General features: G+C 72.5%; 105 protein-coding genes, 1 tRNA gene and 1 pseudogene (2 of these 107 running past the window's edge). 69 read left to right on the top strand and 38 right to left on the bottom strand.

From position 1 onward, the window contains the following. The 3 genes from AC5L35_RS10665 to AC5L35_RS10655 all read left to right on the top strand — a co-directional run. Positions 1–220, top strand: partial view of a cupin domain-containing protein gene (locus tag AC5L35_RS10665; protein ID WP_495059420.1) — the 3' portion only. It extends 134 nt beyond the left edge of the window; 220 of the gene's 354 nt are visible here — the last part of the coding sequence; its start codon lies beyond the left edge, outside the window; the stop codon is at positions 218–220. Between the two features lie 86 nt (positions 221–306). Next, on the top strand, positions 307–1,563 hold the full coding sequence (locus AC5L35_RS10660; protein ID WP_495059419.1) for an aspartate aminotransferase family protein: 1,257 nt from the start codon (positions 307–309) through the stop codon (positions 1,561–1,563). A gap of 22 nt (positions 1,564–1,585) precedes the next feature. Then, entirely contained in the window at positions 1,586–2,638 is a 1,053-nt protein-coding gene (locus tag AC5L35_RS10655; RefSeq protein ID WP_495059418.1) for an MBL fold metallo-hydrolase, read from the top strand. An 11-nt stretch (positions 2,639–2,649) separates the two neighbouring features. On the opposite strand, the pseudogene AC5L35_RS10650 reads toward AC5L35_RS10655, so the two are convergent. Beyond that, positions 2,650–3,776 (bottom strand): annotated as a pseudogene (locus tag AC5L35_RS10650) (Mrp/NBP35 family ATP-binding protein). A 110-nt stretch (positions 3,777–3,886) separates the two neighbouring features. Between AC5L35_RS10650 and AC5L35_RS10645 the strand changes: the two are divergent. After that, positions 3,887–4,375: a MarR family winged helix-turn-helix transcriptional regulator gene (locus AC5L35_RS10645; RefSeq protein WP_495059417.1), complete on the top strand. Its 489-nt coding sequence runs from the start codon at positions 3,887–3,889 to the stop codon at positions 4,373–4,375. Here the strand turns inward: AC5L35_RS10645 and AC5L35_RS10640 are convergent. Both AC5L35_RS10640 and AC5L35_RS10635 read right to left on the bottom strand, forming a co-directional pair. Continuing rightward, the gene (locus AC5L35_RS10640; RefSeq protein ID WP_495059416.1) at positions 4,353–4,883 is read right to left on the bottom strand and encodes a DUF1003 domain-containing protein; all 531 of its coding nucleotides are present in this window, start codon (positions 4,881–4,883) and stop codon (positions 4,353–4,355) included. The two genes, AC5L35_RS10645 and AC5L35_RS10640, sit on opposite strands and share 23 nt — an antisense overlap. Further along, positions 4,876–6,162, bottom strand: coding sequence for a magnesium transporter MgtE N-terminal domain-containing protein (locus tag AC5L35_RS10635; RefSeq protein WP_495059825.1), 1,287 nt, complete (start codon positions 6,160–6,162; stop codon positions 4,876–4,878). The genes AC5L35_RS10640 and AC5L35_RS10635 overlap by 8 nt, the downstream gene beginning before the upstream one ends. A 29-nt stretch (positions 6,163–6,191) precedes the next feature. Between AC5L35_RS10635 and AC5L35_RS10630 the strand changes: the two genes are divergently transcribed. The 10 genes from AC5L35_RS10630 to AC5L35_RS10585 all read left to right on the top strand — a co-directional run bounded on the left by AC5L35_RS10630 (position 6,192) and on the right by AC5L35_RS10585 (position 16,808). Continuing rightward, positions 6,192–7,061 carry a PhzF family phenazine biosynthesis protein gene (locus tag AC5L35_RS10630; RefSeq protein ID WP_495059415.1) on the top strand — a complete coding sequence of 290 codons (870 nt, stop codon included), beginning with the start codon at positions 6,192–6,194 and terminating at the stop codon, positions 7,059–7,061. A 113-nt stretch (positions 7,062–7,174) separates the two neighbouring features. After that, entirely contained in the window at positions 7,175–8,182 is a 1,008-nt protein-coding gene (locus AC5L35_RS10625; RefSeq protein WP_495059824.1) for an HpcH/HpaI aldolase/citrate lyase family protein, read from the top strand. 148 nt (positions 8,183–8,330) lie between these two features. Then, positions 8,331–9,524: an acyl-CoA dehydrogenase family protein gene (locus AC5L35_RS10620; RefSeq protein WP_495059414.1), complete on the top strand. Its 1,194-nt coding sequence runs from the start codon at positions 8,331–8,333 to the stop codon at positions 9,522–9,524. A gap of 204 nt (positions 9,525–9,728) precedes the next feature. Further along, positions 9,729–10,247 (top strand): YflT domain-containing protein, encoded by a 519-nt coding sequence (locus tag AC5L35_RS10615; protein ID WP_495059413.1) that lies wholly within the window; start codon positions 9,729–9,731, stop codon positions 10,245–10,247. A gap of 241 nt (positions 10,248–10,488) precedes the next feature. Then, complete coding sequence (locus tag AC5L35_RS10610) at positions 10,489–11,775, top strand: ABC transporter substrate-binding protein (protein ID WP_495059412.1); 1,287 nt, start codon at positions 10,489–10,491, stop codon at positions 11,773–11,775. Next, on the top strand, positions 11,772–12,734 hold the full coding sequence (locus tag AC5L35_RS10605; RefSeq protein ID WP_495059411.1) for a carbohydrate ABC transporter permease: 963 nt from the start codon (positions 11,772–11,774) through the stop codon (positions 12,732–12,734). The genes AC5L35_RS10610 and AC5L35_RS10605 overlap by 4 nt, the downstream gene beginning before the upstream one ends. A 2-nt stretch (positions 12,735–12,736) precedes the next feature. After that, positions 12,737–13,576, top strand: coding sequence for a carbohydrate ABC transporter permease (locus AC5L35_RS10600; protein WP_495059410.1), 840 nt, complete (start codon positions 12,737–12,739; stop codon positions 13,574–13,576). Between the two features lie 6 nt (positions 13,577–13,582). Then, positions 13,583–14,800: an ABC transporter ATP-binding protein gene (locus AC5L35_RS10595; RefSeq protein ID WP_495059409.1), complete on the top strand. Its 1,218-nt coding sequence runs from the start codon at positions 13,583–13,585 to the stop codon at positions 14,798–14,800. Between the two features lie 623 nt (positions 14,801–15,423). Then, on the top strand, positions 15,424–16,548 hold the full coding sequence (locus AC5L35_RS10590) for an inorganic phosphate transporter (protein WP_495059823.1): 1,125 nt from the start codon (positions 15,424–15,426) through the stop codon (positions 16,546–16,548). A 23-nt stretch (positions 16,549–16,571) separates the two neighbouring features. Beyond that, positions 16,572–16,808: a hypothetical protein gene (locus AC5L35_RS10585; protein WP_495059408.1), complete on the top strand. Its 237-nt coding sequence runs from the start codon at positions 16,572–16,574 to the stop codon at positions 16,806–16,808. Between the two features lie 115 nt (positions 16,809–16,923). On the opposite strand, the gene AC5L35_RS10580 is transcribed toward AC5L35_RS10585, so the two are convergent. Next, positions 16,924–17,760 (bottom strand): chromosome partitioning protein ParB, encoded by an 837-nt coding sequence (locus AC5L35_RS10580; protein WP_495059407.1) that lies wholly within the window; start codon positions 17,758–17,760, stop codon positions 16,924–16,926. Positions 17,761–17,889: 129 nt separating this feature from the next. Between AC5L35_RS10580 and AC5L35_RS10575 the strand changes: the two genes are divergently transcribed. From AC5L35_RS10575 to AC5L35_RS10565, 3 genes are all read left to right on the top strand, one after another. Beyond that, positions 17,890–18,759 carry a class I SAM-dependent methyltransferase gene (locus AC5L35_RS10575; protein ID WP_495059406.1) on the top strand — a complete coding sequence of 290 codons (870 nt, stop codon included), beginning with the start codon at positions 17,890–17,892 and terminating at the stop codon, positions 18,757–18,759. A 220-nt stretch (positions 18,760–18,979) separates the two neighbouring features. Continuing rightward, positions 18,980–19,924 (top strand): DMT family transporter, encoded by a 945-nt coding sequence (locus AC5L35_RS10570; RefSeq protein ID WP_495059405.1) that lies wholly within the window; start codon positions 18,980–18,982, stop codon positions 19,922–19,924. 130 nt (positions 19,925–20,054) lie between these two features. Next, complete coding sequence (locus tag AC5L35_RS10565) at positions 20,055–21,671, top strand: AMP-binding protein (RefSeq protein WP_495059404.1); 1,617 nt, start codon at positions 20,055–20,057, stop codon at positions 21,669–21,671. Here AC5L35_RS10565 and AC5L35_RS10560 read toward each other — a convergent pair. Both AC5L35_RS10560 and corA read right to left on the bottom strand, forming a co-directional pair. After that, a complete protein-coding gene (locus AC5L35_RS10560; protein ID WP_495059403.1) occupies positions 21,654–22,640 on the bottom strand; it encodes a DUF5914 domain-containing protein in 987 nt (328 codons plus the stop codon). The genes AC5L35_RS10565 and AC5L35_RS10560 overlap by 18 nt on opposite strands. Positions 22,641–22,738: 98 nt before the next feature. Further along, entirely contained in the window at positions 22,739–23,833 is a 1,095-nt protein-coding gene (gene corA / locus AC5L35_RS10555) for a magnesium/cobalt transporter CorA (RefSeq protein WP_495059402.1), read from the bottom strand. Between the two features lie 280 nt (positions 23,834–24,113). On the opposite strand from corA, the gene AC5L35_RS10550 reads away from it, so the two are divergent. Then, positions 24,114–24,617 (top strand): MaoC family dehydratase, encoded by a 504-nt coding sequence (locus AC5L35_RS10550; protein ID WP_495059822.1) that lies wholly within the window; start codon positions 24,114–24,116, stop codon positions 24,615–24,617. 18 nt (positions 24,618–24,635) lie between these two features. Here AC5L35_RS10550 and AC5L35_RS10545 read toward each other — a convergent pair whose 3' ends face one another. After that, positions 24,636–25,031, bottom strand: a complete 396-nt coding sequence (locus AC5L35_RS10545; RefSeq protein ID WP_495059401.1) for an NUDIX hydrolase — start codon at positions 25,029–25,031, stop codon at positions 24,636–24,638. A gap of 92 nt (positions 25,032–25,123) precedes the next feature. On the opposite strand from AC5L35_RS10545, the gene AC5L35_RS10540 reads away from it, so the two are divergent. Genes AC5L35_RS10540 through AC5L35_RS10520 form a run of 5 tightly spaced genes read left to right on the top strand, consistent with a single transcriptional unit; the run spans position 25,124 to position 27,938 of the window. Continuing rightward, a complete protein-coding gene (locus tag AC5L35_RS10540; RefSeq protein ID WP_433278732.1) occupies positions 25,124–25,294 on the top strand; it encodes a hypothetical protein in 171 nt (56 codons plus the stop codon). 3 nt (positions 25,295–25,297) lie between these two features. Next, a complete protein-coding gene (locus AC5L35_RS10535; protein WP_169397444.1) occupies positions 25,298–25,834 on the top strand; it encodes a PH domain-containing protein in 537 nt (178 codons plus the stop codon). 20 nt (positions 25,835–25,854) lie between these two features. Next, positions 25,855–26,727: a PHP domain-containing protein gene (locus AC5L35_RS10530; RefSeq protein WP_495059400.1), complete on the top strand. Its 873-nt coding sequence runs from the start codon at positions 25,855–25,857 to the stop codon at positions 26,725–26,727. 33 nt (positions 26,728–26,760) lie between these two features. Then, entirely contained in the window at positions 26,761–27,651 is an 891-nt protein-coding gene (locus AC5L35_RS10525; protein ID WP_495059399.1) for a RecB family exonuclease, read from the top strand. Further along, the gene (locus tag AC5L35_RS10520) at positions 27,630–27,938 is read left to right on the top strand and encodes a hypothetical protein (RefSeq protein ID WP_495059398.1); all 309 of its coding nucleotides are present in this window, start codon (positions 27,630–27,632) and stop codon (positions 27,936–27,938) included. Before AC5L35_RS10525 ends, AC5L35_RS10520 begins: the two co-directional genes overlap by 22 nt. Before the next feature lie 19 nt (positions 27,939–27,957). Here AC5L35_RS10520 and AC5L35_RS10515 read toward each other — a convergent pair whose 3' ends face one another. Next, entirely contained in the window at positions 27,958–29,277 is a 1,320-nt protein-coding gene (locus AC5L35_RS10515) for an Rv3212 family protein (RefSeq protein ID WP_495059397.1), read from the bottom strand. Between the two features lie 10 nt (positions 29,278–29,287). After that, a complete protein-coding gene (locus tag AC5L35_RS10510; protein WP_495059396.1) occupies positions 29,288–31,165 on the bottom strand; it encodes a DEAD/DEAH box helicase in 1,878 nt (625 codons plus the stop codon). 262 nt (positions 31,166–31,427) lie between these two features. Between AC5L35_RS10510 and AC5L35_RS10505 the strand changes: the two genes are divergently transcribed. Both AC5L35_RS10505 and AC5L35_RS10500 read left to right on the top strand, forming a co-directional pair. Next, positions 31,428–32,096 (top strand): ferritin-like fold-containing protein, encoded by a 669-nt coding sequence (locus tag AC5L35_RS10505; RefSeq protein WP_495059395.1) that lies wholly within the window; start codon positions 31,428–31,430, stop codon positions 32,094–32,096. 109 nt (positions 32,097–32,205) lie between these two features. After that, the gene (locus AC5L35_RS10500; protein ID WP_169397451.1) at positions 32,206–32,433 is read left to right on the top strand and encodes a DUF3107 domain-containing protein; all 228 of its coding nucleotides are present in this window, start codon (positions 32,206–32,208) and stop codon (positions 32,431–32,433) included. An 85-nt stretch (positions 32,434–32,518) separates the two neighbouring features. Here the strand turns inward: AC5L35_RS10500 and AC5L35_RS10495 are convergent, their stop codons facing one another. Beyond that, positions 32,519–32,821 carry a DUF4873 domain-containing protein gene (locus tag AC5L35_RS10495; RefSeq protein ID WP_495059394.1) on the bottom strand — a complete coding sequence of 101 codons (303 nt, stop codon included), beginning with the start codon at positions 32,819–32,821 and terminating at the stop codon, positions 32,519–32,521. Further along, positions 32,814–33,509 (bottom strand): TetR/AcrR family transcriptional regulator, encoded by a 696-nt coding sequence (locus tag AC5L35_RS10490; RefSeq protein WP_495059393.1) that lies wholly within the window; start codon positions 33,507–33,509, stop codon positions 32,814–32,816. Before AC5L35_RS10490 ends, AC5L35_RS10495 begins: the two co-directional genes overlap by 8 nt. A gap of 51 nt (positions 33,510–33,560) precedes the next feature. Here AC5L35_RS10490 and AC5L35_RS10485 point away from each other — a divergent pair, with 51 nt between their 5' ends. The 4 genes from AC5L35_RS10485 to AC5L35_RS10470 all read left to right on the top strand — a co-directional run bounded on the left by AC5L35_RS10485 (position 33,561) and on the right by AC5L35_RS10470 (position 36,897). Further along, positions 33,561–34,460, top strand: coding sequence for an SDR family NAD(P)-dependent oxidoreductase (locus AC5L35_RS10485; protein WP_495059392.1), 900 nt, complete (start codon positions 33,561–33,563; stop codon positions 34,458–34,460). Beyond that, positions 34,457–35,350, top strand: a complete 894-nt coding sequence (locus AC5L35_RS10480) for an AurF N-oxygenase family protein (protein WP_495059391.1) — start codon at positions 34,457–34,459, stop codon at positions 35,348–35,350. Before AC5L35_RS10485 ends, AC5L35_RS10480 begins: the two co-directional genes overlap by 4 nt. Further along, entirely contained in the window at positions 35,350–36,243 is an 894-nt protein-coding gene (locus AC5L35_RS10475) for an alpha/beta fold hydrolase (RefSeq protein WP_495059390.1), read from the top strand. The genes AC5L35_RS10480 and AC5L35_RS10475 overlap by 1 nt, the downstream gene beginning before the upstream one ends. A 93-nt stretch (positions 36,244–36,336) precedes the next feature. Continuing rightward, positions 36,337–36,897, top strand: a complete 561-nt coding sequence (locus tag AC5L35_RS10470; RefSeq protein WP_495059389.1) for an ATP-dependent Clp protease proteolytic subunit — start codon at positions 36,337–36,339, stop codon at positions 36,895–36,897. Positions 36,898–37,072: 175 nt separating this feature from the next. On the opposite strand, the gene AC5L35_RS10465 is transcribed toward AC5L35_RS10470, so the two are convergent. The 3 genes from AC5L35_RS10465 to AC5L35_RS10455 all read right to left on the bottom strand — a co-directional run bounded on the left by AC5L35_RS10465 (position 37,073) and on the right by AC5L35_RS10455 (position 41,037). Next, the gene (locus AC5L35_RS10465) at positions 37,073–37,696 is read right to left on the bottom strand and encodes a TetR/AcrR family transcriptional regulator (RefSeq protein ID WP_495059388.1); all 624 of its coding nucleotides are present in this window, start codon (positions 37,694–37,696) and stop codon (positions 37,073–37,075) included. A 45-nt stretch (positions 37,697–37,741) separates the two neighbouring features. After that, positions 37,742–39,985 carry a heavy metal translocating P-type ATPase gene (locus AC5L35_RS10460; protein WP_495059821.1) on the bottom strand — a complete coding sequence of 748 codons (2,244 nt, stop codon included), beginning with the start codon at positions 39,983–39,985 and terminating at the stop codon, positions 37,742–37,744. A gap of 119 nt (positions 39,986–40,104) precedes the next feature. Beyond that, positions 40,105–41,037: a DUF8832 domain-containing protein gene (locus AC5L35_RS10455; RefSeq protein ID WP_495059387.1), complete on the bottom strand. Its 933-nt coding sequence runs from the start codon at positions 41,035–41,037 to the stop codon at positions 40,105–40,107. A 175-nt stretch (positions 41,038–41,212) separates the two neighbouring features. Here AC5L35_RS10455 and AC5L35_RS10450 point away from each other — a divergent pair, with 175 nt between their 5' ends. From AC5L35_RS10450 to AC5L35_RS10435, 4 genes are all read left to right on the top strand, one after another. After that, positions 41,213–42,223 (top strand): alpha/beta fold hydrolase, encoded by a 1,011-nt coding sequence (locus tag AC5L35_RS10450; protein ID WP_495059386.1) that lies wholly within the window; start codon positions 41,213–41,215, stop codon positions 42,221–42,223. Between the two features lie 94 nt (positions 42,224–42,317). Beyond that, positions 42,318–43,490: an adenylyltransferase/sulfurtransferase MoeZ gene (moeZ, locus tag AC5L35_RS10445; protein ID WP_495059385.1), complete on the top strand. Its 1,173-nt coding sequence runs from the start codon at positions 42,318–42,320 to the stop codon at positions 43,488–43,490. Positions 43,491–43,940: 450 nt separating this feature from the next. Continuing rightward, positions 43,941–46,760 (top strand): hypothetical protein, encoded by a 2,820-nt coding sequence (locus tag AC5L35_RS10440; RefSeq protein ID WP_495059384.1) that lies wholly within the window; start codon positions 43,941–43,943, stop codon positions 46,758–46,760. An 84-nt stretch (positions 46,761–46,844) separates the two neighbouring features. Next, on the top strand, positions 46,845–47,675 hold the full coding sequence (locus AC5L35_RS10435; RefSeq protein ID WP_495059383.1) for a TIGR02569 family protein: 831 nt from the start codon (positions 46,845–46,847) through the stop codon (positions 47,673–47,675). Between the two features lie 10 nt (positions 47,676–47,685). Here AC5L35_RS10435 and AC5L35_RS10430 read toward each other — a convergent pair whose 3' ends face one another. Further along, positions 47,686–48,696 (bottom strand): M28 family peptidase, encoded by a 1,011-nt coding sequence (locus tag AC5L35_RS10430; RefSeq protein ID WP_495059382.1) that lies wholly within the window; start codon positions 48,694–48,696, stop codon positions 47,686–47,688. A 242-nt stretch (positions 48,697–48,938) separates the two neighbouring features. Between AC5L35_RS10430 and AC5L35_RS10425 the strand changes: the two genes are divergently transcribed. The 7 genes from AC5L35_RS10425 to AC5L35_RS10395 all read left to right on the top strand — a co-directional run bounded on the left by AC5L35_RS10425 (position 48,939) and on the right by AC5L35_RS10395 (position 58,846). Further along, the gene (locus AC5L35_RS10425; RefSeq protein WP_495059381.1) at positions 48,939–50,318 is read left to right on the top strand and encodes a nitrate/nitrite transporter; all 1,380 of its coding nucleotides are present in this window, start codon (positions 48,939–48,941) and stop codon (positions 50,316–50,318) included. Next, positions 50,315–52,414: a molybdopterin oxidoreductase family protein gene (locus tag AC5L35_RS10420; protein WP_495059380.1), complete on the top strand. Its 2,100-nt coding sequence runs from the start codon at positions 50,315–50,317 to the stop codon at positions 52,412–52,414. Before AC5L35_RS10425 ends, AC5L35_RS10420 begins: the two co-directional genes overlap by 4 nt. Before the next feature lie 184 nt (positions 52,415–52,598). Beyond that, a complete protein-coding gene (locus AC5L35_RS10415; RefSeq protein ID WP_495059379.1) occupies positions 52,599–54,056 on the top strand; it encodes an FAD-dependent oxidoreductase in 1,458 nt (485 codons plus the stop codon). Beyond that, positions 54,053–56,587 carry a nitrite reductase large subunit NirB gene (nirB, locus tag AC5L35_RS10410; RefSeq protein WP_495059378.1) on the top strand — a complete coding sequence of 845 codons (2,535 nt, stop codon included), beginning with the start codon at positions 54,053–54,055 and terminating at the stop codon, positions 56,585–56,587. Before AC5L35_RS10415 ends, nirB begins: the two co-directional genes overlap by 4 nt. Beyond that, on the top strand, positions 56,584–56,964 hold the full coding sequence (gene nirD, locus AC5L35_RS10405; protein WP_495059377.1) for a nitrite reductase small subunit NirD: 381 nt from the start codon (positions 56,584–56,586) through the stop codon (positions 56,962–56,964). The genes nirB and nirD overlap by 4 nt, the downstream gene beginning before the upstream one ends. An 8-nt stretch (positions 56,965–56,972) precedes the next feature. Further along, positions 56,973–58,163, top strand: a complete 1,191-nt coding sequence (locus tag AC5L35_RS10400) for a uroporphyrinogen-III synthase (RefSeq protein ID WP_495059376.1) — start codon at positions 56,973–56,975, stop codon at positions 58,161–58,163. Continuing rightward, positions 58,160–58,846, top strand: a complete 687-nt coding sequence (locus AC5L35_RS10395; protein ID WP_495059375.1) for a sirohydrochlorin chelatase — start codon at positions 58,160–58,162, stop codon at positions 58,844–58,846. Before AC5L35_RS10400 ends, AC5L35_RS10395 begins: the two co-directional genes overlap by 4 nt. Before the next feature lie 84 nt (positions 58,847–58,930). Here AC5L35_RS10395 and AC5L35_RS10390 read toward each other — a convergent pair whose 3' ends face one another. Next, positions 58,931–59,227, bottom strand: coding sequence for an MGMT family protein (locus AC5L35_RS10390; protein WP_495059374.1), 297 nt, complete (start codon positions 59,225–59,227; stop codon positions 58,931–58,933). 4 nt (positions 59,228–59,231) lie between these two features. Continuing rightward, entirely contained in the window at positions 59,232–60,005 is a 774-nt protein-coding gene (locus AC5L35_RS10385) for an alpha/beta fold hydrolase (RefSeq protein ID WP_495059373.1), read from the bottom strand. A gap of 146 nt (positions 60,006–60,151) precedes the next feature. Here AC5L35_RS10385 and AC5L35_RS10380 point away from each other — a divergent pair, with 146 nt between their 5' ends. The 3 genes from AC5L35_RS10380 to AC5L35_RS10370 all read left to right on the top strand — a co-directional run bounded on the left by AC5L35_RS10380 (position 60,152) and on the right by AC5L35_RS10370 (position 68,039). Further along, complete coding sequence (locus tag AC5L35_RS10380; protein WP_495059372.1) at positions 60,152–63,559, top strand: ATP-dependent helicase; 3,408 nt, start codon at positions 60,152–60,154, stop codon at positions 63,557–63,559. A 178-nt stretch (positions 63,560–63,737) separates the two neighbouring features. Beyond that, positions 63,738–64,676, top strand: a complete 939-nt coding sequence (locus AC5L35_RS10375) for a glycoside hydrolase family 16 protein (RefSeq protein ID WP_495059371.1) — start codon at positions 63,738–63,740, stop codon at positions 64,674–64,676. Positions 64,677–64,718: 42 nt separating this feature from the next. Continuing rightward, complete coding sequence (locus tag AC5L35_RS10370; protein WP_495059370.1) at positions 64,719–68,039, top strand: ATP-dependent helicase; 3,321 nt, start codon at positions 64,719–64,721, stop codon at positions 68,037–68,039. 10 nt (positions 68,040–68,049) lie between these two features. Here the strand turns inward: AC5L35_RS10370 and AC5L35_RS10365 are convergent, their stop codons facing one another. Beyond that, positions 68,050–68,583: a DUF1697 domain-containing protein gene (locus AC5L35_RS10365; protein WP_495059369.1), complete on the bottom strand. Its 534-nt coding sequence runs from the start codon at positions 68,581–68,583 to the stop codon at positions 68,050–68,052. 134 nt (positions 68,584–68,717) lie between these two features. On the opposite strand from AC5L35_RS10365, the gene AC5L35_RS10360 reads away from it, so the two are divergent. Beyond that, the gene (locus AC5L35_RS10360) at positions 68,718–69,827 is read left to right on the top strand and encodes a saccharopine dehydrogenase family protein (protein WP_495059368.1); all 1,110 of its coding nucleotides are present in this window, start codon (positions 68,718–68,720) and stop codon (positions 69,825–69,827) included. Here the strand turns inward: AC5L35_RS10360 and AC5L35_RS10355 are convergent. Further along, positions 69,824–70,204 (bottom strand): DoxX family protein, encoded by a 381-nt coding sequence (locus AC5L35_RS10355; protein WP_495059367.1) that lies wholly within the window; start codon positions 70,202–70,204, stop codon positions 69,824–69,826. The two genes, AC5L35_RS10360 and AC5L35_RS10355, sit on opposite strands and share 4 nt — an antisense overlap. 144 nt (positions 70,205–70,348) lie before the next feature. Here AC5L35_RS10355 and AC5L35_RS10350 point away from each other — a divergent pair, with 144 nt between their 5' ends. Continuing rightward, entirely contained in the window at positions 70,349–71,347 is a 999-nt protein-coding gene (locus AC5L35_RS10350) for a potassium channel family protein (protein ID WP_495059820.1), read from the top strand. Between the two features lie 16 nt (positions 71,348–71,363). Here the strand turns inward: AC5L35_RS10350 and AC5L35_RS10345 are convergent, their stop codons facing one another. After that, a complete protein-coding gene (locus AC5L35_RS10345) occupies positions 71,364–72,779 on the bottom strand; it encodes a sensor histidine kinase (RefSeq protein ID WP_495059366.1) in 1,416 nt (471 codons plus the stop codon). Between the two features lie 28 nt (positions 72,780–72,807). Continuing rightward, positions 72,808–73,485 carry a response regulator transcription factor gene (locus AC5L35_RS10340; protein WP_495059365.1) on the bottom strand — a complete coding sequence of 226 codons (678 nt, stop codon included), beginning with the start codon at positions 73,483–73,485 and terminating at the stop codon, positions 72,808–72,810. A 128-nt stretch (positions 73,486–73,613) separates the two neighbouring features. Between AC5L35_RS10340 and AC5L35_RS10335 the strand changes: the two genes are divergently transcribed. Beyond that, positions 73,614–74,375 carry a hypothetical protein gene (locus AC5L35_RS10335; protein ID WP_495059364.1) on the top strand — a complete coding sequence of 254 codons (762 nt, stop codon included), beginning with the start codon at positions 73,614–73,616 and terminating at the stop codon, positions 74,373–74,375. A 99-nt stretch (positions 74,376–74,474) separates the two neighbouring features. Here AC5L35_RS10335 and AC5L35_RS10330 read toward each other — a convergent pair whose 3' ends face one another. From AC5L35_RS10330 to xylA, 3 genes are read right to left on the bottom strand one after another with little or no spacing between them, the layout of a single operon-like run. Beyond that, entirely contained in the window at positions 74,475–75,689 is a 1,215-nt protein-coding gene (locus AC5L35_RS10330) for an ROK family transcriptional regulator (RefSeq protein WP_495059363.1), read from the bottom strand. Beyond that, complete coding sequence (gene xylB, locus AC5L35_RS10325) at positions 75,686–77,083, bottom strand: xylulokinase (RefSeq protein ID WP_495059362.1); 1,398 nt, start codon at positions 77,081–77,083, stop codon at positions 75,686–75,688. Before xylB ends, AC5L35_RS10330 begins: the two co-directional genes overlap by 4 nt. Next, entirely contained in the window at positions 77,080–78,267 is a 1,188-nt protein-coding gene (xylA, locus tag AC5L35_RS10320; protein WP_495059361.1) for a xylose isomerase, read from the bottom strand. Before xylA ends, xylB begins: the two co-directional genes overlap by 4 nt. Positions 78,268–78,323: 56 nt before the next feature. Here xylA and AC5L35_RS10315 point away from each other — a divergent pair, with 56 nt between their 5' ends. Together AC5L35_RS10315 and AC5L35_RS10310 are read left to right on the top strand one after the other, a co-directional pair. Continuing rightward, positions 78,324–79,178: an exodeoxyribonuclease III gene (locus AC5L35_RS10315; protein ID WP_495059360.1), complete on the top strand. Its 855-nt coding sequence runs from the start codon at positions 78,324–78,326 to the stop codon at positions 79,176–79,178. Between the two features lie 51 nt (positions 79,179–79,229). Continuing rightward, the gene (locus tag AC5L35_RS10310; protein WP_495059359.1) at positions 79,230–79,916 is read left to right on the top strand and encodes a hypothetical protein; all 687 of its coding nucleotides are present in this window, start codon (positions 79,230–79,232) and stop codon (positions 79,914–79,916) included. Between the two features lie 126 nt (positions 79,917–80,042). Here AC5L35_RS10310 and AC5L35_RS10305 read toward each other — a convergent pair whose 3' ends face one another. Beyond that, positions 80,043–81,404: an MFS transporter gene (locus AC5L35_RS10305; RefSeq protein ID WP_495059358.1), complete on the bottom strand. Its 1,362-nt coding sequence runs from the start codon at positions 81,402–81,404 to the stop codon at positions 80,043–80,045. 164 nt (positions 81,405–81,568) lie between these two features. On the opposite strand from AC5L35_RS10305, the gene AC5L35_RS10300 reads away from it, so the two are divergent. The 7 genes from AC5L35_RS10300 to AC5L35_RS10270 all read left to right on the top strand — a co-directional run bounded on the left by AC5L35_RS10300 (position 81,569) and on the right by AC5L35_RS10270 (position 89,738). After that, the gene (locus tag AC5L35_RS10300; protein WP_495059357.1) at positions 81,569–82,831 is read left to right on the top strand and encodes an aldehyde dehydrogenase family protein; all 1,263 of its coding nucleotides are present in this window, start codon (positions 81,569–81,571) and stop codon (positions 82,829–82,831) included. Positions 82,832–82,975: 144 nt separating this feature from the next. Further along, positions 82,976–83,821: an SDR family NAD(P)-dependent oxidoreductase gene (locus tag AC5L35_RS10295; protein ID WP_495059356.1), complete on the top strand. Its 846-nt coding sequence runs from the start codon at positions 82,976–82,978 to the stop codon at positions 83,819–83,821. Between the two features lie 57 nt (positions 83,822–83,878). Further along, positions 83,879–84,985, top strand: coding sequence for a hypothetical protein (locus AC5L35_RS10290; protein WP_495059355.1), 1,107 nt, complete (start codon positions 83,879–83,881; stop codon positions 84,983–84,985). A 9-nt stretch (positions 84,986–84,994) separates the two neighbouring features. After that, the gene (locus AC5L35_RS10285; RefSeq protein ID WP_495059354.1) at positions 84,995–86,287 is read left to right on the top strand and encodes a M16 family metallopeptidase; all 1,293 of its coding nucleotides are present in this window, start codon (positions 84,995–84,997) and stop codon (positions 86,285–86,287) included. Next, positions 86,284–87,702 (top strand): M16 family metallopeptidase, encoded by a 1,419-nt coding sequence (locus AC5L35_RS10280; protein ID WP_495059353.1) that lies wholly within the window; start codon positions 86,284–86,286, stop codon positions 87,700–87,702. Before AC5L35_RS10285 ends, AC5L35_RS10280 begins: the two co-directional genes overlap by 4 nt. Then, positions 87,699–88,697 (top strand): NAD(+) diphosphatase, encoded by a 999-nt coding sequence (gene nudC / locus AC5L35_RS10275; protein WP_495059352.1) that lies wholly within the window; start codon positions 87,699–87,701, stop codon positions 88,695–88,697. Before AC5L35_RS10280 ends, nudC begins: the two co-directional genes overlap by 4 nt. A 135-nt stretch (positions 88,698–88,832) precedes the next feature. Continuing rightward, positions 88,833–89,738, top strand: a complete 906-nt coding sequence (locus tag AC5L35_RS10270) for a hypothetical protein (protein WP_495059351.1) — start codon at positions 88,833–88,835, stop codon at positions 89,736–89,738. Between the two features lie 74 nt (positions 89,739–89,812). On the opposite strand, the gene AC5L35_RS10265 is transcribed toward AC5L35_RS10270, so the two are convergent. Next, positions 89,813–90,061, bottom strand: a complete 249-nt coding sequence (locus tag AC5L35_RS10265; RefSeq protein WP_495059350.1) for a mycoredoxin — start codon at positions 90,059–90,061, stop codon at positions 89,813–89,815. 55 nt (positions 90,062–90,116) lie between these two features. On the opposite strand from AC5L35_RS10265, the gene AC5L35_RS10260 reads away from it, so the two are divergent. The 3 genes from AC5L35_RS10260 (at position 90,117) to AC5L35_RS10250 (ending at position 93,006) form a co-directional block, all read left to right on the top strand. Continuing rightward, positions 90,117–92,201: an ATP-dependent DNA helicase UvrD2 gene (locus AC5L35_RS10260; protein WP_495059349.1), complete on the top strand. Its 2,085-nt coding sequence runs from the start codon at positions 90,117–90,119 to the stop codon at positions 92,199–92,201. Between the two features lie 115 nt (positions 92,202–92,316). Further along, positions 92,317–92,523, top strand: coding sequence for a hypothetical protein (locus AC5L35_RS10255; RefSeq protein WP_495059348.1), 207 nt, complete (start codon positions 92,317–92,319; stop codon positions 92,521–92,523). 105 nt (positions 92,524–92,628) lie between these two features. Continuing rightward, positions 92,629–93,006 (top strand): WhiB family transcriptional regulator, encoded by a 378-nt coding sequence (locus tag AC5L35_RS10250; RefSeq protein WP_495059347.1) that lies wholly within the window; start codon positions 92,629–92,631, stop codon positions 93,004–93,006. A gap of 495 nt (positions 93,007–93,501) precedes the next feature. Here AC5L35_RS10250 and AC5L35_RS10245 read toward each other — a convergent pair whose 3' ends face one another. From AC5L35_RS10245 to AC5L35_RS10235, 3 genes are all read right to left on the bottom strand, one after another. Beyond that, positions 93,502–94,842 carry an ABC1 kinase family protein gene (locus AC5L35_RS10245; protein WP_495059346.1) on the bottom strand — a complete coding sequence of 447 codons (1,341 nt, stop codon included), beginning with the start codon at positions 94,840–94,842 and terminating at the stop codon, positions 93,502–93,504. 441 nt (positions 94,843–95,283) lie between these two features. Continuing rightward, entirely contained in the window at positions 95,284–96,405 is a 1,122-nt protein-coding gene (locus tag AC5L35_RS10240) for a Ca2+-dependent phosphoinositide-specific phospholipase C (protein ID WP_495059345.1), read from the bottom strand. Positions 96,406–96,743: 338 nt separating this feature from the next. After that, positions 96,744–97,772, bottom strand: coding sequence for a TOMM precursor leader peptide-binding protein (locus AC5L35_RS10235; RefSeq protein WP_495059344.1), 1,029 nt, complete (start codon positions 97,770–97,772; stop codon positions 96,744–96,746). 120 nt (positions 97,773–97,892) lie between these two features. Between AC5L35_RS10235 and AC5L35_RS10230 the strand changes: the two genes are divergently transcribed. Further along, on the top strand, positions 97,893–98,453 hold the full coding sequence (locus tag AC5L35_RS10230; protein WP_495059343.1) for a M48 metallopeptidase family protein: 561 nt from the start codon (positions 97,893–97,895) through the stop codon (positions 98,451–98,453). A 40-nt stretch (positions 98,454–98,493) separates the two neighbouring features. On the opposite strand, the gene AC5L35_RS10225 is transcribed toward AC5L35_RS10230, so the two are convergent. Then, positions 98,494–99,999, bottom strand: coding sequence for a zinc-dependent metalloprotease (locus AC5L35_RS10225; protein ID WP_495059342.1), 1,506 nt, complete (start codon positions 99,997–99,999; stop codon positions 98,494–98,496). 122 nt (positions 100,000–100,121) lie between these two features. Between AC5L35_RS10225 and AC5L35_RS10220 the strand changes: the two genes are divergently transcribed. The 3 genes from AC5L35_RS10220 (at position 100,122) to AC5L35_RS10210 (ending at position 104,511) form a co-directional block, all read left to right on the top strand. Then, positions 100,122–101,150 (top strand): YlbL family protein, encoded by a 1,029-nt coding sequence (locus tag AC5L35_RS10220; RefSeq protein ID WP_495059341.1) that lies wholly within the window; start codon positions 100,122–100,124, stop codon positions 101,148–101,150. 185 nt (positions 101,151–101,335) lie between these two features. Beyond that, positions 101,336–104,302, top strand: coding sequence for a UPF0182 family protein (locus AC5L35_RS10215; RefSeq protein ID WP_495059340.1), 2,967 nt, complete (start codon positions 101,336–101,338; stop codon positions 104,300–104,302). A gap of 132 nt (positions 104,303–104,434) precedes the next feature. Next, positions 104,435–104,511, top strand: a tRNA-Met gene (locus tag AC5L35_RS10210). 406 nt (positions 104,512–104,917) lie between these two features. On the opposite strand, the gene AC5L35_RS10205 is transcribed toward AC5L35_RS10210, so the two are convergent. Together AC5L35_RS10205 and AC5L35_RS10200 are read right to left on the bottom strand one after the other, a co-directional pair. Then, on the bottom strand, positions 104,918–105,676 hold the full coding sequence (locus tag AC5L35_RS10205; protein WP_495059339.1) for an SDR family NAD(P)-dependent oxidoreductase: 759 nt from the start codon (positions 105,674–105,676) through the stop codon (positions 104,918–104,920). Further along, the gene (locus tag AC5L35_RS10200) at positions 105,673–106,098 is read right to left on the bottom strand and encodes a nitroreductase/quinone reductase family protein (RefSeq protein ID WP_495059338.1); all 426 of its coding nucleotides are present in this window, start codon (positions 106,096–106,098) and stop codon (positions 105,673–105,675) included. The genes AC5L35_RS10205 and AC5L35_RS10200 overlap by 4 nt, the downstream gene beginning before the upstream one ends. A gap of 84 nt (positions 106,099–106,182) precedes the next feature. Between AC5L35_RS10200 and AC5L35_RS10195 the strand changes: the two genes are divergently transcribed. From AC5L35_RS10195 to AC5L35_RS10185, 3 genes are all read left to right on the top strand, one after another. Further along, positions 106,183–106,758, top strand: a complete 576-nt coding sequence (locus AC5L35_RS10195) for a TetR/AcrR family transcriptional regulator (RefSeq protein ID WP_495059337.1) — start codon at positions 106,183–106,185, stop codon at positions 106,756–106,758. 407 nt (positions 106,759–107,165) lie between these two features. Continuing rightward, positions 107,166–107,810, top strand: a complete 645-nt coding sequence (locus AC5L35_RS10190; RefSeq protein WP_495059336.1) for a class I SAM-dependent methyltransferase — start codon at positions 107,166–107,168, stop codon at positions 107,808–107,810. A 101-nt stretch (positions 107,811–107,911) separates the two neighbouring features. Further along, entirely contained in the window at positions 107,912–108,382 is a 471-nt protein-coding gene (locus tag AC5L35_RS10185) for a nucleotide disphospho-sugar-binding domain-containing protein (RefSeq protein ID WP_495059335.1), read from the top strand. Between the two features lie 26 nt (positions 108,383–108,408). Here the strand turns inward: AC5L35_RS10185 and AC5L35_RS10180 are convergent, their stop codons facing one another. From AC5L35_RS10180 to AC5L35_RS10165, 4 genes are all read right to left on the bottom strand, one after another. Then, complete coding sequence (locus AC5L35_RS10180; protein WP_495059334.1) at positions 108,409–108,768, bottom strand: alpha/beta hydrolase; 360 nt, start codon at positions 108,766–108,768, stop codon at positions 108,409–108,411. Between the two features lie 158 nt (positions 108,769–108,926). Further along, complete coding sequence (locus AC5L35_RS10175) at positions 108,927–109,811, bottom strand: aldo/keto reductase (RefSeq protein ID WP_495059333.1); 885 nt, start codon at positions 109,809–109,811, stop codon at positions 108,927–108,929. Positions 109,812–110,246: 435 nt separating this feature from the next. After that, complete coding sequence (locus AC5L35_RS10170) at positions 110,247–110,927, bottom strand: DNA alkylation repair protein (RefSeq protein ID WP_495059332.1); 681 nt, start codon at positions 110,925–110,927, stop codon at positions 110,247–110,249. Positions 110,928–111,011: 84 nt separating this feature from the next. Next, positions 111,012–111,572 carry a TetR/AcrR family transcriptional regulator gene (locus AC5L35_RS10165; RefSeq protein WP_495059331.1) on the bottom strand — a complete coding sequence of 187 codons (561 nt, stop codon included), beginning with the start codon at positions 111,570–111,572 and terminating at the stop codon, positions 111,012–111,014. Positions 111,573–111,659: 87 nt separating this feature from the next. Between AC5L35_RS10165 and AC5L35_RS10160 the strand changes: the two genes are divergently transcribed. Genes AC5L35_RS10160 through AC5L35_RS10145 form a run of 4 tightly spaced genes read left to right on the top strand, consistent with a single transcriptional unit; the run spans position 111,660 to position 113,916 of the window. Then, the gene (locus tag AC5L35_RS10160; RefSeq protein ID WP_495059330.1) at positions 111,660–112,043 is read left to right on the top strand and encodes a nuclear transport factor 2 family protein; all 384 of its coding nucleotides are present in this window, start codon (positions 111,660–111,662) and stop codon (positions 112,041–112,043) included. Between the two features lie 38 nt (positions 112,044–112,081). Then, positions 112,082–112,699 (top strand): GNAT family N-acetyltransferase, encoded by a 618-nt coding sequence (locus tag AC5L35_RS10155; protein ID WP_495059329.1) that lies wholly within the window; start codon positions 112,082–112,084, stop codon positions 112,697–112,699. A gap of 9 nt (positions 112,700–112,708) precedes the next feature. Further along, entirely contained in the window at positions 112,709–113,569 is an 861-nt protein-coding gene (locus AC5L35_RS10150; RefSeq protein ID WP_495059328.1) for a CPBP family glutamic-type intramembrane protease, read from the top strand. Beyond that, entirely contained in the window at positions 113,566–113,916 is a 351-nt protein-coding gene (locus AC5L35_RS10145) for a winged helix-turn-helix transcriptional regulator (protein WP_495059327.1), read from the top strand. Before AC5L35_RS10150 ends, AC5L35_RS10145 begins: the two co-directional genes overlap by 4 nt. Positions 113,917–113,956: 40 nt before the next feature. Here AC5L35_RS10145 and AC5L35_RS10140 read toward each other — a convergent pair whose 3' ends face one another. Together AC5L35_RS10140 and AC5L35_RS10135 are read right to left on the bottom strand one after the other, a co-directional pair. After that, positions 113,957–114,715, bottom strand: a complete 759-nt coding sequence (locus tag AC5L35_RS10140; protein ID WP_495059326.1) for an SDR family oxidoreductase — start codon at positions 114,713–114,715, stop codon at positions 113,957–113,959. Positions 114,716–114,883: 168 nt separating this feature from the next. After that, positions 114,884–115,343, bottom strand: partial view of a UvrD-helicase domain-containing protein gene (locus AC5L35_RS10135; protein ID WP_495059325.1) — the 3' end only. It continues 1,790 nt past the right edge of the window; only the last 460 of its 2,250 coding nucleotides appear in the window; the start codon falls outside the window, past its right edge; it ends in the stop codon at positions 114,884–114,886.

Below are 115,343 nucleotides of genomic sequence, written 5' to 3'. Positions count from 1 at the left end.
CGGCCCCGCGCTGCACCAGCACCCCTACGACGAGACGTTCGTGATGCACGGCGGCGAGGCCGAGTTCACGGTGGCGGGCCGCGTGCTGGTGGCGAGGGCGGGCCAGGTGGTGGTCGTGCCGCCGCAGACCCCGCACAAGTTCCGGAACGTCGGCTCCGACCGGCTGGTGATGACCAACATCCACGCGAACGACGTGTTCGTCACGGAATGGCTGGAGTAGCCGGTCGCCGGTTCGCTTGTCTCGCGCCCGGGTCCGTGCTTCCATCAGGGTGATTGTCGACAATCGGACAAGATCGAGGAGACGGTATGGCCCAGCTGTCCCCGGCCCTGAAGCAGGCGACCCCGGTGCAGGCCGCCAGGGGGGAGGGCGTCCACCTGATCGACACGCAGGGCCGCCGCTACCTGGACTTCACCGCAGGCATCGGCGTCACCAGCACGGGCCACTGCCATCCCCGGGTGGTGGCGGCTGCTCAGGAGCAGGTGGCCACCCTCATCCACGGGCAGTACACCACCGTCATGCACGAGCCACTGCTGCGGCTGGCGGCACGCCTCGGAGACGTGCTGCCCGCGGGGCTCGACAGCGTGTTCTTCGCCAACTCGGGCAGCGAGGCCGTCGAGGCGTCGGTGCGGCTGGCCCGCCAGGCCACCGGCAGGCCGCTGATCGTCGCGTTCGAGGGTGGCTTCCACGGCCGCACGATGGGCGCGGCCGCACTCACCTCGTCCGGGGCGAAGATCCGCGCCGGCACGGGCCCGCTGATGGGCGGGGTCGAGTTCGCACCGTTCCCCTACGCCTTCCGGTACGGCTGGAGCGAGGAGGCGACCGTCGCGTTCTGCCTCCGCGAGCTCGACCGGTTGCTCGTCACCGCTGCGCCCGCCGCCGACGTCGCGGCGTTCCTGGTGGAGCCGGTGCTCGGGGAGGGCGGCTACGTGCCCACTCCGCCCGCCTTCCTCACCGGTCTGCGGGAACGGGCGGACGCATTCGGGGCGCTGCTGATCGCCGACGAGGTGCAGACCGGCTTCGGGCGCACCGGGCGGTTCTGGGGCCACCAGCACACCGCAGGCCTCACCCCGGACATCCTGGTCACCGCGAAGGGACTCGCCAGTGGCTTCCCGCTGTCGGGAATCGCGGCGTCCACCGAGCTGATGGCGAAGGCGTGGCCCGGCTCGCAGGGCGGCACGTACGGCGGCAACGCGGTGGCCTGCGCGGCCGCGCTCGCCACCCTCGACGTGATCGAGGACGAGGGCCTCGTCGCCAATGCCGCCGAACAGGGCGTGCGCCTGCTCGAAGGTCTGCGCAAGGTGGCCGCCGACCATCCGGGCATCGCCGACGTCCGGGGGCTCGGGCTCATGGTCGGCAACGAGTTCTGCACGCCGGACGGCGGCCCTGACCCCGCGGCGGCCGGCCGTGCGCACGCCACCGCGGCGGAACTGGGGCTGCTGCTCCTGACCTGCGGCCCGTACGCCAACGTGGTGCGGATGATCCCGGCGCTGATCGTCACCGCCGAGCAGGTGGACGAGGCCGTGGCGCTCTGGGCCGAAGCGGTTCGCACCGCCGGGCGGTAGTGCGCGGGTAGCGTCGGGCGGCGTGTGCGACGAACATGCCGGCCCGGCGGAGGTACTCGCCGGCGTCCCCCGGCCCGCCGAGGGAACCGCGGTCGACCCGATCGCCCTCGAACCGGTCGACGAGGTGCGGATCACCACCCTCATCGACAACGTCTTCGACGCGCTGCTCACCGGCGACGACCGGGTCACCCGGGTGAATCCGGGACAGGCGTGGGAGACCGCCGCCCAGTTCGAGGGCGGGCGCACCGACCCCGGTCTACGCGCCGAGCACGGTTTCGCCGCGCTCGTCACCGTCCGGCGCGGCGCGAGCACCACGACCCTGCTGTTCGACACCGGGCTCAGCCCCGACGGCATGGTCACCAACGCGTCCCGGATGGGCATCGACCTGTCCGACATCCACGGGGTGGTGCTCAGTCACGGCCACTACGACCATGCCGGTGGCCTGGCCGGGCTCGCCGGCAGGCGAGGGTCACGGGCCCTGCCGATGGTGGTGCACCCCGGCGCCTGGACGCGGCGGCGGTTGGCCGTCGGGGGCAGGGAGATCCATGAGCTCCCGACGCTGAGCCGGCGCGCCCTCGCCGGTGAGGGCTTCGAGGTCGTCGAACGCCGGGAGCCGTCCGTGCTGGTGGACGGCAGTGTGCTGATCACCGGTGAGGTCGACCGCACCACGGAGTTCGAGCACGGCATGCCGCCGGCGCACCAGGCATGGACCGGCAGCGGTTGGGAGCACGACGCACGCGTGCAGGACGACCAGGCGCTCGTCGTGAACGTCCGGGACCGCGGGCTCGTGGTGCTCACCGGGTGTGGGCACGCGGGTGCGGTCAACATCGTTCGGCACGCGCAGCGGCTCACCGGAGTGGACCGGCTGCACGCGCTGCTCGGCGGCCTGCACCTGGGGGGCCCGTTCTTCGAGCCGGTGATCCACCCGACGGTGGCCGCGTTCATCGACATGGCCCCCGCGATGGTGGTGCCGGGCCACTGCACGGGCTGGCGCGCGCAGCACGCACTGGCCGCGGCCCTGCCCGACGCGTGGCTCCCGAACAGCAGCGGCAGCACCTACCTCATCGCGGCCTGAGCCTCCGCCCCCTACTTCCGGACAGGGGAGATGTTCAGGCTCATCCCGGCGAGCCCACGGGCGCGGGTGGTGAGCCTGTCGGCCACCCCGCGCAACGCGACGGCGGCCGGCGACTCCGGGTCCGCCAGCACGATCGGGGTGCCGGAGTCGCCGCACTCGCGCACGCGCGTCTCCAGCGGCACCTGACCGAGCAGCGGCACCGGCGCGCCGATGATGCGGGTGAGGGAGTCGGCGACCGTCTGGCCGCCGCCCGAGCCGAAGACCTCCATGCGGGTGCCGTCGGGCAGCTCCATCCACGACATGTTCTCGACGACACCGGCGAGCCGCTGGCGGGTCTGCAGCGCGATCGTGCCGGCCCGCTCGGCCACCTCGGCCGCCGCCATCTGCGGGGTGGTGACCACCAGCAGCTCAGCGTTGGGCACGAGCTGGGCGGTGGAGATCGCGATGTCGCCGGTGCCGGGCGGCAGGTCGAGCAGCAGGACGTCGAGGTCGCCCCAGAAGACGTCGGCGAGGAACTGCTGCAGCGCACGGTGCAGCATCGGGCCACGCCAGACCACCGGGTCGTTGCCCGGGGTGAACATCCCGATGGAGATGACCTTCACGCCGTGCGCCTGCGGCGGCATGATCATGTTCTCGACCTTGGTGGGCCGCGCGTCGGCGGTGCCCAGCATCCGCGGCACCGAGTGCCCGTAGATGTCGGCGTCGACCACGCCGACGGAGAGGCCCTTGGCGGCCATCGCGGCCGCCAGGTTGACGGTGACCGAGAGGCCACGCAGTAGACGCGGGTGAGGGAGCCGGGCTGGGCGAAGGGGATCACCGGCTCGGCGGCGTCGCCGCGCAGGCCCTTGCGCAGCTGCGTGCGCTGCTCGTCGTTCATCACGTCGAGCTCGACGTCGACGGCCGTGATGCCGGCGACGGCGGACACCGCGTTGGTGACGCGCTTGGTGATGGTGTCGCGCATCGGGCAGCCGGCGACGGTGAGGTACACGCCGATCTGCGCCCGACCGTCGGGCAGCACCTGAACGCTCTTCACCATCCCGAGCTCGGTGATCGGCCGGTGGATCTCCGGGTCCTCGACGGTGGCGAGCGCCGCGTGGACGGCCTGCTCGGTGGTTGTGGTGTTCCCGGTGGTGGACATCTGAGTTTCCGCTGCACCTTCCTGCGATTTTGCCCGTACGTGACCTTGGTGCGCCCGAATCCATGTTACGTCCGTGCCGTGAGGGCGCGACGTCCGTAGCATCGTGCGCCGTGACGGACACCGCCGCCCACGCAGCACCTTCTGACGCCTCTACCCGGGTGGCCCGCACCATGCCTACCCGCGAGCAACTCGAATCCTGGCGCTCCTTCCTCCGTGCGCACGCCACGATCGTCCGCGCGCTGGAGACGGAGCTGGTCGCCGAGCAGAAGCTGTCGCTCGCGGCCTACGACGTGCTGGTGCAGCTCGCGGAGGCGCCCGAGCGGCGCCTGCGGATGACCGAGCTGGCCGAAGCGGTGCTCCTGTCGCGTTCGGGGGTCACGCGGCTCGTCGACCGGCTGGAGAAGTCCGGTCTGGTGGCGCGCTGTCCGGTGGAGAGCGACGGGCGCGGTGTCGCCGCCGAGCTCACCCAGGCGGGCCTGAACCGGCTCCGTACCGCGTCGCGCACCCATCTCGGCGGGGTCGTGCGGTACTTCGTCGAGAAGCTGGACGGCGAGGATCTCGGCACCCTCGAGCAGATCAGCCGTCGGCTGGCCGAGTGAACCTCGGCCGCACGCGGTCGGGCTCGGGACCCGCGATCGGCCGGTCCCCGTTGATCTTCTCGGCGAGCTTGTCGAGCTCGCTGCGCAGGTAGTCCCGCGTCGTCATCTCGCCGATGGCGATCCGCAGGGCGGCGAGCTCCCTGGCGAGGAACTCGGTGTCGGCCTTGGTCTGCGACGCGCGGGAACGGTCCTCCTCGAGCGACACGCGGTCGCGGTCGTCCTGCCGGTTCTGCGCCAGCAGGATCAACGGAGCCGCGTAGGCGGCCTGGGTGGAGAAGGCCAGGTTGAGCAGGATGAACGGGTAGGGGTCCCACCGCCCGATCACCGCCGTCAGGTTCAGCACGATCCACACGAAGACGAGCACGGACTGGATCACGAGGAAGCGGCCGGTGCCGAGGAACCGGGCGACCCGCTCCGACAGCCGCGGGAACCAGTCGGGGTCGACCTCTAACCGGGCGCGGCCACGCCGTGGCTGGTCGAGCCTGCGGTACGTCGTGTTCTCAGGCATCCGCCACCTCGGGGTTCGCGTCGTCGGACTCCCGGTCCGGTGCACCTTCGGGCTCCGTCAGCCGGTCGCGCCAGTCGGGGGGCAGCAGGTGGTCGAGCACGTCGTCCACCGTGACCGCCCCGAGCAGGTGGTCCTCGCTGTCGACCACGGGGCCCGCCACCAGGTTGTACGCCGCGAAGTAGCGGGTGATCTCGCCGAGCGTGGCGTCCGGGGTGAGCCGGGCCAGCTCGGCGTCCACCACGCCCGCGACGAGCGCGGACGGAGGCTCCCGCAGCAGCCGCTGGGCGTGCACACAGCCGAGGTAGGGCCCCGTCGGGGTCTCCGACGGCGACCGGCAGACGAACACCATGCTGGCCAGCGCGGGCGGGTAGTCGGGGTTGCGGATGCGGGCCAGCGCCTCGGCCACCGTGGCGTCCGGGCGCAAAATGATCGGTTCCGGGGTCATCAGGCCGCCGGCCGTGTCGGACGAGTAGCTCATCAGCCTGCGCACCGGGGCCGACTCGTCGGGCTCCATGAGCGCGAGCAGGGCGTCGGCATCGGCGTCGGGCAGTTCGTGGAGCAGGTCGGCCGCGTCGTCGGGGGACATCGCCTCCAGCACGTCGGCGGCGCGCTCGACGTCGAGATGCCCGAGCAGCGCTCGCTGGTCGGACTCCGACATCTCCTCGAAGATGTCGGCGAGCCGCTCGTCGTCGAGGGAGTCGATCACCTCGTGCTGACGCTTCTCGGGCAGCTCCGAGAGCGCGGTGGCGACGTCGGCGGGCCGCATCGTCTCGAACACCGCCAGCAGGCCCGCTGTGCCCTGCCGGTCGGACAGTGACAGCCCGGTGACGGCGTTCCACGGCACCACCTGGATCGGTCCGCGGCGGGTGAAGCCGTGCCTGCGCGTGCGCAACGCGAGCCGGCCGACGACCCAGTCCCGCGAGCGGGTGGGCTCGATGGCCGCGTCGACGACGACGACCTCCTCACCGGTGTCCACCATCCGGACCCGGGCGTCGATCAGCTGGCCGACGAGCAGGGTCTCGTTCGGGCGCTGCGCGAAGCGACGGAGGCTGACCGATCCCGTGGCGAGCATGACGGCTCCCGGGTCGATGGTGGTGACCCGCAGCATCGGAACGAAGATGCGTCGCCGGGTGGCCAGCTCGACCACCATTCCGAGCACCCGCGGTGGGCTGGCGTCGACACGCAGAGTCGCCACGAGATCGCGCACCTTGCCGATCCGCTCCCCATCGGGCCCGAAGACGGCAAGGCCTGCCAGTCGTGCCACGAAGACGCGGTCGATGCCCACGGATGAAAGCCTAGGCTGCGGGCGTGATCCAACTCCGCTACGACGTGGTCGACGTATTCACCGACACGCCTTTCGCCGGTAATCCGCTCGCCGTGGTACACGGCGCCGTCGATCTCGACACCGCTCAGATGCAGGCGATCGCCGCGGAGTTCGGCCTCTCCGAGACCGCATTCCCGCTTCCGCCGACCGAACCGAGTGCGGACTACCGGTTGCGCATTTTCACCCCGTCGCGGGAGTTGCCCTTCGCCGGGCATCCCAGCGTCGGCACGGCGTGGGTGCTCGCCAGGGCCGGGTTGATCGGTACCGGTGAGGTCGTGCAGGAATGCGGCGCGGGGTTGCTGCCGGTGCGCGTTGACGACCACGGTGCGCAGGTGACCGGCGGCGCGCCCGAGGTCGGTCCCGTGCTCGACGGGGCGGCGCTCGCCGCGGCGGTGGGCCTCGGGCCGCAGGACGTCGACGGCGAGTTGCCGGCCGGGGTGGCGGCAGCGGGCGTGCCCTACGCCGTCCTCCCGGTGCGCCCTGACGCGGTGGCGCGGGCCGTCCCCGACGCCGCGGCACTGCGCGCCCTCACGGCGGACCTGGTCGGACTCGTGGTCGTGGCCTACGACCGCGCGGGCTGGCGGGCGCACCTGCGGATGTTCGCGCCCGAGGCGGGCGTCGCCGAGGACCCGGCCACTGGGTCGGCGGCCGTGGCGCTCGCGGTGTTCCTCGTGGACCGTGGGGTGCTGCCGGGCGACGGCCAGTCCGGCTTCATCGTGGACCAGGGTGCGGAGATCGGCAGGCCGTCCCAGCTCGGGGTGCTCGTGCACGCCGACGGCGGGGCCGCGCAGGAGGCCTCGGTGTACGGCGGTGTCGTGGCCGTGGCCAGGGGTGAGCTGCTGGCCCGGCCGTGACCGGCGGCCCGGTGATTGAGAAACCGATCACCCCGCTCCGCGGAGGAGCGGGGGTCGTGTCAGCATCGTCGCAAGCCGTGCCGCTCGGTGCCGACCTCGACGAGGAGTCGCTCGTGAATGAGCCCGCGAACTCAGCAGACACCCCGACCCGACCCGCCGCGGGTGCCACCCGGGCCCGGGCCCGCCGCTCCTGCCTCGCCGTGCCGGGTTCCAGCCAGAAGTTCATCGACAAGGCCCGCACGCTGCACGTCGACCAGGTGTTCCTCGACCTCGAGGACGCGTGCGCGCCGCTGGCCAAGCCGGGTGCCCGCAAGACGATCGTCGCGGCTCTCAACGAGGGCGGCTGGGGCGAGAAGATCCGCGTGGTCCGGGTGAACGACTGGACCACCGAGTGGACCTACCGGGACGTCACCGAGGTCGTGGAGGGCGCGGGGGCCAACCTCGACGCCATCATGCTCCCGAAGGCGCAGACGGCCGAGCAGATCGTCGCGCTCGACATGCTGATCACCCAGATCGAGAAGACCATGGGCTACGAGGTCGGGCGGATCGGGATCGAGGCGCAGATCGAGAACGCGCTCGGGCTCGTCAACGTCAACGCGATCGCCACGGCGTCGCCGCGGGTGGAGACGATCATCTTCGGCCCGGCCGACTTCATGGCGTCGATCAACATGAAGTCACTCGTGGTCGGGGAGCAGCCGCCCGGCTACGACGTGGGCGACGCCTACCACCACATCCTGATGAGCATCCTGATGGCGGCCAGGGCGTACGACAAGCAGGCGATCGACGGCCCGTACCTGCAGATCAAGGACGTCGACGGCTTCCGGCGGGTGGCCGCGCGCTCCGCGGCTCTCGGGTTCGACGGCAAGTGGGTGCTGCACCCCGGCCAGATCGAGGCGGCGAACGAGACCTACAGCCCCCGCCAGGAGGACTACGACCACGCCGAGAACATCCTCGACGCGTACGACTGGTACACCTCCGAGGCCGGCGGGAAGCGCGGGGCCGCGATGATCGGCGACGAGATGATCGACGAGGCCTCCCGCAAGATGGCTCTGGTGATCTCGGGCAAGGGCCGCGCCGCCGGCATGGAGCGCACCGACCGCTGGACGCCGCCGGAGTCGTGAGCCCTCGGGCCTGCCGGTATCGGGTGAGGACCTTCACATCCCGAGCATGTGCTAGGTATGTCATGCAGGTGGATACTTCTGCACCAGCAGCCCAGCGCCGGGACCTTCTGCCCCCCGGCGGCCCGAGACGCCTGCCAGGAGGACCCCCATGGCCCGGCTCGCCCAGACCGCCGGTCTCACCGAGATCCAGCAGGAGATCCTGTCCACCGTCAGGACGTTCGTGGACAAGGAGATCATCCCGCACGCCACCGCGCTCGAGCACGCCGACACCTACCCGCAGGACATCGTCGACGGGATGAAGGAGATGGGCCTGTTCGGGCTCACGATCCCGGAGGAGTTCGGCGGTCTCGGTGAGTCGTTGCTGACCTACGCGCTCGTGGTCGAGCAGATCGCGCGCGGCTGGATGAGCGTCTCCGGGGTGATCAACACCCACTTCATCGTGGCGCACATGATCGCCCACCACGGCACCGACGAGCAGAAGCAGCGTTACCTGCCCCGGATGGCGGCCGGGGAGGTGCGCGGCTCGTTCTCCATGTCGGAGCCCGACCTGGGATCCGACGTGGCGGCGATCAAGACGAAGGCCGTGGCCGACGGCGACGACTTCGTCATCGACGGCGCCAAGATGTGGCTCACCAACGGGGGCACGTCCAACCTCACCGCCGTGCTCGTGCGCACCGACGAGGGAGCGGAGCGGGCGCACCAGAACCTCACCTGCTTCCTGGTGGACAAGCCGGAGGGCTACGGCGAGGTGGCGCCCGGCCTCACCGTACCGGGCAAGATCGACAAGATGGGCTACAAGGGCGTCGACACCACCGAACTGGTGTTCAGCGGCCATCGGGTGCCGGCCGGCCAGATCCTCGGTGGGAAGCGCGGGGGCGGCTTCGCCCAGATGATGGACGGCGTCGAGGTCGGGCGCGTGAACGTCGCGGCGCGCGCCTGCGGCATCTCGATCCGGGCGTTCGAACTGGCCGTGGACTACGCGCAGCAGCGCCGCACGTTCGGCAAGCCGATCGCCGAGCACCAGGCCATCGCGTTCAAGCTGGCCGAGATGGCCACCAAGGTCGAGGCCGCTCACCTGATGATGGTGAACGCCGCGCGGCTCAAGGACTCCGGTGAGCGGTTCGACGTCGAGTCCGGGATGGCGAAGCTGCTGGCCAGCGAGTACTGCGCCGAGGTGACGCAGGAGTCGTTCCGCATCCACGGTGGCTACGGCTACTCGAAGGAGTACGAGATCGAGCGCCTGATGCGCGAGGCACCGTTCCTGCTGATCGGCGAGGGCACCTCCGAGATCCAGAAGACCATCATCAGCCGGGGGCTGCTGAAGGAGTACCGGCTCCGCTGACCGAACTCGTTCGCATTCACCGCCCCGGCGCTCCGATGGCGGTATCGCATCGATCCTGAAACCGCGTCGTGACCTGAGGTAGTCTCCGCCCACCGGCGTTTCGTGTGATGATCGAAAGAACGGGCACTTCGTCCCCGGTTCATGCGTTGACATGCTGTGGACCCGTGAGTATCAGGCGTCCCGCGATCAGAAAGAGGAGGCCCCGTGACCACACCGTTCGGCGGCCCCGCGCGCACCGCGCCCGGCCTGCCCAACCTGCCGACGCCGCCCACCGGGTGGCCGGTCGGTTCCTACGCCACGTACGAGGAGGCACAGCGGGCCGTCGACCACCTCGCCGACGCCGACTTCCCCGTCCGTGACGTCACCATCGTCGGCGTCGACCTGATGCTGGTCGAGCGGGTGATCGGGCGCCTGACCTGGGGCCGGGTGCTGGTGTCCGGCGCAGCGTCGGGCGCGTGGTTCGGTCTGTTCGTCGGCCTGCTGCTCAGCCTGTTCAGCCCGGCAGGCACGTCGTTCGGGCCGATCCTGGTCGGCCTGGCCTGCGGTATCGTGTTCGGGCTCGTCTTCGCCGCGGTCGGCTACGGCGCCACGAAGGGCCGCCGGGACTTCACCTCGGCCAGCCAGATGGTGGCGGGCCGCTACGACGTCCTCTGCCAGCCGCGCAACGCCGAGAAGGCCCGCGAACTGCTCGCCAAACTGGCGATGGGGAACCACCCCGTCTGACGTCGTCCGCCCCGGCGGTTGATGTACATATCGTTCCCGTCTCGGAGCGCGCCCCGCATTGCGGGTTGCTCCCGGCGCGCATAGCGTGGATCACCCGGTGCTAACAGTGACCGGCATCACACTATGGGCGACGTGGCCGACTTTTCCGTCGGCCGGGACGGGAGCACGTATGCGGGGTCCGGTCCATCCGGGTCGGCGGCGAGGACGACGCCGACCTCTCATCGCCGGGGCCTGTGCGGTATTGGCCGCAGCCGCGATCGCGGGGTGCAGCTCGGGGGCCACCGGGCCTCCTGTCCTGAACGTCTACGGTCCCGCCGACGGCGCCGAGCAGTACAGCGCCGCGGCGAAGGACTGCACGGCGGCGTCCGGCGGCCGGTACTCGGTCGTCTACCAGACGCTCCCCAAGTCGGCCGACGACCAGCGGCTGCAGCTCGCCCGCCGCCTCGTGGCCGGCGACTCGGAGGTCGACATCGTCGGCATCGACGTCACCTGGACGGCGGAGTTCGCGGCGGCCGGGTGGATCGAGAAGCTCCCCGAGGACGTCGCCGCGGAGGTGCGCCAGGGCACCCTCGAGGGCCCGCTGCAGACGGCCACCTACCAGGACGCACTCTGGGCGGCTCCGCTCAACACCAACACGCAGATTCTCTGGTACCGCAAGGACCTCTCGCCCACGCCGCCTGCCACCTGGGACGAGATGATCACCGCTTCCGAGCGTCTCCACCAGCAGGGCCTGCCGTCCTACATCGAGGTGCAGGGCGCCCAGTACGAGGGCCTGGTGGTCTGGTTCAACACCTTGCTCAACAGTGCGGGCGGCCAGATCGTCGACGAGGACGGCAACGTGCTGCTCGGCCGGGGTGACGCCGCCGAGAAGGCGCTGTCGGTGATGCAGCGGGTGGCGGCGTCGCCCGCCTCGGACCCGTCGCTGTCGGTGAACAAGGAGAACGACGGTCGGCTCGCGATGGAGGCAGGCACGGCCGCGTTCCAGATCAACTACCCGTTCGTCTACGCCTCGATCCACACGCCGCCGCCCGACGGCGGCGGTGGCGGCACCTTCATCGACGCCCAGGGCAAGCCCACGAGCGCCGACACCGGCCGCCGCGTGGTCGACGAGTTCGCCTGGGCGCCGTACCCGAGCGTGGTGGCGGGGCAGCCGGCCCGGCCCACCATCGGCGGCATCAACCTCGCCGTCAGCACCACGGGTCAGCACAAGGACCTCGCGTTCGCGGCGATCCAGTGCCTGCGCGACCGCGACAACCAACTGCGCAACGCCGTGGAGGGCGGGGTGCCCCCCACCCTCGCCGACCTCTACACCGACCCGTCGTTCCAGGCCAAGTACCCGGCCTGGGAGGCGATCAAGAACTCGCTCGACAACGCAAGCGTCCGGCCGTTGACCCCGGGATACACGAGCATCTCGATCGTGCTGTCGGACCTGCTCAACCCGCCGGCCGCGATCGACCCGGCCACCGCGGTCCCGATGCTCGCCGAAGAGGTCCAGGGCGCCGCCAACTCGGAAGGACTGGTGCCATGAGTAACCAGAGCGGTGCTCTCGCAGCGTCCACCGAGGAGGTGACGCAGCGTCCGGGCGGGCCCACCAAGGCCCAGATGTCGGAGGGCAAGCGGGCGGAGCGCAACCTCGGGCTGCTGCTGTGCGCTCCCGCGGCGATCATCATCGTGCTGGTCACCGCCTACCCCATCGGCTACGCGATCTGGCTGTCGCTGCAGCGCTACGACCTGCGCTTCCCCGCCGAGCAGGCGTTCGTCGGGCTGAGCAACTACGTCACCGTGCTCACGTCGGGCTACTGGTGGCAGGCGTTCGGCGTCACGATGTTGATCACGGTGATATCGGTGGCGATCGAGTTCGTGCTGGGGCTCGCCCTCGCTCTGATGATGCATCGCACGCTGGTCGCCCGCGGCCTGGTGCGCACGGTCATCCTCATCCCCTACGGGATCGTCACGGTGGTGGCCGCGTTCAGCTGGCAGTTCGCCTGGACCCCGGACAAGGGGTACCTCGCCGCGCTGCTGCCCACGGGCAGCGCACCGCTCACCGACTTCGGGTCGGCGCTGGCCATCGTCATCGGTGCCGAGGTGTGGAAGACCACGCCGTTCATGGCGCTGCTGCTGCTCGCGGGTCTCGCACTCGTTCCCGACGACCTGCTCAAGGCCGCGCAGGTGGACGGGGCGGGCCCCTGGCAGCGGCTGACGCAGATCATCCTGCCGATGATGAAGCCGGCGATCCTCGTGGCGCTGCTGTTCCGCACGCTCGACGCGTTCCGGGTGTTCGACAACATCTACATCCTCACCCAGGGCTCCAACGGCACCGGATCGGTGTCGATGCTGGGCTACGACAACCTGTTCAAGGCCTTCAACCTCGGTATCGGATCCGCCATCAGCGTGCTGATCTTCATCTGCGTCGCCCTGCTCGCCGTCCTGTTCATCAAACTGTTCGGCGCAGCGGCGCCGGGCTCCGAGCCGACCGGGAGGCGCTGACGATGGCGACCACGACGGGTGACCCTCGTACGAGGGTCTGGTGGGGCATCGCCGGCCTGGTTGTCGTCCTCTACGCGCTGGTGCCGGTGCTGTGGATCCTGAGCCTCTCGTTCAAGACCACCGACACGATCACCGACGGCAACTTCATCCCGCGCAGCTGGACCCTCGACAACTATGCGCAGATCTTCTCGCTCGACATCTTCACCAGCGCACTCGTGAACTCGATCGGTATCGCGATCATCTCCACGGTGCTGGCGGTGGTGATCGGCACGATGGCGGCCTACGCGATCGCCCGCCTCGATTTCCCCGGCAAGAAGGTCCTTGTCGGGGTGTCGCTGCTGATCGCGATGTTCCCGCAGATCTCGCTGGTCTCGCCGCTGTTCGACATCGAGCGCGCGGTGGGCCTGTTCGACACGTGGCCCGGGCTCATCCTGCCCTACATCACGTTCGCGCTGCCGTTGGCGATCTACACGCTCTCGGCGTTCTTCCGGGAGATCCCGTGGGAGCTGGAGAAGGCGGCCAAGATGGACGGGGCCACGCCGATGCAGGCGTTCCGCTCGGTGATCGTCCCGCTGGCCGCGCCCGGGGTGTTCACCACGGCCATCCTGGTATTCATCTTCTGCTGGAACGACTTCCTGTTCGCGATCTCGCTGACCTCCACCCCGCGGTCCCAGACCGCCACGGTGGCGATCGCGAACTTCACCGGTGCCTCGCAGTTCGCCGAGCCGACCGGCTCGATCGCGGCGGCAGCGGTGCTGCTCACCATTCCGATCATCGTCTTTGTTCTGTTGTTCCAGCGGCGCATCGTCGCCGGCCTGACGTCCGGTGCAGTGAAGGGCTGAGATCACGTGGCTGACATCGTTCTGGACCACATCACCAAGCGCTACCCCGACGGCACCGTCGCGGCCGACGACATCAACATCGAGATCGCCGACGGCGAGTTCATCATCCTGGTGGGGCCGTCGGGCTGCGGGAAGTCCACGGCGCTCAACATGATCGCCGGGTTGGAGGACATCAGCGAGGGCGAGCTGCGGATCGGCGGCGAGCGGATGAACGAGCGGGCGCCCAAGGACCGCGACATCGCGATGGTGTTCCAGTCCTACGCGCTCTACCCGCACATGACCGTGCGCGAGAACATGGGCTTCCCGCTCAAGATCGCCAAGGTGGACAAGGCCGAGATCAACCGCAAGGTCGAGGAGGCAGCGGCCATCCTCGATCTCACCCAGCACCTCGACCGCAAGCCCGCCAACATGTCTGGTGGGCAGCGCCAGCGGGTGGCGATGGGCCGCGCGATCGTGCGCAGCCCGAAGGCGTTCCTCATGGACGAGCCGCTGTCCAACCTCGACGCCAAGCTGCGCGTGCAGATGCGCACGATGGTCTCGAAGCTCCAGCAGCGGCTGGAGACCACCACCGTCTACGTCACGCACGACCAGACGGAGGCCATGACGCTCGGCGACCGCATCGTGGTCATGCGGGGCGGGCACGTGCAGCAGATCGGCTCGCCGCAGACGCTCTACGACACGCCGGCCAACCTCTTCGTCGCCGGGTTCATCGGTTCGCCCGCCATGAACTTCCTGCCGGCGCGGCTCGAGGACGGCACGTTCCGCACCCCCCTCGGCGATCTCGCGCTCACCGACGAGGTGCGCAGCATGCTCGAAGGGGCCGACGCGCAGCGCGACGTGATCGTCGGCATCCGGCCGGAGCACTTCGAGGACGCGTCGCTGGTGGAGGACCACCAGCGGGCCCGCGGGTCGGTGTTCACCGCGCAGGTCGACGTACTGGAGTCGATGGGGTCCGACAAGTTCGCCTACTTCAGCATGGAGGGCGAGCAGGCGATGTCCGCCGACCTCGCCGACCTCGCGGCCGATGCCGGCACCGCCGACGTGCCCGGTGGCGACAGCGGCACGCTGGTCACCCGCCTGTCGGCCACCTCCGGTGTCCGCGAGGGCGTGCGGGCCGAGGTGTGGGTGGACACGAGCAAGATCCAGGTGTTCGACCCGTCGAGCGGGAAGAACCTGACCGCGGGCGCCGGGGTCGGACAGCCCGTCACCACCGACAGCGTCTAGCCCGGTCCTCACCGCACCGCCGCGCCCCCGGTGTCGGTGGCTGCCGGCGCAGGCTGGGAGCGGAGATCGCGGCACCCCACGGGGGTGCTGCGATCTCCGTGTTTCGGACCGCTCAGGGGCGGAGTGGAACGACGTGAACGGGGTGGGAGTCACTGCACCGCCCACCGCGTGCGCAGCCGCGACACGAGCCCCCCGACCGCCACCTGGTCATCCGTCGCCGTCAGGCCGCTCGGCGCGTTGACGGCTGGCAGGTAGTCAGCTGTTCCAGCTGACGGGGGGCACAGATGGGCGTTGGCCCTGGCGACGTGAACCCATCGAGAGGCAATTGTCTTTGCCATGGATGTCGCCGCACCTCCAGAGATCACGAAGGCCGACGCCGCGCCACGACGCACCAGGTGACCTCGCTGATGGGTGACCGCGGCGTCCCGTGGACCCGGCGGCACACGTAAGCGACGACGGGGAGATCGACGCAGTCGGCTCGGGCGTCACGGGCACCCCTGGTCGTCCGGTTCCTGGCCACGCTGCCTCGGGACGGGCCGGGGCAATCCCGGGCGCGAGCGGCGTTCATGGCTGTTCGACGACGGCTCGCAGCGTTGTGCCCTAGAGCTGGAGGAACTGACTGTATGGACCTCTCGATCGTCGTCGTGGTAGTGGTCGCCGCGCTCGTGTTCGACTTCACGAACGGCTTTCACGACACGGCCAATGCCATGGCGACGTCGATCGCCACGGGCGCATTGCGCCCCAAGCTGGCGGTCCTGATCGCCGGGGTGATGAACCTCGCCGGTGTCTTTGTTTCTGTCCAGGTCGCCAAGACGATATCCAGTGGCCTTGTCGATGAAACTCGCATCACCCCCGTGGTGATCTTCGCCGGGCTCGTCGGCGCGATCCTCTGGAACCTGGTGACGTGGCTGTTCGGCATGCCGTCCAGCTCGTCGCACGCGATCTTCGGTGGGTTGATCGGCGCCACGTGGGCGGCTGCTGGAGCCGACGCGATCCAGTTCGGGCAGCTGTTCAGCAAGGTCTTACTGCCCGCCGTGCTGTCCCCGATCATCGCCGGGGTGGTCGCGCTGACAGCCACCTTTCTCGCTTATCGCATCACCGCCCGCGCGGCTCGAGGCCTCGTCAGCAGCGGATTCAGGATCGGCCAGATCGTCTCGGCGTCGATGGTGGCGCTGGCCCACGGCACGAACGACGCGCAGAAGACGATGGGGGTGATCACCCTCGCCCTCATCACCGCGGGCACCCTGCCTGCCGACGCCGGGCCGCCGCTCTGGGTGATCTTGACCGCCGGCCTCTCGATCGCGCTCGGAACATATATCGGGGGTTGGCGGATCATCCGAACCCTCGGCAAGCGGGTGGCCGAGATCCAGACCACTCAAGGTTTCGCCGCGGAGGTCAGCAGCGCCACGGTCATCCTCGCCTCATCGCACCTGGGGTTCGCGTTGTCCACCACCCAGGTCGCGACCGGGTCGATCTTCGGTGCCGGCGCGGGCCGTCGCCTCGCGTCGGTCCGCTGGGGCGTGGCCGGGCAGATGGCGCTCTCCTGGCTGGTGACGCTCCCGGCGGCCGCCGCGGCCGGAGCGGTCGCCGCATATACGGCCAGCATCGGCACCATCGGTATCGCGGTCGTCGCGGTGGTGGGCGCCGCCCTGGCCGCGGGTATCTACGCCCGGTCGCGGCGCCAACCCGTCACGGCCGAGAACGTCAACAACGCGCCTGCGGCAACGCCCGTGGGCGCCAGAGTCTGACGTCGATCCGGGAGGGAGCGGAGATGGACATCGACTGGAGAGCACTGCTCTTGGTGGGGACTGTTTCGCTGGCGGTGACCGTAGCCGTTGTCGTGCTCGTCGCCTTTGCCTTCGTCGGGCTCTCCGCCCGCTCCGGGGCGGCACGTCATGGCGGGGAGGCCAGCGCGCTCAGCGCACCTGTCGGGACGGCTACGGCCTGCGTGTGTCTGGTCGCGACGGCCGCGATCGTCGGCTTCGGCCTCTACCTGGTGGTCGCCTGAGGGCGTGTCAACCGAGCCGGCAAACCGACCAGATGTCCGTCGCCCCTCGGACGGAGCTGACCCCCCACCGTCGAGTGCCGTTGCACTACTGGACCGGCTGCTGCCACCTGGCCGGTCAGAAGTCGGCCCGGAGCCGGTCGACCACCTCGTCGTCCCACCTGTGCGTGCGCAGCAGTCGGTAGCGCTGGCACGCCAGGTGCAGGTAGGCCTCCGCCTCCGTGCGGTCACCGACGAGCGAGGCCTGGTCGAGCATCCGCACGACCGGGCGGTACTCCTCGGAGTACCAGCGCCGGGCCACCGTCTCGCGGTCGAGGTAGCGGTTCTCGTGCTGCATCAGCCGGAACCCCCACGCCTCTACGGTCTCGCTGAGCTCCGCGTAGGACCACGCGTCGGTGACGAGGATGGTGCACAGCGCCGGGCCCGGCAGCGGGACCCGGTCGAGGAACACCCGGCGCAGGTCCTTGGTGATGAGGTCGCCCCGCCGGGAGATCCCGGTGGCGTCGATCCTGGTGGTCACCTCGGTGACGAACGCGTCGATCGACCGCAGCCCGAGCGCGTGTGCCACCGAGACGCGGTGGTGGCCGTCGCGCACGAAGTAGAGCTCGCCGACCTTGTAGAGGTCGATCGGGGGGATCGGCTCGCCGCGCCGCTGCGCGCGCGCCAGCCGCTCCCACCGCTCACGGGTGCGCTGCGAGCTCGGCCGGAACCAGCGGTCGAAGTCGCGCGTCCGGTCGACGCTGCCGACGATCGACTCCAGCGCGACGATCCGGAGGCCGAGCCTGCGCTCCCCGGTGCGCCCCAACGCGGCGACGACCTCGTCGAAGGGCAGGATCTCGGAGACGTCGTCCGGCTCGCGCCGCAGCCACGCGGCCAGCCGCGAGAGCACCTGGCGACGGCGTACCCGCAGGAAGTCGTTCTCGGCATCGGCGGTGGGGAAGCCGGTGGCTGGCATCACGCCTCCTCGGGTGGGGGTCGCTCCTGCCTGGCCTCGACGCCGTGGCCGGCCTCGACCGACCGGGCCACCGGGTCAGAGTACGTGTCATGGAGACGAGATCGGCCGGAATGCGCCAGGATGCAGGACGTGCCTCCCTCGTCGAAGCCGGGTCCCGTCGAGCGCGGAGGAGTACCCCGCTCGTTCGACGCCCACGCGCGCACCTACGACAAGCTCGTCGGGGCCAACCCCGGATACCACGAGCACCTGCGGCTGACGACGAGACGGATGGGTCTGCCGAACCGGGGGGCCGGGCTGCGGCTGCTCGACCTGGGCTGTGGCACCGGCGCGTCCACGGCCGCGCTCCTCGACTCGGCGCCGGAGGCCCGGATCATCGGCGTGGACGCGTCGGGCGAGATGCTGGCGCAGGCCCGGGCCAAGACGTGGCCGCCCAACGTCGAGTTCGTGCACGGCAACGTCGAGAACCTCGCGATGACCGGGATCACCGGGCCCTTCGACGGCATCCTCGCCGCCTACCTGGTGCGCAACCTCGTGCACCGGGACGCCGCCCTGCGTCAGTTCCACCGCCTGTTGCGGCCCGGCGCGCCGATCGCGCTGCACGAGTACTCGGTGCGTGACTCGCTGCGCAGCCGTGCGGTGTGGACCACGGTCTGCTGGAGCGTGATCATCCCGATGGGGAAGATCCGCACGGGCTCCGCCGACCTGTACCGGTACCTGTGGCGCAGCGTCCTGCGGTTCGACGGCGTGGAGGAGCTCACCCGGCGGATGGCTGCTGCCGGGTTCGAGGACCTGCGGGTACAGACCGTGCCGGGCTGGCAGCAGCACATCGTCCACACCTTCCTCGGCAGGCGGCCCGCGACGGAGGAACTCGTCACCGCCCGTTTCGCCGACGCCGACCCCGCCGGCGTCGATCCCGACGCCGCGACCCCGCCGGAGGGCATCGACCTGCCCACCCCGCCGGAGGGCATCGCCGTGACGCCGCCGCCCACCGGCACCTGACGCCGTAACCGACGTGCCCGCACCGGGTAGGCTGCCGCTCGTGCATCGCACATTCCCCATCACCCCGCCGCCCCGCTCCTAGCGGGGCCGCCCGCGCACCTGTCTGATCAGGAGCGCGCCACTCGGTCGACCGACCGGTAGTCCCACCCGCCGGGTGGCGGCTCGGACCGGCCCCGCTTCCGCGACCCATTTCCCTCCGTCGCAGGAGCGCAGAACAGACATGCCCATCGTCCGTACCACCCCCATGTCCGGGGTGTCCCTCCTCATCGTCTCCGGAGTCCTCTGGGGCACCGGCGGGTTGCTCGGCCGGATGCTCGCCGACGCCACCGGTCTCTCCTCGCTCGCCGTGGCGGCCTACCGGCTCGTCGTCGGCGGGCTGCTCATCGTCGGGTACCTGCGGGTCTCCGGCCGCAGGCTGCCGCGCGGCTCCGCATCGTGGCGGCGCATCGCGGCCGTCGGTGTGCTCGCGGCCCTCTTCCAGGGTTGCTACTTCACCGCCGTGTCCCTGACCTCGGTCAGCATCGCCACGCTCGTCGCGATCGGTTCGTCTCCGGTACTGGTGCTGCTGGCGCGTCCCCGGGCTGCGGGGCGACGGCAGGTCGGCGCCGTCGCCCTCGCCCTGCTCGGGCTGGGGCTGCTCATCGGGTCGCCTGCCGAGGTGCCCGGTCTCGCCGGCCCGGTTCTCGCCGGCACGGTGTTCGCGCTGCTCTCCGCGGCCGGGTTCACCGCGATGACGTTGCTGGCGGCGCGTCCCGTCCCGGGTCTGGACGACGCGACCACCACAGGAGCCGGGTTCACCCTCGGCGGAGCGCTGCTCGTGCCGGTGGCCGCCGCCACGTCCGGGCTGGGGTTCGCGCCCGACGTCCGCTCGGTCGGGCTGCTCGTCGCTCTCGGAGCCGTCCCGACCGCGGTGGCCTACACGTGCTACTTCCGCGGACTGCGGACCTCGCCCGCGTCGCTCGGGGTGCTGATGGCGCTGCTGGAGCCGCTCACCGCCGCGGTGCTCGCCGCCCTGCTGCTCGGGGACCGGCTCGGCGCCGTGGGAGTGGCGGGCGCGGTGCTGCTCGGGGCCGCTGTCGTTGCCGGCGGGCGGGCGAGCGGAGAACGTCCCGGTCCGAAGACCGCCCGCTGCAGGGAGATCGAGCAACATCATGGCTGCCCCTGAACATTCCATGGCGTGGTGTGCGGCACGTTGACCCGGTCAGTCCATCTATCGGACTCTCAAGCTCAGAGTGCCTCGGACTCCGAACGGACGTCGGCGGCCGCGCCTCGTCATGCCTCAGGGGGAAGCAGAAGTGATCATCCGTAGCCCGTACCCCGACCTCGACTTCCCCGAGGTCGGGCTCCACGAATTCCTGCTCGGTCGCCTCGACCCGCGGGACGCCGACACGCCTGCCACCGCCGCCGCGGCCGGTGGGTCCGGCTACACCTACGGGGAGCTCGTCTCGGCCGTCTCCGCTGTGGCGACCGGACTGGGCGCGCGCGGGGTGGCGCGCGGGGACGTCGTGGCGATCTTCGCGCCGAACATCCCCGAGTATCCCGCGGTGTTCCACGGGGTACTCACGGCGGGCGCCACGGTGTCGCCGGTCAACGCGCTCTACACGCCGGGCGAGCTCGCCCACCAGCTGCGCGACTCCGGGGCGCGGGTTCTGTTCACCGCCCCGGAGTGCCTGGATCGGGTTCGGGTGGCCGTGACGCACGACGGTGTGACGGTGGACGAGATCGTGGTGCTGGGTGAGTGCGCCGGTGCCGGCGGCCTGGTGCGGGAGACGCCATGGGGTGAGTTCCTGGAGACGGTGGACCACGGCGCCGCTGCCCACCCCACGGTCTCGCCGGACGACGTCGCGGCCCTGCCCTACTCATCAGGCACCACAGGCCTGTCGAAGGGCGTGCAGCTCACGCACCGCAACCTCGTTGCGAACCTGCTGCAGGCCATGCCGTTCGGCTGGAGCAAGCCCTATACGCGCCATCTCGCCGTGATCCCGATGTCTCACATCTACGGGGCGGCCGCCGTCATGAACAGGGTCCTGCACCAGCGAGGCCTCATCGTCACGATGCGGCGATTCGAGCTCACGGCGTTCCTGCAGGCGGTCGCCGAGCACCGCATCGAGCACCTCAGCGTGGTCCCACCGATCATGCTCGCACTCGCGCACAGTTCGCTCGTTGACTCCTACGACCTGAGCAGCCTGGGCGTCGTGGCGTCGGCGGCCGCGCCGCTCGACACCAACCTCGCCATGGCGGTCGCCGACCGGCTGCACGTCACCGTCCTCCAGGGCTACGGGCTCACCGAGTCCAGTCCCTCCATCATCGCCATTCCCGTCGACCGGCCCGACATCGACCGCGGCAGCCTCGGCGTGCTGATGCCGAACATCGAGGCCCGGGTGGTCGACCCGCAGACGGGCAAGGACGTCGAGACGGGGGAGCCGGGTGAGCTGTGGTCCCGCGGACCGAACATCATGCGCGGTTACCTGAACAACGACGAGGCCACGGCGGCCACCCTGGATGCGGACGGGTTCCTGCACACCGGCGACATCGTGACGGTTTCCGATGACGGCGTCTTCCGCGTGGTCGACCGGCTCAAGGAGCTCATCAAGTACAAGGGCCACCAGGTCGCTCCCGCGGAGCTGGAGGGGGTGCTGCTCACTCACGAGGGCGTCGCGGACGCCGCGGTGCTCGGTGCGCCCGGGCCGGACGGCGAGGAGTGGCCGAAGGCGTTCGTCGTGCCGCGGCAGAGCTACGCACACCGCGCAGCCGAGGACCTCGCCGAGGACGTGATGGCCTTCGTCGCGGAGCGGGTGGCGCCCTTCAAGAAGGTGCGGGAGGTCGAGTTCGTCGACCGGATCCCCAGGTCGAGCGCAGGCAAGATCCTGCGTCGGGAGCTGCGCGAGCGGGAGTCAGGAACGGGCGCGTAGCTCGTAGCGGCGCTCGGCGTAGGCGATGTCGTCGCGCCAGAGCCGCCGCGCGGCCATCCCGATCAGCGGGCGCAGCGCACCGGCGGCGCGGCGCGTGTGGCCGAACCCCGGACGGTCGGAGTGGGCCACAACGGCCTCGATGACGGCGGTGCGGGGCGCGCCGTCCGGGCCCGGTCGCAGTGGCGTGGCGTGGGTCTCGACGACGCTGCCCGCTCCCTCCCCGTCGACGATCTGCATGGTGATCGTCCGCGCGTCGGGGCAGCTGAACTCCGCCCGGACCGGCACTCCGAAGCGGGTGCCCACGGTGAACGTCACCTCGATGAGAAAGCGGTCCTCCGCCGGGCCGCAATCGATCGGTGGCGCGCTCAGCACCTCCAGCGCCGTGAACGAGTACGGGTGGAACCAGGCGCCGTGCCACGGGTCGAGCCGGTTGGCGATGACGTCCTCCGGCTCGCAGCGTCCGATCACGGTGGCCACCGCGGCGAGACCCTGGTTCGCGGGGCGGGGGCCGAGCACCGGGGCGTCGGAGGGAGGGCCGGCCGCCGTGTCGTCGAGCCGCACCCAGGCGAGCACGCCGTCGTCGTGGGCGGGGAGGGTGCGCCAGCCGGGACGGCCGCCCGGTTCGAGCGCCAGGCCGTGCCACCGGCACACGAGCCGCCCGTCGTGCACGGGGGCATCGCACAGCGCGGCGCCGAGATGGGGGCAGGCGCCGGGCCCGACGTGCAGCGCACCGGCGTTGTCGCGCCACGCCACGAGTTCCCGCCCGGCGACGACACGACCGAACGCCCGGCCGTGCCGGATCTCGCGGCTGCCGGCGAGCACGAACCACCCCCCGGGCGAGCGCTCCCGCGCCCGCTGCAACGCGGCCCCGATGAGGGCAGGCTTCGCGTCGGCCCACGTGGGTTGCTGCTCGGCCCAGCGCGGGCGCTGCAACCGGCGCAGCGGGTTGACCGGGCGGTGCTCGTTCACAACGGCCAGGCTAGGACGGCCGGCGGCACCCCGCCCGTTGATGGCCGGACCCCGTCGGGTGGAGTGCGGCCCCCACTACCCGGCCCGTCGGGTGGGTGTCAGAGCCACTCGTTGCGCCGGAACACCCGGAACAACCCCGCACAGATCACGATGATCGCCACCCACACCAACCCGTAGCCGTAGCGCCAGTGCAGCTCGGGCATGTTGTCGAAGTTCATGCCGTAGATGCCCGCGATCATGGTGGGCACGGAGACGATCGCGACGTACGCGGAGATCTTGCGCATGTCGTTGTTCTGCCGCATCGTGATCTTGGCGAGCACCGCGTCGACGAGCGTGGTGAGCAGCTCGTTGAAGCCCGCGATCCGTTCGGTGACGGTCGTGAGGTGGTCGTCGACGTCGCGGAAGTAGGACCGTACGTCGTGCGGCACGAGCGAGCTGTAGCCCTCGGTCAGCTTCCGCACCGGAGCCCCCAGCGGCACGACGGCGCGGCGCAGTTCGAGCACCTCGCGCTTCATGACGTAGATCTGCTCGGAGTCGACCGCCGACCGGGGTGCGAAGACCTCGGTCTCCATCTCGTCGATGTCGGTCTCGATCGCCTCGGTGACGCCGAGATAGGTGTCGACGATGTGGTCGGCGATCGCGTGCAGCACCGCGGCCGGCCCCAGCGCGAGCTGCTCGGGGTCGGCCTCCAGGTGGTTGCGCACGTCGCGCAGCGAGGAGTGCTCGCCGTGGCGCACCGTGATCACGAAGTCGGGCCCGAGGAACACCATGACCTCGCCGGTCTCGACGATCTCGTTCTCCGCCGATGCCTGCGGCTTCCCCGTGTAACAGACCGTCTTGAGCACCATGAAGAGCGTGTCGTCGTAGCGCTCCAGCTTCGGACGCTGGTGGGCCTGCACGGCGTCCTCGACGGCGAGCTCGTGCAGACCGAAGACGTCGGCGATGCCGGTGATCTGCTCCTCGTCGGGCTCGTGCAGTCCGATCCAGACGAAGGCGTCGTCCCGCGAGCGCACCTCGGCGAGCGCACGGTCGTGCGACCAGTGGCCGGGGAGGCGCCGGCCGTCGACGTACACGGCACAGTCGACCACGTACGCGGAGATGGGGACCCGCAGCTTGGGGAGCAGCGAAGCGCTGCCCTTCACGGAGAGCCGACCGGCACGGATGGCGGGCCGGAGTGAGGACAGGGGCGGCACGAGGTACCTCCGGAGAGTTCGGGACGCGCGGGCGTGCTCGTCGCGCGGACACATGGAGCTCGCGTCCCGACCGGGGTGACCGTCAGCAGGTCGCCATGTCGAGAACGCGGCGACTACTGCAACCGGGTGCCGTGGGCACCGCGCTCACCTCCTCGTCCACTGCTCGATCCGTTGCTCGTGGCCAGTCGCGCACCGACGGGAATCCATCGGTGGGGGTTCGCGGGGGCCTGCGTCTAGATTACGCCTACCACCTGGGCTATCGACGATGGAGGCGGCAGCGTTGCAGTTCGGTCGGTACTACGAGGAGTTCGAGGTCGGAGCCGTCTACAAGCACTGGCCGGGCAAGACGGTCACCGAGTACGACGACCACCTCTTCTGCCTGCTGACCATGAACCACCACCCGCTGCACATCGACGCGAACTACGCCGAGGAGACCACGGAGTTCAAGCGGAACGTCGTGGTCGGCAACTACATCTACTCGTTGCTGCTGGGGATGTCGGTGCCCGACGTCTCCGGCAAGGCGATCGCCAACCTCGAGGTGGAGTCGCTCAAGCACACGCGCCCGACGTTCCACGGCGACACCATCTACGGGGAGACCGAGGTGCTGGGCAAGACCGAGTCGAGGTCGAAGGACGACCGGGGCGTCGTCCACGTCGAGACCCGTGGGTACAAGCAGGACGGCACGGTCGTCTGCACGTTCCGCCGGAAGGTCATGGTGCCGAAGCGGTCCTACGGGGACGCACGCGGCGGCGATCAGCCGGGCCGCCCGGTGCCGCAGTCGTGACGTTCCACCGCCCGCCGGTCAGCGTGGCAGCGCGTCCCACTCGGTGAGGGTCTCGAGGAGCTGGGCGACGAGTGGCAGCTCGGCCAGCGCGGCGGCGTCACACCACTGGGCGTCGAGCGCATCGTCACCGGCCCGCAGCTCGCCACCCACGATCGTGCACCGGTAGTCGGCGATGCTGTAGGGCCCGCGTTGCACGCGCCCGACCAACGGCCCGGGCCGGACGACCAGGCCGGTCTCCTCCGCCATCTCCCGTACCAGGGCGGCAGCGTCGTCCTCACCGGGCTCGACCCGGCCCCCCGGGAGCGACCACAGCCCGCGCCCGGGTTCGTTGCCGCGGCGGATGAGCAGCAGCCTGCCCCAGGTGTCGTATGTCAAGGCCCCCACACAGGGGACATGTTCACCTTTTTGGATCATGCTCGTCGACCATACGGCCCCGCGTGCCGGATACCCTGGTGCTCGCTGGTGCGGTACAAATCAGTTGCAACCGGTCCTCTTACGCCAGAACGGTGGGTGTGGTGAACCTCAAGAAGATCGTCGGGTTCCTTGCGATCGCGTTGGTCGTCTTCTACATCTTCACCCAGCCGGACAGCGCGGCAGGATCCATCGAGAGCATCGGCACCACCCTGCGCAACGGCGCGGAGTCCGTGATCCGGTTCTTCAACCAGCTCGTCGTGTAGCCGGTGCTGGCTCCCCGCGAGATCGACGAGTACCTCCTCCCGACCGAACGTCGGGTCATCCGGGTGCGGCAGCACTGGGCGTTCATGTGGAAGCACGTCGTACTGACCGCCCTCTTCCTGCTCGCCATGGTGCTGCTCGAGCGCTACCTGCCGGACAGCGTGCTCATCGACAACCTCACGTTCTACCTGGCGCTCGTGGCGGTGCTGCGGTTCACGGTGCTCACCATCCTGTGGTGGATCGAGCGCATCGTGATCACCGACAAGCGCGTGATGCTCGCTCAGGGCATCATCGTGCACAGCGTCGGCATGATGCCGCTCGGAAAGGTCACGGACCTGACGTTCGAGCGCTCGCTCGGCGGTCGGATCATGGGCTACGGCACCCTGATCGTGGAGTCCGCAGGCCAGATCCAGGCGCTCAACCGCATCGACTACATGCCCCGCCCCGAGGAGATCTACGAGGCGCTCTCCGAGCTGGTCTTCGGCGAGAAGGGCAAGACGAGGGCCACGGGCATGCTCGCCCGAGGCCGCTGGCGGCGGTAGCCCGCAAGTTAACCTCAGGTGTGGCCCGCCTTCGCATCGACCTGCACACCCACTCCACGGCATCCGACGGCACGGACAGCCCGGCCGGGCTCGTCACGGCCGCGGCTGCCGCGGGCGTCGATGTCCTGGCGATCACCGACCATGACACCACCGCGGGCTGGGCCGAGGCCGCGGCGGCGCTACCCGGTGGGATGTCGCTGGTGCGCGGGGCTGAGCTGTCGTGCATCAGCCCCACGGGCCGGAACGAGCGGGACGTCGCGGTGCACCTGCTGGGCTATCTCTTCGACGCCGAGCACCCCGCGGTCGTCGCCGAGCAGAGCCGCTTGCGGGCCGAGCGCGTGGAGCGCCTGCAGCGCATGGTCGAGAAGATGGCCGCCGACGGTTACCCCGTCGACGTCGAGACGGTGTTCGGCCTGCTTCCCCCCGGTGCGAGCGCCGGGCGCCCGCACCTGGCGCGGGCCCTCGTGCTGGCCGGTGTGGTGGAGTCGGTGAACGAGGCGTTCGCGACGTTGCTCTACAACGGCAGCCCGTACTACGTGCCCAAGGCCGACACCCCGATCCACACCGCGATCGAGATGGTGCGGGCCGCGGGTGGGGTCACCGTGTTCGCCCACCCGCTCGCCCGCAAGCGGGGACGGGTGGTGGAACCGTCGATGATCGTCGAGCTGGCGGCGGCCGGGCTGACCGGCGTCGAGGTGGACCATCCCGATCACTCCGCGGAGGACCGCGACCTCCTGCGCGGGCTCGCGGCGGACGCCGGCCTCGTGGCCACGGGGTCGAGCGACTACCACGGCACCAACAAGACCACCCCGATCGCGGCCGAGACGACGAACGAGGACGCTCTCGGGACGCTGGTGGCCGCCGCCACCGGCGCCGAGGTGCTCACCGGCTGACCGGGCCCGGGTGCTGGGCATTACGGTGCTCGCGTGAACGGCGGTGTGCAGCTCGGGCTCGACTTCGCGACCACCCGGCTGGTACGGGTGACGCCGTCGAGGCTGTCCACCTGGACCGACTGCCCCCGCCGGTACCGGCTGACCTACCTGGACCGGCCGTCCCCGCCGCGGAGCGGCGCCAGGGCGCACAGCACTCTCGGCGCCGTCGTACACCTCGCGCTGCGTGCCCTGTTCGAGCTGCCACCGGCGGAGCGCACGCCACGGGCGGCAGCGGCTCTCGTCGACCGGCACTGGACGAGCGAGGGATTCCGGGACGCCGCCCAGGCCGCGGAGTACCGCGAGCGGGCGCGCGGGTGGGTGGCGGACTACATGGCCGAGTGGAGCGCAGGCGGAGCGAGCATCGATACCGAGTGGAGCGCCGACGCGCCTGACGGGCAGGACGTCGACGCCGTCGGGCTGGAGCAGTGGGTGTCCGTCGCGACCGACCGGATCGTCGCCGAGGGCCGCGTCGACCGGATCGACCGGCGGGGAGCGGACCTGGTGGTCGTCGACTACAAGACGGGTCGATGGGTCCCCACCGCCGAAGACGCCAGGTCCTCGCAGGCGCTCGCGCTGTACGCCGTGGCCACCGAGCACACCGTGCGGCGGCCCTGCACCCAGGTGGAGCTGCACCACCTGCCGAGCGGGCAGGTGGCGACCTGGCAGCACGACCGGGCGTCGCTGGGCGAGCACGTCCGGAAAGCCGAGGAGACGGCGGCCGAACTCGCCGGCGCGGCCGACGAGCTCGCCGCAGGCGGCGACGCCGAGGAGCTCTTCCCGGCCCGGCCGGCGGCGCGATGCGGGGCGTGTGAGATGCGCCGCAGCTGCCCGGAGGGACGAGTCGCTGCCCCGGAGCGGGACCCATGGGCTCTGCTCGCGCCGTGAAGGACCGGCGCCGGGGAGCCGGGGGAGTGCTGCGAGGGCTGTCCGGCCTGCTCGCAGGCGGGCTGGTGGCACTGCTGGTGGCGCTGGGCATCGCCTGGTACGTAGCGGACCGGACCGGAACGTCCGGCCCGGGCGGCCACACCCTCGTGTGGCATGCCGTCGCGGCTGTGGCGGCGGTGGTGGCCCAGCGCTACGCCGACCGGAACCGGGGAGCAGGTGGGGCCGTGGCGGCCGTCGCCGTGATCGTGATCGCCGCGGTGCTGCTCACCACCGAATGGTTCGCCTGACGGCTCCCGGCGATCGGGGTCAGCCGCCCGGCCGCAGCGCGACCACCTCGGTGCCGCGTTGCTCGAGCAGCATGTTGCCCGCAGCCGCGAGTCGCACCGGAGCCGTGGGATCCGCACGGGTGACGGGGAGCGTGCGCAGCACGGTTCCCCGAGCAGGGTCGAGCACCTGCAGCCCGGCGGGAACCGGGACGAGGAGGCTGCCGCCGTACGGCTGGGCGGGCCCGAGGGTCCCGTCGGCCGTCCACTCCGGGGTGAGATCGGTGCCGTCGAGGGCGATCGTCCGGGAACCGGTCCACCAGTAGACGCGGTCGTCCCGGTCACCGCTCCGGTCGGTGCTGCCGAGGGTGGGCCCGGTCGTCGCGGCCGGGGCGGCGGAGTCGGACGCCAGGTCGGCGTCGGGCACGTCGAGGGAGACCAGGCCGATCTGCTGACCGGTGGCGTCGAGCACCTGGAGCCGCGGCGGGTTCTGCAGCGCGACCGCCACCCGATCGGCCGTGAGGGCCACGAGCGTCGCCCCGGCTGCCGGAAGCGGGACGGAGAACTGCACGTCAGGGGTGTCGGCGCCGTCCTCGCCGTCGGCGGCGAGCACCGTGAGCCGGTCGGTCTGCTCGCCGGGACAGCGTTCGATGACCCCGACCCTGCCGGCGTTGACCGCCGCCGGGCCGTACGTGCAGTCGGGCCTCGGCTGGCGGCCGGTCTGCACGGGTGTGGTGACGTCGCCGTACTCGGCGGTCCGCACGAGGTCGCTGCGCCAGACCTCCAGGTAGTCAGCGCCGGTGGCGAGCACGTAGGTGTTGTCGGCCAGCAGCCGGGTGCCGGGACGTACGTCCGGGTTGCTCGCGGTCAGCCGGGTACCCGTGTCCGGGCGCAGCGCCGTGAGCTCGCTGCAGTAGCCGGTGGTGCCGGCGAAGAGCGCGAGGAGACGCCCCGGGCCGCCGTCGGGGAACCCGAAGTCGACGGTGCAGAGAGACCGGTCCCGCGTGTAGCTCCAGCTCTCGGCGCCGGTGGCCGCGGTGCGCCCCACGACGCGCGAACCGTCGGCGGTGACCACGGCAGGCCCCGCGACGACCGGATGGTCGGTGGCACCACTGGGGGCCCGCCACGCCTCACTGAAGGCGGTCGGCACGCCACCGGCCGGCGGTGGCGGCACGATCGGCGTGGCGGCCGGGTCGTCGGTGGTGCCGGCCTCGGGGCTCGTGCGCCACACGACGACCCCGCCCCCGATCAGCACCAGTGCCAGGACGGCCGCCGCAACGACGTCGCCGGGGCGACGCCGTTCCGGACGCAGACGCGGCTTGGGCTGCGGGGACCGCAGCCGCTCGCTCGGCTCGACAGGCACCGGAGGCAGATCAGCTGGCGGCGGCAGCGTCCGCTGCCGGTCCGTCGCTGCTCTCGCCGCCTTCGCCGCCACCACGACGACGCGAACCGCCGCGGCGCCTGCGCCGGCGCGGGCGTTCGCCCTCGCCGCGCGGAGCGGCTGCGTTGTCCGGGCCGGTGGCCGCCTGATCGGCAGGTGCGTCGACAGTGCCACCGCTCGCGGTGGTGGCGGTCGCGGCGGTGACAACGGCGGGCTCGCCGCCGGTGGCCTGGTCGGGGGCGTCGCCCGAGACGGTGCCGCCTGCTGCCCCGCCCGACCTGCTGCGGGTACGGACACGGGGCTTCCGCGGCGGCCGGGGCTGCTCCGGGCTCTCGTCCTTGGAGTCGGGGCGGGCGCCGGCGGCGCGGGTACCGCGGGCGGACTTGTCTCCCCGCTTGCGGCCGCCGTGGTCGCCCTCGGTGTCGACGTACTCGGCGTCCAGCCCGGCCCGGGTGCGCTGGGAGCGCGGCAGGCGTCCGGTGGCCGACGTGGCGATGGCCAGGTCGGAGTACAGGTGGTCGGACGTGGAGTACGTCTCGACGGGCTCGGGCATCCCGAGGCTCAGGTCGTCGCTGATGAGCTTCCAGCGTGGGATCTCGTCCCAGTCGACCAGGGTGACCGCCACGCCCTCCTTGCCGGCCCGGCCGGTGCGGCCGATCCGGTGGACGTAGGTCTTCGAGTCCTCGGGGCACTGGTAGTTGACCACGTGCGTGACGTCGGTGACGTCGATGCCGCGGGCGGCGACGTCGGTGGCCACCAGCACGTCGACCTTGCCGGAGCGGAACGCGCGCAGCGCCTGCTCGCGGGCACCCTGGCCCAGGTCGCCGTGCACGGCCGCGGCCGCGAAGCCGCGTTCCGCGAGGTCGTCGGCGACGCGCTGCACCGTGCGCTTGGTGCGGGCGAAGATCATCGTGAGCCCGCGCCCGTCGGCCTGGAGCACGCGGGTGAGCAGCTCGACCTTGTCCATGGCGTGGGCGCGGTAGACCAGCTGCCGCGTGCGCTCGTGGATCGAACCCTGGTCGGCCTCCTCCGCACGGATGTGCGTGGGCCGGTTCAGGAACGCGCGCGACAGCGCGATGATCGGGCCGGGCATGGTGGCCGAGAACAGCATGGTGTGCCGCTTCTCCGGCAGCATCCGCATGATCCGCTCGACGTCGGGCAGGAAGCCCAGGTCCAGCATCTCGTCGGCCTCGTCGAGCACGAGGGCCTTGACGCGGCCCAGCACGAGGTGGCGCTGCTCGGCGAGGTCGAGCAGGCGGCCGGGCGTGCCGACCACCACGTCGACGCCCTTGCGGAGGGCGGCCAGCTGCGGCTCGTAGGCGCGGCCACCGTAGATGGCGGTGACCCGGACGCCGAGGTGCTTGCCTGCGTCGGCGATGTCCTTCGCGACCTGCACGCAGAGCTCGCGGGTGGGCACCACCACGAGGGCCTGCGGCACGTCCTTCGTGCGGTCGGCGGCCTCCCCCTCGGCGTTGGCAGCGGGCTGCTCGGACGGCGGCACGACGCGCTGCAGCAGGGGGACACCGAAGCCGAGGGTCTTACCCATACCGGTGCGGGCCTGGCCGATGATGTCGTCGCCCGCGAGCGCGAGCGGAAGCGTCAGTTCCTGGATCGCGAACGTGCGCTCGATACCGGCCTCGGCCAGCGCTCGAACGATCTCCGGGCGCACGCCGAGCTCGGCGAAGGTGGGAGAGTCCGGGGCAACGGGGGCGCCGGCCTGCAGCGGGTGCGCCTCGACGATCTCGTCGGCGGCAGCGTCTGTGGAGTTATCGGGGGAGTCCGCGGGGGACTCGCTGAATGTGTCGTTCTGAACGGACAGAATGATCGCCTCTCTCCGCGCACAGGAGCCCGGGGCCGGCTCGTCGACCACCGGCTGCCCGTACCGTGAAGGTCACGGCGCGCCCTGATGGGAGAACCGACAAGGCGCTGCACGCACCAGGTCGTTGCGGCTCCGGTCCTGTGGCCCCCGGTTCGGGAGCTCCGGGGCGGTGGCCGCGGGTAGGCGCGCACCCGTGCGGGCGCTGCGCTGGGCCTATCCTACCCGGTGCCCGCTTCCGGGGTCAGCTCGGCGCGCCGGACGGCAGGGTGACGTGCACCGCCCCCCGACTGCACATGACCTCTAGGCTCGGCGCATGGTGACTGCGCGGGCGGCGGATCCCGCCGGAGCGGGGCGGGCGACCATCGACCTGCTCGGCGTGCTGGCGTACGGCGAGCTGTCCGCGTTCGACCGCCTGGCGGAGGACGCGAGAACCGCCCCGACCCTCAGTGGACGGGCCGCCCTGTCGGCCATGGCGGCCGCCGAGATCGGCCACTTCCGGATGCTCGAGGAGCATCTGCGCGGCCTGGACGTCTCCGTCGAGGACGCCATGCGCCCTTTCGTGGCGCAGTGGGACGCCTACCACGCGTCCACCGCGCCCCGGACGTGGCTGGAGTCGCTGGTCAAGGCCTATCTCGGCGACGGGCTGGCAGCCGACTTCTACCGGGAGATCGGGGGCTGGCTCCCGGGCCCGACGGGCGCGCTGGTGCAGCAGGTGCTCGCCGACACCGGGCACAGCGCGTTCGCCGAGCGTGAGGTCAGGGCGGCGTGCGCGAGCAGCAGGCAAGTGCACGACCGGCTCGCACTGTGGGGTCGCAGGCTGCTCGGGGAGGCCGTCACCCAGGCACAGCACATCGTGGCCGAACGCGACGAGCTGGCCGAGTTCATCGTCACCGGCTCCGGTGATCTCTCCGGGCTCGCCACGCTGCTCAGGCGGCTGCAGTCCAACCACGCCAAGCGGATGGCCAGGCTCGGGCTCACCTAGTGCGGCGCTCCTAGTTCGCCCAGGGCGGACCGCCCGTCCCCGCCCGGGGCCTTCACCTGCACTAGCCTGGGCCGAGCCAGTTCGACAAACGTGACCAGGAGGTCAACCGGTGGAGGTCAAGATCGGCATCGCGGAGAGCGCGCGGGAGCTCGTGGTGTCCAGCGACCAGACGCCGGACGAGGTCCAGGCTCTGGTCGACGAGGCGTTCACGAGCGACGACGGGCTGCTGCGCCTCGTCGACGACAAGGGGCGGCGCTACCTCGTCCGCGCGTCGCAGATCGCCTACGTCGAGATCGCCCCCGCCACCGCGGGGCGCGTCGGCTTCGCGATCGGCTGAGCGAGCCTCCGGCCCGACCGCACACACCTCCTGGCCACGGTGCGCACGTCCTGACCTGTGCACCGTGGCCACTTGGTGTGTGCGGTCAGCCGTCGAGTGGGAACGGTGGAGTCCCCACCCCCGTCACGCGGTAGCGGCCCCACGGGTCGACGTCGCCGACCCGTGCCGTGGCCGTGCTGCCGCCCGCGTTCAGCGCGATGTGGCTCGCCGGCGCGGTGAGCGCCGCGTGCAACCCGGGATCGGCCTCGCCGTCGAGCGTGACGCGCCCGAACCAGTGGAGCCTGCCGTCCTGCGGTTCATGGCGGGCGTCGAGGATCGCCAGCACCGGCACCTCACGCCCGTCGACGGTGAGCGTCGCCGGCCCGCGGTAGCCGTCGTCGTCATCCACGGTGTCCTCCTGCGCCGGGCTCGCGGGGCACCAGCCGGAGCGACGCCGGTGCGGCCGGTGCCGCGCCGAGCGCCCCGGCGATGCCGCCCCAGATGAGGGTGGTCAGGTAGTCGGTGAGGGCGCTGCGGCTCATCGTGCGCCGCTCCAGCCACCAGTCGCCCGCGCTCTGCACCATCCCCACGAGTCCCTGCGCCCACGCCTCCGCGCCTCCGGAGTCGAGGCCGAGGCTGCGCTGGCGCTCCCCGATGAGGGTGGCGAGCGTCCGCGCGATCTGCTCGCGCGCGTCGTCGACGACCTCGGCGCCCGGCGCCCGCTCGATCGGGTGGTGCACGACGAACCTCCAGAGCTCCGGTTCGTCCTCGATGCCGGCGAGGAACGCGTCGACGACCCCGCGGATCAGGTCCACCGGTTCGCGCTCCGGGTCCAGTTCGGGCGCCATCCGGGCCATCAGGAGTGCTGCCGCCTCCCGGCCGACGGCGCGCTGCAGGTCGGCGCGGTCGGTGAAGTGCCGGTAGAGCACGGGCTTCGTGATGCCGGCCTGCGCGGCGATCTCGGCGACGGAGACGCCGGGGCCGAGGGTCCGGACGGCGTCGATGGCCGCCTGCACCATCTCGGCGCGTCGCTCGGTGCGGCGACTCTGCCGGTCCGGCGGGGGTCCCGGCTTGACAGGTGGGATGTCGTTCGGCACCGTACCAGTGGTAACAGTTACCACGGGTAACAGCAAGTATGAGGGGGCGTCATGGCGGGAACCGGCACGGAGCCGGGCATCACGGCGGGCGACCGGGTGCTGGTCACCGGGGCCGCGGGCGGCCTGGCCGCACCGGCGGCCGCCCGCCTGCGCGCGCTGGGCGTGCACGTCGTCGGCCTCGATCTCCGCGCGGACGAGCACACGATCGCCTGCGACATCACCGACGATGCCGCGGTCACCCGCGCCGTCGACGAGGCCGTGGAGCGGCTGGGCGGCCTGGACGCCGTGGTGCACTACGCCGGAATCGGCATCCCGAACGACGCAGGCGGTCCGCCTGCGCCCGACGCCCTCCGGGTGATCGACGTCAACCTGCTCGGCGCGTGGCGGGTCACCGCAGCCGCGTTACCCGCGCTGCTCGAGGGCCGCGGCGGCCGGAAGGGCCGCGTCGTGTTCGTCGCCAGCGAGCTGGCCTACCTGACGCTCCCGTTCGTGTCCGCGTACAGCGTCGCGAAGCGCGGGATGACCGCCTACGCCGACGCGCTGCGCGTCGAGTACGGCTCCGACCTGCACGTCACCACCGTCTACCCCGGCTACGTCCGTACCCCGATCCATGACGCGGGCCGCGAGGTCGGCCTCGCGCTGGAGGGCCAGGTGCGCCGCGAGGAGGTCGAGGACGTCGTGGCCACCGTGCTGCGCGTCCTCACCGCAGGCCGGCCGCCGCGGGACACCGCGTGCACCCGGGGTGGAGCGATCGAGCTCTGGGCCGGGCGGCACCTGCCCGGCCTCCTCGGGCCCGCCGTCGCCCGGCGCATCCGCAGGCGCGCCGCGACAGGCCACTTCGACGGCTCGCCGATCGCCGCGGGCCTCGTCCGCAGGCTGAGCCGCCGCAGCGCCGACGCCGAGTCCAGCACCGACCCCACCACCCCCGACAGGGAGAGGAGCGCGTCGTGACCGTGCAGACCCGCAACGACCGGGAGGCCACCGCCGAACGGTTGCTCCGCTCGTCGCTCGACCACTCCTACGAGCCGAACATCGACATCGACTGGGACGCGCCGCTCCTCGACGGTGGCTGGGGCCTTCCCGAGCACCGGGTGTCTCTCTACGGCACGCAGCTGTGGGAGGGGCTCAGCGAGGAGCAGCGACGCACGCTGTCGGTGCACGAGCTGTGCAGCATCGCCCGCATCGGGCTCTGGTTCGAGATGATCCTGATGCAGATGCTGCTGCGGTACTCCTACGACCGCGACCCGCGTCGCCGCCACATCCAGTACGCGCTCGTCGAGATCGCCGACGAGTGCCGCCACTCGGTCATGTTCGCGAAGATGACCGAGCGCTACGGGGTGCCGGACTACGCGCCCCGCCGCATCACCCACGAGCTCGGCAGGCTGTTCAAGACGGTCGCGTCCGGGCCCGCGATGTTCGCGGGCACGCTGTTCGTCGAGGAGATCCTCGACCAGTTGCAGCGCGAGGCCATGCGGGACGAGACGGTCCAGCCGCTCACGCGGATGGTCAACAAGATCCACGTCACCGAGGAGGCGCGGCACGTCCGCTACGCCCGCGAGGAGCTGATGCGGATCATGCCCGGCACCAACGCCGCGGAGCGTACCGTCGCCCGCTACCTGTCCTCGCGGGTCGCGTTCGTCGTGGCCCGCAACCTGATCCACCGCGACGTCTACCGTTCGGTGGGCATCGACCCGGTCGCCGGGCACAGGGCGGCGCTGGCCAACCCCCACCACCAGGAGATGCTGCGCTGGTCGGCTCGCAAGCTCGTGCCGTTCCTGCGGGAGCAGGGGCTCATCGGCGGCCCCACCGAGATCCTGTGGCGAAAGGCGCACCTGATCTGATGTCAGTTCGACGATCCGTCCCCGCAGCGGACGGCGTGGCCCTGAACGTCGAGATCGACGGTCCGGCCGACGCGCCGGTCACCGTCGTGCTCGCCCACGGCTGGACGCTCGACCTGCGTATCTGGGGGCCGGTCGCCCGGTCGCTCACCGACGGTCCGATCCCCGCCCGCGTGGTGCGCTACGACCACCGGGGGCACGGGAGCTCGGCCGTCGTCGATCCGGCGACGATGACCATCGAGCAGCTCGCCGACGACCTCGCCGAGGTGATCGCCGCGACCGCGCCGGACGGCCCGCTGGTGCTCGGCGGCCACTCGATGGGTGGCATGACGCTGATGGCGCTGGCCGAGAGGCATCCCGGCGCCCTCGATCGGACGGCCGGCATCGCGCTCGTGTCCACGGCGAGCGGCGGGCTCGGCGACGGCATGCTCGGCCCGTCCCCGCGGACCTCACCGCTGGCGCGCCGGATCGAGGAGCGGGTGTACGGGTCACGCCGGTGGTCCACGCGGTCCTCCCTCGGCCGTCCGCGGCTCCTCGCGCCTGCGCTGAACTGGCTCCTGCTGGGCCGGGATGCCGACCCCGAGGCACGGCGGATCACGGCCGAGATGGTCTGCTCCTGCCGCCCGCTCACCGTGTCCGGCTTCCGTCCCACCCTCAGCGCCCACGAGCGGGACGCCGCTCTCGAGGCGTTCGCGTCGATCCCGACCACGGTGCTCGTGGGATCGCGGGACCGGTTGACGCCGGTGGCCGCCACGCGGCGCATCGGGGCGGCGCTGCCGTCGGCCGAGTCGACCATCTACCCGGGAGCGGGGCACATGCTGCCGCTCGAGCGGGCGGTGGGAGTGGGCGCCCGCATCAGCGCGTTGGTGGCGGGCGCGGCACTGGCCGATCGCTGAGCCGACTGCGGCTCTCGTTCGCCGTGAGCGGAAGGTTTCGCCCGGCGTGAAGATGCCACTGAGGGCGGACCGGCCGCCGTTAGCGTCCGCGCCATGACCACGCCAAACGGTGCAATCACCCTCGACGACTCGGTGTTCGACCGCCTGCTGCGGGAGCGGATCGTGCTGCTGCGCGGGGAGATCGACGACGCCGTCGCCACCCGGATCGTCGCGCAGCTCCTGCTGCTCGCCGCGGAGGACCCGGCCGCGGACATCACGCTCTACATCAACTCACCCGGCGGCTCGGTGTTCGCCGGGCTGGCCGTCTACGACACGATGCACGCCATCGAACCGGACGTGTCCACAGTGGCCACGGGGATGGCGGCGTCGATGGGGCAGTTCCTGCTCACGGCCGGCGCGCCCGGCAAGCGGTTCGCCCTGCCGCACGCCGACGTGATGATGCACCAGCCGTCGGGCGGCGCCGGCGGGGCCGAGTCGGACATCGTGATCCGCGCCGGGATGCTGACCGCGTTGAAGCGCCGGATCGCCGAGCTCACCGCCGAACACTCCGGGCAGCCGATCGAGAAGGTCGTGGCCGACTTCGACCGCGACCGGTGGTTCACCGCGAGGGAGGCGGCCGACTACGGGCTGATCGACCGCGTGATCAGCCGATAGGGACGGTGGCCGGCTCGCGCGCTTGAGATGGGCGACTCGCGCGCGCAGGACGGGCGACTCGCGCGCTTGAGGCGGGCGACTCGCGGGACCGGGGTGGGCGACTCGCAGGACCGGGGCGGGCGACTCGCGGGGGCGGGGTGGGCGACTCGCGGGGTGGGGTGGGTGGGCGCGTCGGTCAGGACTGGACGAGCGGGAAGCCCGCGAGGCCGCGCCAGGCCAGGCTGGACATCAGCGCGACCGCCTCGTCGCGCGGCACGGCCTGGTCGGAGTCGAGCCAGTACCGGGCGGCCACCTGGCTGAGCCCGACGAGCCCGACGGCCAGCATGCGGGCGCGGGCGGCGTCGAGTCCGGCGTCGGTGGTGACGGCGTCGGCGACCGAGTCGATGCAGCGGGTGAGCGCCCCGTCCACCACGGCGGCGGCCTCCGGCTCGCTGCGCAGGTCGGACTCGAACACCAGGCGGTAGGCCTGGCCCTCGCCCGCCACGAAGTCGAAGTACGCGCTGACCGCGCCGTGGACCCGCTCCTGGTTGTCGGTGGTGGTGCTGATGGCCTGCTCCACGCGGGTGACCAGCTCGTCGGCGTAGGTGGTGAGCAGCGCCCGGTAGAGCTCGAGCTTGCCGGGGAAGTGCTGGTAGAGCACCGGCTTGCTGACCCCGGCCCGTTCGGCGATGTCGTCCATCGCCGCGGCGTGGTAACCGTGGGCTGCGAACACGTCACGGGCGGCCAGCAGCAGCTGGGCCCGTCGTGCTGTGCGGGACAACCGGCCACCGCGCTGCGCCGGCGCCGACGTCTCGGACATGCGGATCGCCTCCGTTCGTCCGCCCGGCTGGGCGGAGTGCACACCCTACCGGTGGGTAGGACGGAATCCACGCAACCGCAGGCTGTTGGTCACCACAAACACCGAGCTGAACGCCATCGCGGCTCCCGCGATCATGGGGTTCAGCAGCCCGGCGGCGGCCAGCGGCAGGGCGGCGACGTTGTAGGCGAACGCCCAGAACAGGTTGCCCTTGATCACGGCGAGGGTGCGCCGCGACAGCCGGATGGCGTCGACGGTGTCCAGCAGGTCGCCGCGAACGAGGGTGAGGTCGCTCGCCTCGATCGCGGCGTCGGTGCCGGTGCCCATGGCCAGGCCGAGGTCGGCGGCGGCCAGCGCTGCCGCGTCGTTGACCCCGTCACCGACCATCGCGACGACCTTGCCCTCGGCCTGCAGCCGCTTCACCACGGCGGCCTTGTCCTCCGGCGCCACCTCGGCGATCACCGCGTCGGCGGCGATGCCGACCTCGGCCGCCACGGCGCGCGCGGCGGCCCCGTTGTCGCCGGTGAGCAGCATGGCCGTGAGACCGAGCCGGTGCAGTTCACGCACCGCTTCCGCGCTGCTGGGCTTCACCGTGTCGCCCACGACGACCAGTGCCCGCGCGACCCCGTCCCAGGCCACCCCGACGGCCGTGTTGCCGTCGGCCTCGGCTGCGTCCCGGGCCGCCGCGAGGTCGGGAGGCAGCGTGATGTCGTGCTCCGCGAGCAGCGCCGGACGTCCGACGAGCACCGCGTGCGCCACCACCTCCCCGGTCGCGTCGTCCTTCGACAGGAGCTCCGCGACCACGCCGCGCACGCCGAGCCCGGGGAGGCTCTCGAACTCGGCCACACCGGGGAGGGTTCCGGTGGCCGTCTCGGCGGCCGCGGCGATCGCGCGGCCGATCGGGTGCTCGGAGGCTGCTTCCACGGCGCCGGCGAGACGCAGCGCCGGGTCCTCCTCGACCCCGTCGACGGTGTGCACGCCGCGGACCTCCATGGCGCCGGTGGTGACGGTGCCGGTCTTGTCCAGCACGACGGTGTCCACCCGCCGGGTGGACTCCAGCACCTCCGGGCCCTTGATGAGAATCCCCAGCTGCGCGCCGCGGCCGGTGCCGACCAGCAGGGCCGTGGGCGTGGCCAGCCCCAGTGCGCACGGGCAGGCGATGATCAGCACGGCGACCGCGGCGGTGAAGGCCGGGGCGGCGCCGTCGCCCGTGCCCAGCCAGAACCCCAGCGTCGCGACCGCGATCGCGATCACCACCGGCACGAAGATCCCCGAGACCCGGTCGGCGAGGCGCTGCACCGCCGCCTTGCCGTTCTGCGCGTCCTCGACGAGCCGGGCCATCCTGGCCAACTGGGTGTCGGCTCCGACCCGCGTGGCCCGCACGACGAGCCTGCCCCCGGCGTTGACGCAACCTCCGACGACCGTGTCGCCGGGGCGGACCTCGGCAGGAACCGACTCGCCGGTGACCATCGACGCGTCGACGGCCGAGCTGCCGTCCTCCACCTCGCCGTCGGTGGCGATCGTTTCGCCCGGACGGACGACGAACCGGTCGCCGACGCCGAGCCGGCCGATCGGGATGCGCACCTCGGACCCGGCCCGCAGCACCGAGACGTCCTTCGCGCCCAGGTCGAGCAGGGCCTGCAGGGCCGCGCCCGCCCGGCGCTTGGAGCGGGCCTCGACGTACCGGCCGGCGAGGATGAACACCGTGACCGCAGCGGCGACCTCGAGGTAGATCGCGTCCGCCCCGGCGCCGGGTGCGACGGTGAAGGTGAACGGGTGGGTCATCCCCGGGGTGCCCGCGGTGCCGAGCAGGAGCGCGTACAGCGACCAGCCGAGCGCGGCGAGCGTGCCCATCGAGACGAGCGTGTCCATCGTGGCCGCGCCGTGGCGCAGGTTGGCCCACGCCGCCCGGTGGAACGGCCACGCCCCCCACGCGACGACGGGCGCGGCGAGGGTGAGCGAGATCCACTGCCAGTAGGTGAACTGCAGCGCGGGCACCATCCCGAACGCGACCACCGGCGCGGCCAGAACGGTCGAGAGGATCAGCCGGTGGCGCAGCGCGTGCGTCGGGTCGAGGGCGGCGGTCGGAGTCTCACCGGGTTCGGCCGACGGCGGCCGAGGCAGCTCTGCGGTGTAGCCGGCCGCCTCCACCTGCTCGACGAGCGCCGCCGGCTCCACGTCGGCCGGGTAGTCGACGCGCGCCTTCTCGGTGGCGTAGTTGACCGTCGCCGTGACGCCGGGGAGCTTGTTGAGCTTCCGCTCCACCCGGTTGGCGCAGGACGCGCAGGTCATGCCCCCGATGCTCAGCTCGATCCGGCTCAGGGCGGCCGGCGGTGCGCCGCCGGTGGCGGGGTCGGGCGTGGTGGGGGAGATCAGTGCCTGGTCGATCGACGATTCGCTGGCCAGGTTGCTCATCGAGCCTCCCGCGTCGGGACGGTGAACTCGGCGGTGCGGACTGTGCCGTGGTGCCGGAAGTTGAGGAAGAGGCGGTAGGTGCCGGCAGTGGGCACGTCGGCGGTGAACGCGATTCCCGGCCCGGAGCGGTCGGTGGGTGCCGGCGTGGCGGCGTCGGGATGGACGTGCAGGTAGGTGAGGTCGCTCTGGCGCAGCGCGACGAGATGGCCGAACGCGCCCAGGTAGGGCTCGAGGTCGGTGACCGCCGCGCCATCCCGGCTGACCGTGGCGAAGACCTGCGACGGGCCACCGGGGACGAGATCGCCGTCGAGACGCACCTGGTAGCCGTCGACCAGCGCCACCCGGGAGGGCGCTGACGGGATCGGCTCGAAGTCGCCCGCGGCGAACAGGTCGGTGCCGAGGACGAGTTCGGGTCCGCCGGTGGGGACGAAGTCGGCGTAGACGCGGTACACCCCGGCCTCGCGGAGTGTGATCGGGACGCGCCAGACGCCACCCGGGCCGAGTGTGGGATGCAGATGCTGGAAGCCGGAGGCGTCGCGCCGCACGACGATGAGATGCAGCCGCTTCTCGTGCTCGACGTCGAACGCCGTGACGGGCCTGCCGTCCGAGCCGGTGATGGTGAAGGCGAACTCGCCGGAGGCCCCGGGACGGTATGTGGTGGTCTTCGGGACCAGTGTGTAACCGGCCGCCGTGTCCACGAGACCCGCGGACACGACCTCGTTCGACCCGTGGGAGTGCCCGGCGGCGGGGGCGGCAGCGGTGGGGTGGCCCCCGGCGCCGTGCATATCGCCGCTGGTCGGCAGCGGCGCGGCCACGGGCGGTGCGGGTGCGGGTGTGGTGACACCGACGGCAGCGCCGATGCTCCACGCCGCCCCGAAGGCCAGCGCCAGCGCTGCCGCGTAGGCCGACAGCCGCACCGCTGCGTTCATCCCCCGCCTCCCGTTGCTCCCGTCTGTACAACGGGCGCGACGCCGTTTCGATAGCGCCATTGGCCGTGAAAATACCAGAGGGGGGTATTTGATACCGGCTTTCGCACCCCACTGCGGGGTGGCAGCGAGGGCCGGAGGGTGGCCGCGGCGCCTTCCATCAGGTATTCCTCGGTTGGTGTCCTCCGCCGCGCACGCCTTCGTCCGCCCGTTCGTCGGCCGGACCGCGCCTGCTCCGGTGGCCCCGGAGGTGGCGCCGCTCGCCGACCCCGCCACCATGCCCCGCCGCGACCCGCACCAGCAGCCGTGGCCGGGCCGGGAGGTCACCTCGGGTGGGGTGACGTTGCACGTGCGCGAGACGCCCGGCCCGGACGGCGTGGTGGCCGTGTACGTGCACGGGCTGTCCGGCTCGGCCACGAACTGGACCGACGTCGCAGGCCTCCTCAGCCCGCGGGCGGAGGGGATCGCCGTCGACCTGCCCGGCTTCGGGCTGTCGCACCCGCTCGCCTCGCGCGACTACTCACCAGCAGGACACGCCGATGCGCTGCTGTGCTTCCTGGCGGGCCAGGGCCGTCCGGTGCACCTGCTGGGCAACTCCTTCGGCGGCGCTGTCGCGATGACCGTGGCCGCACGGCGTCCGGAGCTCGTCCGCACGCTCACCCTGATCTCGCCCGCCGTCCCGGACCTCCGGCCTGATCCGCGCCGGGTGTCCGACCCCCGGATGCTGCTCGCGATGCTGCCGGTGCTCGGCCGATGGGCCAGGGCGGAGCTGGCGGCCCAGAGCCCGCGGGCCCGGGCCGACCAGGTGGTGCGGCTGTGCTTCGGCGACCCGAGCCTCGCCACCGAGCACCGGCTCGCGGAGACCGCCGCGGAGTTCGAGGCCAGGGCCCGGCTGGAGTGGGCGCGGGAGGCCGTCGAGCTCACCGGGAAGGCGATGATCGCGAGCTGGCTGCGGAGGGGATCGCTGTGGTCGACGGCGGCCAGGGTGAAGGCGCCGACGCTGGTGGTGTGGGGCGACCGGGACCGGCTCGTGGCGCCCCGGCTCGCTCGGCGCACGGTCGCGACGGTGCCCGGGTCGCGACTGCTGATGCTCCCCGGCGTCGGACACGTCGCCCAGATCGAGGCCCCCGACGAGGTGGCACGGGCCGTTGCCGGCATGTGGGATGCCGTGGCGGCAGGTCGCTGGTAGGACTGGTCGTACGGGGAAGATTCGGCCCGGTCACGGCGTTCCCCTCAGCAGGTATCGAAGATCTCGCAGGACGACCGAACGAGGAGTTCCCACCATGGCGTTACCGCCGCTCGTGGAGCCGGCCGCCGAACTGACCAAGGAAGAGGTGGAGCGCTACAGCCGCCACCTCATCATCCCCGACGTCGGGATGGCTGGTCAGAAGCGGCTGAAGAACGCGAAGGTGCTGGTGGTCGGGGCCGGCGGCCTGGGCAGCCCGGCGCTGTTGTACCTGGCCGCAGCGGGCGTCGGCACGCTCGGCATCGTGGAGTTCGACGTCGTCGACGAGTCCAACCTGCAACGGCAGGTCATCCACGGCCAGTCCGACGTCGGCCGGTCGAAGGCGGAGTCGGCGCGCGACTCCATCAAGGAGATCAACCCGTTCGTCGAGGTGCGGCTGCACGAGACGCGGCTCGAGAGCTCCAACGTGCTCGACGTCTTCCGGGACTACGACCTGATCCTGGACGGCACCGACAACTTCGCCACGCGCTACCTGGTGAACGACGCCGCGGTGTTGCTGGGCAAGCCGTACGTCTGGGGCTCGATCTTCCGCTTCGAGGGTCAGGCGTCGGTGTTCTGGGACGACGCCCCCAACGGCAAGGGCCTCAACTACCGCGACCTCTACCCCGAGCCGCCGCCGCCCGGGATGGTGCCCTCGTGCGCCGAGGGTGGCGTGCTGGGCGTGCTGTGCGCGTCGATCGGCTCGATCATGGTCAACGAGGCGATCAAGCTGATCACCGGCATCGGTGAGCCGCTGCTCGGCAGGCTGATGGTGTACGACGCCCTCGAGATGAGCTACCGCACCATCAAGATCCGCAAGGACCCGAGCTCGCCGAAGATCACCGAGCTGATCGACTACGACGCGTTCTGCGGCGTGGTGTCCGACGACGCGCAGTTCGCGGCGGCAGGCAACACGATCACCGCCCTCGAGCTGAAGGAGATGATCGACGCGAGCAAGGACTTCGCGCTGATCGACGTCCGGGAGCAGAACGAGTACGAGATCGTCAGCATCCCGGGCGCCACGCTCATCCCGAAGGACCGCATTCTTTCGGGAGAGGCGCTGTCGGAGATCCCGCAGGACAAGCCGGTGGTGCTGCACTGCAAGTCGGGCGCCCGGTCCGCCGAGGCGCTGGCCGCGTTGCACAAGGCGGGTTTCAAGGACGCCGTGCACGTCGGCGGCGGCGTGCTGTCGTGGATCAAGCAGGTCGACCCGTCACTGCCGTCGTACTGAGCTGCGGCGGGATATCACCTCAGCGCGCGCGGTGAGGCCGATACCCGAGCAGTAGCACCGAATGTCGTAACAGAGGGCCGGGTCGCCGAGGCGACCTGGCCCTTTCTGTACGGAGAGTGACCCTGACCAGGGGCGCCGCGCCGGATGGAGCAGTGACAAAAGATCGTCTGTCCGGGTACCGTTCCGATCTCGGAAAGATCAAGACGGATCCTGCGGCGCCGTGGCGTTGGGGTGCGCGCAGTGCGCAGCAACGGTGGCCTGACGGAGCGGCCGCCGTTTCGGCGCGCCGTCCGTCACCCGGCGATGGGGGTCGCACTGGTGGACGACAACGCGAGACGCTGCGCCCTGCCCGGGTGCGACACTCCGATCGAGGACATTCCGGGGAGGGCCACCCGGCGCTACTGCTCGGCGGCGCACCGCGTTGCTGCCCGCCAGGCCCGGCGCGCTTCCATGCGACCCGATCAGAACGCGCGTCTCGCGGAGACCCTGCCGTGGCTCGTCGAACCCGTCGACGAGGTGCCGGCCGAGTACCCGCGCAACCGCGCCGGACGCGTCGAGAGCCCGCGCGCCGAGGTGGCCGCCCCTCCCGTCCGCAGCTCGCGGGCCGGCGGCATCGCCGCCCGGGTGCGGGCCGGGCTGGTCCGCGGCGCCGACGAACCGCCGACGCGGAGACGGCGAGCCGTTGCGGTGCTGGGCGTCGCGGGGATCCTGGCAGGTGGTTACGCCGTCACGGCGTCGGAACCGGCGAGCACGGTTCGCGCCGTGCCCGCCCAGCCCGCGCCGGGGCCGGAGTCGGAGACCGAGTGGGTCGCCCGCGCGCAGGTCACCCTGACGTCGGTGAACCGCCAGCTCGACACGATCGCCCAGACCGAGGACGCCTGGAACCGGCTGCCGGAGGAGCGCCGTGCCGCCGTGTCACCGGAGCCCGTGCAGGCGTTGAAGGACCGCAAGGCCCTGCTCGAACGGCGCAAGGCCACCCTCCAGTCGCAGATCGACACCTATCGCTCCCTCGACCGCACGAAGGACGACCTCAAGCTCACCGAGCAGCACCTCGACGCGGTGGAGAAGGCGCTGCAGGACCCACCGGCCGAGCCACAGCGCTCCCCGGAGCAGGCGTCGGTGATCGCCGCCCTCGACGAGCAGCGCGACCTGCGCCTGCGCCAGCGGGACGCGAAACGCGAGGAGTTGGAGAGCCTCGAGAAGGGTGTGGAGAGCGCGCTGCGCGCCCCCCTGCCCGACGACGGTCAGGCGACCGCCGAGGTGAGCAACGAGGTCCTCGACGTCATCCGGACCGGTGGTCGCGGCGGCGGCGACGAACGCAAGCGTGGATCCGCCCCGCGCCGGCCGGATGTCCTCGCACGCGAGGAACGGCAGCAGCGGGAACGCCAGGACACTCCGACCGGCGGTCCCCCCGACCCCCGTGGCCCGGGCGACGAGACGGCGAAGCGCAGCGGCGACCCGGATCGGCGCCCGGCCGGAGCCGACCGCAGCGGGCAGAGCGGCGACAACCGCATCGGCCCGGTGGTCGGGCTCGGGGGCGCCGTGGCCGACCTGGTGACCGGTGGAGGCGAGCGCACCCGCGACAACGGCGGGGCTCGCGCTGCAGGCGGCGGTGCCGACCGCCGCCCGGACGCCGCACGCACCAGGGGTGATCGGAGCGACGGCGGTGCCCGGTCCGGTGTTGCGTCGGCTGCGTCCGGTGCAGTGGCCGGGGTGGCGGGTGCCGTCGGGGGCGTGCTGGGCGGTTCCGGGGCGGGCGACGGTCAGCGTGGTGGCGGTGAGGACGGCGGCAGCCGCAACGGAGGCCGGGAGAACGGCGGCCGGGGCGGTGTCGCGTCGCCCGCGTCCGGTGCGGTGGACGGGATCACGGGCGCGGTCGCGGGCGTGCTGGGCGGCGGCGCGACCAGCGACGGTCAGCGCGGTCGTGGTCGCGGTCAGGACAGGGCGCGTGACAGTGACCGGGGCGGCGATGACGGGGCCCGCGCGGGTGGTGGAGCGCGGTCCGGTGTTGCGTCGGCTGCATCCGGTGCGGTGAGCGGGATCGCCGGTGCCGTCGGGGGTGTGCTGGGTGGCTCCGGGGCAGGTGATGGTCAGCGTGACCGCGGTCAGGACGGCGGGAGCCGTGACAGCGATCGGGACGGCGGCCGGGAGAACGGTGGCCGGGGCGGCGATGGCGGGCCCCGTGCGGGTGGCGGTTCGTCCTCGGGCGGGGGTGCCCGGTCCGGTGTCGCGTCGGTTGCGTCCGGGGCGGTGGACGGGATCGCCGGTGCCGTCGGCGGCGTGCTGGGTGGCGGTGCCCGGGAGGACCGCAGTGAGAGCGGCAGCCGTGCGGGTCGCGGGCAGGACGGTCGCGGTCAGGACAGCGGTGGCCGGGACGCCGCGCGCACCGGCGGTCGAGGGGCCGGCGGCGGGAACCGGGATGCCGGAGAAGCCGGTGGCCGGGAGAGCGGTGGCCGGGACAGCGGTGGTGCGACCGCCGGCAACCGCTCCGGGGGTAGCGGCTCTTCCGGGGATGACCGCGCCGCCGGCCTGATCCGGCAGGTCAGCCGGGTGATCGGCGGCGAGGGGTCCGGGGGGAACCGGTCCGGCGGCCAGTCGGACGCCGGCAGCGGGAGCCGTGGCGACCGGGACAGCGGCGACAGCGGCCGCGCCCGGTCGGGCGGTGCCAGTGAGGGCCGGAGCGGCGGCGAGAGCGGCCGGGCCCGGTCGGGAGACCAGAGCGGTAGCCGCGGCGGCGGCGAGTCGTCGGGCGGCAGCCGGTCGGGTGGCGGGTCGTCGCGCGGCTCCGGCGACCAGGGTTCTGGCAGCCGGGGTGGCTCGTCGTCCGAGGCGAAGATGGCCCGGGCCGTGCTCGGTGCGGTCGGTGCGGCCCGGCAGATCGACTCGGCTCTGCGTAGCCGCGGGGGGTCCGACGGCGACAGCGGCTCCGACCGTTCCGAGAAGTCGGCCCGCTCCGGCTCACGCGAGAGCGGCGGGTCGGGAGGCTCCGGGCGGAGCCAGAACGCGAAGCGCGCCGATTCGTCGGAGTCGAGGTCGTCGGAGTCGAGGTCGTCCGAGTCGCGGTCGTCGCGGTCGGACGGGGAGTCGTCGCGGTCGGAGTCCTCCGGGTCGAAGGCTCCTCAGTCGAAGGCGCAGCGGCTGAAGTCCCAGGAGTCGGGCCGGCGACAGTCCGAAGGGTCGTCGGGGCGCAGCCAGGGCAGCGGATCGAAGGCCGAGAAGGCGTCGCACGACTCGAGCCGGCAGTCGTCGTCCGGCTCGTCGGACGACTGACGTGCGCGGCCGATACCACGCACAACGGGATCAGCTCCGCGTGGCGGTCCCGTCCCACGGCGTGTCGCAGGTAGCGTGCCGACCGTGACAGGTGTCCCCGTCCTCCCGCAGGTCGCCCTGGTCGGGAGCGCCTTGCCACAGCACGTCCGCACGGCGTTCGGCGTGGGGGAGTCCGAGCCACGCCCGGTGGTCTGGGCGGGCCGGCGCGCGTGGCACTGCGGGGACGTCCTGGTCCGGCCGGTTGCCGACAACGCGGTCGCCGCGTGGTCGGCCCGCGTACTCGAGGGGCTGGAGGTGGAAGGGCTGAGGCTGGCGCGCCCGATCCGCTCCTCCGACGGTCGGTGGGTGGTGGCCGGCTGGGCTGCGAGCCGTTTCGTCGCGGGCACCATCGAGCCGCGCCACGACGCGGTGGTCGAGGTCGCCACCCGGCTGCACGCGGCCACCGCCGCGCTGCCCCGGCCGCGGTTGCTCGACGATCGCGACGACCTGCTCACGCGCTCCGCGGCGGGAGCGTTCGGGGAGCGCAGGCTGGCGCTCGACCAGGCAAAGGGCGGCGAGCTCTACACCGCGCTGACCACCTACCGCAGGCCGATCCGGAGCGCCCCGCAGGTGGTGCACCCCGAGCTGTTCGGCGCCGTCCTGTTCGACCACGACGGCCGGCCGGCGCTCATCGAGCTGACGCCCGGCTGGCGCCCGAAGGAGTGGGCGGCGGCCGTCGTGGTGGTCGATGCGCTCGCATGGGGCGGCGCCGACGACGAGCTCATGAAGCGGTGGGCTCGCCTGTCGGAGTGGCCGCAGATGCTGCTGCGCGCGCTGCTGTACCGGCTCGCGTTGCACGCCCAGCACCCCGAGGCCTCGGCGCGCACCCTGGCCGGTCTCGACCGGGTGGCGCGCCTGGTGGCTCCGCTGCTCTGACGAGCAGGTGTCAGCGGGCCGGTACCTCCGACGACGTGGCGAACCGTGCGACGGTGCCGGCTATCGCGTCGGTGAAGTCGTCGAGCGCCCCCCGGTCGAGGGTGGCGGCCCGGTCGCACGCCGCGTGGTAGCAGACGTCGTAGACCTGCCCGGCCTGCCCGCCCCAGGCCTGTGCCTGCTCGGGCGTCATGACGCCGGCGTCACCGGCGAGGACGCCACCGGAGGGGATCCCGGCTTCGACGAACGGGGCGTAGTCCGAGTCGCCCTCGAACGGGTACAGCTCGGCCGTGATGCCGGTGGCGGCCATCTCCTCCATGAGCACGCGGCCCACTGCGGCCGACCCGGGTGGCCCGGACCGGGAGCCCCGGCCGCTCGCGCCGCCCTGGACGAAGTAGGCGGCGTTCGGTGAGGCCAGCATGTCCAGGTTGAGATAGAGGGCGATGGCGGCCCGGTCCTGCTCCGAGAGCCCCTCGACGTACTCGGTGGAGCCGACCATGTCGTCCTCCTCCGCTCCCCAGAATGCGAAGCGGACGGCGTTGGTGACCTGCGGGGAGCCGCCCATCCGCGTGGCGATCTCGAGGAGGGTGGCCACACCGGAGGCGTTGTCGTTGATCCCTGGGCCCTCCGGCACCGAGTCGAGGTGTGCCCCGGCCAGCACCACGCGGTCGGGCGAACCGGTGCGGGTCTGCGCCACGACGTTGCGGATGAGGCTCTGCTCACCACGGTTGCGGTACCTGAAGGTCGGGGTGGTGACATCGAAGCCGGCGTTGCGCAGAACCCCGACCACGTAGTCGACGCTCGCGTCGTAGCCCGGTCCCGGCGAGGCGCGGTTGCCCCCGTTGCGGTCCGCGATCTGTTCCAGCGCCGACGCGTGGGTCATGGCGCCCGCGCCGGTCGCACCCTCCACCAGTTGGCTGCGCAGCGGACCGGCGTCGCTGGGGACGGGCCCCGGGTTCGAGCCGGTCGACGTGCAACCGGCGAGAACAGCGGCGATGACCGCGAGGACACCTGCGGTCCACACGGCGGATCGGTGCCGGGCCCCGGACGGGTGCGTCCGCACCCGTTCAGCGCTGTTGTCGGCTCCACGCACTTCTGCCTCACATCCGCGCCCAGGGTGAGTGAGCGCTGCTTTTCGTTCATGTCACACGGAACCGACTGCGTGGTAACGCGCTGTTCCTAGCGTTGCCCGCGACGGCAGCGACGCCTACGGACGCCCCGAGTGGCGTCCGCCCTACTCGACCTCAGCCCACCCGGAGGCCCGGCGTGACGACGTCACCTGACGCACATCCTGCCCGAAACCGGCTCGCCGGGCGCTGGATCGACCATTGGGACCCCGAGAATCCCTCTTTCTGGGAACGCACCGGGGCGAAGGTCGCTAACCGTAACCTCTGGTTCTCGATCCTCAGCGAGCACATCGGATTCTCGATCTGGTCGATCTGGTCGGTCCTGGTGCTCTTCATGGGCCCGGAGTACGGGATCGACGCGTCCCAGAAGTTCATCCTGGTGGGGGTCCCCACGCTGGTGGGCTCGGTGCTGCGGTTGCCGTACTCGTTCGCCGTGGCCCGCTTCGGTGGGCGGAACTGGACGATCTTCAGCGCCCTGATGCTCTTGCTCCCGACGATTTTCGCCGCGATCATCATGCAGCCGGGAACCTCTTTCGCGATGTTCCTCGTGGCGGCCGCGGTGGCGGGCGTCGGCGGTGGCAACTTCGCCTCGTCCATGACCAATATCAACACTTTCTTCCCCGACTCCCGTAAGGGCTGGGCGCTCGGGTTGAACGCGGGCGGTGGAAACATCGGCGTGCCGGTGATCCAGCTCGTCGGTCTGCTGATCATCGTGACGGCCGGTGCCGGAGCGCCGCGAATCCTGCTCGGCGTCTACATCCCGCTGATCGTGGTGGCCGCGCTGCTCGCTGCGCTGAACATGGACAACCTGACGTCGGTGCGCAACGACACGGGAGCTTTCCGGGAGTCGATCCGGGAGAGCCAGACCTGGGTGATGTCGCTGCTGTACATCGGGACGTTCGGGTCGTTCATCGGCTACAGCTTCGCGTTCGGGCTGGTGCTGCAGAACCAGTTCGGCCGCACGCCGCTGCAGGCCGCCGCGGTGACGTTCATCGGCCCGCTGCTCGGTTCGCTGGTGCGTCCCTACGGCGGGAAGCTCGCCGACTCCTACGGCGGCGCGAAGATCACCTTCTGGAACTTCATCGCCATGGCGGTGGCCACGGGAGTGGTGCTGGTGGCCTCGGCGATGCACTCGCTCTCGCTGTTCACGGCCGGGTTCGTGCTGCTGTTCGCGCTCAGCGGAGTGGGCAACGGCTCCACCTACAAGATGATTCCGGCGATCTTCCGCGGGCAGGCCAGGACCGCGATCGCCGGCGGCGCCGAGGAGCAGCCCGCGCTGCTGCGCGCGCGGCGGATCTCCGGAGCGGTGATCGGCATCGTCGGGGCGGTCGGTGCCCTGGGCGGGCTCTTCATCAACCTCGCGTTCCGCGAGGCCTTCCTCACCGAGAAGTCCGGTGACCCCGCGTTCTGGTCCTTCCTCGCCTTCTACGTGGTGTGCACCGTGGTCACCTACGCCGTCTACCTGCGACCTACCGCGGCGGAGGCCACTCACCCGCGGTTCGCGCACGCCGGCGTGTGAGCCGCCCGGCAGCGGTTCTGGCGACGTCGAAGGGCGTCGCCACCCATTGCCCGTACTGCGCGCTGCAGTGCGGGCAGTGGGTCGACGGCAGCGGGAGCGTCGACGGGCGTGAGTTCCCCACCAACCGTGGCGGGCTCTGCCAGAAGGGGTGGACGGCGGGCACGCTGCTCACGCACCCGGAACGGCTGACGACCCCGCTCCTGCGCCCGTCGCGGTCGAACGATCTCGCGCCGGTGGGCTGGGATGCGGCGCTCTCGCACGTGTCGCGGCGACTCGCCGCGCTGCGCGCCGAGCACGGCCCCGACTCGGTCGCGGTCTTCGGTGCCGGTGGCCTGACCAACGAGAAGTCCTACCTGCTGGGCAAGTTCGCGCGGGTCGCGCTGGGCACGTCACAGATCGACTACAACGGCCGGTTCTGCATGTCCTCGGCTGCTGCTGCGGGCAACCGCGCGTTCGGCGTCGACCGGGGCCTGCCGTTCCCGGTCACCGACCTGGACGAGGCCGAGGTCGTGGTGCTCGCGGGAGCGAACATCGCGGAGACGATGCCCCCGCTGATGGGCCATCTCGGTGGGGCCCGGCTCGTGGTGGTCGACCCGCGGCGCACGCCCACGGTGGAGCGGGCGATCGCAGGCGGCGGGATCCACCTGCAGCCGGTGCCCGGCACCGACCTGGTGCTGGCGCTGGGGATGCTGCACGCCGCCGTCACCGACGGCCGGCTCGACGCCGACTACCTCGCCGACCGCACCACCGGGTTCGACGACGCCTGGCGGGTGGCGGCGCAGTGGTGGCCGGAGCGGGCCGAACGGGTCTGCGGGGTGCCCGCCTCCGACATGCGCACGGTGGTGGGGTGGCTGGGGGCGGCGTCGCGGCGGTACGTGCTCACCGCGCGGGGCGCCGAGCAGCACGCGCACGGCGTCGACACCGTGACGGCGTGGATCAACCTGGCGCTCGCGCTGGGCCTGCCGGGACGTCCGGGCTCGGGCTTCGGCACGATCACCGGACAGGGCAACGGGCAGGGTGGGCGCGAGCACGGCCAGAAGTCCGACCAGCTGCCGGGCTACCGCTCGATCACCGACCCGGTCGCCAGGGAGCACGTCGCGGGCGTGTGGGGCGTGCCGCCCGACGCGCTGCCGGGGCCGGGACGCAGCGCCACGGAACTGCTGGCCGCGCTCGGTCGCCCAGACGGCCCGAAGGCCCTGCTCGTGTTCGGCTCCAACGTGCTCGTGTCCGCGCCGGACGGGAACGCCGTGGCCGATCGGCTCGCCGCGCTCGACCTGCTGGTGGTGGCCGACGTCTTCCCCAGCGAGACGGCGTTGGCCGCCGACGTCGTGCTGCCCGTGGCGCAGTGGGCGGAGGAGGAGGGCACGATGACCAACCTGGAGGGCAGGGTGCTGCGCCGGCGCCGTGCGCTCCCCCCACCGGCCGGCGTGCGCACCGACCTCGAGGTGATCGCGGGGCTCGCCGCCGAGTTGGGTGCCGCGGGGTTCCCGGCCGACCCGCAAGCGGTGTTCGACGAGCTGCGCGTGGCGTCGGCGGGTGGGCCCGCCGACTACTCCGGGATCAGCTACGACCGGCTCGACGCCGGGGAGGCCCTCCACTGGCCCTGCCCCGCACCGCCGCCGGGTGCACCGGTGCACCCCGGCACCCCGCGGCTGTTCACCGAGCGGTTCGCGCACGCCGACGGGCGCGCGCGGGTGGTCGCCGTCGAGCACACCGAGGCGGCCGAGCTGCCCGACGCCGAGCATCCGCTGCGGGCCACCACGGGACGGGTGCTGGTGCACTACCAGTCCGGCGCGCAGACCCGGCGGGTGGCGGAGCTGGCCGGGATCGCGCCGGAGTCGTTCGTCGAGGTGCACCCCGACACCGCCACGCGCGCGGGGCTGGCCGACGGCGACCGGGCGCGGGTCGTGTCGCGGCGCGGCACCGCGACGGCGAGGGTGCGCTGCGTGCCGACGCTGCGGCCGGACACCGTGTTCCTCCCGTTCCACTTCGGGGGCGAGCAGGCGGCGAACCTCCTCACCAACCCGGCGCTGGATCCGATCAGCCGGATGCCGGAGTTCAAGGTGTGCGCGGTGCGGCTGGAGCGGATGGTCTGACGGCCACCACGCACATCCCCTGGCCACCGTGCACATGTCAGGACGTGTGCACGGTGGCCACCTGCTGTGTGCGGCCGGCCCCGGGTTGCGCTCACGCGTGCAGCCCACCGATGTGCGGTCCGGTTTACGCCGGCGTCACGCGCCGTCCCGCCCATGTAACTGGCGATGCCTACCGTCGGTGGTCGTGAGCAGGCGAATCGTTGTGGTGGGGCACGGGATGGTCGGCGCCCGGTTCGTCGAGGAGGTCCGCCGCCGGGACCCGCACGGAGCGAGGGTCCGGCTCACGGTTCTCGGCGCCGAGCCGCGCCCGGCGTACAACCGCGTTCTGCTGTCCACGGTGCTGGCCGGCGGGCTGTCGGCCAGGGCGGTGGAGCTGCACCCGGCCGGATGGGCGGCGCGCCAGCGGGTCGACCTCCGCCTCGGTGTCTCCGCCACCGCTGTCGACCGGGACCGCCGCGCCGTCCACACCGGGTCCGACGGGATCGAGCCGTACGACGAGCTCGTGCTCGCCACGGGCAGCCGCGCCTGGCTGCCCCCGATGGACGGTCTCGACGACGCGAGTGTGGCGACGTTCCGGGACATCGCCGACTGCGAGCGGATCATCGCCCTCGCCCACCCCGGTGCGCGGTTCGTCGTGCTCGGGGGCGGGCTGCTGGGCTGCGAGGCGGCCCGGGGGCTGGCCGGGCGCGGGGTGCGCGTCACCCTCGTGCACCCGAAGGAGCACCTGATGGAACGCCAGCTCGACGCCGGCGCGGGCGAGGTGCTGGCGGCCACGCTGCGCAGGCTCGGCGTCGACGTCCGGCTCGGGGTGGAGGCGCAGGCCTGGGAGCCGGGCTACGGGCTGCGCTGCCGCGACGACGAGCTCGTCGCGGCCGACGCGCTGGTGGTCGCCGCCGGAGTGCGGGCCGAGACGGACCTTGCGGCCGCCGCGGGCATCGCGGTGGACCGCGGCGTGCTGGTGGACGACCGGCTGGCCACCTCGGATGCGCGGGTGCACGCGATCGGCGACTGCGCCCAGCACGCCGGCACGGCCGCCGGGCTGGTGCAGCCGGGCTGGGAGCAGGCCGCGGTGCTCGCCGACCTGCTCACCGGAGCCGACCCCGTGGCGCGCTACGGGGGGACGCCGTCGGTCACCCGGCTGAAGGCGCGCGGGGTGGACCTCGCCACCGTGGGCGACCCGGCCGCCCTCGACCGGCCCGGCGCCGAGGTACTGCGCTTCGCCGACCCGGTCGGTGGCCGCTACGCCACCCTGGCACTGCACGGCGACCGCGTGGTCAGCGGCGCCATGATCGGCCTCCCCGACGCCGCGGCGTCCATGATCCAGTTCTACGACACGGGCTCGCCCGCCCCGGCCGACCGGCTCGGACTGCTGCTCGGCCGCGCCCTCCCCGGGGCGCCGGAGACCGCCGACCCCACCCGGCTGCCTGCGTCCGCGGTGGTGTGTCGCTGCAACACGGTGACGAAGGGTGCGCTCGTGGCCGCGTGGCGAGGTGGGGCCACCGACGTCGCCGCGCTCAGCCGGGCGACCCGCGCCGGCACCGGCTGCGGGAGCTGCGGCGACGCGGTCCAGGGGATCTGTACGTGGCTGGCCGAGAGCGACCCCCCGGTGCTCAGCCCGGTTCGACAGGAGGGTGCCGCATGAACAGCGTCGACCACAGGGAGCTCGTCGTCGTCGGCCACGGGATGGTCGGGCACCGGCTCGTCCAGACCGTGCGGGACCGTGATCCCGAGGGCACCTGGCGGATCACGGTCCTCGGTGAGGAGAGCAGGCCCGCCTACGACCGGGTCGCCCTCTCGTCCTATGTGGATGGGGTGAGCGCGCAGGAGCTGACGCTCCCCGCCGCGCCCGACCCGCTCGTGCGGCTGCACCTGGGCGACGCGGTGGTCGAGGTCGACCGCGACGCCCGGCTCGTGCGCACGGCCTCGGGACGGGAGCTGCGCTACGACGCGCTGGTCCTCGCCACCGGCTCGGTGCCGTTCGTGCCACCCGTCCCCGGTCGTGAGCTGCCCGGCTGCTTCGTCTACCGCACGCTCGACGACCTGGACGCGATCACCGCCGCCGCGCGGGACGCGATGGCGGCGGAACGCCCGGGGCGCCGCTCGGCCGTCGTCGTCGGCGGTGGGCTGCTCGGTCTGGAGGCCGCACGGGCGTTGCGCTCGCTCGGGCTCTCGCCGCAGGTGGTCGAGATCGCCCCGCGGCTGATGCCGGTGCAGGTCGACGAGGGCGGCGGCGCGCTGCTGCGCCGGCTGGTGGAGAACGAGGACCTCGCCGTGCGGTGCGGGGTGTCGGTCACCGGGATCGCAGAGCACCGCGGGCGGCTCGTGGCCTCCCTCTCCGACGGCATCGAGCTCGACGCCGACGTCGTCGTGTTCTCCGCCGGGATCCGTCCCGCCGACACGCTGGCCCGTGCGGCCGGCCTGCCGGTGGGGGAGCGCGGTGGCGTGCTCGTGGACAGCCGCTGCCGCACCACCGACGAGCACGTCTGGGCGATCGGTGAGGTGGCCGCCCTGGAGGGCCGCACCTACGGTCTCGTGGCCCCCGGGTACGCGATGGCCGAGGTGGTGGCCGACCGGCTGCTCGGCGGCACCGCCACGATGACCTCCACCGCACTGGACATGTCAACCCAGCTCAAGATGCTCGGCGTCGACGTCGCGAGCTTCGGTGACGCCCACGCCACCACGGCCGGTGCGCTGGAGGTGGTGGTCAACGACCCGGTCGCCGGCAGCTACGCCAAGCTCGTGGTGAGCGACGACGCGCGGACGCTGCTCGGGGGCGTGCTGGTGGGCGACGCGTCGAAGTACGCCACCTTGCGCCCGCTCGTCGGGGCCGCGCTGCCCGCCGACCCGGTCGCGATGATCGCGCCCGGCGGGGTGGAGATCGGCGCCGACGCCCTGCCCGACACCGCGCAGATCTGCTCGTGCAACGCCGTCACCAAGGGCGCTGTCTGCGACGCCATCGGCACCGGGGCCCACGACGTGCCGGCGCTCAAGGCGTGCACGCGGGCCGGCACCAGCTGCGGGTCGTGCGTCCCCGTCCTCAAGAAGCTGCTCGCGCAGGCGGGCGTCGAGCAGTCCACGGCGCTGTGCGAGCACTTCGCCCACAGCCGCGCCGAGCTGTTCGAGATCATCGCCGGCACGGGGATCCGGACGTTCTCCGAGGTCGTCGAGAAGCACGGCACCGGACGCGGCTGCGACATCTGCAAGCCGACCGTCGCGTCGATCCTCGCGTCACTGGGCAACGGGCACGTCCACGACGGCGAGCAGGCGGTCCTGCAGGACACCAACGACCACTTCCTGGCCAACCTCCAGCGCAACGGCACGTACTCGGTGGTGCCGCGGATCCCCGGTGGCGAGATCACACCGGAGGGCCTGATCGTGATCGGCGAGGTGGCTCGCGACTTCGGCCTCTACACGAAGATCACCGGCGGGCAGCGGATCGACATGTTCGGCGCCCGCGTTGAGCAGCTCCCGGCGATCTGGCGCCGGCTGGTCGACGCGGGGTTCGAATCCGGGCACGCCTACGGCAAGGCGCTGCGCACGGTGAAGTCCTGCGTGGGCACCACGTGGTGCCGCTACGGCCAGCAGGACTCGGTGGGCCTCGCCGTCGCGCTGGAGCTGCGCTACCGGGGGCTCCGCGCCCCGCACAAGTTCAAGTCGGGCGTCTCGGGCTGTGCGCGGGAGTGCGCGGAGGCCCGGTCGAAGGACTTCGGCATCATCGCCACCGAGCACGGGTGGAACCTCTACGTCGGCGGCAACGGCGGCTTCACCCCGCGCCACGCCGATCTGCTCGCGTCCGACCTCGACACCGACGAGCTCGTCCGCGTCATCGACCGGTTCCTCATGTTCTACATCCGCACCGCCGACCGGCTGCAGCGCACCGCGGCGTGGATCGAGGCCATGGACGGCGGCCTCGACCATCTGCGCGCGGTGATCGTCGACGACTCTCTCGGAATCTGTGCCGACCTGGAGGCCGCCATGGAGACCCACGTCAGCGGGTACGCCGACGAGTGGCGGGGGGTGCTGGACGACCCTGCGAAGCTGGAGCGGTTCGTGTCCTTCGTCAACGCGCCGGACGCGCCGGACCCGACGATCACCTTCGTCACCGTGCGGGGGCAGCCGGTGCCCGATCCCCGGGAACCGGTCGCGGTCGGGATGCCGGGGGTGCGGCGATGACGATCTCGCCGACCGTGACCGAGCGGGACAGCGCGCCCACCGCTTCCCCCGGGCCGCGCTGGCAGGCCGTGTGCCGCTACGACCGGCTGCTGCCCGAGCGCGGTGTCGCCGCCCTGCTCGGCGACGTGCAGGTGGCCCTGTTCCGGACCCACGACGGCACCGTCCACGCGATCGGAAACATCGACCCGTTCTCCGGCGCCGCCGTGCTCTCGCGGGGCATCGTCGGCGACCGTGCCGGTGTGGCGACCGTCGCATCGCCGGTGTACAAGCAGGCTTTCGACCTGGTCACCGGTCAATGCCTGGACGATCCGGACGTCGCGGTGCCGATCTACCCGGTCCGGGTGGCCGACGGGCTGCTCGAGGTCGGGTTACCGTGAACAGCGCCGTGGCAATCGACCCTCCTCGCACCGAGGTCCCGCCCCTGGCGGGTTTCACCGTCGGGGTCACAGCCGCGCGCCGGGCCGACGAGCTCGCCACGATGCTGGAGCGTCGGGGAGCGGTCGTTCAGCACGGCGCCGCGCTGCGGATCGTCCCGGTCGCCGACGACACCCAGCTGGCCGACGCCACCCGCGGCCTCATCGCCCGTCCGCCCGACATCACCGTGGCCACCACCGGCATCGGCTTCCGCGGCTGGGTGGAGGCCGCCGACGGGTGGGGGATCGGCGAGGAACTGCTCGCCGCTCTGGGCGCGGGGAAGCTGATCGCCCGCGGCCCGAAGGCACGGGGGGCGATTCGCGCGTCCGGGCTGATGGACACCTGGTCCCCGCCGTCGGAGTCCTCCGCCGAGGTGCTCGACTATCTCCTCGACGGCGCCTGCGACGGCCGCGGCGTCGACGGGCTGCGCATCGCCGTCCAACTGCACGGCGAGCCCCTCCCCGACGTGGTCGAGGCACTCACGGTGGCGGGTGCCGAGGTGATCGAGGTGCCGGTCTACCGCTGGCTGCCGCCCGTCGACATCGGCCCGCTCGACCGGCTGATGGACGGCGTGCTCACCGGCTGCGTGGACGTGCTGGCGTTCACCAGCGCGCCCGCCGCGGCCAGCCTGCTGGCCAGGGCCACCGAGCGCGGAGTGCGCGACGAGCTGCTCACCGCGCTGCGCGGGCCGGTCCTGTCGCTCTGCGTCGGCCCTGTCACCGCGGCGCCCCTCGAAGCCGTCGACGTGCCGACGGTGCAGCCCCAGCGGTCCCGCCTCGGGGCGATGGTGCGGCGCCTGGAGGCCGAGATGCCGGGGCGTGCGCGGCAGTTGCCCGTGGCCGGGCACTGGCTCGAGCTGCGCGGACACGCCGTGCTCGTCGACGGGGTGCTGCGCGGGGTGCCGCCCGCCGGGATGGCGTTGCTCCGCGCTCTCGCCCGCCGCCCCGGCCGGGTCGTGGCACGAGCCGAGCTGCTGCGCGCACTGCCAGGGGGCAGCGGCGACGAGCACGCCGTCGAGACGGCCATGGCGCGGCTGCGCACCGCCCTGGGTGAACCCAAGCTCGTGCAGACCGTCGTCAAGCGGGGGTACCGCCTCGCGCTCGACCCCGCCGCCGGTCCCGTCCCCGTCGGGGGGCACTGCCTGCACGGGGACAAGCGGTGAACCTGCTGCTCGCCGCGCACGGCACGCGTGACCCTGCCGGCGCGGTCGTCACCGAGCGGGTGGCGGCACGGGCCGCCGAGGCGCTGGGGGTGTGGGTGACGGCGTGCTTCGTCGACGTCCGCAGGCCCAGCCCGGCCGACGCGCTCGCCGAGCTGCCCGGCCCGTGCGTGGTGGTGCCCATGTTCCTCGCCGCCGGCTACCACGTGCGCGTCGACGTGCCCGCGCAGCTCGACGCCATCGGCCGCCGCGACGTCCTCCTCGCCCAGGCCTTCGGCCCCGATCCCGCACTCGTCGCCGCGGCCGCCGACCGGCTCGCCGCGGCCGGCGCGCGTGCCGACGACGCCGTGGTGCTGGCCGTGGCCGGCTCCAGCGACCCCTACGCCCAGGCCGACGGCGCCCGCGCGGCGCGCAGGCTCGGGCGGGTGCTCGGGCGCCCCGTCACGCTCGCCACGATCGCCACCGGCGGTCCCCGGGTGGGCGAGGCCGTGGCCGCGCTGCGGGCCGGTGGGGCCCAGCGGGTGGCGGTGGCGTCGTGGCTGCTGGCGCCGGGGTTGTTCCAGCGGCACCTGGACGGCTGCGGCGCGGACGTCGTCGCCGCGCCCCTCGCCGACCACCCGGCCGTCCTGAACCTGGTGCTGGACCGCTACGAAGCCGCCCTGGCGACCCGAACCCGCACAGCCTGAAGACGCCCCCACCCCCAGCACCCCCCAAGTTCAGGAAAGCCACTTTCAGGCCCTCTCCGGGCAGCAAAGTGGCTTTCCTGAACTTCAGAGGGCTCCGCGGCGGGGCGTGCGCGGGGGTCTCGGGAGGCGGCCGTCCACCAGGAGGATGCCTTCCGCTCTCAGGCGCGCGCTCTGCTCCACCGCGATGTGCGGGGCGCAGCTCCCGTCCGCCCGCAGGACCCGGTGCCAGGGGATGTCGTGGCCGTCCATCGCGAGGATCCGGCCCACGAGCCGCGGCGAGCGCAGGCCGGCGCGGGCGGCCACCTCGCCGTAGCTCGCCGTCTCGCCCGGCGGGATCGCCAGCACGACGGCCCGGACCCGTTCGACCGTCTCGTCGTCCATCGGCTCAGGGTGTCAGGAATTCGCGCATCGCCTGCGCGACCTCCTCGGTGCGCTCCAGGTAGAGCATGTGGCCTGCGTCGACCTCGGTGACGGTGAGCGCGTCGCCCAGCTCGGCGCGGCAGGCGTCCACCCAGGCGGGGCTGACGAAGTCGGCCTTCGTGGCCGGCAGCAACAGCGTCGGCGTGCCGGCGGGCGGGGTCAGTGCCGGGCGGGCCATCTCGCTCCACGCCACGACGGCGGTGGACCCGCAGTAGCGGTAGCGGTACCGGTCGCCGTCGCGCACGAGGTGCTCGGCGATCTCGGCGTCCACGAGGTCGTCCGCGATGCCCTCCCAGCGCTGCGCGCGGTCGGCACGGGCCATGGCGATGTCGGGGAAGGACTCGTCGGCGCGACTCGACTCGGCCGTCTCCAGCATGTCCTGCGGGTCGAGCCCGATCGCCGGGTCGAGCAGCACCAGCCGCTCGACGCGTCCCGGCGCGGTGCGGCTCAGGTGCACCGAGATCGCGCCGCCGTAGGAGTGCCCGGCGATCCGAACGCGCTGGAGGTCGAGCGCGTCGAGCACGCCCAGCACGTCGGACACGTGCTGCTCGATGTTCCACGGCGGTGTCCACGGGGAGCGGCCGTGACCGCGCAGGTCGACCGCGATGAACCGGAACTCCGGCAGTGCCTCGGCCAGCACCCGCCAGCGCGCGGAGTGGCCGGTGATGCCGTGCAGGGCGAGCACGGGCACCCCGTCGGACGGCCCGAAGGTGCGGACGTGGAGCGGCGCAGCAGTCATCCCCCCGATCCTGCCACCCGGTCGTGAGTGCCCCCTGTGGTTGCAGCAAAGCCACTTTGATGCAACGTGGTTGCCGCAACGTGGCTTTGCTGCAACTCGCCGGGCCGCCCGCGAGCGCTGTCGGGGCCTCGTGGTTGCATCGCCGCGTGTCCCGTCACGATCGCCCCGCCGGGCCCGCCGCGCTCGCGCCGGGCCTCGTCCGCAGGCCGCGGGCGGTGCCGGGCGAGCTGGTCTGGGACGACGCCGCGCGGCACGTGCTCGCCCACGAGGCAGGGCCGTTGCGGGTGGTCGGTGGGCCGGGCACGGGCAAGACCACGCTGCTCCTGGAGAGCATCGCCGCGCGGATCCGCGCCGGGGCGGATCCCGAGCGCACCCTGCTGCTGGTCGGCAGCCGGCGCGCGGCGGGGGAGCTGCGTGAGCGGATCGGCGATCTGGTCTACGGCCAGGACGACGCTGTGGCGGAACGCACGTCCCGGGAGCCGCTGGTGCGCACGGTGCACTCCTACGCGTTCGGGGTGCTGCGGCTGCACGCGGCCCGCAACGGGGATCCGCCCCCCCGGTTGCTGGCGAGCGCGGAGCAGGACGCCGTGGTGCGTGACCTGCTGGCGGGCGAGCTCGACGGCCCCGAGCGCGGGGGAGCTCCCGACTCGGGCTGGCCGGAGCGGCTGCGTCCGGCTCTCGGGCTGCCGGGGTTCGCCGCCGAGCTGCGCGAGCTGCTGCTGCGGGCGGCCGAACGCGGCCTCGGGCCGGAGGAGCTCACCGAGCTGGGCATCCGCCACGACATGCCCGAGTGGGCTGCGGCCGGGCGGTTCTTCCGCACCTACGAGCACGTCATCCTGCTGCGGGGGGCCGCGGGTCGCGGCGCGCCGCAGGCCACCGCCCCCGCTCTGGACGCTGCGGAGCTGGTGTCGGCCGCGCTCGACGCGCTGGCGTCCGATCCCGAACTGCTCGCCGCGGAGCGGGAGCGGGTCCGGCATCTGGTCGTCGACGACGCCCAGGACCTCGACCCTCAGCAGATGGAACTCGTGCGCGCGCTGGGCTCCACCGCCACCAGCGTGCTGCTCGCCGGCGACCGCGACCAGGCCGTGCTCACGTTCCGTGGTGCCGATCCGGGCGGCCTGCGCGCCGTCCAGGCCGAGACGGTCCTGCTCAGCGTCGACCATCGCAGCGCGCCGGCCGTGCGGGCGGCGGGCGCGCGGTTGGTGGCGCGGCTGTCCGGATCCGGATCGGGACGGGAGCGGGTGGCGCCACCGGGCGAGTCGGAGGGCCCGGAGGGCACGGTGGCGGTGCGGGTGTTCGGCTCGGCGTCGCAGGAGGCGGGCTGGGTGGCCGACCAGCTCCGCCGCGCCCACCTGTCCGACGGTGTGCCGTGGTCGCGCATGGCGGTGCTGTCCCGGTCCACCCGGCTGTCGCTGCCCACGCTGCGCCGGGCTCTGCTGGCCGCGGGCGTGCCGGTCGCCGCGCCGCCCGATGAGCTGCCGCTCGGGCGCCAGCCCGCGGTCCTCCCGCTGCTGATGGTGCTGCGCTGCGCCACCCGTCCTCTCGAGCTGGACGCCGACGCGGCCACCGCCCTGCTCACGTCGCCTCTCGGCTCGGGGGACCCGATGCGGATGCGCAGGCTGCGGCGGGGCCTGCTGCGGCTCGACGCCGGTACCCCTCCGGTGGACGCGCCACCGGAGCCGGAGCCGGAGCCGCCGGACGACGGCGAGCAGTCCGCGCGCCCGGTCGACATCGAGCGGTCGGGGAGCGATCCGTTGCTGGTCGCGGCGCTGCGGTCGGCCGCGGAGGGGCGTCCCGACCCACTCGTCGCGCTCCCCCCGCAGGACACGGCGCCGCTGCGCCGCGTCGGCACGCTGCTGGCCATCGCGGGCCACGCCGCACGCGACGGCGAGAGCGCCGAGGAGGTGCTGTGGCGGGTCTGGCAGGCCTGCGGGCTCGGGTCGCGGTGGAGCGAGGCCAGCGCCCGCGGCGGCCCGGTCGGCGCCGCGGCCGACCGCGACCTCGACGCCGTGCTCGCCCTCTTCGACGTCGCCGCCCGCCACACCGACCGGTTGCCGGGTGCAGGCGTGGCGAGCTTCCTCGAGTACCTCGCCGACCAGCAGCTCCCCACCGACTCGCTCGCGCCGCGGGCGCCCAGGGGCGACGCGGTCTCACTGCTCACCGCCCACGCGGCCCGCGGGCGCGAGTGGGATGTCGTGGCCGTGCCCGGCGTGCAGGAGGGCAACTGGCCCGACCTGAGGCTGCGCGGCAGCCTCCTGGGCAACGAGCGGCTCGTCGACCTCGTGGGCGGCGTGGCCGAGCCCGGAGAGACCGTCTCGCGGATCGCGCCCCTGCTCGCCGAGGAACGCCGCCTGTTCTACGTCGCGTGCACCAGGGCCCGGCACACGTTGCTGGTCAGCGCGGTGCAGGGGGAGGACGAGCAGCCCTCGCGCTTCCTCGACGAGCTCGACCCCGTGCCGGCCACGCAGGCCGACCGCCCGGTCTATCGGCCGGGCCGCTCACTCGTGCTGGCCGAGCTGGTGGGCGAGCTGCGGAGGGCCGTGTGCGCCGACCCGGGAGACGACCCGGCGGCCGCGGAGCGCCGTCGTCGCGCGGCGGTGCAGCTGGCCCGGCTCGCCGCCGCCGGGGTGCCCGGCGCCCGCCCCGACGACTGGTACGGGCTGGCTCCCGTCTCGAGCGACGCTCCGCTACGCACGCCGGGAGAGGTCGTGCCGGTGTCGCCGTCGGACGTGGAGAAGATCGTCCGATGCCCGCTGCGGTGGGTGCTGGAGCGCCACGGCGGCGGCGAGGTGGGGGCGCTGGCCGCCGTCACCGGTTCGCTGGTGCACGCGTTGGTGCAGGCCAGCGCGGCCGGTGCGGAGGACGCCGAGCTGGAGGTCGCCCTGCGCTCGGCATGGTCGCGCCTCGACGCGGGTGCGCCGTGGTTCGGTCGCCGCGAGCTGTCCCGGGTGCAGGGGATGCTGGCCGCGTTCGACGGCTGGGTGCGGGCGAGCCGGGCGGAGGGGTTACGGCTGGTGGCCGTCGAGCAGCCGGTGCAGCTCGACCTCGCGGGCGACGAGCCGGGCCTTCACCTGGTGGCCGACGCCGACGCCGCGGAGAACGACACGGCGGGCCGGGGCGCCCCGCGGCTGCGGCTCCGGGGGCGGGTCGACCGGCTGGAGGTCGATCCGGAAGGGCGGCCGGTGGTCGTCGACGTGAAGACGGGCCGCACGGCCGTCAGCGGTCGGGCGGCCGCCGAGCACCCGCAGCTGGCCGTCTACCAGCTTGCGGCCGCGCTCGGCGCGTTCGGTGAGCTGCTGGAGCCGGGAGCGCGCCCCGGCGGCGCGCGGCTCGTCTACCTCGCCGACCAGAAGGCGAACGGGCAGGTCAAGGAGCCCGTCCAGCCGCCGCTCGACGACACCGAGCTGGCCCGCTGGGAGGACGTGCTGCGCCACTGCGCCGACGAGACGTCCGGGGCGCAGTTCATCGCGAGGGTCGGCCCCGACTGTGACCGCTGCCCCGTCCGGGTCAGCTGTCCGCTCAGCGAGGCCGGTCGGCAGGTCACCCAGCCGTAGAACCGGAACGGGCCGGCCTGGCCCCACCACGGTCACGCTGTGCGAGATCCGCTGATCGGCCAGGTCGTTCCGGCTCGCCCGGGTGGGTGGTCCGGACGGAAGGATCACAGCGGGTACGGTGCGTCGGCACACCGCGCTCCCGCGGCTCCCCGCCCCGGTGTGCTTGCCAGGAGGTGCGATGTCCCGGACCGCGAGACGGATGCGGTCAGCCGTCGCCTGCGCCGGACTCGTCGTGTTGCTCGCCGCATGTGCCGGTGGCCCGGGGTCGAGCAGCGCCGCGCCCGACAACGCGCCCGACCTGTTCCAGGCGCTCCCGCCGACGTCCACCGTTCCGGAGCCGACGCCGACCACGTCCGCCCCCACCACGACCCCGAAGCCCACGTCCGGCCGTCCGTCGGCCACGCCGGGTCCCCATTCCGGAGGCGCCCGCGGTGCATCGGGGCCACACGCCCCCACCGGCTCGGGCGGCGGCGGGGTCAAGTGGCAACCCGCCGGGGGCGACGAGTTCAACGGCCCGGACCTCGACTCCAAGGGCTGGGACCTCTACGACAGCGTCGGCGGCTTCGGCACCGGCTTGCGCAAGCCGGAGGCGATCAGCCAGTCCGACGGCACGCTCAAGATCACAGCCAAGGGTGACGTCTCCGGCGGGATGGGCCAGACCACCGGGCAGCTCTACGGGCGCTGGGAGTTCCGTGCCCGCACCGACGCGGGACGCGGGTTCGGCTCGGCGATCCTGCTCTGGCCCGACTCCGAGAAGTGGCCGGAGGACGGCGAGCTCGACATCATGGAGGTGCCGGGCGAGAACCGGGATCTCGCACACTTCGTGGTGCACTGGGGTCCGGACGGCACCGACAACATCCATGGCACGGCGGTGCCGGGGGACTACACGAAGTGGCACACGTTCGCCCTCGAGTGGCTGCCCGACCGGATCACCTGGTACGTCGACGGGGTCAAGAAGTACGAGAACAAGGACAAGACGGTGATCCCGACGAAGCCCATGCACCTCACGATCCAGCTCGACCAGGGCCCGAAGAAGGACTGGATCCCGCCGCGCGACGACACCACCCCTGACGAGGTCAACCTCGAAGTCGACTGGGTGCGGATCTCCAAGATGTAGCGGGACGGCCGGGCGTCTCGGTCGCTGCGGTAGAACTCTCGCGTGGAGCTCACCCCGCACGCCCTGGCCATCGCGCTCGGGCTGCCGGCGCCCACCGACGAACAGGCCGAGGTGATCGCGGCGCCTGCCCGCCCGGCGCTGGTCGTGGCCGGGGCGGGAGCGGGCAAGACCGAGACGATGGCCGCCAGGGTCGTCTGGCTCGTCGCCACCGGTCAGGTACTGCCCGAGCAGGTGCTGGGGCTCACGTTCACCCGCAAGGCCGCCCAGCAGCTCGGGGCCCGCGTGCGCTCGCGGTTGCGCCGCCTCGCCGGCTCCCGGCTGCTCGACGAGCTCGACCCCAGCGGCGCGCGGCGCGCGGCGGTGCTCGCCGGTGAGCCCAGCATCTCCACCTACCACGCCTACGCCGGACGGCTGGTCGCCGAGCACGCGCTGCGGCTGCCCGCCGAGCCCGCGTCGCGCCTGCTCGGGCAGACCGCGTCCTGGCAGGTCGCGCACCGGGTGGTCACGAGCTGGGCCGACGATCTCGAGATCGACCTCATGCCCGCCACGGTCACCGAGCGGCTGCTCTCACTGGCCGGTGAGCTGGGTGAGCACCTCGTCGACCCCGAAGCGGTGCGCCGGCACGCCGAGCGGCTCGTGTCCGTGCTGGCCTCGGCCCCGCCGGGCAAGCGGCAGCGGGCGGAGCCGTCGCAGACCTACCAGCGGTGGGTGGGCGCCCAGCGGCAGCGGGCGGCGCTGCTGCCGCTGGTGGAGGCGTTCGCGGCGCGCAAGCGCTCGGAGCGTGCGGTCGACTTCACCGACCAGCTCGCGATCGCCGCGCGCGTCGCCGCGGAGCACCCCGAGGTGGGGGAGGCCGAGCGGGCGCTCTACCGCGCGGTGCTGCTCGACGAGTACCAGGACACCGGGCACGCCCAGCGGGTACTCCTGCGGGCCCTGTTCGGCGCTCCTCCCGGCGAACCGCTCCGCACCGCCGGGCCCGCGGTCACCGCTGTCGGCGACCCGTTCCAGTCGATCTACGGGTGGCGGGGGGCGAGCGCGGGCAACCTCGTCCGGTTCCGCACCGACTTCCCCGCCGCGGACGGACCGGCCGACGAGTACGGGCTGCTCACGAGCTTCCGCAACCCGCCGGAGGTGCTCACGCTCGCCAACGCGGTGTCCGCGCCGCTGCGCGCGGCGCCGGGAGCGGTCGGGGTGGGGGAGCTGCGTGCCGGGCCGGGCACGCGGGCCGGGGACGTGCGGGTGGCGCTGCTGCCCGACATCGCGGCCGAGATCGACTGGATGGCCGACGGCATCGCCACCCACTGGCGCACGGCGGAGGACGCCGGAGCCGAGCCCCCGACGTCAGCGGTACTGGTGCGGCGGCGCGCCGACATGGACGCGATCGCGGCGGCCCTGCGCGCCCGCGGGCTGCCCGTCGAGGTCGTCGGGCTCGGGGGCCTGCTGGACACGCCGGAGGTCCGCGACCTGGTGAGCGCCCTGCGACTGGTCGCCGACCCGCTCGCCGGGCCCGCCGCCGTCCGGCTGCTCACGGGGGCCCGCTGGCGGCTGGGCGTCGCCGACCTCGCGGCCCTGTGGCAGCGGGCCAGGGAGGTGGTGCCGCCGCAGCCGTCCCGTCCGGGGCCGTTGACGCCTGCCGAGCTGGCTCTCGGCGCGCTGCCCGGCGAGCAGGCCGAGCAGGCGGGGCTCGTCGACGCCCTCGACGACCCCGGTCCTGCCTCGCGGTACTCGCCGGAGGGCTTCGAGCGGATCACCCGGCTCGCCCGCGAGCTGGGGTGGCTCCGGGCCAGGGGCGCCGCCCCGCTGACCGACCTGGTGGCCGACGCCGAGCGGGTGCTGCTGCTCGACGCTGAGAGCGCGGCCCGCCCGGGCCCGGTGGGCCGCGCCCACCTCGACGCGTTCGCCGACGTCGTGGCCGACTTCGCCGCGGGTGCCGAGGTCGCCACCCTGCCCGCGTTGCTGGACTTCCTGGAGACGGCGGAGAAGGCCGAGGACGGGCTGACCCCCGGCGAGGTCGAGGTCGCGCCGGACCGCGTGCAGGTGCTCACCGTGCACGCCGCCAAGGGACTGGAGTGGGAGGTCGTCGCCGTCCCGCATCTCGTCGGGCAGGTCTTCCCGGGACGGAAGATCGGCGGCACTTGGCTGACCAGCGCGGCCGAGCTCCCCGTCGAGCTCCGGGGGGACGCGGCCGACCTGCCCGTCCTGCAGCTTCCCGACGGCGGCGACCGCAAGGAGCTCGAGGGGGCGCTCAAAGAGCACTCCGACGCGCTCGACGAGCGGCGGCTCATCGAGGAGCGCCGGCTGTTCTACGTGGCGCTCACCCGCTCAGAACAGGTCCTGCTCGCCTCCGGGCACCGCTGGGGTGCGGCCGGGGACCGCCCGCGGGAACCGTCGGAGTTCCTCGTGGAGATCGCCCGCGTGCACGGCGCGGAGCAATGGGCCGAGGAGCCTGCGGACGACGCGGTCAACCCCGCGACGCTCGAGCAGCCGACGGCACTGTGGCCCGCCGACCCGCTGGCGGAGCGGTCGACAGCGGTGCACGCCGGGGCGGCACTCGTGCGCTCGGCGCTGCGCGAGCTCGACGAGGTGCACGCCGTCCGGGCCGATGCGGCCGAGCCGGGCGACCAGCTCGAGCTGCTCGGTTCGTTCGACGAGCCGCCGCCGGACGAGGACGACGAGGGCGACGACCCGGAGGGCTGGGCCGCCGACGTGGACGTGCTGCTCGCCGAGCGCGCGGCCGCCAGGGCCCGGCCCACGGCGGCGCTGCCGCCGCAGCTGACGGTGAGCCAGCTCGTCGAGCTCGCGGCCGATCCGGCGGCGCTGGCGGCCCGGCTGCGTCGCCCGCTCCCGTTGCCACCCAACCCGCACGCCCGCCGCGGCACCGCGTTCCATGCCTGGCTGGAACAGCGGTTCGGGGCGGCGCAGCTCCTCGACCTCGACGAGCTGCCCGGCGCCGCCGACGAGGGCGCCGCTCCCGACGACGCCCTCACCGAACTGCAGGACGCCTTCCTCGCCTCGGAGTGGGCCGACCGGCGGCCCGTCGAGATCGAGGTGTCGTTCGAGACCGTGGTGGCCGGCATCGGGGTGCGCGGCCGGATGGACGCGGTGTACGCCGACCCGGACGGCGGCTTCACGGTGGTGGACTGGAAGACCGGCGCGTTGCCCGACGAGTCCAGGATGCCGGCGCTCGCGGTGCAGCTGGCGGCCTACCGGCTGGCGTGGGCGGCGCTGGCGGGGTGTGCGCCGGAGCAGGTCCGGGCGGCGTTCCACTTCGTGCGCCACGACGTCACGCTCCGACCGGTCGACCTCCTCGACGCAGCCGGGCTGCGGGGGCTCGTGCTGTCGGTGCCCGCCGCATCGACATAGCTCGCCGGCCCTAGAGCAGCTCGGCGAGCTTGGTGATCGTGTTCCAGTTGCGGGCGGTGACCGGCACGCGGAGGTGTTTCTCTACGACGCCACCCACCGGAGGCGCGGCGAGCACGCCGTCGGGGCACCACTGGTAGATCACCCGCCCACCGAGACGCGCGTTGTCCGGGTCGAGCCCGACCGGGTCGTGCTCGGCGAGCAGAGCCGCGTCCGGCGAGGTCGCGAGCACGTGGGCCATCATCCGTGACCCGTTCGTCGCCACGTCCGGGAACGGGTGGCCGTCGACGATCGCGCGCAGCTCGTCGCCCGTGAGGACGACGCAACGCACGTCGAGGCCGAGCTCCGTGCTGATGGCCGTCTCGATCCGTTCGGCGTGCTCGGAGGGGACGGCGTCGTCACCGGTGAGGACCGCGTTCCCGCTGTTGAGGTGCGTGCGGACGTCGGTGTAGCCCAGGCCGGTCAGCAACGCGCGCAGGTCGGCCATGGCGACGCGCTTGTGGCGTCCGAGGTTGATCCCGCGCAGGAGTGCGACATATCGGGGCACGCGGGAACGATACCGGCGCTCCCGTCGCCGTCCGGGAAGCGCGTGGGAACCGGGCGACTCGCGGGCACGGGACGGGCGACTCGCGGGTGCGGATCGGGCGACTCGCGGGGGATGGGGGCGGTTAGGGTCCGGGCGTGAGCGCGAGGATCGTTCTGTTCGGCGCCACCGGCTACACCGGTGGGCGGGTGGCCGAGGAGATGGTGGCCCGGGGGCTGCGGCCCGTGCTGGCCGGGCGCGACCCGGCCCGGCTGGCGGCCCTCGCCGACCGGCTCGGGGGCCTGGAGACGGCCACGGCGGACGTCACCGACGAGCGCTCGGTCGCCGGGCTCGTCGGGCGGGGCGACGTACTGGTCAGCACGGTCGGCCCGTTCCTGAAGCTCGGCCGTCCCGCGGTGGCCGCGGCGGTCGCCGCGGGGGCGATCTACCTGGACTCCACGGGCGAGCCCCCGTTCGTCCGCCAGGTGTTCGAGCAGTACGGCCCGTCGGCGGAGCGGGCGGGGGCGACGCTGCTCACCGCGTTCGGCATCGACTACGTGCCAGGGGTGCTGGCGGGCGCGCTGGCGCTGCGGGACGCGGGTGAGGACGCCGTGCGGGTGGACGTCGGCTACTTCATCACGGGGGCGGGGCGGGGGCAGGCGTTCTCGCGCGGGACGCTGCGGTCGGTGGTGGGTACGGCGGTCGAGCAGTCCCACGCCTGGCGCGACGGCGCGCTGCGGGCGGAGCCTGCGGGCTCCCGGCTCCGCACGTTCGACGTGGCCGGTAGGCCGCGGCCCGGTGTGACGGTCGGTGGCAGCGAGCAGTTCGCGCTGCCGCGGCTCGCACCGGGCCTGCGGACGGTGGACGTCTACCTCGGCTGGTTCGGCGCGGCCAGCCAGGCCGTGCACCTCGGGTCGCGGTTCACACCGCTGCTCGGCCGGGTGCCCGGTGCGGGGCGGGCGCTGGGCGCGGTGGCCGGGTTCGTCACGCGCACGGCGTCGGACGCACCGTCGCCCGAGGCGCTCGCCGGGATGCAGTCGCACGTCGTGGCCGAGGTGTTCGACGCCACCGGCACCCTGCTCGCCCGCACCCGCATGACCGCGCCCGACGCGTACGTGTTCACCGCGCGCCTGCTCGCCTGGGGGGCGGGTCGGGCGGCCGAGCACGGGGTCCGCGGCAGCGGCGCACTGGACCCGGTGGCGGCGTTCGGTCTCGACGAGCTGACCGGGGGAGCCGCGGAAGCCGGCCTCGTCCCGGCCGTCTCCTAGGCGTCCCGACGCACCCACAGGGCCCACAGGGCCCACAGGATCAGCGGGACCTGCAGCGGCAGCCGCCCGTAGGCGATGGCCCGCTCGCGGGGAGAGCGGTGCCTCCAGTCGATCGCCATCTGGACGTTGGCGGGGAACACCGCGGCGAACAGCCCGGCCGCCGCCGGCGCCCCGAGACGCCGGGTGCGCGGCACCGCAACGGCCGCGGCCACACCGATCTCCACCGCGCCGGACACGAGCGCCCACGGGCGCGGCGACCCCGGCACCCATCCGGGCACGACCGCGTCGAAGTGGCGCGGCACGGCGAAGTGCAGCGCTCCCGCGGTGGTCAGCAGCGCGGCCAGGCCCGCCGCGGCATGTCGCTGTCGTGCCCGCATCGGCGGATCATCCCGGCAATGACGCGACGCTGGCCACGGCAGTGTCGGTCGGCGAGCGTGCCCCCGCCTCCGACAGCTACTCTCCGCGCCGTGACCGATCAGCGCCGGCCGCTGGCCGACCCCTCGCTGGTGGGGCTCATCCGGATGCCCGACACCGCCGCCAGCCCGGTGGTGGCACTGCTACGCAGGCTCGCCGTCGCGTTCGGATCGCTGGCTGCCGCCGCGCTGGTCGTCTACTTCGGTGGCAACGGGTACGTCGACAACAACAGCAACACCCCGATCTCGTTGGGCGACGCCTTCTACTACGCCACCGTGTCGCTCTCCACGACCGGTTACGGTGACATCGTCCCCGTCACGCCACAGGCACGCCTGCTCACGACGGTGGTCATCACCCCGCTGCGGCTGCTGTTCCTCATCGTGCTGGTCGGGACCACGGTCGAGCTGCTCACCGAGCGCTCCCGGCAGGCAGTTCGCATCGAGCGCTGGAGGTCCCGCGTGCGGAACCACACCGTTGTCGTCGGGTACGGCACGAAGGGCCGGGCCGCGGTCGAGACACTGCTCGGCGACGGGGCCCAGCCCACCGACATCGTCGTCGTCGACACCGACCGCACCCGGCTCGATGCCGCGTCGGCGCTCGGGCTGGTGACGGTCACCGGCAACGCCACCCGGTCCAGCGTGCTGCGGATCGCCGGCCTGCAGCAGGCCACCGCGATCATCGTGGCCACCAACCGGGACGACACGGCAGTGCTCGTCACGCTCACCGCCCGCGAGCTCGCGCCGGACGTCCGGATCGTGGCGGCGGTTCGGGAGTCGGAGAACGTGCACCTGCTGCGTCAGTCCGGGGCCAACTCGGTGATCGTCTCCGCGGAGACGGCGGGGCGCCTGCTGGGCATGGCCACCACCACGCCGAGCGTCGTCGACGTGGTGGAGGACCTGCTCACCCCGGACGCCGGGTTCGCGATCAGCGAGCGGGCGGTGGAGGAGTCGGAGGTCGGCGGCTCCCCGCGGCACCTGCCCGACATCGTGCTCGGTGTGGTCCGCAACGACGAGCTCCACCGCGTGGACGCCTCCGCCGTCGACGCCCTCGAGCGCGGCGACCGGCTGCTCTACGTCCGCAAGGCCACCCTGCCCGACGACGACTGACCCGGAGCGGACCGGCTCAGGCGGCCGGCAGGGTCAGTGCGAAGGCCGCACCCACCCCGCCGGGCGGGTCGACGCAGCGCAGGTCGCCCCCGTGGGCTCTGGCGATCCCGCGAGCGATCGCGAGGCCCAGACCGGCACCGCCGTCGTCCGCGCTGCGGGCCTCGTCCAGCCGCACGAGCCGGTCGAAGATGCGTTCCCGGTCGGCGGGTGGCACCCCGGGCCCGGTGTCGGCCACCAGCACCGTCGCGGTGCCTCTCCCCGTCGCCGTCACCGTCACGGTGATCCGGCTGCCGCCGGGTGTGTGACGACGCGCGTTGTCGAGCAGGTTGTCCACCACCTGGCCCAGCCGGGCCGCGTCTCCCGGGACGACGGTCGGGTCACCGTTGACCTCGACCTCGCGGTCCGGCGCGAGCAGCCGGACCCGTTCCGCCTCGGAACGGGCCAGCTCCAGGAGGTCCACCGGCTCGCGGCGCAGCTCGATGCCCGCGTCGATCCGCGCGAGCGCGAGCAGGTCGTCGACCAGCCGACCGGCCCGGTGGCTCTCGCGCAGCAGCAACAGGTGCAGCCGGTCGCGCTCCTCGGCGTCGAGGCCCGGGGCGATGGCGGCCTCGGCCACGGCCTGCACCCCGGCCAGCGGGGTGCGGAGCTCGTGCGCGGCGTCGGCGACGAACCGGCGGGTGCGCGCCTCCGACGCCCGCGCCGTCGCCTCGGCGCCCTCCAGCTCGTCGAGCATCGCGTCGAACGCGGACGCGGCGCGTCCGAGCTCGGTGTCGGTGCGGGACGGGGCGAGCCTGCGGCCGCGGTTGCCCCGCGTGATCGACCGGGCCAGTGCGGTCATGGAGTCGAGCGGAGCCAGCGCGACGCGGGTGGTGAGCAGCGTGACCACCCCCGCGACGGCGAGCGCCGCGATGCTGAGCAGCAGCAGCGTGCGGCGCAGCAGCCGCTGCGCCGCCGTCACCGGTCCGCCGTCGGCCACCAGCGTGAGCCGGGAGCCGTCCGCCAACGGCTGCTGCAGCGTCTGGTCGCCCGGCCCGACGTCCGCGTCGGGACCACCACCGGGACGGCGACCCGGACCGTGCTGCCACGGTGGCCCCGGCCCGTCGGGACGGCCGGGACCGTGCCACGGCGGTCCCGGCGCGTCCGGCCCGCCGTCGTACACGGTGCCGTCGGCCGCGACCACGACGGCGCGGATCCCCGGCGCCTCCACCTGGCGGGCCACCTCCGCCGCCGGGACCCGTTGCGCGACGAGCTGACCGGCCAGCGCGGCCCGGACGGCCAGCTCGTCGCGCAGCCCGGAGCGGGTCTGGGTGGAGAACACGATGTCGGTCAGCACGGTGATCGCCACGAGAACCGCGGCCAGCACGAGCATGCTCAGCGCGGTGACCCGGCGGCGCAGGGACACGGTGCGCAGGCGGGTCCCGGTTCCGCTCACGCCGGCGCCTCCGGCCCGATGGTGCTGTTCACGACGGAGTCTCCGGCCCATCGGTGCGCAGCACATAGCCCAGCCCCCGCACCGTGTGCACCAGCCGCGGCTCGCCCAGCTTGCGGCGCAGCGCGGAGATGTGCACCTCCACCAGGTTCGGGTCGTAGTCCGTGTAGCCCCACACGCGCGTGAGGATCTGGCCCTTGCTGACGACGCGGCCGCGTTGCGCCGCGAGGTAGTCGAGCAGGCGCAGCTCGGTGGCCGTCAGCTCGATCGGGACGCCACCACGGCGCACCGAACCGGCGGTGGCGTCCACCAGCAGGTCGCCCACCTCCACGGTGGACGGTGTGCGGCCGGTGCGCCGGAGGACGGCCGTCACCCGTGCGACCAGCTCGGCCAGCGCGAACGGCTTCACCACGTAGTCGTCGGCGCCGCCGTGCAGCCCGCGCAGCCGGTCGTCGACCGCGTCTCGGGCGGTGAGCATCACGACCCCGGCGTCGCTGCGCCGGCGAACCACGTCGAGCAGCGAGAAACCGTCGCGCCCGGGAAGCATGATGTCGAGCACCACGAGATCGGGCCGGAACGCCTCGAGGTCGTCCTCCAGGGCGCGTCCGTCGGCGCGTCCGCACCCGACGAAGCCCGCCTCGGCGAGCCCGGCGAGCACCGCGGCCCGGATCGCCTCGGCGTCCTCCACCACGAGTACGCGCGCGGTCACCACACCATTCTGCGCTGCTCCCGGCGTCGGCCGGCTGAAGATCGGCTGAAGGTGTGGCCCGGCTTCAGGTCCGGTTCAGGATCGGGCGGAACCGTCGGAGGTACCGGATCGAGCCACCAGGAGAAGCGATGACCACCCCCACCGACCCGCCCACCGAGCAGCACCCCCTACCGCCGCCGCGCAAGCCGTGGCGTTCCCGTATCCGCAGCCGGGGCGTGATCATCGGAGCTGTGATCGTCGCGGTGCTGGTCGCCGGCGGCGTGGCTGCTGCGCTGCTGATCCCCGACCACGGACGGTTCGGCCCCGGCTTCGACCGGCACGGGCCCATGGGCGCGCTGGGCGCCCCCGGGGCTCCCTGGCACGGCCCGGGCGACGGCGGCCCCTGGCACGGCCCGGGGCCGGGCGGTCCTGGCGGTCCCGGCGGCCCGTTCGGTGGCCCACCCCGTGGGGGCGGCCCGGGACTCGGGAACGCGCCGGTGCTCACCGGCACCGTCGTCTCGGTCGCCGACGGAACGCTGGTCGTGAACGTCGACGGCGGGGCCCAGCGGACGTTGCGCACCGACGGCGACACCTTCGTGCGGGGTGCACAGAACAGCGCGCTGGGCGATCTGCAGACCGGTGAGCGGGTTGTCGTCCAGGTGCAGGGAACGGGCGCCACGGCCGTCGCCCGCGCGGTCTGGACGCCGCAGGCGAGCGTCACCGGCACGGTGACCGCGCTGACCGGCGACCGCGCCTCCGTCACCTCGGTCGACGGGCTGACGGTCACCGTGGACGTCACCGCCCTGTCGCAGAAGCCGGTGGTCGGCGACGTCGTGGTCCTGACGGGCGTGGCCGCCGACGGCACCACGATCCGCGCCGACGGGATCCGGGTGCTGCCGCGGGTGTCGTAGCGCCCCGGCCCGCCCCGATTGCAGCAAAGCCACTTTCATGCAACCACGTTGCGTCAAAGTGGCTTTGCTGCAACGCGGGGGCGGGCTTGGGCGGGTCGCTCAGGGGCGCTTCGCCCCCGCCGGGTCGGCCAGCAGGTCGTGCACCACTGCCGTGGCCGCACCGCGCAGGGCGGCGTCGGCGCCCAGTGTGGAGAAGCGCACGTCGACCGCGGGGCGGGACACCACCCTGGCGGCCAGCTCGGCGCGGACCGCGTCGAGCAGCGCGGCCCCGCACCGCGGGTAGCTGCCACCGAGCACCACCGCGGGCACGTCGAGGAGGTTGATCGCTCCGGCCAGTGCCACGCCCAGCGCGCGTCCCACTCGCGCCAGGACGTCCGGTGGCGGTGCGGCGACCAGCGACTCCAGGTCGGGTGCGCCACCGGCCCGCAGCATCGCCTCCAGCCCGGCGGCGGTCTCCAGGCAGCCCCGGCCTCCGCAGCTGCACGGCGGCCCGTCCGGTTCGACGACGACGTGGCCGATCTCCCCGGCCCGGCCACCTGCTCCACGGAAGAGCTTGCCGCCGAGCAGGATGCCGGCGCCGACGCCGATCCCGCCCGAGACGTGGACGGTGTCGGCGGGGCCGCCCGACCACAGCTCGGCCAGCGCGGCCAGATCCGCCTCGTTACCTGCCTGTACGGGCAGGCCGAGGCGGCCGCCGAGCTCGTCGCCCACGGCCACGTCGACCCAGCGGGGCAGGTTCGGAGCTCGCAGGAGCACCCCGTCCGTGCCGACGACACCCGGCAGTGCGACCGCCGCCCCGGCGATCACCAGCCCGGCCTCGGCGACCACCTCGGCGGCGAGCGCCTCGGCGGTGGCGAGCCCGACGGCGGGCACGTCGTCGCGGTGGTCGGAGCCGACCACCCGCCGGGCCCGCACGGCGCCGGCCAGGTCGACGACGCACACGCCGACGGAGTCGACCCCGATCTCGACGCCCAGCCCGGCGGGTCCGGACGGGTCGAGCCGCAGCGGGCTGGCCGGGCGCCCGGTGCCGCCGCGCGCGGCGGCGAGCTCCGTGACGAGCCCGGCCGAGATGAGCTCCTCCACCAGCGACGACACGGTGCCGCGGGTGAGCCCGGTGCTCGCGGCGACCGCCGCCCGTGACACCGGGTGCGGCCCGGCGACCTCCCGCAGCACGAGTGCGAGGTTGTGTCGCCGGACCGTGTGCTGCCCCGCCCCGTGCCGTGCGACCAGCTCCCCGCGAGTCGCCCGTTCCCGCCCCGCGAGTCGCCCGCCAGGTGTGCGCGAGTCGCCCGCGTCGGCAGGAATGGTGCTCACGTGAGCCGGCGCGCCGTCATCTCGCGGACCTCCGCGTACCGCTCCCGCACCGCAGGCGTCGGCTCCCCCTCGAACGAGACGGTGTCGGCGGCGGCCCACACCGGCGGTTCCGCGTTGCCGGAGAGCACCCATGCCGCCTGGCGCGCGGCGCCGTCGGCCACGTACTCGCCCGGCGTCGGCAACAGCACCGGACGGCCGAGCACGGCAGGCGCGATCCGCGCCACCGCCTCCGACCGGGCCCCGCCACCCACGAGGAACGCCCGCTGCACCGGCACCCCGGCCGCCACCAGTGCGTCCAGGGCGTCGGCCAGGCCGCAGAGCAGCCCCTCGACAGCGGCGCGCGCGAGGTGGGCAGGCGTGGAGCTCGCCAACGTCAGCCCGTGCAGGGCACCGGTGGCGTCCGGCCGGTTCGGTGTGCGCTCGCCCTCCAGGTACGGCACGAGCACCAGCCCGTCCGCCCCGGCGGGCGCGGACAGCGCGAGCCGGGAGAGCTCGGCATGGTCCACGCCGAGCATCCGGGCGGTCGCGTCGAGCACCCGCGCGGCGTTGAGCGTGACGACGATCGGCAGGTTCTCGCCCGTCGCGGACGCGAAGCAGGCGATGGTCCCGGTCTCGTCGCTCACGACCGTCGGTGTCACCGCGGAGACGACGCCCGAGGTGCCGAGCGAGACCACGACGTCACCGTGGCCGGCGCCGAGGCCCAGCGCCGCCGCCGCGTTGTCGCCCGCGCCCGCGCCGAGCAGCACCCCGTCGGCCGTCCGCCCGGCGGTCTCGGCCGGCCCGAGCACCCGGGGCAGCCGGACGTCGGAGCGGCCGAACGCGCGTTCCAGCAGGTCAAGCCGATACTCGCCGGTGAGGTCGACGTAGCCGGTGCCGCTCGCATCGGACCTGTCCGTGACGAGGTCGTCGAAGGACGAGGTGCCGAGCAGCTTCCAGGTGAGCCAGTCGTGCGGGAGGCACACGGCCGCCGTGGCCGCCGCATGCTCCGGCTCGTGCCGGGCCAGCCAGCGCAGCTTCGTCACCGTGAACGACGCAACGGGCACGCTGCCGACCGCCTCGGCCCACTCCTTCGCACCCAGCTCAGCGACGAGGTCGGCGGCCGCGCCTGCGGAACGGGTGTCGTTCCACAGCAGCGCGGGCCGCACGACCTCGCCGTCGGCGTCGAGGCAGACCATGCCGTGTTGCTGACCGGCAACGGCCATCGCCTCGACGCCATCGAGCCCGCCCGCGTCGGCGATCGCGCCCTGTAGGGCGTCCCACCACGCGTTCGGATCGACCTCCGTGCCGGGCGGATGTGGTGCCCGGCCGGAGCGGACCAGTTCGCCCGTCGTCGCGTCGCGGATCACGACGGTCGACGACTGCGTCGACGAATCGACACCCGCGACGAGACTCATGACCGGGCGCCGAGCAGGTGCTCGAGTGCCAGCTGGTTGAGGCGGACGAAGCCGTAGCCGCGCTCGCCCGCCTTCACGGCGTCGTAGTCCTCGTAGGCGCCGCGGTCGGCCTTCAGGTCGGCCACGGTCTCGCCGGAGTTCAGCGTCGGCTTGGCCAGGTCGGCCACCCCGGACACGGCGAGCGCCTCGGCCACCTCGGGGTCGGCCCGGAACGCCGCGGCGCGCTCCTTCAGCAGGAGGTAGGTGCTCATGTTGGCCGCAGCCGACGCCCAGACGCCGTCGATGTCCTCGGTGCGCAGCGGCTTGTAGTCGAAGTGGCGCGGCCCGTCGTAGCGGGGACCGCCGCCCGGGGCACCGTTCTCCAGGAGGTCGACGGTGGAGAAGGCGTTCATCAGGTCGCCGTGGCCGAACACGAGGTCCTGGTCGTACTTGATGCCGCGCTGGCCGTTCAGGTCGATGTGGAAGAGCTTGTCCGCCCACAGCGCCTGCGCGATGCCCGCGGTGTAGTTGAGCCCGGCCATCTGCTCGTGGCCGACCTCGGGGTTCACGCCGACGATGTCGCCGTGCTCGAGCTGCGCGATGAACGCGAGCGCGTGGCCGAGGGTCGGCAGCAGGATGTCGCCGCGGGGCTCGTTCGGCTTGGGCTCGATGGCGAAGCGGATGCCGTAGCCCTGCTCCTTGACGTACGCGGCGAGCAGGTCGATGCCCTCGCGGTAGCGGTCCAGCGCTGCGGCGATGTCCTTGCCCGAGTCGACCTCGGCGCCCTCGCGGCCACCCCAGAACACGTAGGTCTTCGCACCCAGCTCGGCGGCGAGGTCGAGGTTGCGGATCACCTTGCGCAGCGCGAAGCGGCGCACGCCGCGGTCGTTGCTGGTGAACGCGCCGTCCTTGAAGACGGGGTGCGTGAAGAGGTTGGTGGTCATCATCGGGACGACCAGCCCGGTCTCGTCGAGGGCGGCCTTGAACCGGGTGACGATCCGGTCGCGCTCGGCCGCGTCGGAGCCGAACGGGATGAGGTCGTCGTCGTGGAAGGTCACGCCCCACGCGCCGAGGTCGGAGAGCCGGTGCACGGACTCGACGGGGTCGAGCCAGGGGCGGGTCGCGGTGCCGAACGGGTCGGCGGCGGGCCAGCCGACCGTCCAGAGCCCGAAGCTGAAGTGATCCTCGCGAGTGGGCTGCGGCATTGGGTAACCCCTTTGTTCGGCCATCGTACAAACTCCGTCACGGTAGCCTGCTCGAGGTGCGTCTGGCTACGTGGAACGTGAACTCGGCTCTCTCCCGGTTGCCCCGGCTGCTGCCGTGGCTGGACGAGCGCGCCCCCGACATCGTGTGCCTGCAGGAGACCAAGCTCTCCGACGAGGCCTTCGCCGAGACGTTCACGGCGCCGCTCGCCGAGCGGGGGTACGCGGTGGCGCACCACGGGGAGGGCCGCTGGAACGGCGTGGCGCTGCTGTCACGCGTCGGGCTCGACGGCGTGGTGCGCGGGCTGCCCGACGAGCCGCGCTTCCCGGCACCCGACTCGCCGGCCGAGGCCCGCGCGATCACGGCCACCTGCAGCGCCCTGCGCGTCACGTCCGTGTACGTGCCCAACGGCCGCACGCCGGATGATCCCCACTACCTCTACAAGCTGGAATGGCTGAGGGCGCTGCGCGAGTCGGTGACCACACCCGCCACCACCGTCATCGCCGGGGACGTGAACATCGCGCCCACCGACGAGGACCTGTGGGACCCCTCGCTCTTCGTGGACTCCACGCACGTGACCCCTGCCGAGCGCAAGGCGCTCGCCGAGATCAAGGGGCTCGGGCTCCACGACGTGGTGCGCGACCGCTGGCCTACCGACCGGGTGTTCAGCTACTGGGACTACCGGGCGGGCCGGTTCCACAAGGACCTCGGCATGCGCATCGACCTGGTGCTGGCGGGCGCCGATCCGGCCGGTCGCGTGCAGGCGGCGTGGGTGGACCGCAAGGCGCGCAAGGGCACCGGACCGAGCGACCACGCCCCGGTGATCGTCGACCTGGACACCGCACCCGACGGTGACATCGGCCCGGTCGTGCCTCCGCCGTCGACGCCCGCGAAGCTGCCCCATCGGCGGTAGGCCGCCGTCGCGTGCTATGCGGCATTCGTTCCGGCTGTCACACTCGATCGAATGTCGGGGGTGCACGTACAGCCACGGTTCGGCCAGCCGGATGCGGCCCCGGGGGTGCCCCGGCTGATCGCCGCGGCGCTGCTGGTGGTGTCAGGGGCGCTTGCGGTGAGCGGGAGCTTCCTGGCGCTGTCGGTCCGTCGCTACGAGTTCAGCCTCAGCGGACCGACCGTCGTCAGCACCACGGCGTGGGGAGTCGGCATCGAGCCGCCCCCTGAGGCGCCCACCTCCGTGGCCGCGGCCGCCCCTCTCGGCATCCCGGTGATGGTGGCGGCCGGAGCGGCGGTGATTGCGGCGATCCTGTTGCTGCTGTCGGCCCGCAAGCCGGGTGACCACGTGCCGGCCCGGATGCTCGGGGTCGTGTCGGCGGGGCTGCTCGGGGGCAGCGTCTGGATCATCTGGATCGAGCTCACCACCCAGGCGAGCAATGCGCGGGCGGCCGCGGAGAGCGGCATCGACAGCGGGTTCCGACCCATGGTCGGCTACGGATCCGGCGCCTGGCTCCTGCTCGGGGCCGCCCTGGTGGCGCTCGTCGCCGTCCCGCTGCTGGTGATACGCGCCGACGACGCACCGACCGAGCCGCCGGGTCCGTGGCCGCAGTTCCCGCCACCGCCCGGTGACCCCCGATCCGGTGGTCCGGGACCGTGGTGGCCGCCGTCGCAGCAGGGTGCCCCGCCGCGTCAGGGGTGATCGAGCACCGGTGCGGGGTACTGCTCCGGCGCGACACCTACGGGCTCGGCGCGACATGGACACATATCGCTTCCGAAAAGTCGCTTGGAACAGCGACATGCGTCCATGTCGCGCCTGAGGGAGACGTCAGGCGGGTGTGGTGCGGGCTGCTACCGCAGCGCCCGTGACGGCCAGCGCCGTCAGCAGCGCCACCAGCACCGGGAGCGCGGCCGCCGGGGTGCCGAGCAGTGCGAGGAGCGCACCGCCCGCCCCGACCATCGCGGCGGTGGTGAGCTGGTCGGCGATCTGCGCGGCGGATGAGTGGAAGCCGACCTGGCCCGCCGCCGACTGCTGCAGCAGCAGGAAGGACATCGAGGAGAAGCCGAGCCCCATGCCGAGGCCCGCCACCACCCAGAACGGGAGGGCCAGCCACGGCACGCCCCACGCCGGGGCCACGAGCAGCATGCCCGCCGTCCCGACGGCGACCCCGCAGAACCCGATGCGCAGCAGTACGGCGCGAGGCAGGTCCGGGTGCCGGCCCTGCCACGCCGACGCCGCCGACCAGCCCAGCGAGCCGACGATCAGCGGGAGGCCCGCCATCGCCAGCGACCAGCCGTGGGTGCCGTTGAGCATCAGCGGCAGGTACGCGTTGACGGTGAAGAACACCCCGGCCAGCAGCCCGCGGGAGAGCACGACGGTCGGGATCCCGCGTCCCGCGCGGAACACACCGCGAGGGAACAGGCGCACCAGCGCCGGTACCAGCACCACGATCGCGACCCCGGCCACCACGGCGGCGACGACCCCACGCTGCTGGGACGCCCAGCTGAGTGCGGCCACCCCCACCGCGGCGCCCAGCGCGGCGGCCACCAGCCCGCGCCGGGGCGGGGTGACCTCACGGTGCGGGTCGGGCGGTCCCAGCCTGCGGACCGCCGGAACGACGAGACCCACCGCCAGCGCCACGAACGGCACCAGCCCGAGGAACACCCAGTGCCAGGAGACCGTCTCGGTCACCAGGCCGGAGACGGGCGGTCCGAGCAACGCGGGCAGCACCCAGGCCGAGGAGATCAGCCCGAAGACCGCCGGCCGGGCCCGCTCCGGGTAGACCGCCGCCACCAGGACGTACACGGCGACCGCCTGCGTCCCCGCGCCGAGCCCCTGCAGTACGCGCCCGAGCAGCAGCTGGGGCATCCCCGCGGCCGTCCCGGCGACGACCAGTCCGATGCCGAACAGCAGCGGGGCCCCGACCAGGGGGATCCGCGGCCCGGCCCGGTCGCACCACCGCCCGCCCAGCACCGTGGCGAACACGGCGGCCGCCATGAACGCCACGAACGGCCACGCGTACAGCGACACCGCCCCGATGTCGGCGACGAGCGCAGGCATCGCGGTGCCGACGCCCATCGACTCGAACGCCACCAGGCTGATCAGCAGCACGATGCCGATCGTGGTGGCCCGGCGGTCGGGTCCGAACAGCTCATTGCGAACGGCGGTGGGCGCGGCGGCTGCGGTCACGCCGAGATGGTGCAACCTCACCACGGGTTCAGGTCAACTCGGTTCGCGCCACATGATCGTCGCGAGATCGATGTGATCGCCCCGGCGGGGGCAAACAGCCGCCATCTCGCGGCGATCAAGGATGGCGTGCGCGGTACGACCGGCGTGCGTGGCAACCTTTCCTGGTGAGCACCAGCACCGCCGCGCAGACCACGACGCCCGAGGCCACCGCCGTGCGGGAGGCCGCCCAGCGAGCCGCAGCCGCCGCCCCGGGCGTCCGGGCCGCGGGAGGCGCCGCTGTCGACGCCGCGCTACGGACGGCCGCGGAGCTCATCCGTGAGCGCGCCGACGACCTGCTCGCCGCCAACGCCGCCGACGTCGAGGCCGCGCAGCACAACGGGATGGCGCCCGGGCTGCTCGACCGCCTGCGCCTCGGTCCGGAGCGGCTCGCCGACATCGCCACCCAGCTCGAGGTGCTGGCGGCCACGCCCGAGCCGCCGCTCCAGCGGGAGGTGCGGACGCTGCCCACCGGTGAGCGCGTGTTCGAGCGTCGGGTGCCGGTCGGGGTCATCGGTGCCGTGTTCGAGGCCCGCCCGAACGTCACCGTGGACGTCGCCTCGCAGGTACTGAAGGCGCGCAGCGCCGCGGTCCTGCGGACGGGGTCGGCCGCGCTGGGCTCCGCCCGCGCTCTCGTCGACCTCGTCATCGCGCCTGCCCTGGAGCGCCACGGCGTTCCGGCGGCCGCCGTGCAGCTCGTCCCGACGCCAGGGCACGCCGGGGCCGAGGCACTGGTCGGGCTGCCCGACCTCGTCCCGCTCGTCGTGGTGCGGGGCAGCGGAGAGGTCACCAGGAAACTGTCGACGCTGGGCGCGGCCGCCGGCACCCGGGTGCTCGCCCACGCCGACGGCGGCGGCGTGCTCTACCTCGACGCCAGCGCCGACGAGGCCGACGTGACGCGGCTGGTCACCGAGAGCACCGACCGGCTCGGGGTCTGCAACCGGCTCAACCTGCTGCTGATCGACCGTCCCGCCTACGACCGCCTCTGGCCGGTGGCCGAGGCGGCCCTGCTGGCCAGGGAGATCACCCCGAGCCTCCCGCCGCACGCCCACCGGCTCGGCCACGAGTGGGCCCTCGACTCCGGCGCGGAGGCCCACGTCACCGTCGCCACGGTCGACGGCCCGGTCGACGCGGCGCTCATCGCCGCCCGGGAGACGTCCGGGCTGGCGGCCACGGTCTGCGCATCCGACCGCGCCGCCGCCGAGGCGTTCATCGACGCCTACACGGGCACGGGCGTGTTCTGGAACGCCACCACCCGCCTGCTCGACGGCTACAAGCTCCTCGGCCTGCCCGAGACCGGCATCAACGTCGACCACACGCCGGGGCCCCGCGGGCCGGTGACCTACCTCGACCTGTCGCTGCGCCAGTTCGTGGTGCTGCCGCCCGCCTGACCCCCGTGCGCCGGGCTTCGCCAGGTTCAGGAAAGCCACTTTCAGGCCCTCTCAGGGCAGCAAAGTGGCTTTCCTGAACTCGGGGGTGAGTGCCGAGGGGGATGCTCGGCCGGGGAACTCTCCGCGATTCCGAAAGGCACCACGATGGTTGACGACGACAGCTCGGCCCACCGCACCTGGTTCGTCACCGGGACGTCATCGGGGTGCGGCCACGCGCTGGTGGTGGCCGCGCTCGAACGCGGTGATCGGGTGGTTGCCACCGCCCGGGACACCGAACCGCTGACCGACCTCGTCGGGAGCTTTCCCGACCAGCTGATCGTCGTCGAGCTCGACGTGCGTGACGAGGACGCCGCCCGGGCCGCCGTGCAGCGGGCCGTCGACGTCTTCGGCCGGATCGACGTGGTCGTCAACAACGCGGCGTACGGCCTGTTCGGCGCGGTCGAGGCGACCAGCGACAGGCAGGCCAGGGAGCTCTTCGACAGCAACGTCCACGGGGTGCTGAACGTGTTGCGTGCGGCGCTGCCGGTGCTGCGTCGGCAACGAGCGGGCCATGTGGTGCAGATGTCGGCGCTCTTCGGGCACATGGCCTGGCCCGGCTGCGGAGTCCTCGCCGCCACCAAGCACGCGGTCGGCGGGCTCACCGAGGCGCTGGCGATCGAGGTCGCTCCGCTGGGGATCAGGTGCACCATGATCGAACCCGCTCAGCTCGCCACCCCGTTCGTGGCCAACGCGGTGCTCGCCGAGTCCATCCCCGACTACGACGAGACCGTCGGAGCCCTGCTGCGGTCGCTGGGTGCGGTGAGCCCGGAGTCGCTGCCCGACGCGGCCCGGGTGGCGGCGGCGGTCCTGGACGTGGTCGACGCCGAGCAGCCCCCGTTGCACCTGGCGCTGGGCAGCACGGCCGAGAGCGAGATCCGCAGGGCGCACACGACGCGACTGCGCGAGCTCGACGACTGGGCCGGGACGAGCCGGGAATTCGACGTATCGTGACCCAACACTCGGGAAACCCGCATACCGGATCAACCGAGCTGCTGCCAAGCTGACCACATGGCGACGACGGTGGGGGCGCAGCCGACCTGGTACCTGTTCCGCGACTCGGGTGAGGCACGCCCACGGGCGTCCTTGCGCACCAACGTGATCACCACCGTGCTGTCGGTGTGGTTCACGCTCGGGCTGTTCCTCGACGCCTACGCGCACGCCAACTTTCCCCAGCTCGAGAGCTTCTTCACCCCGTGGCACGCCGTGTTCTACAGCGGTTTCGCGGCCACGGCGGGCTGGATCCTGTGGACGGTGTGGACGCACGTCCAGCAGGGCAGGCGCGGGGTCGCCGCGGTGCCGGCGGGCTACGGGATGACCATGGTGGCCTTGCCGGTGTTCGCGGTGTCGGGCGGCATCGACCTGGTGTGGCACGAGGTGATCGGCATCGAGACCACCACCGACATCTTCTTCAGCCCGAGCCACCTCGGCCTCATCGGCTCCATGGTCGTCATCCTGACGAGCCCGCTGCGCGCCGCGTGGGCCGATCCGGACCTCCCCGCCCGTCCGTCGCTGCGGGCGCTGCTCCCCTCCGTGCTCACCCTGTCGTTCGCCGCGAGCCTCGTGCTGCTGTTCCTCACCTACGGCAACGCGCTGCTGTTCTCCTCGCGCAACGTCGTGGCCATGTTCTCGACCGTCAGGGACAATGGCCCCGGCACACTCGCGTCGCGCATCGTCCTCACCAACCTCGTGCTGCTCGCGCCCCTGCTGGTGATCGCCCGCCGCTGGCACCTGCCGTTCGGCACGGCCACGATCGCCTACACGATCGCGGCGCTGATCTCCGCGGTCCTCATGGGCTTCGAACTGCTCACCCTCCCGGTGGCGATCGTCGTGGCCGGTCTCCTCGTCGACCTGCTCGCGGTATGGCTGCGGCCCAGCGCCGACCGGCGGGCGGCCTTCTGGATCTTCGGCGCGGCGGCGCCGCTCGTCACCTGGGCGGTCTATCTCGGGGCTGCGTCCCTCGCCGAGGGCGCGCTGCCCGCCGTCGTGGAGTTCTGGACGGGCATGCCGGTCATCGTGGCTCTGCTCGGCTGGGCGCTCGCGGCGCTGATGCTGCCGAACGCGATCACCGCGGGGGAGTCGACCGGTTCCGAGCGGGCCGCCGCCACCTCGGGCTAGATTCGGGACGTGCCTGCCGTAGAACTACACAGGACGACGCTGGCCAACGGCCTGCGGGTCCTCGTCGTCCCCGACCCCGCCACCCCCGTCGTCGGCGTCGCGCTGCACGTCGACGTCGGCTTCCGATCGGAGCCGGAGGGGCGCACCGGCTTCGCGCACCTGTTCGAGCACCTGATGTTCCAGGGCAGCGAGAGCCTGGAGAAGCTGGCGCACTTCCGGCACGTCCAGGGCTCGGGCGGAGTGTTCAACGGCTCCACCCACCAGGACTACACCGACTACTTCGAGGTGCTGCCCGCAGCGGCGCTGGAGCGGGCGCTGTTCCTGGAGGCCGACCGCCTGCGCGCACCGAAGCTCACGGAGGAGAACCTCCGCAACCAGGTGGACGTCGTCAAGGAGGAGATCCGGCTCAACGTCCTGAACCGGCCCTACGGCGGCTTCCCCTGGATCCTGCTGCCGCCGGTTCTCTACGACACGTTCCCCAACGCCCACAACGGCTACGGCGACTTCTCCGAGCTGGAGCAGGCCTCGCTCGACGACGCCGCGGCCTTCTTCGACACCTTCTACTCGCCGGCCAACGCGCAGGTCACCGTGGCGGGTTACCTCGACGTCGACGAGACGTTGCGGCTCGTGGAGAAGCACTTCGGCGACATCCCCGCCCGGCCGGCGCCCGTCCGCCCGTCGTTCGCGGAGCCGCTGCCGAGCACCGATCGCCGCCAGGCCGTCACCGACGCCCACGCCCCGCTGCCCGCGCTCGCACTCGGCTACCGGCTCCCCGACCCCGCTGCCGACCTCGACGGTTATCTCGGCCACGCGCTGCTGGCCTCCGTGCTCGCCGACGGTGAGGCGGCCCGGCTGCAGCGTCGGCTCGTGCACGTCGACGGGCTCGTCACCGACATCTCGGCGAGCGCCGGGCTGATGGGTCCGCTCGACGCCCGTGACCCGGACACGTTCACGATCACCGCCGTGCACCCCGCCGCCGTCGCCCCCGACCGCGTGCTCGCCGCCGTCGACGAGGAGCTCGACAAGCTCGCTGCCGCAGGCCCGAGTGCCGACGAGCTCGCCCGGCAGGTGGCCCGCTGGTCGGCCGGGTTGCACCAGGAGAACGACCGCGTGATGTACCGGATGCTCGGCCTCGGTGCGCGCGAGCTGCTCTACGGCCGGGCGGAGATCGCCGTCGAACTGGCCGACCGGCTCGCCGCCGTCACACCGGAGCAGGTCCGCGCCGCGGCGGAGAGCCTGCGCTCGTCCGGGCGGGGCGTCCTGCTCGTCGAGCCGACCGCCGCCCAGGAGGGCAACGAATGACCACCGCAACGCAGGACACCTCGGGGCACGGGAACGCCGTTCCGGGCGAGAACCCCCGCCACCGCAGCGCCGAGGAGATCGGCCGCACCGAAGCCGGGCCACGCCCGCTGCCGCCGCTGGGACCCACCCGCGCCGTCCCGCTCCCCGACGTGGAGGAGCGCACGCTCGACTCGGGCCTGCGGGTGCTCGCCGCCCACCGCCCCGGCGTGCCGATGGTGGAGCTGCGGCTGCGGGTCCCGTTTGCCGGCGACGAGCCGGAGCACTCCGCCGTGAGCGAGCTGCTGTCGTCCACGCTGCTCACCGGCACCACGAGCCGTGACCGGGTCGGCATCGACGACGAGATGGCGGCCGTCGGCGCCGACCTCGGGGTGAACGTCGACCCGGAACGGCTCCAGATCGGCGGCCACGGGCTCGCCGAGGGGCTGCCCGACCTTCTCTCGGTGCTCGCGGACGTCCTCACCTCGGCCACGTATCCCGACGCCGAGGTCGCACGTGAGCGGGATCGCCTGATCGAGCGGATCTCGGTGGCCCGCTCGCAGCCGCGCACCATCGCCAGGGAGGCGTTGCAGCGCAAGCGGTTCGGCGACCACCCGATCACCCGCGAGATGCCCACCGGCGACGACGTCGCCGCCGTCACGGCCGACCAGATCCGGGCGCTGCACGCCGCGTCGCTCGTTCCGCGGGGATCCATCCTCACGCTGGTCGGCGACATCGACACCGCCGGGGCGATCGCCCAGGTCGAGAAGGCGCTCGGCGGCTGGACCTCGGACGTCGCGGCCCGTGAGCTGTCTCCACCGTCCGCGATCTCCCCCGGCGACCTGCAGTTGGTGCACCGCCCGGGATCCGTGCAGTCGCAGCTGCGGCTCTCGGCGCCGGCGCTGCGCCGCCACGACCCGCGCTACGCGGCCCTGCAGCTGGCCAACCTCGTGTTCGGCGGCTACTTCTCCTCCCGGTTGATGGAGAACATCCGCGAGGACAAGGGCTACACCTACGGTGCCCACTCGGGCGTCGAGTTCGTGCCCGATGGCGCGGTGCTCGGCGTCGAGACCGACGTGGCGAGCAACGTCACCGCCGCCGCGTTGCTCGAGACCCGCTACGAGCTGGGCAGGCTCACCGCGGTGCCGCCCACCGAGGCCGAGGTCGAGGCCGCGCGCAGCTACGCGGTGGGCTCGCTGCTCATCTCCCTGGACAGCCAGGGCGGCCTCGCGTCGTCGCTGTCGGCGCTGGCCGCCGACGGGCTCGGCATCGACTGGCTGCGGGGCCACCCGGCGCGGCTCGAGGCGGTCACCACGGAGCAGGTCGCCGAGGTGGCACTGGAGTTCTTCGCACCGTCCGCGTTCACCGGTGTCGTCGTGGGCGACGCCGACGTGATCGGCGCCGGGGTGCGGGCACTCGGCGGGATCACGGGCCCGTGAGCGGCTCCTGCGCGGTCGGACCCGCGCTCGACTTCACGCTGCTGGTCCCCCCGGTGCTCTCCCGCTCGGCAGTGCTCCGCGACGAGCCGTTGCGCAACGACGCCGCGCGGCAGATCGAGGGGTGGCCACAGGCGCGCCTCGTCGTCGTCGACTCCAGGGGCCGCACGCCCGTGGACTGGGACGGCGGGCCTTCCGACGCCACCTGGGAGGCGGTCACCGGCGGTGGCGCCCGCCTGCACACCCGGCCCACCACGGGCGACGTGCCGTCGGAGGGCGCGGTGCTGTTGGGGGAGGGCGACGGCGTCGCGTACTGGGGGGTGCGCGGCGAGCCCGACCCGGACGCGGGCGAGGACCCGAGCCGCTGGCTGGACCTGCGGATGGCCGGAGCCGCGCTCGACTCGCTGGGCGCCGGCCTGCTCACCACCGCGGTCGCCGTCCTCAACTGGCACGACGCCGCTCACTTCTGCGCGCGCGACGGCTCCGCGACGCACCCGCGCCTGGCCGGGTGGCACCGGCACTGCGAGGCCAACGGGCACGAGGAGTACCCCCGTACCGACCCCGCCGTCATCTGCCTGGTGCACGACGGCGCCGACCGCGTCCTGCTCGCCCGGCAGCCGTCGTGGCCGGAGGGGCGCTACTCGGTGCTCGCCGGGTTCGTCGAGGCCGGGGAGTCGCTCGAGGCGTGCGTGCTGCGGGAGATCCACGAGGAGGTCGGAGCCACGGTGCGCGAGGTCCGCTACCTCGGCAGCCAGGCGTGGCCGTTCCCGCGCTCGCTGATGGTCGGCTTCCACGCCGAGGCCGACCCGGACGTCCCGCTCGTGCCCGCCGACGGCGAGATCGCCGAGGCGATGTGGGTGAGCCGGGCCGATCTCCGCGCCGCCCTCGAGCACGGGGACTGGGCCGCCGACGGCCAGCAGGGCGCGCGTCCCCTGCTGCTGCCCGGCCGGGTGTCGATCGCGCGCTCGATGCTGGAGTCCTGGGCCGCCCTCGACTGACCACGCACATCTGTTGGCCACCGTGCACACGTCCTGACGTGTGCACGGTGGGCAACGCGTGTGCGCGGTGGAGGTTGTCCACAGGTTCCGCGGAACGGGCCCTCGGCTTCCGGCCTGCGCGCGAGGCTGATGCCCGTGGATCCGCTTCTGCACCGGCGCCCTGAGCTCCTCGCGGCGGGGTTCTCCGACAAGGAGCTACGCCGCATGCGCCGAGTCGGCGAGCTCAGCGCGGTACGGCCCGGCGCCTACGTCCAGGGCCCGCCGCCTCGGGACGCGCACGCCCACCACCTGCTCCTCGTCCACGCCGCGATGGCGCAGCTCGCGTCGGACGCCGTGGTGAGCCACGTGTCGGCGGCGCTGCTGCACGGCCTTCCGGTGTGGGGGATCCCGCTCGATCGGGTGCACGTCACCCGCGGGCGCCGGTCGGGCGGGCGCCGGGGGGATCGCGTGCACGTCCACGCCGCCCCACTCCAACCGGATGAGATCGTCACGATCGGCGGACTCGCCGTCACATCGGTGGGCCGCACGCTCGTCGACCTGGCCCGGGTGGTGCCCTTCGAGCAGGCCGTCGTGGTCGCCGACGCCGCGCTGCACCGTCATCTCGTCGGACCGACGGGCCTCGCGGAGATGCTGGAGCACCGGTCGCGCTGGCCGGGGCTGCCCGCCGCGCGGCGAGCACTCACCTTCGCCGACGCCCGCAGCGAGAGCGTGGGCGAGTCGCGTAGCCGGGTCGCGCTGGCCAGGGCCGGCCTCCCGGCTCCGGTGCTGCAGTGGGAGGTGCGGCGACCCGACGGGCGGTTCGTGGCGCAGGTGGACTTCGGCTGGCCCGCCCTGCGGACGGTGGGGGAGTTCGACGGCCGCGTCAAATACGGGCTGCTCGTGCCGCCCGGCGAGGATGCCGCCGAGGTGCTCTACCGCGAGAAGCTGCGCGAGGACGAACTCCGCGCCGAGGACCTCGGCGTCGTCCGGTGGGGCTGGAGCGACCTGGACCGGTTCATGCCCGTGGCCGAGCGCCTCCAGCACCGGTTCCGCGGGAACTGACCCACCGTGCACACGAGCTGGCCACCGTGCACACGTCATGACGTGTGCACGGTGGCCACCAGATGTGTGCGGTGCTAGGCCGCGAGGTCCGCCACCTTCTCGGCCACCGTGGCGAAGGGCGGGTTGGTCATGGCGGTGCCGTCGGCGAAGACGACGGTGGGCACCGTCTGGTTGCCGCCGTTGACGCCCTCCACGAACCGGGCCGCGTCAGGGTCGCGCTCGATGTCGACCTCGTTGTAGGGGATGCCGGCCTGGTCCATCTGCAGCTTGAGTCGGCGGCAGTAGCCGCACCACGTCGTGGAGTACATCGTCACGTCAGCCATGGTCGATTCAACGACCGGCGGCGTTCCTGTCTTCCCCGGGTGTCAGGATGGTCAGGTGACCGCTCGCCTCGTCCCCGACGCCCCGGAGTCCGGTCTCGACGACGAGCAGCTGGCCGCGGTCACCGCCCCCCGGGGCCCGGTGTGCGTGCTGGCCGGGGCGGGCACCGGCAAGACCCGCACCATCACCCGGCGCATCGCCCACCTCGTGCGCACCGGGCACGTCGCGTCGGGTCAGGTCCTCGCGGTCACGTTCACGGCGCGCGCGGCGGGGGAGATGCGCACGCGGTTGCGCACGCTCGGGGTGGCGGGAGTGCAGGCGCGCACGTTCCACGCGGCGGCCCTGCGTCAGCTGCGCTACTTCTGGCCGCGCGTGATCGGCGGCGACCAGTGGCAGCTGCTGGATGGCAAGCTGCGGATCGTCGGGCAGGCGGCGGCCCGCGCGAAGGCAGGCACCGACGCGGCGTCGCTGCGCGACCTCGCGGGCGAGATCGAGTGGGCGAAGGCCACGCTCGTCACCGCCGACGGCTACCCGGCGGCGGTCGCGAAGCTGCGCCGCGACACCCCGGGCCCCGCCGAGCAGGTGGCCACCGTGTACGCGGGCTACGAGGAGCTCAAGAACCGCGCGGAGCTGCTCGACTTCGACGACCTGCTGCTGCACGTCGCCGGGGCGCTGGAGGAGCACGGCGCGGTGGCGGAGGAGTTCCGCGACCGCTACCGCTGCTTCGTGGTGGACGAGTACCAGGACGTCACGCCGCTGCAGCAACGGGTGCTCGACGCCTGGCTCGGGGAGCGCGACGACCTCACGGTGGTGGGCGACGCCAACCAGACGATCTACACGTTCGCCGGCGCCAGCCCGCGCTACCTGCTCGACTTCCCGCGCCGCTTCCCGGAGGCGGCCGTCGTGCGGCTGCAGCGCGACTACCGGTCCACCCCGCAGGTCGTGGCCGCGGCCAACACTCTCATCGGCTCGGCCCGCGGCCGGGTGGCGGGCACCCGGCTGCAGCTGGTCGGGCAGCTCCCGCCGGGGCCGGAACCCGATTTCTCGGAGCACGACGACGAGCCGGCCGAGGCCGCCGCCGTGGCTGCGCAGATCAAGCGGCTGGTCGCCGAGGGCACCCCGGCCGCCGAGATCGCGGTGCTGTTCCGGATCAACGCGCAGTCGGAGGTCTACGAGCAGGCTCTCACCGAGGTCGGCGTGCCCTACCAGGTGCGCGGGGGAGAGCGGTTCTTCTCCCGGCCGGAGGTCCGGCGGGCGATGACGGTGGTGCGCGCCGCGGCCTCCGGGCGGCCGGACGACGACGCCCCGCTGGTCGACGCCGTGCGCGCCGTCCTCGCCCCCGTCGGACTCACCCCGGAGCCGCCCGGCGGCGCTGCGCAGCGGGCCCAGTGGGAGTCGCTGCTCGCGATCGTCGAGCTCGCCGAGGAGCTCGTGGCGGTGGAGCCCGAGGCCGACCTGCGCCGGTTCTCCGCGGAGCTCGAGACGAGGGCCGACGCCGCCCATCCCCCCACGGTGCAGGGCGTCACGCTCGCATCGCTGCACGCCGCCAAGGGCCTGGAGTGGGATGTCGTCTTCCTCGTCGGGCTCGTCGACGGCACGCTCCCGATCCAGCACGCCGACGGCGACGACGAGGCGATCGAGGAGGAGCGCAGGCTGCTCTACGTGGGCATCACACGGGCCCGGCGCCGGCTCGCCCTGTCGTGGGCGCTGTCCCGGCAGCCGGGTGGCCCGCGCCGCAGGCGGCGGAGCCGTTTCCTCTACGGGCTGATTCCGGAGGAGCACGCGGCTTCGCGGATAGCGAACGGGTCGAGCCGGGGTGGCCCGCGGCCGCGCTGCCGTGTCTGTGGTTCACCGCTGATGGGCGCCGACGCGCTGAAGATGCGCCGGTGCTCCGACTGTCCGTCCGATGTGGACGTCGAGCTGCTCGACCGGCTGCGCGGCTGGCGGAGCGAAGAGGCCAAGGAGCAGCAGGTTCCGGCCTACGTGGTCTTCACCGACGCCACCCTCACGGCGATCGCCGAGCAGCGGCCCGCCGACAACGCGGCACTGGTACGGATCCCGGGTATCGGCGCGCGCAAGCTCGACCGCTACGGGCCTGCCGTGCTGGCGCTCGTCACCGACCCGGATGTATCCGGTAGTTGATCCGAGAAGTTCCCCGTAAATCAGTTGTGCGGTCTGTCCGGGTATCTCTAACGTATCCGTCGACGGTCCTCACCAGCCCGTCTTCTGCTGCGACCACACGCGAAGGGGGTGCCCGGTGATCACGATGATGCTTCCCGTCTCCGGGATCTACGGCACCCGCAAGCGCGTCGCGTCCGGTATCCCGGCGGTCGGCTCCCCGCGCCACGCGCACGTGTGGCAGCAGCGACCGGCAGGCACGGCTCCCGGCGCCTTCGTGATCAAGGGCGTCAGCGTCACCGATAACAGCACAGGTGTGTCCGAAGTGGAGTGTCGCCCAACCTAGGCGGCGACCACGCCACCGGCCCGAAGAACCAAGGCCGCGGACCCACACCGGGATCCGCGGCCTTTTTTGTTTGTCCTGCCTGACCACATCACTCAGGAGGTAGAGGTGTTAGTCCGATCAGTTCCGTTGGACGGCGGAGCGATCAGTCCCGACCAGCTCGGTGGCGACCCGGTCACCGGTCTGGGGTCCCTCCTCGACGCGGCTCCCCGCGCGGGGTTGGACCTTCCGTGTCGTTCAGGCGACGCGGACCTGTGGTTCGCCGAGGCTCCTGCGGAGCTGGAGCGGGCCAAGGAGCTGTGCGGCCACTGCCCCATCCAGGCCGAGTGCCTGGCCGGCGCGGTGCGCCGTGAGGAGCCGTGGGGCGTCTGGGGCGGCGAGATCTTCCTGCGAGGGGCAGTCATCCCGCGCAAGAGGCCCCGTGGCCGTCCGAGCAAGGCTGCACTGGCCCGTGACCGCGAGTTCGCAGCGGCCGCGTCCGCCTGATCCACCGCCCCACCCGTCGGCCCTTCGAGGGCCACACCGACAGGAGACCGATTCCGATGACCGACTTCAACCCGCCGACGGCTCCCACCCAGCCGCGATCCATGGTCCTGCACCGAGAGGGAACCCAGATGTTGCTCCACGAAGCCCTGGCCAGATCCCGACAGCGGGAAGCCGAAGAGGCAGCCCGCGACTACGCACTGGCCCGCCGGTTCACGGTGGGCCGCCGGTGGGCCTCGCTCGCCGGTTTCGCCGCCAGGCGCGCGACCCGTGCACGGGCGAGTGCAGGCACGGCTCCGCTGTACGGCCGCCCCCGTTCCACTGCGAACGGGCTCCGCGGCGCAGTGTGAGCGGCGCCGATGAAGAGAACAGGTAACTAGCCGACGTCCCCGGCCGACCGGCCATCGGCCGGGGCACCGTCGGCCTCAGGGCACCGAACCCACCTCTGGGCCCGGCCCGGCCCGCTCCACGCCACGATCAGCGGGACCGGGGCCGGGTTCAGAGGTGGCGGCCGGCCGACTCGTCCTCGGCGTCGAAGATCCACGGCTGCCAGTGCCCCACGATCCCGCGCAGCGGCACGTCGGCGTCGAGCTGGCACAACACCCCGAGCGTGCCCATCGTGACGCGGTGCACGAGGAGGTACTGGGGCGGCAGGTTGAGCTCACGACCGGTGTTGAAGTCGGGACTCCGCAGGTCTCCCACCCGCTCGGCCTGCCTCTGCAGCCACCGCCGGTTGAAGCGGAAGGTGTCGGTGCGCAGCGGTTCGGTGAACGGCGCCAGGTAGGTCACGGCGTCCTCGGCGCGCAGTGGCGAGCCTGCCCGCACGAACCCGTTGTCGCGCAGCAGCGCGAGCAACTCGCCCGGCTTGTCCTCCAGCGCGAGCCGGACCATCACCGACAGCGGCCGGGGGAGACCTTCTGGCAGGCGCGCCACGGCGCCGTAGTCGATGACGAGCAGCCTGCCGTCGTCGAGCACCTGGAAGTTGCCGGGGTGCGGGTCGGCGTGCAGCAGCCCGACCCGGGCCGGGGCCGAGTAGTGGAACTCGGCGAGCAGGGCGGCGGCCTTGTCGCGCTGCTCCTGCGTGCCGCCCCGGATGACGTCCGACAGCTTCCGGCCGGTGACCCATTCGGTGACCATCGCCCGCGGCGCCGATGCCACCACGCGGGGCACCCTGACCTTGTCGTCGCCGTCGAACGCCGAGGCGAACGCACGCTGGTTCTCCGCCTCGTCGCGGTAGTCGAGCTCCTCCTCCATCCGATCGCGCAGCTCGGCGATCAGCGGCTTGATCTCCAGGCCGGGCACCAACGGCTGCATCAGCCTGCTCATCCGCGACAGTTGCCGAAGGTCGGAGCGCAGCGCCTCCTCCGCGCCGGGGTACTGCACCTTGACGGCGACCTCGCGCCCGTCCTTCCAGACCGCGCGGTGGACCTGGCCGATGCTCGCGGCCGCGGCCGGTGTCTCGTCGAAGTCCTGGAACCGGTTGCGCCAGCCCCGGCCGAACTGCTCGGCCAGCATCCGGTGCACGTCGGCGGCCGGCATGGGCGGAGCCGCGGACTGCAGCTTGACGAGCGACTCGCGGAACGGCGCCGCGAACTCGTCGGGAATGGCGGCCTCGAACACGCTCAGGGCCTGGCCGAACTTCATGGCCCCGCCCTTGAGCTCGCCGAGTACGGCGAACAGTTGCTCGGCGCTCTTGGCCATCAGCTGGGCGGAGATCTCCTCGCCGTCGCCTCCGACGAGCCGTCTGCCCCATCCGGCTGCGGCTCGCCCGGCAACTCCGAGCGGGAGACTGGCCAGCTTGGCCGTGCGTGAAGCCGTACGCCGCGGGATGTCGGTCACGCTGTTTCCTTTGTGGGGTGCGGTGCCGCCGTGGCGAGCGGCGGGATCGCCGACGCGAAACGCTCGCCGGCCGTGGCATCCCTGTCGATGGTCGTCGGTGGGTCGGGCCGTGCTCCGTCCGATGGCGGGCTTGCGGGCTCCTTCACCCCCTGATTGTGTCCCGATCTCCCCCTTGCGCGCATGTTGCCTTCGGTCACGAACGCGGATTCATTCGCGGCCGAACACGGCTGGGCCGTGGTGGAGGTCCGTTGACGGCACCATGACATGACGGGCGGTCGGGGCGGCGACGAGATCACCGAGATCTCGCCGGCCGTCGAGGAAAGGGCCGGCGCGCTGCGGAAACGGCTGCCCAGCGATCCGGGCGCCGAGAACGCCTCCGACAGCCCGCCCTCAACGGATGACCGTACGGGGCGGGCTGTGGAGGACGTCACGCCAGACGCGTCAGTGCTGTCCCGCCTTGTCCAGGTCGGCGTCCTTGCAGGCGGCAGGTGCGTTGATGGGGTTGCATCGGGCCACCGTGTTGCCGGCGAGCGAGGCGTAGTAGCCCGAGCCGAATCGGGCGGCCATCCCGGGAACCGGGTAGTCGGTGCTGACGACCTGGGCGCCGCTGGTCAGCGCGGCCTCGCGACGCGTGGTGTCGCCGGAGCGCGCCTCGCCGGTGGGCGCGTCCGCCCGGGTCCGGATCATGTAGCCCTGCTTGACCAGGTCGATGATCGTGTCGTGCAGTTGCGGCGCCTCGTCGCGGATCATGAAGGCCGCGTCCGGCTTGTCGCCGTTGTCCTGGGCGTTGGTGAAGAACAGCCGGTCCGCGAGGCTCGGGTCGTTGCCCTGGAGGTACTCGGGCCGGAGGTTGTCCATCGCGAACATGACCTTGCCACGGGCGTCGCGCAGGGTCGGCCAGCCGTACTTCAGGACCGAGTCCCGCAAGGTCATCCCCTTGTGGCGGACGTCGTCGGGCGTGATGACGCGGTTGCGGGGGAACACCGACAGCACTTCCTGCTCGGCATTGGTGAAGCTGTCGTGCGTCCAGGGCAGCATCGGTTGTGTCGGGTGGCCGGGGAAGTTCGGGCCGTTGCCCTGGTCGAACTGCAGCAGGATGGTGATCGGCACGGCATTGGAGTTCTTGTCCGACCAGTCTTTGACCTGCTTGAGGCAGTCGACGAAGGTCAGGCAGCTGGTGTGGTAGTCAACATCCTCCTCGTGGAGGACCTTGATGCCGGGCTTGTTCATCACCTCCGCGTTCCACGGTCCTTCGCCCGAGATCTGGCGGAGGATCGGATTGGTGAACCGGCCGCCATCGGGGTCCTGGGCAAGGTCGAACTCGAGACTACGAACCTTCTGGCCGTCGAGTTGCTGCTGGATCGGGGCGTGGGAGTACTCCTCGCCACCGGTGCCGGAGCCGGGCTGGGCCTGCTCCCGGATGGCCTTCTCCGGGTCGGTGATCTCCACGTGGAAGCTGTTGTGGGTGCCGACGGTCTGGATCTGGTTGATCCGGACCTGGTTGTCGTGGCCCACGCCCGCGGCGACGCCAGTAGGCGGTGGAGCAGGGGCGGGCGTATCCACTCCAGCGGTCGGAGGAGCGGGGGCAGCCGAATTCCCACCAGTGTTCGGGGGAACGGGGGTGGCGGCAGCGGCGATTCCGATCGGGGTGATCAGCGCCGAGGTGACGGCAATGACCAACACGGACCGCGGGAGTAGACGCACGCAGGTCTCCATAAAGTGGGCGAATGGTGCGCCTCAAGATTCCAGCGTCTTCACTCGATCGAGTGGTCCGCCGCTGAACACTGGACGAACCAGATCTGTCCATCGTCGATGAATCGGCGAATTCCGACAAAGCTGTTGAATCTGAATAATTCGAGCACGCACCGGCTGCTCGACAGGCAAGGAGGCCTGCTTCAGGATCACGCGCGAGTCGAGTCGGGAGGAGTTCGCCGAGGTTGCGGCACCCGCTCGCTGCTCGCCCCGCACCCGCAGCCGGGCTGGGGTGACCAGGCGCGCCGCAGCAGCGTGCCGGCGACGGCGTCGAGCTCGATCGTCGTGTCGAGGGTGGGGGGTGGAGGGCCACCACCGGCGGTGGCGTCGAGCGCGGCGAGAACCTGGGCGGCGGCGAGCGCGGCGGTGGCGCGGATCGCCGCCGGATCACCCCGGCCCGGCCTGCCCACCAACTGCGCGGCGACGGTGGGCCAGCCGGGGTCGTGGGCGCTGCGCAACAGGTCGAGGCAGCCCAGGCAGGCGGTACGACCGGGCAGGACGAGCGGCCCCACGACGCCGATGCCGTCGCGCATCCGGGCGGAGAGGTGGGCGGTGCCGCCCGCGTGCAGCTCGGTGACCCGTTCCGGCTCGGGAGCGAGGGCGTCGGCGAGCACGACCAGATCGGGCACCAGCCGCTGCGGCGGCGGTGCGGTGGCGACGCCGGGGCAGAGCCGACGCACCGCGGCCCTCGTGGCGGCGAGCCGGTCGTGGCCCCGATCGGTGTCGAGGAAACCCGTGCCCAGGTCGGCCGCGAGCACCGGGCCCGAGGTCTCGACGTGCACCGCACCGACGCCGGACTGGGCCAGGCCGACCACGATGCCGACGGCGAGCGGCCCGGAACCGGTGACGACGACGGTGCTGGTGGCGCGGTTCCGGGTGGTCCGCTCCAGCGCTGTGGCGTCGACCAGGGCGCCGGCTGCGACGAGGTCGGACACCAGCGCGTCCGCCTCGGTCGCCTCCACCCCACGTCGCACCGCCCTGGCGACGAGCTCGGCGTGGCCCACCGGGCCGTCCAGCTCGTCGAGCATCGCCGCCAGTGCGGGCGGGAGGTCGTCGACGGCGACGGCCGCCTCGGGGTCGAGGCCGAGCAGCCGTGCTCCGGGGCCCAGCCGGAGCACCGACCGGTGTGGGGACAGGCGGAGCATCACCGGCGGGGAGGGGCGCGCTGCGGTGGGCATCGGCCGATGGTGCGCCGTTGCCCGGGACCACCGCATCCGGTTGTCCACAGACCCCGATCCCGGCTGTGGACAACTCCAGGAGTCGCCCCGGTGCCCAGGCACGGGGCTTAGGCTGGAGCGATGGCGCAGCCCGCGGTCGTTGAGGTCCGGCGCAGTGACCGCCGCCGGCGCATGGTCAGTGCCCGGCGCGAGGGCGACACGGTGATCGTGTTCATCCCGGGCTGGATGAGCGACTCCGAGGAACGGCGCTGGGTCGACGAGATGGTGCGCCGCCTCGAACGTAGCGAGGCCCGCCGCCGCTCACCCGCCCGCAAGGGCGACGACGAGCTGCGCCGCCGCAGCATGGAGCTGTCCCGCCGTTACCTCGACGGTCGCGCGGAGCCGCGCACCGTGCGCTGGGTGGCACCGATGCGCACGCGCTGGGCGTCGTGCACGCCTGCGGACGCCACGATCCGGATCAGCGACCGGCTGCGTGACGTCCCCGGCTGGGTGGTCGACTACGTGCTGATCCACGAGCTCGCGCACCTGCTGGAGCCCGGGCACGACGCCCGGTTCTGGGCGTGGGTGCACCGGTACCCGCGCGCGGAACGCGCCATGGGCTACCTCGAGGGGCTCTCCGCCGCCGCAGGCCTCGGCCTGGTGGGCATCGACGGCGACGAGCCCGACGCCGAGGCGGGCTGACTCTCACCCGCGCCGGCGCTCTCCGGTGCGTTCCCGCGGATCAGGCGGTGGGGGGTTTCGGCCCGCCGGACTCGGGTCCGTCGGACTCCGGCCCGTCGGACTTCGGGGTGTCGGTGCTGTCGCTGCTGTCGGTGCGCTTCTGCTCGGGGTCCTCGGCGGCAGCCTTGCCCGCCAGCTTCTCCAGCTCCGCGATCGGGTCGCCGAGCTCGTCACGCCCGACGAAGCCTGCCGGATCGTCGAGGTCGTCGGCCGAGGGGATCAGGTCCGGGTGGGCCCAGAGAGCGTCGCGGCCGGCGGTGCCGCGCTGCTCGCCGAGCAGCCGCCAGAGCTCCGCCGCGGCGCGCAGCCTGCGCGGCCGCAGCTCGAGGCCGACCACCGTGGCGAAGGTCTGCTCGGCAGGGCCGCCGGAGGCGCGACGACGGCGCAGGGTCTCCCGCAGGGCCTCGGCTCCCGGGAGCCGGTCGCCCACCGCGTCGGCGACCACGGCGTCGACCCAGCCCTCGATCAGGGCGAGCAGAGTCTCGAGGCGGGCGAGCGCAGCCTCCTGCTCCGGTGTGGTCTCGGGCTCGAACATGCCCGACTGCATGGCCTCCTCGATGGCGGCCGGGTTGGACGGGTCGATGCCGCGGGCGAGCTCCTCGATCCGGGAGGTGTCGACGCGGATGCCGCGGGCGTACTCCTCGACGGTGCCGAGCAACCGCTCCTTGAGCCAGCCGACGTGGGCGAACAACCGGTGGTGTGCCGCCTCGCGTGCGGCGAGGTAGATCATCACCTCGCTGGCCGGCCGGTCGAGGTCCTTCGTGAACTTCTCGATGTTCTCCGGCAGCAGCGCCGCCACCCGGTCGGGACCGACGGGCACACCGATGTCGGTGGAGGTGAGCACCTCCGCGGCGAGCTGAGCCAGGCCGCCGCCGAGCTGGCTGCCGAAGGCGAGCCCGCCCATCTGGCCGAGCATCGCCAGCATCGGGCCTGCTGCGGCGCGCGCCTCCTCGGGCATGGCGTCCACCCACGAGACGGAGACCCGCTGGGCGACCGGATCGCACAGTCGCTTCCAGGTGGGCATGCTGGCGGTGACCCACTCGCTCGCCGACCAGGCCTTGGTCTCCACGGCACCGGCGGGGAAGTCGGTGGCGGCGTCGAGCCAGAGCTCGGCGAGCTTCACCGCGTCGCTCACCGCGGCGCGCTGCGCCCCCGTGAGCGAGGACGTGGTGGCGGCGAGCCGCTGCTGGGCGAGCTGCGCCGCCAGGTCGTAGTTGACGGGGCCGCCGCCCGTGTTCTGCGCCTGGCTGAGCATCTGCCCGAGCTGGGTGAGCATCTGCCCCAGCTGGCTGACGTCGAACCCACCGGCTCCTCCGGGCATCCCGGGCATACCCGGCATGCCTGGTAGGCCGGGGAATCCGCCGGGCGGCATGCCCGGCAGGTTGCCGAAGCCGAACGGATCCTGCGGCCCGTTGCCCGGGCGATCGGGCTCGTGCCCGCGGTCGTTCTCGTCGTCGCGGTCGCGGTCTCGGTCGGACGGCCCGAATCCGAACGGGGTATCGCTCATGTCACTACGGTACGCGGGTCCGCCCTGCTCAGGTGTTCGCGCTCGGCAGTAAAAGTGCTGCCCGTGGTGCCTCGTGCCGACCGTTCGAGGGCGTCGCATGCGGTCACATAGGCTGTGAGATCGTGAACCGCCGGACGTGGACGCGCGTCGTCGCAGGCATGCTCGCACTGGCGCTCGGCGTGCTCGCCGCGGCGGTGCCGGTACCGATGGTGGCACTGGGTCCGGGGCCCACGTACGACACGCTCGGTGACGTCGACGGGAAGCCTGTCGTCGCCGTCGACGGCCTCCAGGTCTTCCCGACGTCCGGGCACCTGAACATGACCACGGTCTCGGTGACCGACCGGCTCACGCTGTTCTCGACGTTGGGCCTGTGGGCGGCGGGCGACCGCCAGGTGGTGCCGCGCAGCGACGTCTTCCCCCCGGAGAAGACCGACGAGCAAGTCCAGCAGGAGAACACCGAGCAGTTCGCGGCCTCGGAGGCGAACGCCGAGGTCGCGGCGCTGACCGAGCTGAAGGTGCCCACCCGCGTGGTGGTGGGCGACCTGGTTCCCGACTCGCCCGCCCAGGGCCGGCTGGAGGTCGGCGACGAGATCGTCGCGGTGTCGGGGCAGGCCGTCGACTCGCCTGCCGCCGTGTCCAGCGCGCTGGCGACGACGAAGCCGGGGCAGTCGGTCACGATCACCTACCGCCGGGCGGGCCAGCAGCACGACGCGGACGTCGTGCTCGGGTCGAGCCCGGACCGGCCGCAGGGTCTGCTCGGTGTCCGCCCCGGCATCGAGCCGCAGGCGGGCGACATCAGGATCAGCCTGGGTGACATCGGCGGTCCGTCGGCCGGTCTGATGTTCGCGCTGGCCGTGATCGACAAGCTGACCCCCGGCAACCTCGCCGACGGCCGGTTCGTCGCCGGCACCGGAACGATCGCGCCGGACGGCCAGGTCGGACCGATCGGCGGCATCCCGTTCAAGATGCGCGCCGCGCGGGACGCGGGGGCCACCGTGTTCCTCGTTCCGGCGGACAACTGCGCGGAGGCCGCCGCGAACGCGCCCGCCGGTTTGGAGCTCGTGCGGGTCGCGAACCTGCAGGACGCTCTCACCGGCCTCGATGAGCTCACAGCCGGTCGGACGCCGGTGTCCTGCTCGCCCGCCACCTGAATCGGGCGACTCGGACATTTGAGGCCCCCACGGGAACCCCACACCCCCTCCGTAGAGTTGGATGAGCAGGGCGCATCGACGGGCCGGCTGCGGGAGGCGATCGGGCAGGTCGCCGCGGCACCGGACCGACCCGTTGCCCGCGCCCGGCGCCAGACCCCGCGAAGACTGGAGCGTGCCCTGTGGCCATGCGGCCCCCGGTGGGAGCACCGACGTTGAGCCGCCGTACCCGGATCCTGCTCATCCTTGCGGGAATCGTGGTGCTGCTACTCCTCGGCGGCTCACGCCTCATCAACTTCTATGTCGACTGGCTGTGGTTCGGGGAGGTCGGTTATCGGGGCGTCTTCGCGACGGTCCTGTTCACCCAGATCGTCCAGTTCCTGGTCGCCGCGCTGCTGATCGGCGGCCTGGTGGCGCTGTCGCTGTGGATCGCCTACCGCTCGCGCCCGGTCTTCGTGCCCGTCACCGGGCCGGAGGATCCGATAGCGCGCTACCGCACGGTGATCATCCAGCGGCTGCGGTTGTTCGCCATCGGCATCCCGCTGATCATCGGGGTCATCGCGGGTCTCGCGGCGCAGGGCGACTGGCAGACCGTCCAGCAGTTCCTCAACTCGACGCCGTTCGGGGTCACCGACCCCGAGTTCGGCATCGACGTGGGCTTCTACGCGTTCCAGCTGCCGTTCTACCGGTACGTGCTCGACTGGCTGTTCGTCGCGGTGGCCATCTGCTTCGTGATCTCGCTGATCACCCACTACATCTTCGGCGGCATCCGGCTCAGCGGGCGCTCGGGCCAGGTCTCGGCCGCTGCGCGCGCCCAGCTGGCGATCCTCGCCGGGGTGTTCGTGCTGCTCAAGGCGGTGGCGTACTACTTCGACCGGTACGAGCTGCTGTTCAGCAACCGCAGCGACATCTTCACCGGTGCCACCTACACCGACCTCAACGCGGTGATGCCCGCCAAGCTGATCCTGCTGTTCATCTCGATCATCTGCGCGGCGGCGTTCTTCGCGGCGGTGTTCCGGCGCAACCTGCAGCTGCCCGCGATCGCCACGGTGCTGCTGGTCCTGTCCAGCGTGCTGATCGGTGCGGCGTGGCCGCAGGTGCTGCAGCAGTTCGTGGTGTCGCCCAACGCCAACGAGCGTGAGTCGGTGCCGATCGAACGCAACATCGCGGCCACTCGGCAGGCGTTCGGGCTCACGGACGACAAGGTCACCGAGGTGCCCTACAGCGGCACGTCGGAGGCCACGCCCGCCGCGGTCCGCAACGACACCGCCACGGTGCCGAACATCCGCCTGCTCGACCCGGCCAAGGTCGGCGACACGTTCACCCAGCTCCAGCAGCGGCGTACGTTCTACGGCTTCCCGCAGAAGCTCGACATCGACCGGTACAACATCAACGGGAAGACGCAGGACTACATCGTCGCCCTGCGCGAGCTGAACAGCGCCGGGCTCAACGGCAACCAGACCGACTGGATCAACCGGCGGCTGGTCTACACGCACGGCAACGGGATCGTGGTGGCTCCGGCCAACCAGGTGAACGCCGTACTGGACGAGGCGGGTGGCCAGGGCGGTCTGCCCAACTTCACCAGCATCGACATCAGCAACTCGAACTCGCCGTCGTTGCCGCCGAGCCTGCGCGTCACCGAGCCGCGGGTGTACTACGGCGAGCTGATCGACGGGTACTCGATCGTCGGTGCCGAGCAGGGTGCCACCCCGCGCGAGTACGACTCCGACACGCAGAGCTACACCTACACGGGCAAGGGCGGCGTGCCGCTGGGCAACATCGTCAACCGGCTCGTGTTCTCGCTGTTCTACGGCGAGCGCAACATCCTGTTCAACAACTCGATCAACGCCGACTCGAAGATCATGTACGTCCGCGACCCGCGTGACCGGGTGCAGGCGGTGGCGCCGTGGCTCACCACGGACACCGACCCGTACCCGGCGGTGGTCAACGGGCGGATCGAGTGGATCGTCGACGGCTACACGACGCTGCAGAACTACCCCTACGCCGAGCGGATGGGCCTGGGGCAGGCCACGGCCGACGCCCTGCAGCCGTTGCAGCGGGCGCAGCAGGACAAGGACATCAGCTACCTCCGCAACTCCGTCAAGGCCACCGTCGACGCCTACGACGGCACGGTCACGCTGTATGCGTTCGACGAGTCCGATCCGGTGCTGAAGACCTGGATGAAGACCTTCCCGGGCACCGTGCAGCCGGCGTCGGCCATCAGTCCGGACCTGAGAGCGCACTTCCGGTATCCGGAGGATCAGTTCAAGGTGCAGCGCGAGCTACTCACGCGCTACCACGTGGACAATCCGCTGGAGTTCTACGGCAACGTGTCCTTCTGGGACGTGCCGTCCGACCCGACGGTGCCGGGCGGTGGCGGAGCAGGCGGCGCACCACAGCCGCCGTACTACATCCTGGCGGGTGAACCAGGGGCCGCGGGCCAGGAGGGCACCACGCCCACCTTCCAGCTGACCAGCGCGCTGGTGTTCCGCAACCGTGACATCCTCTCGGCCTACGTCACGGCGAGCTCCGATCCGGCCAACTACGGCAAGATCACGGTGCTCCAGCTACCACCGGACACCCAGACGCTAGGCCCGCAACAGGTGCAGACCCAGTTCGTCGGTTCACCCAACGTCAGCCAGGATCTAGGACTGCTATCGAGGGGTGGGCAGAGCACCGTCGAGTACGGCAACCTGCTCACCCTGCCCGTGGCCGGCGGGCTGCTCTTCGTCGAACCGGTCTACATCGAGCGCGCCAACCAGCAGTCGAGCTATCCACAGCTAGCGAGAGTGCTGGTGTCCTACAACGGGCGGGTCGGCTACGACGCGAACCTGTCCGTGGCGCTCGATCAGGTGTTCGGGGCAGGGGCCGGGGCGGCGGTTGCGCCTCCGTCCGGGGGAGCACCAGCCGGCACGCCACCCGGGAATGCGCCGGCAGCCGGTGGGCCCGCTGCGCCGGCGGCCAGCCCTCAGGTCGCCGCGGCTGCAGCGGCGATCCAGAGCGCGATCACCCAGCTCCGCACCGCGAACCAGAGTGGTGACTTCGCGGCGCAGGGCCAGGCGCTCCAGCAGTTGGACTCGGCGGTCCGCCAGTTCCAGCAGGCGCAGGCCGCCGCCGGCTCGACGCCGACACCGCCGCCCGGCCCCGGCGGCTGATTCACGGCCCGAACGCCACCGCCCCGCGGACCTGACCAGGTCAGCGGGGCGGTGGCCGTTAAGGGGACCCCCCGCTGCAGGCAGGTTTCGGCGGGGTGTAATGTCTTCAACAGCAAGACAGCAACATGGCAACGCGGGGTGGAGCAGCTCGGTAGCTCGCTGGGCTCATAACCCAGAGGTCGTAGGTTCGAATCCTACCCCCGCTACCAGCGGAAACGGCCCCCGGACATCAGTCCGGGGGCCGTTTTCATGCCCGCGGTAGCAAGGATCGTAGTAGGCCTCGACCAGCAGGCCTCCGGAGCGGGGTCCTTGGGCCGGTGACGGCCCGCTCGATCAGCTGGCCGATGAGTTCGGCGGCGGCACGGTCCTGCCCGGTCGAGCGGTGGGCGTAGATCTGGAACGTCACTGCCGGGTTGGAGTGCCCCACCCTGTCGCTGAGGATCTTCGGCTCGATCCCGGTGTCGAGCGACAGCGTCGAGTAGTTTCCCCCAGGGCGTTCCCAAGATCGTTCGAGGCCGTTCGCCCATCTCGGGCCCGGCCGCTGGATGCCGTCACAGTGTCGGGGGACGGTGCCAGGCTGACGCCGCAGCCAGCAGGCGGGAGTGCTGCTGGCGGTCAGAGGAGGGCGCCGCCGGAGACTTCGAGGCGTTCTGCGGTGACCCAGCGCATCTGGTCGGAGACGAGGGCGGCGATCGCGTCCCCGATCTCCTCGGGCCGACCGACCCGCCCGAGAGCGGTCTGTGTGGCCAGGTAGCCGCGTAGTTCGGGGTTGTCGCGCATCGCGCCGCCGTTGAAGTCGGTTGCGGTGGGTCCGGGGGCGACGGTGTTGATGCGGATTCCGCGGGGTCCGAGTTCCACGGCGAGGGTGCGGGTGAGGGCTTCGACGGCGGATTTCGCTGCCGTGTAGATCGACGTTCCGGGGCTCACGTGCCGGGTCAGGGACGTCGAGATGTTCACGATCCGGCTGCCGTCGCCCATGAGTGGCACGAGTGCCTGGATCAGGAAGAAGGTGCCGCGGAAGTTGGTGCCGACCAGCAGGTCGAATCGTTCGGGTGTGACCTCTGCCAGCGGGTCGAACAGCCCGATGCCTGCGTTGTTGACCAGCACGTCGAGCCGGCTTGCTCCCCAGTGGGAGGTCAAGCCCTGCTCCAGGTCGGAGACGAATGCGGAGAAGGCGGAGACGTCGCTGATGTCGAGCGGCATGGTCATGACGTCCCCGCCTGCGGCTTCGATGAGCCGAGCCGTGTCCGTGGCCTCACCGCCCGGGCGGTGGGTGACCACGATGCGGTATCCGGCAGCGGCGAGGGACCGTGCGGCGCTGCGGCCCAGGCCTCGGTTGCCGCCGGTGATCACGGCGACGCGGGGGTCGGTCATTTCAGGGCTTCCTTCGTGAACGTGACGTGGACGAGCGGGCTGTCTGCCACCCACTGCTCCAGCGGCTCGACCGGCTGGGGGATCCCGGCGGGATTCCAGGCCTGGTCGAGGTCGGCGATGATCGCGCGGAAGACCCTCGCCCGATGCGCGGCGTCGCGGATCGGTGTTCCCACCGCATCCAGGTCGGCGCGCACTCCATGCTTCAGATGGAAGGTGAAGCCGGGGTTCTTCACGATGTTCGCGTACCAGTCGCGGCGTGCCGGCTGGGTCGACAGGTAGATCTCGCCATCAGCCCGGTAGAACCACACCTCGATCCGGTGGTGCCTGCCGGTTCGGGCACCGGTCGTCGTGATGTCGATCGTGCGTTCCCGCGCGGGAGACGCTGGGGTGATCGCCAGCGCGTTCTGTATCGACGGGTCCATGATTGCTCCAGTGTAAGTAAGTGATTACTTACAAGCTAGGGTCATCGTGAACTCTTGTCAACGTGCCTGACCAGGAGGTCCCCCTTGCCCGCCAGAAACCCGGAAGCGACGAAGGCCCGGATCCTTGACGCCGCGGTCGGCGAGTTCGCCGCGCACGGCTTCGCCGGTGCCCGCGTCGAACGCGTCGCCCGACGGGCGGGGACGAACATCCGGATGATCTATGCCTACTTCGGCAGCAAGGACTCGCTGTTCGACGCCGCGCTCGTCGACTCCGTCCGCTCCATGGCCGCGGCCGTGCCGCCGACGACAGAGGACCTGCCGGGCTGGGCAGGCAGGCTGTTCGACTACCACGGGCGTGCGCCGGCAGCGATGCGCATCAGCCTGTGGGCTCAACTCGAACGCCCTCAGGCGGCATCCGAACCCATGGAGAGCTACCTGGCCAAGACGGCACAGGTCGCAGATGCCGCCAGCTCACCCCTCCCCGCAGTCGACCTGCTCACGATCATCTACGCCGTCGCCCAGGCGTGGTATCTCACACCGGTCGGACTGCTCTCTGCGGACGGCTCCGACCCCTCCGACGACGTGCGCATCGCCGCACATCGAGCGGCACTGGTGACGGCCATCCGAAGAATGGTGGAAGGCCAGGCGGAACACGGATAGGGCCGCAGTTGCGAGGGGCGCCTTGCTGAACCTGCGAGGCCGGTCTCGCGTACGCAGCGACGGACACGGCGAGCTAGTCGTCGGTACCCCCCTGTCGCAGGACCACCGTCCTGGTGTTCGTCGGCACGTCCCAGCCGCGACGGCCGTACCCTCTCGATCGGCCGTCGACCGACACGCCCCGTTCAGCCGGAGGTCATGACCTCGGGTCGTCGCGTTGCGGAGCTGAGACGGGCATCTTCGTTCAGGACGGGCCGGGATGCGCTCCTCGCGGTTGCTGACTCGACGCTGTCGCTCGGCCCGTTCCGGGGCGCCGCGGTGCGACGCGCGTCGTGAAGCCGGCCGTCCCGCAGTCCAGCGGCGGCGGCGAGTCCGGCGAGGCGGCCATGCTGCGTGCGTAGGGTGCACTCGTGCCGCAACTTTCCGACCTAGAGACAGTCCGCGAGTCCTACGACCGGGTGGCCGACGCCTACGTCGAGATGGGGGCCGGCCGGCTGGACGCGCAGCCGTGGCTGCGGGCCGCGCTCGCCGCGTTCGCCGAGTCCGTCCGCGGACTCGGCCCGGTCCTGGACGTGGGCTGCGGGCCCGGCATCGTCACCGCGCACCTGGCGGGGCTGGGTCTCGACGCCTCTGGCGTCGACCTGTCGCCGCGGATGATCGAGCACGCCCGACGGGTGTACCCCGACCTGCGGTTCTCCGTCGCGTCGGCGAGCGACCTCGACCTCGCGCCGGCCTCGCTGGGCGGAGTGCTCGGCTGGTGGTCGCTGTTCAACCTCCCGCGGGAGGCACTGCCCGGCGTGCTGCGGACCTTCGCCGATGCGCTCGTCCCCGGCGGTCAGACTCTGGTCGGCACGCACGTCGGCGACGGCGACATCGCCCGCACGGAGGGGTACGGCGGCCTGCCGGTGTCCTGGACGACCCACCTGTACCGCCCCGAGGAGCTGGTCGGGATGCTGGTCGACGCCGGTCTCGACGTGGTCGCGGAGCTGAGGCTGCCGGTGCAGCCGCCGTCGCTGCTCCCGCAGGTTCTGCTTGCTGCGCGGCGCCCGGCCTGACCCGCGCACGCGCGACCAGGCTGCGGTCGGTTCCGACGGCGTGGTGAGCGTCGACGCGGGCCACGCCGTCAGCCGCGGAGGATTGCCGCCCGAGCCCGAAATTGGACCTCGACCGCGTCGACCGGACCCGCTACACGTTCGTCGGGCCGGTGATCGGCGACCGCTCCCACGAGGAATCGTTCGCCGACCTCGCAACGAGGTCGGACCGGCCGCTGTTGCTGGTCTCGCTCGGGTCGGCCTACAACGACCGGCCGGCTTTCTGGCGGGACTGCATCACCGCCATGCACGCACGGCACCGGCTGGACAACGTGCTGGCCGTCGGCCCGTACGTCGACGTGATCGGGCTCGGGGACATCCCCGACGACGTCATCGTCCGGGAGCGGGTGCCACAACTCGCGGTGCTCGCGCACGCGTCGGCCTTCGTCACGCACGCCGGGATGGGCGGCTGCTCGGAGGGCCTTTGGCACGGCGTCCCGATGGTCGCCGTGCCGCAGGCGGCCGACCAGTTCGTCAACGGCCCACGAAGAAGATCGCCAGGGCCGTCGGCGGGGCTTCGGCCGCGGCCGATGTGATCGGGTCCCTGATCGGGCAGCAGCCCTCACGGTCCGGTGGTGGCTGACACGGGGGCCTGTTCATCTAGGCACCAGGCGAATGCGGCCGGCCAGGGGCCGTATCCGTCTTCGGGGGTGATGTGTCCGGCGGCGGGGAGGACGTCGCAGTCCAGGCCGAGGGCGGCGCTCCACGCGCGCGGGTTGGCCGGCGCGTAGGGATCGGTCTCCGAGATGACCACATGCGGCGGCTTGGCCGACGCGGCGGTGAGGAGCTCACGGTCGACGCGCTCGAGCGTGAACTCTTCGTAGCCGTTGGCCGCGGTGAACGCTTGCTCACCGAGCGGGGACACCAGGAGCACCCGAGTGACGCGCAGGTCGGCAGGCAGGTCCGGGCGGCGTGCAGCCACAGGGCGCAGCCGAGGGAGTGGCACACCACGACGCGTTCTTGGTCGCCGAGTTGGGCCAGTTCGGGGCGCTCTGTAAATCCGCTCCCGCCGAGTCGGGAAGTCGCCATTGCGGCATCCGGCGGAGCCGGTAGTCCCGGGGGCGAGCACTGCCGTCTGAGTCAGGTGTTGATCGACCACGCGTCGTCGAGCCGGGCCAGTTCCGCAGGCGTCAGGTTGATCGATGCCGCCGCGACGTTCGCCCGAGCGTGACCGACCCGAGTTGTGCCGGGGAGGGGCACCACGTCGGCTCCGTAGGAGGGGCCGCGGCTGTGAACCCAGGCGAGCGCGATCTGTCCGACGGATGCCTCGTGCGCCGCGGCGATTTCACGCAGGGTCGCCTGCTTCGCGTCGTCCGTCCGGATGTTGACCCGCCGCTCGTGCAGCGCGCCGTGGCTGGTCGGTGAGTGCGCGACGATCGTGACGCCAAGGGCTGTCGCGGTCTGGGCGAGCGTGCTTTCGATGCTGCGTTCGGACAACGACCATCGTTCCTGGAGCGCGGTGACCGGGTGGACGGCATGGGCGCGTTTCAGGTCCTCGGCCGTCACGTTCGAGAGGCCGATAGCACCGATCTTGCCCGCATCGAGCAGGCCGGTCATGGCTGCGATCGTCTCCTCGATGGGGACCGTGTCGCTGCGATGGTGCAGGTAGTACAGGTCGATGCGATCGGTTTGGAGGCGCCGGAGGCTGGCGTCGCATGCTTGGCGTACGTACTCGGCGTCGGCCCGGACGTCGAAGTCCCCCGCGGCGTCGTCGTGCCAAACCAGGCCGAACTTGCTGGCGAGGACCACGTCGTCCCGACGGCGGGCGATTGCGCGGCCGACGAGGTCCTCGTTCTGGTAGGCGTCGGCGGTGTCGATCATCCGAACGCCTGCGTCGAGCGCGGCATCGATGACACGGAAAGGGTCCCGGTCGGGATCCGCTGAGTCGTTCACGCGTAGGCGCATGGCGCCGAACCCTTGATGGCCGAGGTTGGTGGCGCCCGGAGCCGTTCTGCTGCTGGTCACGTAGAAGGACGGTAGGGGCTCAATCGGACTTCAGGTCCAGTCTTTGAGTCGAAGGGCGCTCACCGCATGATCTCCGTCGCGAGGATCGGGATGGTGCTCATCTCAGCTCTGAGTCGATCGAGCCGTGGGTTATGAGACGGGGGCGCCTCCGTCCAGCGCTGTGCGCCACAGTGACAGACCTGCCGCCAGTTCCGCGGCGCCTCCAGGCAGCACGTGAAGCCGTCGTAGATCCAGTCGTGTTGGCCTCGGTCGAGGCACGCCCAGTACGCCTGGCGGGCGTCGTCCGGCACACCCGGCTGGAGCCGGGGGCAACGGCACTGCCCCGTTGTCGCACCTGCATCCATCGTCACGCAGACCTCAGGCTCTCCGAGCACGTGCATCGCTACCCGTTCCGTAGCGCCGAACGATAGGCCAGCGCGACCCCGGCCGGGCACTTCAGAGCCGGCGGCGCACCATCTCGGCGATCCAGACAGGCGCGAACGGCGACGTGCAGTTCGGGGGCGTCGGGTAGTCCCTGAGCACCTGCAGGCGCTCACCGATGTCGATCGCGCGGGCGCGGTACCCGGCGTGCTCGATCCCGATCTGAGCCAGGCAGTGGTTCATCGCCCACTGCAAGCGATCCGGAGCGTCCTTCATCTCCGCCTCGATGACGTCGAGCAGCCCTGCGAGGTCGAGGCCCTCGGGCTTCTTCGCCACCCGCTCGGTGGTCAACGCCCAGCCAGCACTCGCGACCACGGAATCCGGGTCCGCGAACCAGGCCAGGCGCAGCTCTTCGGCGTGCGGGTTCTTCTTCACCACGTAGTTCACGAGCCAGTCGTGCACCTTGGGGGTGCGCGCCTGGCGGAGCATGGTGTCCAACTCGTCGCGCTCGAACGTCTTCGGGCGGCAGATCAGGATGGCCAGGAGCCGCGCCGCGGTGTCATCGGTCGCCCAGAGCTGTTGTGCGAGCTCCTGCTGCGTCTTCAGCCGCTTCGCGAGCGCGCGCAGCGTGCCGAGGTTCACACCGTGATCGTCGCCGTGCTTCTCGTTCACCTCGCGGGCCCTCGGGTCCTCGAGCGCGGCCAGTTCGGCCAGCACCTCGGACACCGCCACCTCGGCCACCGGCGTCTCGGCCACCTCGGCCTCCTGTCCGTTTCGTGGGGGATTCAGCCTAAGTCGCGCGGGCACGCAGGACGGAGATTTGGTCAGAAGTCGGCGTGGTCAGCGTCCTGAGTCCTGTGCCCCGCGGCGGACCAGATCGACGAGCCGCCGGGCGCGGCCGGCGTCGACACCCGTGAGCGCGATGCCGGAGGCCACCAGGAGCAGGTCGACGGCGTCGAGGTCGAGCCGTACGGCCCCGGCGCGCTGGGCCCGCTCGACGAGCGCACCGATGGCGCGCTGCATCGCGTCGTGCCATTGCGCGAACCGCTCGGAGCCCGGACCGGTCAGGTCGTCGGCTTCGACCATCGCCAGCGCGCGCTTCGTGGCGACGTGCTCGACGAAGGCGAGCAGCCAGGCGAACAGCGCGTCACCCGGGTCCGGCTCGTCGAGCAGTGCCGCGGCCCGGTCGCACAGGCTCGTGACCTCGTCGGCGTAGACGGCCAGGGCCAGTTCGCGGCGGTTCGCGAAGTGGCGGTACATCGTGGCGTTGCCGACGCCGGCCCGCCGGGCGATGTCATCGAGGGGTGCGGCGGCGCCCTGCTCGTCGAAGACCTCACGAGCGGCGGCCAGCAGGAGCTGCCGGTTGCGCAGGGCGTCCGACCGGCGGGGAACCGGAGCCATGGGCCTCCTAGCAAATCGGGGACATCCCCGTTACGGTACCGGGGAAGAAGTGGGGAGTGCCCCACTTAGCTGGGAGAGGTGCGAAGGATGGCGCTGTCCGCGCAGGACCGGGTTGAGGTCCACGAGCTGATCGCCCTGCATGGCCATCTGGCCGACGACCGGCGCCCCGACGAGCTGGCCCGGCTGCTCACCGAGGATGCCGTCTTCGACCTGGAGGACTACGGCATGGGTGTGGTGGCGGGTCTCCCCGCGTTGCGCCGGCTGTTCGAGGAAGCGCCGGGTGAGCAGCCGGTGGGTCACCACGTGACCAACGTGATCGTCACCGAACGAGCCGACGGGGCGGCATCGGTGCGCTCGAAGGGTCTTGCCGTGATGGCCGACGGCCGGACCGGCACGGTGGTCTACAACGACCGGGTCGTCCGGACGCCGGACGGCTGGCGGATCGCCCACCGCAAGGTGGTCGCCCGCTGACCGGAGAGATGCGGCCGCCCGCCTTGCATGCTGGCTCGGTGGAACCCGAGAAGCAGATCGACGCGCCGGCAGGGCGCCCCTCGCAGCAGGTGCGCGTCGTTCATCTGACGGCGCCCGTCTTCCGCGCGCTGGCCGACGGTGACCTCGCGGCCGCGAACGCCGTGAGCCCCGTGCCTCTCTCGGCCCCCTTCGCCGGAGCCGAGTGGAGGGGGGTGTGGCAGCGGCGCAGGAAGCAGGTCGAGGAGGACCCCGCCAGCGCGGCATGGGTCACCGGTGTCATCTGGGACGAACGGCAACAGGCGGCCGTCGGCCGAGCCGGTTACCACGGGCCCCCCGATCCGTCGGGGATGGTCGAGATCGGGTACGCGGTCGACCCGGAGTACCGGCGACGCGGCTACGCCCGGGCCGCGCTGGAGGCCCTGCTCCAGCGCGCTGCTCGCGAACCGCAGGTCCGCACGGTGCGGGTGACCATCAGCCCCGACAACGTCGCGTCGCACCGGTTGGCGTCGCAGTACGGGTTCACCGAGGTCGGAGAGCAGTGGGACGACGAGGACGGCCTCGAGATCATCTACGAGGTTGATCCCGGGGCCGGTGGGGTTGTCCCCACCCGGAACCGGAGGCGCACCGGCGTGCCCGGCGGGGGCCGCGGCGATTGACTCGCCGGCATGGTCACACGCCCGATCCCCAGGGTCGAGGTCTCCCGGTCCCTGGTCCGTGACGTCACCCCGTTCGTCGCGCTGACGTTCACCATCAGCTGGGGGCTCTGGGCGGTCGCCGTCGTCCTGGGCGGGAACATCGCCGACCCGGCCGTCTTCGCCTGTTACGTGCTCGGCGCCCTCGGTCCGAGCCTCTCCGCCGGGATCCTGCGCCTGTCCGGACGCCCCGGCGGCCGGCAGGTGCAGTGGGCGGCCGTGGCCGCGTGGTTACCGGCGGCAGTGCTGCTGGGAGCCGGGCCCGCGGTCGTCGCGGTCACCGTGGCGCCGCTGTTCGGGGCCGCGGCGGTCGACCCGCGGGTGCTCGTCGTGGCGGTGGCCGGCGCCGGTGGCCTGCTGCCGTACCTGGCCCTGCATCTCGTCGCGGGCCCGCTGGCCGAGGAGTTCGGCTGGCGGGGGTACCTGCAGCCGCGGCTGCGCCGCCGGCTCACCCCGGCTCGGACGGCCGCGGTGCTGGGCACGCTCTGGGCTCTGTGGCACGTGCCGCTGTTCCTGCTGGTCGGGACGGCGCAGTCGCAGATGGGGCTGCTCACCCCCGTGGCGCTCGGGTTCTTCGTTGCGATGCTGCCGCTGTCGGTCGGGTACTGGTTCGTGTCCGAACGGCTGCGTGGTGGCGTGCCGGCGGCCGTGCTCATGCACATGAGCGGCAACATCGCGCTGACCCTGATCTTCGCCGCCCCGTCGGTCGCCGGAGGCGCGTGCTACCTCGGGACCGTCCTGCTGATCGCCGCGATTCTGCTGCGGTTCGGCCGGCTCAGTGCTCCCGGCACCGGGTGTGACCTGGTGTGTCGCCGCGATACCATGGCCAGGTGAGTCTGGATAGCGAACCGACGAATCTGGGGGCGCCCCGGGTCTGTTCCATCGCCGACGCGCTCGAGTTCGTGGGCGAGCGCTGGACCCTGCTCGTGCTCCGTGAGCTGGGCTTCGGCGTCCATCGCTTCAACGACATCCAGACCAACACCGGCGCACCCCGCGAGACGCTCGCGCTGCGTCTACGCAAGCTCGAAGACGTCGGGCTCATCGAGCGCCGCCAGTACTCGAAGCACCCGCCCCGCGACGAGTACCTGCTCACCGCCGCCGGCCGGGACCTCGCGCCTGTTCTCCGTTCCTTGCGGGAATGGGGCGAACGCCACGCCACCCCGGTGCTCCGAACCTCCTGAGCGGCCCGGCCGTGCTCGGCCCCTTCCCACGTCCCTGCGCTCAGGCGCCGGGGATGAAGGGGACGTTCTCGCGCGCGGCCTTGCGGGCGGCGAGGAGCGCTGCGGCCTCGCCTCCGATCGGCAGGCGCAGCGGCGGTGCGTCGAGTTCTGCGGCGTCGGCGATGGCGCGTGCTACCTGCTCGGGTGTGAGGGAGTAGTTGCGGTCCGTGTGGTCGGTGGTCAGTGCCCCGGCGTAGGGATCGTCGGGCAGCCGGTAGGCCGGCGGGTCGTCGAGCGCACCGGAGCTCACCGAACCGGGCTCCAGCAGGGTGGTGTGGATCCCGAACGGGGCGGTCTCGATGGCCAGGGCTTCGCCGAACGCCTCGAGTGCCCACTTGCTGGCGGCGTAGGCGGCGTCCCCCGACAGGACGATGCGGCCCACCACGCTGGAGACGAACAGCAGCCGCCCGTTCTTGCGCTCCCGCATCTGCGGCAGCACCGCTTGCGCGACCCTGATCGCGCCGGAGGTGTTCTGCGCGAACAGCCGCTCGATCTCGTCGGCCGGGCTCGCCTCGACCGCACCGACGAAGATCACGCCCGCGTCGGACACCAGCACGTCGACCTCGCCGGCGGCCGCGATCGCATCGTCGACGCCGGCCCGGTCTGTGACGTCGAGGCGGAGTCGCTGTGCCACGTCGAGGTCCTCGAGTGTGCGCGGGTCGCGGGCGGTGGCGATGACGCGATAGCCGCGGGCGGCGAACTCGGCGGCGGTGGCCCGGCCGATGCCCTTGGAGGCCCCGGTGATCAGGACGGAAGACATGGACTGCTCCTGTAGGTACGGAAATCGAACTTACTTGCCGGGTGTCACCCTAGGGCTTGTTAGTCGGAAAATCGAACTAACTTCCGTGGGGTTCCCGCACCCCGGGCCGGGGGCCGGACACCGCTCATCCGCGGCGGTGTCCGGCCCCTTCGGTGTGGTCGTGCTGCCTCAGCGCTCGACGTGCAGCAGCCCGAGCCGCTGGGTGGCGCGGGTCATCGAGACGTACAGGTCGGCGGGGTTGCGGGCCCGGATCCGCTCCGGGTCGACGATCACGACGGCGTCGAACTCGAGACCTTTCGCCGACACCGGGGTGTGCAGCTGCGCGGGCAGGCCGGCAAGGCCGTCGACGTCGGCGGCGATCACCGCCAGCGTCCCGCGGCTCAGCTGCGCAGCCTCCGCCTCGACGGCCTTGCGCACCTCGGCTGCGAGGTCGGCGGCGGGCACGGTGTGCTGCCACGGATCCTCGCCCGTCGTCCGCACCGACACGGGCGGCTGCCGGTCGGGCGCGAACTCGGCCAGCACGCCGGCGGCCAGCGCCATGATCTCGGCAGGCGTCCGGTAGTTCACCGTGAGCGTCCGGTAGGTCCACCGGGTACCGAGGTGCGGGGCGAGCACGTCCGCCCACGCA

The sequence above is a fragment of the Pseudonocardia sp. OZ21 genome (genome assembly GCF_059359135.1).
This window is presented reverse-complemented; position numbering and strand designations above follow the sequence as displayed.

Bases quoted from the DNA above. Each gene is read 5' to 3' on its own strand.
- AC5L35_RS10660 (WP_495059419.1), top strand. From the start codon at position 307: ATGGCCCAGCTGTCCCCGGCCCTGAAGCAGGCGACCCCGGTGCAGGCC.
- AC5L35_RS10640 (WP_495059416.1), bottom strand. From the start codon at position 4,883: ATGCCTGAGAACACGACGTACCGCAGGCTCGACCAGCCACGGCGTGGC.
- AC5L35_RS10620 (WP_495059414.1), top strand. From the start codon at position 8,331: ATGGCCCGGCTCGCCCAGACCGCCGGTCTCACCGAGATCCAGCAGGAG.
- AC5L35_RS10605 (WP_495059411.1), top strand. From the start codon at position 11,772: ATGAGTAACCAGAGCGGTGCTCTCGCAGCGTCCACCGAGGAGGTGACG.
- AC5L35_RS10600 (WP_495059410.1), top strand. From the start codon at position 12,737: ATGGCGACCACGACGGGTGACCCTCGTACGAGGGTCTGGTGGGGCATC.
- AC5L35_RS10590 (WP_495059823.1), top strand. From the start codon at position 15,424: ATGGACCTCTCGATCGTCGTCGTGGTAGTGGTCGCCGCGCTCGTGTTC.
- AC5L35_RS10585 (WP_495059408.1), top strand. From the start codon at position 16,572: ATGGACATCGACTGGAGAGCACTGCTCTTGGTGGGGACTGTTTCGCTG.
- AC5L35_RS10580 (WP_495059407.1), bottom strand. From the start codon at position 17,760: ATGCCAGCCACCGGCTTCCCCACCGCCGATGCCGAGAACGACTTCCTG.
- AC5L35_RS10570 (WP_495059405.1), top strand. From the start codon at position 18,980: ATGCCCATCGTCCGTACCACCCCCATGTCCGGGGTGTCCCTCCTCATC.
- AC5L35_RS10545 (WP_495059401.1), bottom strand. From the start codon at position 25,031: ATGATCCAAAAAGGTGAACATGTCCCCTGTGTGGGGGCCTTGACATAC.
- AC5L35_RS10520 (WP_495059398.1), top strand. From the start codon at position 27,630: ATGGGCTCTGCTCGCGCCGTGAAGGACCGGCGCCGGGGAGCCGGGGGA.
- AC5L35_RS10505 (WP_495059395.1), top strand. From the start codon at position 31,428: ATGGTGACTGCGCGGGCGGCGGATCCCGCCGGAGCGGGGCGGGCGACC.
- AC5L35_RS10485 (WP_495059392.1), top strand. From the start codon at position 33,561: ATGGCGGGAACCGGCACGGAGCCGGGCATCACGGCGGGCGACCGGGTG.
- AC5L35_RS10475 (WP_495059390.1), top strand. From the start codon at position 35,350: ATGTCAGTTCGACGATCCGTCCCCGCAGCGGACGGCGTGGCCCTGAAC.
- AC5L35_RS10470 (WP_495059389.1), top strand. From the start codon at position 36,337: ATGACCACGCCAAACGGTGCAATCACCCTCGACGACTCGGTGTTCGAC.
- AC5L35_RS10465 (WP_495059388.1), bottom strand. From the start codon at position 37,696: ATGTCCGAGACGTCGGCGCCGGCGCAGCGCGGTGGCCGGTTGTCCCGC.
- AC5L35_RS10460 (WP_495059821.1), bottom strand. From the start codon at position 39,985: ATGACCTGCGCGTCCTGCGCCAACCGGGTGGAGCGGAAGCTCAACAAG.
- AC5L35_RS10455 (WP_495059387.1), bottom strand. From the start codon at position 41,037: ATGAACGCAGCGGTGCGGCTGTCGGCCTACGCGGCAGCGCTGGCGCTG.
- moeZ (WP_495059385.1), top strand. From the start codon at position 42,318: ATGGCGTTACCGCCGCTCGTGGAGCCGGCCGCCGAACTGACCAAGGAA.
- AC5L35_RS10440 (WP_495059384.1), top strand. From the start codon at position 43,941: ATGCGACCCGATCAGAACGCGCGTCTCGCGGAGACCCTGCCGTGGCTC.
- nirB (WP_495059378.1), top strand. From the start codon at position 54,053: ATGAACAGCGTCGACCACAGGGAGCTCGTCGTCGTCGGCCACGGGATG.
- nirD (WP_495059377.1), top strand. From the start codon at position 56,584: ATGACGATCTCGCCGACCGTGACCGAGCGGGACAGCGCGCCCACCGCT.
- AC5L35_RS10390 (WP_495059374.1), bottom strand. From the start codon at position 59,227: ATGGACGACGAGACGGTCGAACGGGTCCGGGCCGTCGTGCTGGCGATC.
- AC5L35_RS10385 (WP_495059373.1), bottom strand. From the start codon at position 60,005: ATGACTGCTGCGCCGCTCCACGTCCGCACCTTCGGGCCGTCCGACGGG.
- AC5L35_RS10375 (WP_495059371.1), top strand. From the start codon at position 63,738: ATGTCCCGGACCGCGAGACGGATGCGGTCAGCCGTCGCCTGCGCCGGA.
- AC5L35_RS10355 (WP_495059367.1), bottom strand. From the start codon at position 70,204: ATGCGGGCACGACAGCGACATGCCGCGGCGGGCCTGGCCGCGCTGCTG.
- AC5L35_RS10350 (WP_495059820.1), top strand. From the start codon at position 70,349: ATGCCCGACACCGCCGCCAGCCCGGTGGTGGCACTGCTACGCAGGCTC.
- AC5L35_RS10335 (WP_495059364.1), top strand. From the start codon at position 73,614: ATGACCACCCCCACCGACCCGCCCACCGAGCAGCACCCCCTACCGCCG.
- xylB (WP_495059362.1), bottom strand. From the start codon at position 77,083: ATGAGTCTCGTCGCGGGTGTCGATTCGTCGACGCAGTCGTCGACCGTC.
- xylA (WP_495059361.1), bottom strand. From the start codon at position 78,267: ATGCCGCAGCCCACTCGCGAGGATCACTTCAGCTTCGGGCTCTGGACG.
- AC5L35_RS10310 (WP_495059359.1), top strand. From the start codon at position 79,230: ATGTCGGGGGTGCACGTACAGCCACGGTTCGGCCAGCCGGATGCGGCC.
- AC5L35_RS10295 (WP_495059356.1), top strand. From the start codon at position 82,976: ATGGTTGACGACGACAGCTCGGCCCACCGCACCTGGTTCGTCACCGGG.
- AC5L35_RS10290 (WP_495059355.1), top strand. From the start codon at position 83,879: ATGGCGACGACGGTGGGGGCGCAGCCGACCTGGTACCTGTTCCGCGAC.
- AC5L35_RS10280 (WP_495059353.1), top strand. From the start codon at position 86,284: ATGACCACCGCAACGCAGGACACCTCGGGGCACGGGAACGCCGTTCCG.
- AC5L35_RS10265 (WP_495059350.1), bottom strand. From the start codon at position 90,061: ATGGCTGACGTGACGATGTACTCCACGACGTGGTGCGGCTACTGCCGC.
- AC5L35_RS10235 (WP_495059344.1), bottom strand. From the start codon at position 97,772: ATGCCCACCGCAGCGCGCCCCTCCCCGCCGGTGATGCTCCGCCTGTCC.
- AC5L35_RS10230 (WP_495059343.1), top strand. From the start codon at position 97,893: ATGGCGCAGCCCGCGGTCGTTGAGGTCCGGCGCAGTGACCGCCGCCGG.
- AC5L35_RS10225 (WP_495059342.1), bottom strand. From the start codon at position 99,999: ATGAGCGATACCCCGTTCGGATTCGGGCCGTCCGACCGAGACCGCGAC.
- AC5L35_RS10215 (WP_495059340.1), top strand. From the start codon at position 101,336: ATGCGGCCCCCGGTGGGAGCACCGACGTTGAGCCGCCGTACCCGGATC.
- AC5L35_RS10205 (WP_495059339.1), bottom strand. From the start codon at position 105,676: ATGACCGACCCCCGCGTCGCCGTGATCACCGGCGGCAACCGAGGCCTG.
- AC5L35_RS10200 (WP_495059338.1), bottom strand. From the start codon at position 106,098: ATGGACCCGTCGATACAGAACGCGCTGGCGATCACCCCAGCGTCTCCC.
- AC5L35_RS10165 (WP_495059331.1), bottom strand. From the start codon at position 111,572: ATGGCTCCGGTTCCCCGCCGGTCGGACGCCCTGCGCAACCGGCAGCTC.
- AC5L35_RS10160 (WP_495059330.1), top strand. From the start codon at position 111,660: ATGGCGCTGTCCGCGCAGGACCGGGTTGAGGTCCACGAGCTGATCGCC.
- AC5L35_RS10150 (WP_495059328.1), top strand. From the start codon at position 112,709: ATGGTCACACGCCCGATCCCCAGGGTCGAGGTCTCCCGGTCCCTGGTC.
- AC5L35_RS10140 (WP_495059326.1), bottom strand. From the start codon at position 114,715: ATGTCTTCCGTCCTGATCACCGGGGCCTCCAAGGGCATCGGCCGGGCC.